Origin of the sequence: Streptomyces sp. NPDC050564 (assembly GCF_044457265.1) — a bacterium.
Classification (GTDB): Bacteria; Actinomycetota; Actinomycetes; order Streptomycetales; family Streptomycetaceae; genus Streptomyces.
Map to the genome: position 1 here is coordinate 238,506 of NZ_JBITGS010000001.1, position 115,343 is coordinate 353,848.

Annotated in this window: 88 protein-coding genes, 3 tRNA genes and 2 pseudogenes (1 of these 93 only partly in view); 49 read left to right on the forward strand and 44 right to left on the reverse strand. The window is 71.1% G+C overall.

Annotation, left to right across the window (positions count from 1 at the left end; genetic code table 11):
- The 9 genes from ACIBK0_RS01100 to ACIBK0_RS01140 all read right to left on the reverse strand — a co-directional run.
- Positions 1-373: the 5' portion of an alpha-N-arabinofuranosidase gene (locus ACIBK0_RS01100; protein WP_399074246.1), read on the reverse strand. Its footprint begins 1,130 nt before the window's first position; the window shows 373 of its 1,503 coding nt (coding positions 1-373); it begins with the start codon at positions 371-373; its stop codon lies off the left edge, out of view.
- Between the two features lie 91 nt (positions 374-464).
- The gene (locus ACIBK0_RS01105) at positions 465-1,430 is read right to left on the reverse strand and encodes an arabinan endo-1,5-alpha-L-arabinosidase (protein ID WP_399074247.1); all 966 of its coding nucleotides are present in this window, start codon (positions 1,428-1,430) and stop codon (positions 465-467) included.
- A 16-nt stretch (positions 1,431-1,446) separates the two neighbouring features.
- Complete coding sequence (locus tag ACIBK0_RS01110; RefSeq protein WP_399074249.1) at positions 1,447-2,304, reverse strand: carbohydrate ABC transporter permease; 858 nt, start codon at positions 2,302-2,304, stop codon at positions 1,447-1,449.
- Complete coding sequence (locus ACIBK0_RS01115; protein WP_399074251.1) at positions 2,301-3,239, reverse strand: carbohydrate ABC transporter permease; 939 nt, start codon at positions 3,237-3,239, stop codon at positions 2,301-2,303. Before ACIBK0_RS01115 ends, ACIBK0_RS01110 begins: the two co-directional genes overlap by 4 nt.
- Entirely contained in the window at positions 3,236-4,591 is a 1,356-nt protein-coding gene (locus tag ACIBK0_RS01120; protein WP_399074253.1) for an extracellular solute-binding protein, read from the reverse strand. Before ACIBK0_RS01120 ends, ACIBK0_RS01115 begins: the two co-directional genes overlap by 4 nt.
- A 149-nt stretch (positions 4,592-4,740) precedes the next feature.
- Positions 4,741-5,610: an SMP-30/gluconolactonase/LRE family protein gene (locus ACIBK0_RS01125; protein WP_399074255.1), complete on the reverse strand. Its 870-nt coding sequence runs from the start codon at positions 5,608-5,610 to the stop codon at positions 4,741-4,743.
- Entirely contained in the window at positions 5,607-6,380 is a 774-nt protein-coding gene (locus ACIBK0_RS01130) for an IclR family transcriptional regulator (RefSeq protein WP_399074257.1), read from the reverse strand. The genes ACIBK0_RS01125 and ACIBK0_RS01130 overlap by 4 nt, the downstream gene beginning before the upstream one ends.
- Before the next feature lie 343 nt (positions 6,381-6,723).
- Positions 6,724-7,965 carry a PucR family transcriptional regulator gene (locus tag ACIBK0_RS01135; protein ID WP_399074259.1) on the reverse strand — a complete coding sequence of 414 codons (1,242 nt, stop codon included), beginning with the start codon at positions 7,963-7,965 and terminating at the stop codon, positions 6,724-6,726.
- Between the two features lie 2 nt (positions 7,966-7,967).
- The gene (locus ACIBK0_RS01140) at positions 7,968-8,120 is read right to left on the reverse strand and encodes a hypothetical protein (RefSeq protein ID WP_362024606.1); all 153 of its coding nucleotides are present in this window, start codon (positions 8,118-8,120) and stop codon (positions 7,968-7,970) included.
- 325 nt (positions 8,121-8,445) lie between these two features.
- Between ACIBK0_RS01140 and ACIBK0_RS01145 the strand changes: the two genes are divergently transcribed.
- The 10 genes from ACIBK0_RS01145 to ACIBK0_RS01190 all read left to right on the forward strand — a co-directional run bounded on the left by ACIBK0_RS01145 (position 8,446) and on the right by ACIBK0_RS01190 (position 21,164).
- Positions 8,446-9,423: a DUF3068 domain-containing protein gene (locus ACIBK0_RS01145; RefSeq protein ID WP_399074261.1), complete on the forward strand. Its 978-nt coding sequence runs from the start codon at positions 8,446-8,448 to the stop codon at positions 9,421-9,423.
- 460 nt (positions 9,424-9,883) lie between these two features.
- On the forward strand, positions 9,884-11,035 hold the full coding sequence (locus ACIBK0_RS01150) for a glycosyltransferase family 4 protein (protein ID WP_399074263.1): 1,152 nt from the start codon (positions 9,884-9,886) through the stop codon (positions 11,033-11,035).
- Complete coding sequence (locus tag ACIBK0_RS01155; protein WP_399074265.1) at positions 11,032-11,790, forward strand: class I SAM-dependent methyltransferase; 759 nt, start codon at positions 11,032-11,034, stop codon at positions 11,788-11,790. The genes ACIBK0_RS01150 and ACIBK0_RS01155 overlap by 4 nt, the downstream gene beginning before the upstream one ends.
- Positions 11,787-16,304 carry an alpha-(1->3)-arabinofuranosyltransferase family protein gene (locus ACIBK0_RS01160; protein ID WP_399075094.1) on the forward strand — a complete coding sequence of 1,506 codons (4,518 nt, stop codon included), beginning with the start codon at positions 11,787-11,789 and terminating at the stop codon, positions 16,302-16,304. The genes ACIBK0_RS01155 and ACIBK0_RS01160 overlap by 4 nt, the downstream gene beginning before the upstream one ends.
- Entirely contained in the window at positions 16,301-17,875 is a 1,575-nt protein-coding gene (locus ACIBK0_RS01165) for a condensation protein (RefSeq protein WP_399074267.1), read from the forward strand. The genes ACIBK0_RS01160 and ACIBK0_RS01165 overlap by 4 nt, the downstream gene beginning before the upstream one ends.
- The gene (locus ACIBK0_RS01170) at positions 17,872-18,606 is read left to right on the forward strand and encodes a class I SAM-dependent methyltransferase (RefSeq protein WP_399074269.1); all 735 of its coding nucleotides are present in this window, start codon (positions 17,872-17,874) and stop codon (positions 18,604-18,606) included. The genes ACIBK0_RS01165 and ACIBK0_RS01170 overlap by 4 nt, the downstream gene beginning before the upstream one ends.
- A gap of 15 nt (positions 18,607-18,621) precedes the next feature.
- Entirely contained in the window at positions 18,622-19,527 is a 906-nt protein-coding gene (locus ACIBK0_RS01175; RefSeq protein ID WP_399075096.1) for a hypothetical protein, read from the forward strand.
- Positions 19,524-19,751 (forward strand): Trm112 family protein, encoded by a 228-nt coding sequence (locus ACIBK0_RS01180; protein WP_189185273.1) that lies wholly within the window; start codon positions 19,524-19,526, stop codon positions 19,749-19,751. The genes ACIBK0_RS01175 and ACIBK0_RS01180 overlap by 4 nt, the downstream gene beginning before the upstream one ends.
- Positions 19,748-20,653, forward strand: coding sequence for an FkbM family methyltransferase (locus ACIBK0_RS01185; protein ID WP_399074271.1), 906 nt, complete (start codon positions 19,748-19,750; stop codon positions 20,651-20,653). The genes ACIBK0_RS01180 and ACIBK0_RS01185 overlap by 4 nt, the downstream gene beginning before the upstream one ends.
- A complete protein-coding gene (locus ACIBK0_RS01190; RefSeq protein WP_399074273.1) occupies positions 20,559-21,164 on the forward strand; it encodes a hypothetical protein in 606 nt (201 codons plus the stop codon). The genes ACIBK0_RS01185 and ACIBK0_RS01190 overlap by 95 nt, the downstream gene beginning before the upstream one ends.
- On the opposite strand, the gene ACIBK0_RS01195 is transcribed toward ACIBK0_RS01190, so the two are convergent.
- Positions 21,145-22,020: a RimK family alpha-L-glutamate ligase gene (locus ACIBK0_RS01195; RefSeq protein ID WP_399074275.1), complete on the reverse strand. Its 876-nt coding sequence runs from the start codon at positions 22,018-22,020 to the stop codon at positions 21,145-21,147. The two genes, ACIBK0_RS01190 and ACIBK0_RS01195, sit on opposite strands and share 20 nt — an antisense overlap.
- A gap of 152 nt (positions 22,021-22,172) precedes the next feature.
- Here ACIBK0_RS01195 and ACIBK0_RS01200 point away from each other — a divergent pair, with 152 nt between their 5' ends.
- Complete coding sequence (locus tag ACIBK0_RS01200; protein ID WP_399074277.1) at positions 22,173-23,234, forward strand: MerR family transcriptional regulator; 1,062 nt, start codon at positions 22,173-22,175, stop codon at positions 23,232-23,234.
- Here ACIBK0_RS01200 and ACIBK0_RS01205 read toward each other — a convergent pair.
- The 9 genes from ACIBK0_RS01205 to ACIBK0_RS01245 form a co-directional block, all read right to left on the reverse strand.
- Complete coding sequence (locus ACIBK0_RS01205) at positions 23,231-23,833, reverse strand: hypothetical protein (RefSeq protein ID WP_399074279.1); 603 nt, start codon at positions 23,831-23,833, stop codon at positions 23,231-23,233. The two genes, ACIBK0_RS01200 and ACIBK0_RS01205, sit on opposite strands and share 4 nt — an antisense overlap.
- Complete coding sequence (locus ACIBK0_RS01210) at positions 23,830-24,477, reverse strand: RNA polymerase sigma factor (protein WP_399074281.1); 648 nt, start codon at positions 24,475-24,477, stop codon at positions 23,830-23,832. Before ACIBK0_RS01210 ends, ACIBK0_RS01205 begins: the two co-directional genes overlap by 4 nt.
- A 141-nt stretch (positions 24,478-24,618) precedes the next feature.
- Positions 24,619-26,052 carry an NAD(P)/FAD-dependent oxidoreductase gene (locus tag ACIBK0_RS01215; protein WP_399074283.1) on the reverse strand — a complete coding sequence of 478 codons (1,434 nt, stop codon included), beginning with the start codon at positions 26,050-26,052 and terminating at the stop codon, positions 24,619-24,621.
- Positions 26,049-27,266 carry an MAB_1171c family putative transporter gene (locus tag ACIBK0_RS01220; protein WP_399074285.1) on the reverse strand — a complete coding sequence of 406 codons (1,218 nt, stop codon included), beginning with the start codon at positions 27,264-27,266 and terminating at the stop codon, positions 26,049-26,051. Before ACIBK0_RS01220 ends, ACIBK0_RS01215 begins: the two co-directional genes overlap by 4 nt.
- 6 nt (positions 27,267-27,272) lie before the next feature.
- Positions 27,273-27,875: a toxin-antitoxin system, toxin component family protein gene (locus ACIBK0_RS01225; RefSeq protein WP_399074287.1), complete on the reverse strand. Its 603-nt coding sequence runs from the start codon at positions 27,873-27,875 to the stop codon at positions 27,273-27,275.
- Entirely contained in the window at positions 27,872-28,480 is a 609-nt protein-coding gene (locus ACIBK0_RS01230) for a helix-turn-helix domain-containing protein (protein WP_399074289.1), read from the reverse strand. Before ACIBK0_RS01230 ends, ACIBK0_RS01225 begins: the two co-directional genes overlap by 4 nt.
- Before the next feature lie 192 nt (positions 28,481-28,672).
- On the reverse strand, positions 28,673-29,200 hold the full coding sequence (locus tag ACIBK0_RS01235; RefSeq protein ID WP_399074291.1) for a GNAT family N-acetyltransferase: 528 nt from the start codon (positions 29,198-29,200) through the stop codon (positions 28,673-28,675).
- Positions 29,201-29,388: 188 nt separating this feature from the next.
- Positions 29,389-30,603 carry a hypothetical protein gene (locus ACIBK0_RS01240; protein WP_399074293.1) on the reverse strand — a complete coding sequence of 405 codons (1,215 nt, stop codon included), beginning with the start codon at positions 30,601-30,603 and terminating at the stop codon, positions 29,389-29,391.
- Positions 30,604-30,819: 216 nt separating this feature from the next.
- Positions 30,820-32,259 carry a PLP-dependent aminotransferase family protein gene (locus ACIBK0_RS01245; protein WP_399074295.1) on the reverse strand — a complete coding sequence of 480 codons (1,440 nt, stop codon included), beginning with the start codon at positions 32,257-32,259 and terminating at the stop codon, positions 30,820-30,822.
- Between the two features lie 78 nt (positions 32,260-32,337).
- Here ACIBK0_RS01245 and ACIBK0_RS01250 point away from each other — a divergent pair, with 78 nt between their 5' ends.
- On the forward strand, positions 32,338-33,087 hold the full coding sequence (locus ACIBK0_RS01250) for a metallophosphoesterase (RefSeq protein ID WP_399074297.1): 750 nt from the start codon (positions 32,338-32,340) through the stop codon (positions 33,085-33,087).
- Here the strand turns inward: ACIBK0_RS01250 and ACIBK0_RS01255 are convergent.
- Both ACIBK0_RS01255 and ACIBK0_RS01260 read right to left on the reverse strand, forming a co-directional pair.
- A complete protein-coding gene (locus ACIBK0_RS01255; RefSeq protein ID WP_399074299.1) occupies positions 33,077-34,297 on the reverse strand; it encodes an acyltransferase family protein in 1,221 nt (406 codons plus the stop codon). The genes ACIBK0_RS01250 and ACIBK0_RS01255 overlap by 11 nt on opposite strands.
- Positions 34,298-34,350: 53 nt before the next feature.
- The gene (locus ACIBK0_RS01260; protein WP_399074301.1) at positions 34,351-36,681 is read right to left on the reverse strand and encodes a glycosyltransferase; all 2,331 of its coding nucleotides are present in this window, start codon (positions 36,679-36,681) and stop codon (positions 34,351-34,353) included.
- 289 nt (positions 36,682-36,970) lie between these two features.
- On the opposite strand from ACIBK0_RS01260, the gene ACIBK0_RS01265 reads away from it, so the two are divergent.
- Positions 36,971-38,452: an acyl-CoA synthetase gene (locus ACIBK0_RS01265; RefSeq protein ID WP_399074303.1), complete on the forward strand. Its 1,482-nt coding sequence runs from the start codon at positions 36,971-36,973 to the stop codon at positions 38,450-38,452.
- Positions 38,445-39,785 (forward strand): carboxyl transferase domain-containing protein, encoded by a 1,341-nt coding sequence (locus tag ACIBK0_RS01270; RefSeq protein WP_399074305.1) that lies wholly within the window; start codon positions 38,445-38,447, stop codon positions 39,783-39,785. The genes ACIBK0_RS01265 and ACIBK0_RS01270 overlap by 8 nt, the downstream gene beginning before the upstream one ends.
- Positions 39,786-39,855: 70 nt before the next feature.
- Here ACIBK0_RS01270 and ACIBK0_RS01275 read toward each other — a convergent pair whose 3' ends face one another.
- The gene (locus ACIBK0_RS01275; RefSeq protein ID WP_399074307.1) at positions 39,856-43,482 is read right to left on the reverse strand and encodes a S8 family serine peptidase; all 3,627 of its coding nucleotides are present in this window, start codon (positions 43,480-43,482) and stop codon (positions 39,856-39,858) included.
- A gap of 225 nt (positions 43,483-43,707) precedes the next feature.
- Here ACIBK0_RS01275 and ACIBK0_RS01280 point away from each other — a divergent pair, with 225 nt between their 5' ends.
- The 11 genes from ACIBK0_RS01280 to fxsT all read left to right on the forward strand — a co-directional run bounded on the left by ACIBK0_RS01280 (position 43,708) and on the right by fxsT (position 63,294).
- Complete coding sequence (locus tag ACIBK0_RS01280; RefSeq protein ID WP_399075098.1) at positions 43,708-44,085, forward strand: CU044_2847 family protein; 378 nt, start codon at positions 43,708-43,710, stop codon at positions 44,083-44,085.
- Positions 44,082-45,830, forward strand: coding sequence for a trypsin-like peptidase domain-containing protein (locus tag ACIBK0_RS01285; protein ID WP_399074309.1), 1,749 nt, complete (start codon positions 44,082-44,084; stop codon positions 45,828-45,830). Before ACIBK0_RS01280 ends, ACIBK0_RS01285 begins: the two co-directional genes overlap by 4 nt.
- 54 nt (positions 45,831-45,884) lie before the next feature.
- Positions 45,885-46,898 carry an AAA family ATPase gene (locus tag ACIBK0_RS01290; RefSeq protein WP_399074311.1) on the forward strand — a complete coding sequence of 338 codons (1,014 nt, stop codon included), beginning with the start codon at positions 45,885-45,887 and terminating at the stop codon, positions 46,896-46,898.
- On the forward strand, positions 46,888-51,708 hold the full coding sequence (locus tag ACIBK0_RS01295; RefSeq protein WP_399074313.1) for an SAV_2336 N-terminal domain-related protein: 4,821 nt from the start codon (positions 46,888-46,890) through the stop codon (positions 51,706-51,708). Before ACIBK0_RS01290 ends, ACIBK0_RS01295 begins: the two co-directional genes overlap by 11 nt.
- 146 nt (positions 51,709-51,854) lie before the next feature.
- A complete protein-coding gene (locus tag ACIBK0_RS01300) occupies positions 51,855-52,892 on the forward strand; it encodes a rod shape-determining protein (protein ID WP_399074315.1) in 1,038 nt (345 codons plus the stop codon).
- Between the two features lie 25 nt (positions 52,893-52,917).
- Positions 52,918-54,384 (forward strand): GAF domain-containing protein, encoded by a 1,467-nt coding sequence (locus tag ACIBK0_RS01305; RefSeq protein ID WP_399074317.1) that lies wholly within the window; start codon positions 52,918-52,920, stop codon positions 54,382-54,384.
- A 291-nt stretch (positions 54,385-54,675) separates the two neighbouring features.
- Positions 54,676-54,858, forward strand: a complete 183-nt coding sequence (locus ACIBK0_RS01310; RefSeq protein WP_399074319.1) for a hypothetical protein — start codon at positions 54,676-54,678, stop codon at positions 54,856-54,858.
- A gap of 151 nt (positions 54,859-55,009) precedes the next feature.
- Positions 55,010-57,169 carry a radical SAM/SPASM protein FxsBH, inactivated beta-hydroxylase extension form gene (fxsBH, locus tag ACIBK0_RS01315; protein ID WP_399074321.1) on the forward strand — a complete coding sequence of 720 codons (2,160 nt, stop codon included), beginning with the start codon at positions 55,010-55,012 and terminating at the stop codon, positions 57,167-57,169.
- Positions 57,162-57,935 (forward strand): AAC(3) family N-acetyltransferase, encoded by a 774-nt coding sequence (locus ACIBK0_RS01320; protein ID WP_399074323.1) that lies wholly within the window; start codon positions 57,162-57,164, stop codon positions 57,933-57,935. The genes fxsBH and ACIBK0_RS01320 overlap by 8 nt, the downstream gene beginning before the upstream one ends.
- Positions 57,936-58,033: 98 nt before the next feature.
- Positions 58,034-59,362 carry a TIR-like protein FxsC gene (locus ACIBK0_RS01325; protein ID WP_399074325.1) on the forward strand — a complete coding sequence of 443 codons (1,329 nt, stop codon included), beginning with the start codon at positions 58,034-58,036 and terminating at the stop codon, positions 59,360-59,362.
- Positions 59,359-63,294, forward strand: coding sequence for an FxSxx-COOH system tetratricopeptide repeat protein (gene fxsT / locus ACIBK0_RS01330; RefSeq protein WP_399074327.1), 3,936 nt, complete (start codon positions 59,359-59,361; stop codon positions 63,292-63,294). The genes ACIBK0_RS01325 and fxsT overlap by 4 nt, the downstream gene beginning before the upstream one ends.
- A gap of 53 nt (positions 63,295-63,347) precedes the next feature.
- Here the strand turns inward: fxsT and ACIBK0_RS01335 are convergent, their stop codons facing one another.
- Entirely contained in the window at positions 63,348-64,283 is a 936-nt protein-coding gene (locus ACIBK0_RS01335; RefSeq protein WP_399074329.1) for an alpha/beta fold hydrolase, read from the reverse strand.
- A 207-nt stretch (positions 64,284-64,490) separates the two neighbouring features.
- Here ACIBK0_RS01335 and ACIBK0_RS01340 point away from each other — a divergent pair, with 207 nt between their 5' ends.
- The 3 genes from ACIBK0_RS01340 (at position 64,491) to ACIBK0_RS01350 (ending at position 67,332) form a co-directional block, all read left to right on the forward strand.
- The gene (locus ACIBK0_RS01340; RefSeq protein ID WP_399074331.1) at positions 64,491-65,249 is read left to right on the forward strand and encodes an SDR family NAD(P)-dependent oxidoreductase; all 759 of its coding nucleotides are present in this window, start codon (positions 64,491-64,493) and stop codon (positions 65,247-65,249) included.
- 160 nt (positions 65,250-65,409) lie between these two features.
- On the forward strand, positions 65,410-66,309 hold the full coding sequence (locus ACIBK0_RS01345; RefSeq protein WP_399074333.1) for a LysR substrate-binding domain-containing protein: 900 nt from the start codon (positions 65,410-65,412) through the stop codon (positions 66,307-66,309).
- 204 nt (positions 66,310-66,513) lie between these two features.
- Positions 66,514-67,332 carry an SDR family NAD(P)-dependent oxidoreductase gene (locus tag ACIBK0_RS01350; protein ID WP_399074335.1) on the forward strand — a complete coding sequence of 273 codons (819 nt, stop codon included), beginning with the start codon at positions 66,514-66,516 and terminating at the stop codon, positions 67,330-67,332.
- Positions 67,333-67,353: 21 nt separating this feature from the next.
- Here ACIBK0_RS01350 and ACIBK0_RS01355 read toward each other — a convergent pair whose 3' ends face one another.
- Positions 67,354-67,830 carry an alpha/beta-hydrolase family protein gene (locus ACIBK0_RS01355; RefSeq protein WP_399074337.1) on the reverse strand — a complete coding sequence of 159 codons (477 nt, stop codon included), beginning with the start codon at positions 67,828-67,830 and terminating at the stop codon, positions 67,354-67,356.
- A 40-nt stretch (positions 67,831-67,870) separates the two neighbouring features.
- Entirely contained in the window at positions 67,871-68,332 is a 462-nt protein-coding gene (locus ACIBK0_RS01360; RefSeq protein ID WP_399074339.1) for an alpha/beta-hydrolase N-terminal domain-containing protein, read from the reverse strand.
- A gap of 148 nt (positions 68,333-68,480) precedes the next feature.
- On the opposite strand from ACIBK0_RS01360, the gene ACIBK0_RS01365 reads away from it, so the two are divergent.
- Positions 68,481-69,221, forward strand: coding sequence for a lysostaphin resistance A-like protein (locus tag ACIBK0_RS01365; protein ID WP_399074341.1), 741 nt, complete (start codon positions 68,481-68,483; stop codon positions 69,219-69,221).
- 197 nt (positions 69,222-69,418) lie between these two features.
- Here the strand turns inward: ACIBK0_RS01365 and ACIBK0_RS01370 are convergent.
- From ACIBK0_RS01370 to ACIBK0_RS01380, 3 genes are all read right to left on the reverse strand, one after another.
- Positions 69,419-69,492, reverse strand: a tRNA-Ile gene (locus ACIBK0_RS01370).
- A gap of 165 nt (positions 69,493-69,657) precedes the next feature.
- Positions 69,658-69,730 (reverse strand) — tRNA-Asn (locus tag ACIBK0_RS01375).
- Between the two features lie 5 nt (positions 69,731-69,735).
- Positions 69,736-69,808 (reverse strand) — tRNA-Asn (locus ACIBK0_RS01380).
- Positions 69,809-69,952: 144 nt separating this feature from the next.
- Here ACIBK0_RS01380 and ACIBK0_RS01385 point away from each other — a divergent pair.
- From ACIBK0_RS01385 to ACIBK0_RS01400, 4 genes are all read left to right on the forward strand, one after another.
- Positions 69,953-70,258 carry a YtxH domain-containing protein gene (locus ACIBK0_RS01385; RefSeq protein ID WP_399074343.1) on the forward strand — a complete coding sequence of 102 codons (306 nt, stop codon included), beginning with the start codon at positions 69,953-69,955 and terminating at the stop codon, positions 70,256-70,258.
- A 92-nt stretch (positions 70,259-70,350) separates the two neighbouring features.
- Positions 70,351-71,805, forward strand: coding sequence for an FGGY family carbohydrate kinase (locus tag ACIBK0_RS01390; RefSeq protein WP_399074345.1), 1,455 nt, complete (start codon positions 70,351-70,353; stop codon positions 71,803-71,805).
- Between the two features lie 188 nt (positions 71,806-71,993).
- Complete coding sequence (locus ACIBK0_RS01395) at positions 71,994-73,727, forward strand: ABC transporter ATP-binding protein (RefSeq protein WP_399074347.1); 1,734 nt, start codon at positions 71,994-71,996, stop codon at positions 73,725-73,727.
- Positions 73,727-75,706, forward strand: coding sequence for an ABC transporter ATP-binding protein (locus tag ACIBK0_RS01400; RefSeq protein WP_399074349.1), 1,980 nt, complete (start codon positions 73,727-73,729; stop codon positions 75,704-75,706). Before ACIBK0_RS01395 ends, ACIBK0_RS01400 begins: the two co-directional genes overlap by 1 nt.
- Before the next feature lie 174 nt (positions 75,707-75,880).
- Here ACIBK0_RS01400 and ACIBK0_RS01405 read toward each other — a convergent pair whose 3' ends face one another.
- From ACIBK0_RS01405 to ACIBK0_RS01425, 5 genes are all read right to left on the reverse strand, one after another.
- Positions 75,881-77,191, reverse strand: a complete 1,311-nt coding sequence (locus ACIBK0_RS01405) for an RNA polymerase sigma factor (RefSeq protein WP_399074351.1) — start codon at positions 77,189-77,191, stop codon at positions 75,881-75,883.
- Positions 77,192-77,377: 186 nt separating this feature from the next.
- On the reverse strand, positions 77,378-79,279 hold the full coding sequence (gene dnaG / locus ACIBK0_RS01410) for a DNA primase (protein WP_399074353.1): 1,902 nt from the start codon (positions 79,277-79,279) through the stop codon (positions 77,378-77,380).
- 127 nt (positions 79,280-79,406) lie between these two features.
- Positions 79,407-80,672 carry an NAD(P)/FAD-dependent oxidoreductase gene (locus tag ACIBK0_RS01415; RefSeq protein ID WP_399074355.1) on the reverse strand — a complete coding sequence of 422 codons (1,266 nt, stop codon included), beginning with the start codon at positions 80,670-80,672 and terminating at the stop codon, positions 79,407-79,409.
- Between the two features lie 235 nt (positions 80,673-80,907).
- Positions 80,908-82,317 carry a deoxyguanosinetriphosphate triphosphohydrolase gene (locus ACIBK0_RS01420; protein ID WP_399074357.1) on the reverse strand — a complete coding sequence of 470 codons (1,410 nt, stop codon included), beginning with the start codon at positions 82,315-82,317 and terminating at the stop codon, positions 80,908-80,910.
- 74 nt (positions 82,318-82,391) lie between these two features.
- Positions 82,392-83,312 (reverse strand): sirohydrochlorin chelatase, encoded by a 921-nt coding sequence (locus ACIBK0_RS01425; protein WP_399074359.1) that lies wholly within the window; start codon positions 83,310-83,312, stop codon positions 82,392-82,394.
- A gap of 212 nt (positions 83,313-83,524) precedes the next feature.
- Between ACIBK0_RS01425 and ACIBK0_RS01430 the strand changes: the two genes are divergently transcribed.
- From ACIBK0_RS01430 to ACIBK0_RS01440, 3 genes and pseudogenes are all read left to right on the forward strand, one after another.
- A complete protein-coding gene (locus tag ACIBK0_RS01430) occupies positions 83,525-84,229 on the forward strand; it encodes a vancomycin high temperature exclusion protein (protein ID WP_399074361.1) in 705 nt (234 codons plus the stop codon).
- Between the two features lie 203 nt (positions 84,230-84,432).
- The gene (locus tag ACIBK0_RS01435; RefSeq protein ID WP_399074363.1) at positions 84,433-86,628 is read left to right on the forward strand and encodes a molybdopterin oxidoreductase family protein; all 2,196 of its coding nucleotides are present in this window, start codon (positions 84,433-84,435) and stop codon (positions 86,626-86,628) included.
- Positions 86,629-86,684: 56 nt separating this feature from the next.
- A pseudogene (locus tag ACIBK0_RS01440) lies at positions 86,685-88,142 on the forward strand (alpha-galactosidase); the annotation flags it as partial.
- A gap of 94 nt (positions 88,143-88,236) precedes the next feature.
- Here ACIBK0_RS01440 and ACIBK0_RS01445 read toward each other — a convergent pair.
- Complete coding sequence (locus tag ACIBK0_RS01445) at positions 88,237-88,656, reverse strand: gamma-glutamylcyclotransferase family protein (RefSeq protein WP_399074365.1); 420 nt, start codon at positions 88,654-88,656, stop codon at positions 88,237-88,239.
- On the reverse strand, positions 88,653-88,979 hold the full coding sequence (gene cutA / locus ACIBK0_RS01450) for a divalent-cation tolerance protein CutA (RefSeq protein WP_399074367.1): 327 nt from the start codon (positions 88,977-88,979) through the stop codon (positions 88,653-88,655). The genes ACIBK0_RS01445 and cutA overlap by 4 nt, the downstream gene beginning before the upstream one ends.
- Positions 88,980-89,178: 199 nt before the next feature.
- On the opposite strand from cutA, the gene ACIBK0_RS01455 reads away from it, so the two are divergent.
- Together ACIBK0_RS01455 and ACIBK0_RS01460 are read left to right on the forward strand one after the other, a co-directional pair.
- Positions 89,179-90,822, forward strand: a complete 1,644-nt coding sequence (locus ACIBK0_RS01455) for a M4 family metallopeptidase (protein WP_399074369.1) — start codon at positions 89,179-89,181, stop codon at positions 90,820-90,822.
- A 113-nt stretch (positions 90,823-90,935) separates the two neighbouring features.
- A complete protein-coding gene (locus ACIBK0_RS01460; RefSeq protein WP_399075100.1) occupies positions 90,936-91,586 on the forward strand; it encodes a formylglycine-generating enzyme family protein in 651 nt (216 codons plus the stop codon).
- 214 nt (positions 91,587-91,800) lie between these two features.
- Here ACIBK0_RS01460 and ACIBK0_RS01465 read toward each other — a convergent pair whose 3' ends face one another.
- Positions 91,801-92,424, reverse strand: coding sequence for an NADPH-dependent FMN reductase (locus tag ACIBK0_RS01465; protein ID WP_399074371.1), 624 nt, complete (start codon positions 92,422-92,424; stop codon positions 91,801-91,803).
- 611 nt (positions 92,425-93,035) lie between these two features.
- On the opposite strand from ACIBK0_RS01465, the gene ACIBK0_RS01470 reads away from it, so the two are divergent.
- The 3 genes from ACIBK0_RS01470 to ACIBK0_RS01480 all read left to right on the forward strand — a co-directional run bounded on the left by ACIBK0_RS01470 (position 93,036) and on the right by ACIBK0_RS01480 (position 95,597).
- Positions 93,036-93,548 carry a hypothetical protein gene (locus tag ACIBK0_RS01470; protein WP_399074373.1) on the forward strand — a complete coding sequence of 171 codons (513 nt, stop codon included), beginning with the start codon at positions 93,036-93,038 and terminating at the stop codon, positions 93,546-93,548.
- Positions 93,549-93,740: 192 nt separating this feature from the next.
- A complete protein-coding gene (locus ACIBK0_RS01475) occupies positions 93,741-94,394 on the forward strand; it encodes a class F sortase (RefSeq protein ID WP_399075102.1) in 654 nt (217 codons plus the stop codon).
- Positions 94,395-94,553: 159 nt separating this feature from the next.
- Complete coding sequence (locus ACIBK0_RS01480; protein ID WP_399074375.1) at positions 94,554-95,597, forward strand: S1C family serine protease; 1,044 nt, start codon at positions 94,554-94,556, stop codon at positions 95,595-95,597.
- Between the two features lie 15 nt (positions 95,598-95,612).
- Here ACIBK0_RS01480 and ACIBK0_RS01485 read toward each other — a convergent pair whose 3' ends face one another.
- The 4 genes from ACIBK0_RS01485 to ACIBK0_RS01500 form a co-directional block, all read right to left on the reverse strand.
- On the reverse strand, positions 95,613-96,395 hold the full coding sequence (locus ACIBK0_RS01485) for a sulfite exporter TauE/SafE family protein (protein ID WP_399074377.1): 783 nt from the start codon (positions 96,393-96,395) through the stop codon (positions 95,613-95,615).
- A 171-nt stretch (positions 96,396-96,566) separates the two neighbouring features.
- The gene (locus ACIBK0_RS01490) at positions 96,567-97,214 is read right to left on the reverse strand and encodes a LuxR C-terminal-related transcriptional regulator (RefSeq protein ID WP_399074379.1); all 648 of its coding nucleotides are present in this window, start codon (positions 97,212-97,214) and stop codon (positions 96,567-96,569) included.
- Positions 97,215-97,236: 22 nt separating this feature from the next.
- Entirely contained in the window at positions 97,237-98,514 is a 1,278-nt protein-coding gene (locus ACIBK0_RS01495) for a sensor histidine kinase (protein WP_399074380.1), read from the reverse strand.
- A 9-nt stretch (positions 98,515-98,523) separates the two neighbouring features.
- On the reverse strand, positions 98,524-99,060 hold the full coding sequence (locus ACIBK0_RS01500; RefSeq protein ID WP_399074382.1) for a hypothetical protein: 537 nt from the start codon (positions 99,058-99,060) through the stop codon (positions 98,524-98,526).
- A gap of 238 nt (positions 99,061-99,298) precedes the next feature.
- On the opposite strand from ACIBK0_RS01500, the gene ACIBK0_RS01505 reads away from it, so the two are divergent.
- The 6 genes and pseudogenes from ACIBK0_RS01505 to ACIBK0_RS01530 all read left to right on the forward strand — a co-directional run.
- Entirely contained in the window at positions 99,299-100,549 is a 1,251-nt protein-coding gene (locus tag ACIBK0_RS01505) for an NAD(P)/FAD-dependent oxidoreductase (protein ID WP_399074384.1), read from the forward strand.
- Positions 100,550-103,168, forward strand: a complete 2,619-nt coding sequence (gene nirB / locus ACIBK0_RS01510; RefSeq protein WP_399074386.1) for a nitrite reductase large subunit NirB — start codon at positions 100,550-100,552, stop codon at positions 103,166-103,168. It abuts the gene before it with no gap.
- Positions 103,165-103,515, forward strand: coding sequence for a nitrite reductase small subunit NirD (nirD, locus tag ACIBK0_RS01515; protein WP_399074388.1), 351 nt, complete (start codon positions 103,165-103,167; stop codon positions 103,513-103,515). The genes nirB and nirD overlap by 4 nt, the downstream gene beginning before the upstream one ends.
- Before the next feature lie 87 nt (positions 103,516-103,602).
- On the forward strand, positions 103,603-104,187 hold the full coding sequence (locus ACIBK0_RS01520) for a TetR/AcrR family transcriptional regulator (protein WP_399074390.1): 585 nt from the start codon (positions 103,603-103,605) through the stop codon (positions 104,185-104,187).
- A gap of 71 nt (positions 104,188-104,258) precedes the next feature.
- Positions 104,259-105,023 carry an SDR family NAD(P)-dependent oxidoreductase gene (locus tag ACIBK0_RS01525; protein ID WP_399074392.1) on the forward strand — a complete coding sequence of 255 codons (765 nt, stop codon included), beginning with the start codon at positions 104,259-104,261 and terminating at the stop codon, positions 105,021-105,023.
- A 175-nt stretch (positions 105,024-105,198) separates the two neighbouring features.
- A pseudogene (locus ACIBK0_RS01530) lies at positions 105,199-105,426 on the forward strand (SDR family NAD(P)-dependent oxidoreductase); the annotation flags it as partial.
- Positions 105,427-105,498: 72 nt separating this feature from the next.
- Here the strand turns inward: ACIBK0_RS01530 and ACIBK0_RS01535 are convergent.
- The 4 genes from ACIBK0_RS01535 to ACIBK0_RS01550 all read right to left on the reverse strand — a co-directional run bounded on the left by ACIBK0_RS01535 (position 105,499) and on the right by ACIBK0_RS01550 (position 111,428).
- Entirely contained in the window at positions 105,499-106,434 is a 936-nt protein-coding gene (locus ACIBK0_RS01535) for an oxidoreductase (RefSeq protein ID WP_399074394.1), read from the reverse strand.
- Positions 106,435-106,482: 48 nt separating this feature from the next.
- Entirely contained in the window at positions 106,483-106,668 is a 186-nt protein-coding gene (locus ACIBK0_RS01540) for a hypothetical protein (protein ID WP_399074396.1), read from the reverse strand.
- 293 nt (positions 106,669-106,961) lie between these two features.
- On the reverse strand, positions 106,962-109,703 hold the full coding sequence (ppdK, locus tag ACIBK0_RS01545; RefSeq protein WP_399074398.1) for a pyruvate, phosphate dikinase: 2,742 nt from the start codon (positions 109,701-109,703) through the stop codon (positions 106,962-106,964).
- A 501-nt stretch (positions 109,704-110,204) separates the two neighbouring features.
- The gene (locus ACIBK0_RS01550) at positions 110,205-111,428 is read right to left on the reverse strand and encodes an ROK family protein (RefSeq protein WP_399074400.1); all 1,224 of its coding nucleotides are present in this window, start codon (positions 111,426-111,428) and stop codon (positions 110,205-110,207) included.
- Between the two features lie 233 nt (positions 111,429-111,661).
- On the opposite strand from ACIBK0_RS01550, the gene ACIBK0_RS01555 reads away from it, so the two are divergent.
- A complete protein-coding gene (locus ACIBK0_RS01555; protein ID WP_399075104.1) occupies positions 111,662-113,386 on the forward strand; it encodes an MGH1-like glycoside hydrolase domain-containing protein in 1,725 nt (574 codons plus the stop codon).
- A complete protein-coding gene (locus tag ACIBK0_RS01560) occupies positions 113,383-115,320 on the forward strand; it encodes a glycogen debranching N-terminal domain-containing protein (protein WP_399074402.1) in 1,938 nt (645 codons plus the stop codon). Before ACIBK0_RS01555 ends, ACIBK0_RS01560 begins: the two co-directional genes overlap by 4 nt.
- Positions 115,321-115,343 lie beyond the last annotated feature (23 nt).

Sequence of the window (115,343 nt, forward strand, 5' to 3'; positions counted from 1 at the left end):
TCATCGGCTCGGCCTGCGGACCGATCTTCTTCAGGAAGGCGATGTACTCGGAGAGGCCGAAGCGGTTGGTCTCCGTCGAGCGCCAGGCGAGGTCGAGCCGGCGGGGCCGCTCCTCCACCGGGCCTACCGAGTCCTCCCAGTTGTAGCCGGAGACGAAGTTGCCGCCGGGGTAGCGGATCGTGGTCACGCCGAGTTCGCGGACCAGTTCCAGCACGTCCGTGCGCAGACCCGTCTCGTCGGCCGAGGGGTGGCCGGGTTCGTAGATGCCGGTGTAGACGCAGCGGCCGAGGTGTTCGACGAAGGATCCGAAGAGACGGGGGTTGACCTCCCCGATGGCGAAGGCGGGGTCGAGGGCGAAGCGGGCGGTACGCATGGTGTCCTTTCGGGGCGTGTGCGGTGGGGGTGCTGTCGGTTCTTGGGCGAGTGCAGGTGGTCTGTGGCTGGTCGCGCAGTTCCCCGCGCCCCTAACCCACCCCGGGCCAGCCGTTCTTGTGCCAGCTCAGCCTGTTCAGGCCCAGCTTGGGCGTGCCGTTGTCGTCCGCGTCGTAGTAGTGGTACGCCAGCCAGTCCTGGCCTTCGTCGCGGAACACCGACTCGCCACCGGTACCGACGAAGCGGCCGTGTCCGGCGAGAACGAGGTCGCCGCCGCCGTCGAGCATCGGCGTGCCGCTGCTGTCGACGTAGGAGCCGGTGACGCTCGTCGACCGGCCGACCCTGATCTTGTAGGTGGAGTTCACGCCCGCGCAGCAGGCGTCGTACGAGGCGAAGAGGTAGTAGTAGCGACCGTGTTTGACCACGTACGGGCCCTCGACCGCGTACGGCTCGTCCGGACGGGTCGCCAGGTGGTGGACGGTGGCGCCCTCGACGGCCTTGCCGGTCCTCGGGTCCAGTTCGACCATGCGGATGCCCGTCCAGTACGAGCCGAAGGCCATCCACAGCCTGCCGTCGGCCCTGGTCACCGCCGGGTCGATGGCGTTCCAGGCGTCGCTGGTCCCGGAGGTGAAAGCCTTGCCGTGGTCGGTCCAGGTGCCGGGCAGGCCGCTCGGGGAGGTGGCGACGCCGATCGCGGAGTGGTTGGTGCCCCAGGAGGAGACGGCGTAGTACAGCCAGTAGCGGCCGTCGCGGTAGGAGATGTCGGGGGCCCAGGGGTCGCCGGTCGAGTTGTACTCGTACCACCAGCTCGGCGGCGCGGCGAAGGCGTTGCCCGCGTCGTCCCACTGGACGCGGTCCTTGGAGAGACGGGCGCCGATGATCCCGCCCGTCGAATAGGCCACGTAGCCACCGGACTTGAGGCCGATGACCGTGGGGTCGTGGATGATCTGCTGGCCGGTGATGGGCTGCGGGTCGGGATACTCGGCGGCCTGCGCGGTGGTGGGCAGGAGGGCGAGGGCCGCTGCGGCGAGGACCGCCGCCAGTCTGAGGCGCGTCACTTGGCGATCTCCTTGATCACTGGCCCGCGAGGCCGGTGTGCGCGACACCGGCGACGATCTGGCGCTGGAAGAAGACAAAGACGATGATCAGCGGCAGGCCCGCCATCAGGCCGCCGGCCATGAGCTGGGCCCACTGGATGCCGTAGGAGTTCATGACGGTCGCGATGCCGTTCGGCATGGTCATCAGGTCGGGGTTGTTGGTCACCATGTACGGCCACAGGAAGTTGTTCCAGGACGCGATGAAGGTGAAGATGCCGACCGCGGAGAGCGAGGGACGCGAGAGCGGGACGACGATGGTGAAGAAGACCCGCCAGCGGCCCGCGCCGTCGATGAAGGCCGCCTCCTCCAGCTCGCGCGGGATGCCCTGGAAGAACTTGTAGAGGATGTAGACCATCGCGGCGGGCGCGCACTGCGGAAGGATCATGCCCCAGTAGGTGTCGACCATCCCCATCTGCTGGACGGTGGTGAAGAGGGGGACGCCGAGGACCGCCGGGGAGACCATCAGACCCGCCATGACGACGCCCATGAGGACGGCCTTCCCGCGGAACTCGGTGCGGGCGAATCCGTAACCGGCGAGCGCGCTCACCAGGACCACCAGGGACGTCACGCACACCGAGACGACCAGGGAGTTGACGAACCAGCTCGTGATGTTGCCGCTCTCGAAGAGGGCCTTCCAGGCCTGGCCCGTCCAGTCCTTGGGCAGCCAGTGCGGCGGCACCTCCACGGCCTCGGTCTCGGACTTGAGCGAGGTGAACAGGCCCCAGGCGAACGGCGCGAGGAAGACGACGGAGACCGCCGCGCCGAGCAGGGTGAGGACGACCTGGCTGGGCGTCCAGGACGAACGGCGGCGCTTCGTCTGTACGGCGGTGGTCATCGGGCGCTCTCCTCACGGTTGCGCAGCAGCCACATCCGGGCGAGGGCGACGGCCGCGATGATCACGAAGAAGATGATGGAGATCGCGGAGGCGTAGCCCACGCGATAGCTGGTGAAGCCCTCTTCGAGGGTGTACTGGACGAAGGTGCGGGTCGAGTTCTCGGGGCCGGGGCCGAAGTCCATCATCACCACTGCCTGGTCGAAGACCTGGAGCGAGGCGAGGATCTGCAGGGCGATGACGAGTCCGGTGATGTTGCGCAGCATCGGCAGGGTGATGTGGACCATGCGGTGCCAGGCGTTGGCGCCGTCCAGCTTGGCGGCCTCGTAGAGGTGGTCGGGGATGGACTGGAGCGCGGCGAGGTAGAGCAGGAAGCTGAAGCCGACCGTCCACCACAGGGTCTCGATGACGATGGCGAGCATCGCGTACGACTTGTCGGTCAGCCACGGGGTGTCGATGCCGAAGACGTAGTTGATCATTCCCGTGCCGGGGTTGAACAGCCACTGCCACAGGTTGCCCGCGACCGTGGAGGGCAACAGGAACGGAGCGAAGAAGCACAGCCGCCACAGCCACTTCCCGCGCTCGATGTGGTGGGCGAGCATCGAGAGGAGGAAGGCGAGGACCGTGATGCAGGGCACGACCAGGAGCGTGAAGTACGCGCTGTGGCCGAGCGCGTCCCACATCAGCGGGTCCTTGAGGGCCTCGCGGTAGTTGTCGAGGCCGATGAAACTCTCGCCGTCGCCGGTGATGTTGGCGTCCGTGAAGCTGAGGTAGAGGCCGCGCAGCAGCGGCCAGATCACGAACAGGGTGAAGAGCACCAGGAAGGGCGCGACGAACCAGCCGCCGTGCTGGAAGCCCTGCTTGCGGCGGAGGGTGGCACTGGCGGTGGCGGTCCTCGCGCGCGCCGGTGCGATGACGGTCTGAGCGCTGGTCGTCATGCGACCGCACCTCCCTGCGCTGCGGTCTTGCCGTCCATGGGGTTCTTCATCGCGAGCAGCGTGGTGAGCTCGCTCTTCATCCGGCGTGCGGCGGCGTCCGGCTTGGCGGAGCCCATCGTCGAGGAGACGACGATCGGGCCGACGCGCTGGGCGAGGATGCCGGTGGAGCCCGCGAACCACACCTTCGGTTCGGTGGCCTGGTGGTTCATGGCCGACACGTACTCGTTCTGCGGGTAGAGCTTCTTGTACGCGGCCGTGGACAGGGTCGGCGTGTAGGCGGGGATGTGGCCGCCGGCCGCCCACTGCTGGGCGTGCGTGACTACGTAGGCGGCGAGTTGGTGGGCGGCCTCGTTCGTGGCGCCGCCACGGTCGGACTGGTGCGGCAGGACGAAGGAGTGCGACTCGGCGTGGGTGGCCTGCCTGCCGAAGACCGGCGGCAGCGGAATCGCGCCGTAGTCGAGCTTCGCCGCGTCGTAGACCGGTACCGACCAGTTGCCCTCCCAGGCGAAGGGGGCACCGTTGATGAACTGTTCGGCGCCGACGGAGCCCATGCCGGGGTTCGCGTACCCGTCGGTGACGTGCCGGCGCAGGAACTCCAGGACCTGGGTGGCCTTGTCGGTGTCGAAGGTGACCTCGGTCCTGGCGTCGTTGAACCAGGTGCCGCCGAGCTGGGTGTAGAAGGCGACGAAGAACCACCACTGGAAGTTCTGGTCGTTGATCCACAGACCGATGGTCTGCAGCCCCTTCTTGGTGGCCGTCTTGGCCTCCTTGAGCACGTCGAACCAGTCGTCGGTCGACGTGATGGGGACGATCCGGTCGTTGTCGCCGAGCAGGCCCGCCTTCTTCAGCACGTCCTTGCGGTAGAAGCAGAGCTGGACGTGGATGTCGAGCGGGAGGGCGTAGAGCTTGCCGTCGATGACGCCGCGCTGCCACAGCTTGGGGTTGTAGTCCTGCTCCCGTATGCCGTACTTGGCGAGCAGGTCGACGTCCCAGGCGTCGAGCAGGCGGCCCGGCGAGAAACCGGTGACCCGGCCCATGTGCATGACGCCGAGGTCGGGTGCGCGGTTGCCCGCGGCCGCCATGGCGAGCTTGGTGTAGAAGGGGTTGCCCCACTGGAGGGTCGAATCCTTCACGGCGATGCCGGGGTTCGCCTTACGGAAGGCGTCCAGCATCGCGATCATGTTGTAGCCGTCGCCGCCGCTGAAGAGGTTCCAGTAGCGGACGCGGGTGCTCGCACTGGACCCGAGCGCGTCCGCGCCGGTGCCGAGCGCGGCAAAGCCAAGGCTGCCCGCGACCGTCAACCCACCCACTCCGGCCAGGAGTTGCCTTCGATTCAGGCCAGGTCGTCCCATTCCCCGCCCTTACTGTTCGAGATTTCGATAGACGATCGCAACTTCGAACGGGACCGTAGATAGGAAGCGCTTACTCGTCAATGGTTTGCGCAAAAGTCGGAAGTCCCCGTCCAGCAGGAAAGCAACTGGACGGGGACTTCTGAACGCTGCTACCCGGCGAACGCGGGCTGCGGCAGGCCCTTCCCGGCGCCGGGGACGACGAGCAGCGAGCCGGAGAGCGGGTGCGGTGCGTCCAGGCCCGTGCGGGCCGTGGTGATGTACAGATCGGTCAGGTCCGCGCCTCCGAAGCCGCAGGCCGTGGGGCGCGATACGGGCAGTTCCACGATCCGGTCCAGCTCGCCGGACGGGGTGTAACGACGGACCGCTCCGCCGTCCCACAGGGCCACCCATACGCAGCCGTCGGCGTCGACCGTGAGGCCGTCGGGGAAGCCGGCGCCTTCTTCGATGGCCACCAACTGCCGCCTGTTGAAGGGCAGGTGGTCGTCACCGCTCACATCGAAGACATCGATCCGGCGCGTCGGCGAGTCGATGTAATACATGAGCCGGCCGTCCGGGCTCCAGCCCGTGCCGTTGCTGACGGCGACGTCGTCGAGGATCGTGCGTACGGTTCCGTCCGGGGCGAGCCGGGACAGCGTGCCGCCGCGCGGAGCCTCGTCGTAGCGCATGGTGCCGAACCAGAGCGAGCCGTCGGGGGCGACCGCCGCGTCGTTCGCGCGGCGGCCCGGGACGGGCTCGCGGTGCAGCCACCGGAAGGGCTCGCCGGATCCCTCCGGCCCCTTCGGCCCGTAAAGGCCCACGCCATCACGGAGGTTGACGACCAGGCCGCCCCCCGCGCGGGGCTTGGCGGCGCCCACGTGCTGTTCGGTGGCCATGACCGTGCGGTGTCCGGAGACCGGGTCGTACGTGTGCACCCGGGAGCCGAGGATGTCGACCCAGATGAGCCGCTGTGCGTGCGGGTCCCAGGTCGGGCCCTCGCCGAGGGTCGCGTACGCGCGTACGGCGACCTCGGGGGCCGTCATCCGACGCTCCGGTGGCCGAGCCGCTCGGACAGCTCGGCGGCGCCCTTCGCGGCCAGCTGCTCCAGTTCGGCGCGGCGCTCGTCACTCCAGCGGATCATCGGCACGGAGATGGAGAGCGCGGCGACGACCTGTCCCGTACGGTCGCGCACCGGGGCGGCGACGCAACTGACGTCCGGGTTGGACTCGCGGCTCTCCACGGCGATCCCGCGGCGGCGGATCTCGGCGAGGGCCTCGCGCAGGGCGGTCGGGTCGGTGATGCTGTTGGGCGTCATCGCGACCAGCTCGGCGTCGTCGGGGATGCGCGAGGTCAGCTCCACATCGCGGAGCGAGGCGAGCAGCATCTTGCCGACGGAGGTGCAGTGCGCGGGCAGACGCCGGCCCGCCGCCGACACCATGCGCACGGCGTGCGTGGAGTCGACCTTGGCGATGTAGATGACGTCGGTGCCTTCGAGGATGGCCACGTGTACGGTCTCGTCGCAGGTCTCGGCCACCGAGCGGGCGACCTGCTGGCCCTCGGCGGCGAGGTCCAGTTGCTCGGCGTACCTGCTGCCGAGCTGGTACGGGCGTACGCCGAGCCGGTAGCGTCCCGGCTGGCCGGGCACCTGGACGATGTACGACCGGGCGGCGAGCGTGGTGACCAGCTCGTGCACTGTCGTGCGCGGCAGCTGCAGCTTGCGCACGATGTCGGGGGCGGAGAGTGTCCCGTCCCCGTCCAGGAAGAGCTCGAGTATGTCGAGAGCCCGGGTCACGGCAGGTACGAGGCGTCCCACAACCGGCCCCCTCCCTTGTGTTCGAAATTTCAACAGACGATCGGCATGACGAACACAGGTTACTCATGGCTGTCTTGAGCGGGCAATGGTCGGGGACGGGGGCACCTTTCATCGAGGGGACCGGTGGGCGGGCCGACGGGTGGGCCGAGACGGGTGGGCGGGCGGAAAACCGACGGGAGGGGAGCGCCGGGTGCCTGGTGAGCGGGGGTGCACTCGCCCAGGGCCCGGCGCGAGGGCAGCTCCCGGTGCCCGAGGGACCGGGTGGACTCGGACAAGCCCGGCGCGAGGGCAGCTCGGGGTGCCCGAGGGACGGGGGTGGACTCGGGCAGGCCCCGACGGGAGGTCAGCGCCGCGAGCGGGGGTCTCCCAGCTCGCCCCGGAGGCGCTGCGCCCGCAGCACCAGCTCCAGCTCGAAGCGCCGGTCGGGGTCGTCGACCTCGTCGCCCCACAGCTCCCGTATCTGCCGGAGGCGGTAGCGGACGGTCTGGGGGTGCACCCCCAGACGTGCGGCGACCTCCGGGGCGCCACCCCGCGTCTCCAGCCACGCCAGCAACGTCTCCGCGAGCCGCCGCCCGTGCGTGGGCCCGCAGTGGGCCAGCGGCGCGAGACAGCGCAACGCGAGATCGTCGATCAGCTCCTCGGGCTGGAGCAGGACCAGGGCCTCGGTGTGCTCCGTGCAGTGCAGAACCTCACCGGCGGGAAGCAGCCCCCGCTCCATGAGCCGTACCGCCGCCTCGGCCCAGCGCAACGACTTCGCCGCGTCGGCCAGCGGCACCGGCGGCCCGATCGCCCCGGCCCACCCGGTCAGCGCCCGGTGCAGCAGCTCAGGGCGCCCGGCCGCGTCCGGCTCGGGCACGACCATGCGGGGCTGCTCGTACTCCATGTCGAGCAGGACGCTCTGTCCGACGGCGGGCGCGACGGCTTCCCGGGCCGGCCGCAGCAGCACCCCGACGGCGACCCGGTCGGGCAGCGGCCAGCCGATCCGGGCGGCGCGTTCGACGAGCGCCTCGGCGGGGTCGCTCCGGTGGTGCTCGGAGAGCAGTAACTCCATCAGGCGTCGCTGAAGGCGCAGCCGCTCCCCGGCCTGTCGCGCCGCGGCTTCGGCGTAACCCCGTACGGACTGATCCACCAGGCCGTCCAGGTACTCGTATCCGGCGTCGACGAGCTCGTACATCGCCGGGGGCGGGATGTCGACCCGCTGCCCGATCTCGGCGAACCGCCGCCAGGCGAGCCGCACCCCGAGCCGGTAGATCGCCTGCAGCGAGTCGAGGCTGCGGCCGTGCAACCCCTCGCCCCGGCCGAACTCCTGGAACACCTCGGGGTGGACGCGCGGACGACCCTCCGCCGTCTCCAGATGCTGCACGAAGACCTCGATCGCGCGGCGTATGCCGACCAGGGCCATCGGCTCTCCGGAGTCGTCGAGGACGACCGGCAGATGCGGGTACTCGCGGCGGATCTCGCGCAGGATCTCCTCGGCGAGCGCGGGCGCCTCGGCCATGGCGATCGCCGCGAACTGCCGCACCTGGACGCGGGGAACGTCGTGCCAGGCCGAGTGCAGTGCCACGGTTCCCGGACGAGCGGTCACGGTCAACGCTCCTGACCGGCATTCTCATAGGTGATCAGCGGCGTGTTCGGCTGGTCCGGCGTCGCGTCGAGCAGCGCGACGACACCGAGCGCGGCGCCCACGGCGAGTGCGGCGGCGGCCGCGACGGTCAGTGCGGCGGCGAGCAGTCTGGACATCGCAGGGTCAGCCTCTCTGTCGGAGGTCGTCCCCACCCTGGCACTCCGCGCGGCCGTGGTCATGCGGCTGCGCGGCCCCTGCCCGTTCCCGTTCACCGGTCGTGTCCGGTGGCTGTCCACCGGCGCCGACCCATGACGGTTCACCGGTCCCGTCCGGCAAGTCCACAGTCTCGACAATGCATTGACACCCCGTCAAGGGTGCGCCTACGGTTCCCGGCCCATACCGCACGTGCACTTTCCCTCCTGGTGTCGACGCATCCGTATCACCTCGTACCACCCGATATCACCCGTGCGTCGAGCCTCCTCACGCCCCTGGAGTGCCCGGATGCGTCGCAGAGTCTCACCCGTCTCCCTGATCCTTCTCGGCCTCGGCACCTTCCTGCTCGTGCTGGCCCCGATGCTCGCGTGGTACGTGGAACCGCGGGCCGCCGTGAACCCGATCGACATCGACACCACCGCCGTCTACACCGGCACCGGTAGCGTCTTCGACGTCGACAAGGTCGCGACCGTGTCCGACCAGAAGATCACCGTCACCCAGCAGGTACGCGGCGACGTCGCCGACAGCGAGCGCAGCGGAAAGGCCGTCTGGGACGTGACGACCACGGTCGACACGGACAAGTCGCTGCCGGCCGCCGACCCGCACGACGCCCTGGAGTTCATGCCGGGCCGCTGGGTCACCAACCGGAAGACCAACACTCCGGCGCACTGCTGCCAGGAGAAGCCGTACTTCGAGGGCGAGGCCTACCTCAAGTTCCCCTTCGACGTGCAAAAACGCGCGTACCGCTGGTGGGACAACTCGCTCGGCGCGACGGTCACCCTGAACTACCGGGGCACCAAGAAGATCCGCGGGTACGAGGGCTACCGGTTCACCGGGTCCGTGCCCGCCACCAGGACCGGGACCCGTCTGGTGCCGGGCGCGATCGTCGGGGAACCGAAGCGCAGCCAGGTGCTCGCCGAGGAGTGGTACGCCAACCATCTGATCGAGCTCGTCGCCGACCAGCGCACGGGCCGGGTGATCTACGCACAGGTCGGCCCGCGCAGGACGCTGCGCGCCCCGGGCGCCAAGAAGGACGTGACGGTACTCCTGGACAGCCGGAAGCTGGCCTTCACAGCCGCGACGCAGAAGGACCAGGTGGACCAGGCGAAGACCGAGAGCGGGCAACTGCGCATGGTGGGACAGACGTTGCCGATCGGTGCCGGTGTGCTCGGTTTCGTCCTGGCCGCGGTGGGGGTCGTTCTGGTGGTACGCGGGCGGCCGGATCCCGATACGTCCGAGTCGTCCCAGCCTACGCTCACGATGTGATGTGCCGTCAGCTCCACAAAGCCCGGAAATTGTCACCTCGGTGAGTAGCCGCATCGAACCGCTGGGCGAAAACTGTCCAACCCCACCCGAGCACAGCCCGCCCACATCCCCGTCACGGCGAATGCCCAAAAACCCCACAGCTGGGCAGATTCTCAGCCCCGTCCCGTCGAAAGAGCAGAGAAGCGCCGTCCGACGAAAGACCGCACAAGCGCAGCCCGACCGAGAGACCGGAGAGGCGCCGCCTCACCGCAAGACCGCAGACGCGCCACCCCACCGCAAGACCGGAGAAGCGCCGCCTCACCGCAAGACCGCAGACGCGCCACCGCAAGACCGCAGACGCGCCACCCCACAGGCAAGAGACCCGCGCGAAACGCCACCCATCGACCGACCGGTGCAGAGATCCGCACCGCGCCCTACCCCCCACGCTGAGTTCCGCACCCTGAGACGAGTTGGAGCACCCATGCCCCAGCACGTGCCTTCCTCGCTGCGCGCCGCGCTCCCCCGCCCCGCGCAGCACCCCCCGGCGCTCCCCCCACAGCCGCGCCGTATCGTTTTTCTCGCCCGCCGTGATCTCGGCAACCCGGCGGCGGGCGGCTCCGAACTGCTCGTCGACCGTCTGGCCGAAGGGCTGACCGAGCTCGGTCACCAGGTCACCCTGCTGTGCGGCGGCCCCGCGGCCTACCGCGACTACCGGGTCGTCTCGGCGGGTGGCGACCTCGGCCACTTTCTGCGCGCCCGCCCCGCGTTGCACCGCCAGGTCGGTGACTGCGACCTCCTGGTCGAGGTGTGCAACGGACTGCCCTACCTGGCGCCGCTGTGGCACCACGGCCCCACCCTGTGTCTGGTCAACCACGTCCACACGGACCTGTGGAAGATGCGGTTCGGCGGACCGCTGGCACCTGCCGCCCGGCTCGGCCGAAGACTCGAACACTGGGCGCTGGCCGGCGCGCAGCGCCGCAATCTGCTGGTCGCCGTCTCTCCGTCGACGGCACACGCCCTGCGCGCGATCGGGGTCGAGCGGGACCGCATCCGGGTCGTGCACAACGGGGTCGAGGAGCCGGGGCCGCGGGCCTCGCGCTCGCCGGAGCCGCTGTTCGTGGCGATGGGGCGGCTCGTCGAGTACAAGCGGATCGATCTGCTGCTGCGGCTGTGGGAGCGGGTCCGCCCGGTCACCGGCGGCCGGCTGGTGATCGTGGGAGACGGTCCCGAGCGCGAGCGCCTGGAGCAACTCGCGGGCCCCGGAGTCGAGTTCACCGGCCATGTCTCCGAAGCCGAGAAGCACCGTCTGCTGTGCGCCGCCTGGCTGCTGCTGCACCCGTCCGCCGTCGAGGGCTGGGGCCTGGTCGTCACAGAGGCGGCCGCGCGCGAGACCCCGGCGATCGCCTTCGACGTACCCGGACTGCGCGACTCCGTCGTGGACGGCGAGACGGGTCTGCTGGCCCGCGGCGAGTCCTCCTTCGCGGCCGCCTGGTGCACACTCGCCCTGTCCACCCACCGCCGCACCCTCATGGGCAAGGCCGCCCGCGACCGCGCGGCCCGATACCGCTGGAACCACACGGTCCGCCAGTTCAGAGCGGTGGCCGCGGAGGCGGTGAGGGGCTGGACGCCGTGAGGGCCCCCGGTGAGGGTGCGGGTACCGGCCTCAAGGACCCCTCCATACGCCGCTCTCTCGCCCTCTTCCGTGCCTTCCTGCACGAGCAGGACGACCCCGGGTCCTGCTACTCGCTGCTCGCCCGGGACGCCGCCGACCAGGTCGAGACGTACGGCGGCGCCGTCGAGGGCCGTACCGTCGTGGACGTCGGCGGCGGCAGCGGCTACTTCACCCAGGAGTTCCGGCGGCGCGGAGCCAACGCGTATCTCTTCGAGCCGGACGTAAGGGAGTTGGGGCCGAAGCCACCCGACTCGACGGTCGTCGCGGACGGGTATCTGCTGCCGCTGGCGGACGGGGTGGCCGACGTCTGCTTCTCCTCCAACGTCCTGGAGCACGTGGCCGATCCGCAGACGTTCCTGAGCGAAATGGTGCGCGTGACCCGCCCGGACGGGCTGATCTACGTCTCGTTCACCAACTGGCTGTCCCCCTGGGGCGGTCACGAGTGGGCGCCCTGGCACTACCTCGGCGCCGAGCGGGCGCGGGCCCGCTACCGGCGCCGTACCGGTAAGGCCGCCAAGCACACCCTCGGCGAGAACCTCTTCGCCGTGCACATCGGCACCACCCTGCGGCAGGTGCGCGCCCGCGACGACGTCACGGTCGTCGCGGCGCGCTCCCGCTACTGGCCGTTCCTCGCCTCCGCTGTCACCAAGACACCGGTGCTGCGCGAGTTCGCCACTTGGAACCTCCTCCTCATCCTCCGGCGGTGTCCACCATGACGAGCACGGTCCAGGCTCCTCCTCCAGCAGCCGTCCGCCCCGCCGCGACCGCCTCAGGACCCCCCGAGGGGCCGCGCTCGCGGCGGTGGCTGCTGGGTTTCTGGGCCGTGGTGTTCGTGCTGTTCCTGGCCGTGCACCCCGGGCGGACGACCTTCGACACCAAGCTCGGTGTCGCGCTCGACCCCTGGCAGTTCCTCTCCGATCTGGGCCAGTTGTGGCACGACCGGGGCGGCTTCGGCGGCATCCAGGACCAGTACGTCGGCTACGTCTGGCCGATGCTGCCGTTCTACGGCCTGTGCAAGCTGATCCATCTGCCGGTGTGGCTGGCGGAGCGGCTGTGGCTGTCGATCGTGGTCTCCGTCGCCTTCTGGGGCGCACTGCGACTGGCCGAGCGGCTGCGGGTCGGGAGCGGTTCCGCACGACTGCTCGCCGCCGTCGCGTACGCGCTGTGGCCGGTCTTCACCGTCGTCGTCGGCTCCACCTCGGCCGCAGCGCTGCCCGGTGCTTTCCTCCCCTGGGTCCTGCTGCCGCTCACCGACGAGCGCTACAGTGCCCGCATCGCGGCCCTGCGCTCGGCGCTGATCGTCCCCTTCATGGGCGGTGTGAACGCGGCCGCGACCCTGGCATCCCTGCTCCCGGTCGGGCTGTATCTGCTCTCCCGCCCGCGCGGGCCCCGGCAGCGCAAACTGATCGGCTGGTGGGTGCCGGGCGTGATCCTGGCGACGGCCTGGTGGTGGATCGCCCTGCTGATGCTCGGCATCTATGGCGAGAACTTCCTTCCCTACGTGGAGACTTCGCAGACCACCACCGCCACGATGTCGGCCACCGAGTCGTTGCGCGGCGCCGGTAACTGGGTGGCGTATCTGCACTTCGGCGAGGCCTGGCTGCCCGCCGGCTGGACCGTCGCGTCCTCGGTCGTCGTGATCGTCTGTTCGTCGCTGGCGGCCGGGCTGGGTCTCGCGGGCCTGGCGAGACGGGACATGCCCGAGCGCCGCTGGCTCGTGCTGACCGTGCTGTCGGTCGCGCTCATCACCCTGGCCGGGTACGGCGGTTCGTTCGGCGCACCCTTCCACGGCGTGGTCCAGGACTGGCTGAACGGCGGGCTCGTCCCCTTCCGCAACATCTACAAGTTCCAGACGGGGCTCGCGCTCGCCCTCGTCCTCGGCCTCGCGCATCTGGTCGGTGTCGCCTCCGAGACGCGCGGCGCCCGTCCGGTACGCGGCCGTCGATTCGCGCCCCTCGTGGCGGCCGTGCTGATACTGCCGGGGCTCGCCTGGCCGTATCTCAACGGGTCGATCCTGCAACCGGGTTCCTTCCAGGAACTCCCCAAGTACTGGCAGACCACGGCCGACTGGCTGAAGAAGTACTCCCCCGACTCCCGCGCCCTCGTCGTCCCCGCCACCGCGCACGGCATCTACACCTGGGGCTCCCCCATCGACGAGCCTCTCGACGTGCTCGCCGACTCCCGCTGGGCGGAACGTGACTACGTCCCGTTCGGCACCGCGGGCAACCGGCGCGCCATGGACGCGGTCGAGCAGTCGCTGATGACGGGTGGCGAGGTCCCGGGCCTGGCCGACTACTTGAGCCGGGCCGGCCTCTACTACGTCGTCGTGCGCAACGACCTGGACCCCGATCAGCTCGGTTACGTCCCGACGGCGACCGTGAAGCGGACCCTGGAGCAGTCCGGGTACCAGCGGGTCACCGGCTTCGGGCCGGTCATGACCGGCGGGCGGATCGCGAACGACACCCCCTTGCAGGTCGAGGGCCTGTATCCGCGCCAGCGCGCCGTCGAGATCTACGAGCCGACCGACAAGGACGTGGCGAGGCCCGGACAGGCCGGGCTGAAGCCGATCGCGGACACGGCCGTCGTGTCCGGCGGCCCCGAGTCGCTCCTCCCGCTGGCCGCCGACCCGTCGATGCGGGGCCGCGCCGCCGTGCTGACCGGCGACAACCATCCGGGCCTGGGCACCTCCGAGGTACAGGTGGTGGGCGACGGCCTGCGCCGCGCCGACACCCGGTTCGGCCTGGTCAACTCCAACACCTCATACACGTACACGCGCGACCAGCGCAACGACAGCGACAGCGTGCAGGACCCCGGCAGGAAGCCGCACCAGATCCTGCCGACGAAAGGCATCGGGCACCAGACGGTGGCGGAGCTGCGCGGCGCCCGCTCGGTGACGGCGTCGTCGACCGGCAACTGGCTCTTCCACCTCCCGCAGTACGACCCCGTGAACGCCTTCGACGGCAACCCCGACACGGCGTGGGCCGAGGGCGCGGCGGGCTCGGTGAACGGTCAGTGGCTGCGGATCCGCTTCGAGGGGTCCGTGGACGTGCCGTCGTCGTTCAAGGTGACTCCGCTGCCGCAGGACGGGGTGCGGTCGGCGGCGACGCGGGTGCGGGTCGAGACGGAGAAGGGCTCCGTCACCAGCTACCTGCAGCCCAACGGCATGGCCCAGTCGATCAAGGCCCGCCCAGGGTCGACGAGTTGGCTGAAGATCACGATCGTCGACTCCACCGAGCGGCACGCCGGTCTCACCGGTGCCGGCTTCTCCGAGATCGACCTTCCGGATGTCCAGGTGACGCGCCTGCTGCGGCTTCCGACGGACGCCTCCGGCTCGGACGCCTCCTCCGAGATCGTCTCCCTGCACCGCACCGCCGACCCCACCGGGCTCTCCCCGACGGGCACCGAGGCGGGCCTGCACCGCAGCTTCTCGACCTCGACGGCGGGGACGTACGCGATGAAGGCGAGCGCCGTCCCGGTCCCGGGCGAGGACCTCGACAAGCTGCTGTACGAGGTCGCGCCCGAGCAGCAGAGCCGGATCACCGCGACGGCGGACTCGACGGCGAAGCTGGGCGCCGGCCTGTCCGCGCGCAACCTCACGGACGGCGACCTGACGACGGCGTGGATCGCGGGCGACAACCCGACGATCCATCTGAGCTGGCCCGACAAACAGCCGGTCTCGTCCATCGTGCTGGCCCCGGCGGGCGGCCTGTCGACCCGTCCGACGAAGGTGAACATCAGTTCCCCGGACGGGGCGGCGATCGTCGGGGTCGACGAGAACGGCTGGGCCCGCTTCGACCCCATCACCACCGACCACCTCGACATCACCATCACCGAGACCGCGCCCCTGACCGTCCACAACCCGGTCGCCGACGACGACCTGCAACTGCCGGTCGGACTGACGGAGGCCTACATCCCGGGCCTCGACCAGTACCGCACCCCGCAGCCGTCCGGCGCCCGGAAGTTCTCGCTCCCCTGCGGGAAGGGTCCGGTCGTCGCGGTCGACGGGAAGCTGTACGGGACGAGCGCGACGGGGACGGTACGGGACCTGGTGGAGCGCCGGGCCATTGATGCGACGCTCTGCCAGGAAGGGCGCACGGACACCGCCCTGGAGCTCACCGACGGCTCGCACCGCGTCGAGGCGGGCGACGCCGGCCCGCTGGCCCTCACGGATGTGACGCTGACCCGCGGGACCGTGGCGGACGCGACCACCGCCGGACGCGATCTGAAGATACGTGACTGGCTGGGCGACCGCCGCGAGGTGTCGGTCGGCTCGGGCGCGGCCTCGTACCTGACGACGTACGAGAACTACAACGACGGCTGGAAGGCCACGCTGGGCGGCAAGGAACTCACGCCGGTACGGCTCGACAGCTGGCAGCAGGGCTGGCGGATCCCGTCCGGCGCGGGCGGCACGGTCAAGCTGTCGTACGAGCCGTCGACGACGTACGAGGCCGGGCTGATCGGCGGCGGGGTGGCCGTGGCCGCCCTCGCGGGCCTCGTCCTGTGGCGCCGCCGCTCGCCCAACCCCGATGAGCCCCAGCCGGTGCCGCCGCTGCCCGGGCTGTGGCCGGGCCTGGTCGCGCTGACCCTGGTCGGCGTCGTGATCGCGGGCTTCTTCGCCCTGCTGGTCCCGGCGCTGGCTCTGCTCGCCCGGCGGCGGCACGCCCTGCTCGTACCGATCGCGTTCCTGGCGCTCGCCGGGGCGGGGATCGCCGCCGCGACGGGGGCGGGTTCGCCGGTGTCGGCGGACGAGGGAGCGTTCGGGCCCGCGGCCCAACTGCTGGCGCTGATCGGCTTGTTCGCCGCTCTGGTGAGCGTACGGGAGCCGGACTCCGGGGCGGCGGTCTCGCGGTGGGAGGCACCACCGGGTTCCTCGGAGGCACCCACGGCAACGCTGCCGCGACGGGTGCGGGGGGAGAGCGGCGGGCCGGGAGTCCTGCCCGGTGCGCTGCCCGGAGGCTTCGAGGAGAAGCCTGGCGTGGGGGCCGAGCCGGCCGGGGGAAGGCCCGGCGCGGGGGCCAAGTCGGCCGGGGAGAAGCCCGACGCGTCCGAGGCCGAGGCCGGGGCACCGGTCGCCTCCGGCCCGACCGTCTCCGCCCGCGGCCCCGGATCGGCCCAGCCCGAGCCGGAGCCCCCGACCGCGCGCCTCACGTTCCGCAAGCCGAGGTTCAGGGCGACACCACCCGAGGAACCCGGCATCCAGGAGGACACGGGGAGGGGGGAGGCCACGTGACAGCGGTGGAGCACCCGGCACGGGACGGCACGGACGGGCCGATCCGGCCCCCCGTCCGCGTCCCGTTCCCGGTGGTGGACGAGGTCGCCCGGCACTGCCTCCAGGAGGAGGAACCGGAGACGGTCCACATCGAGGTCCATCTGCCGGGCCGCCTCGACCCGGACCGGCTGAGGACGGCGTTCACACAGGCGCTCCGCCGCCACCCCCGCATCCTGATGCGCGAGGCCCCGGGCCCTTGGTACCGCCGCCGCTACGAGTGGGAGCTGACGCCGGGGCCGGACGTGGAGGTGGTGTCGTTCACCTCCGCCGACTCCGACGCACTCCGGAATGCCCGGACCAGGGCCCTGTTGGAGGCCCCGCCCCTGTCCCTGTCCCCACCGATACGCCTGGAGGTGGTCGAGGGGGCGGGCCGGGCGGTGGGCAGCGAGGCGACAGACGCGGTGGGCGAAGCCACCGTGGGCCGGCGCGCCGATTCAGCCACGGGCCCGCAGGCCGCCAGGAGCGGCCCTCCACGCTCGGCGGCACCCGGAGCGGGCACCGCCGCAACCGACCCAGCTGTGGCCCTGCGTGCCGCTGGGGGCGGCGCCCGTCCCGAAGAGACCGGCACCCCGCAAGGCGCGGGCTCGCCGTCCCGCCCCGGCGCCGGTCCCACCCCCGGTCACCCGGCCCCCAAGGGCACAGTCCTCTTCCTCACCATCAACCACACCGCCCTGGACGGTCCCGCCTGCCTCCGCATCCTGGCCACCGCAGCCGAGCTGTACGGAGGCAAGGACAACACCCCCGCCGCGCCCCCGGTGCGTACCCCCGACGCGACGGACACCCCCCAGGTGGACACCCCCTCCACCTGGACCCCACCCGCCAGGGTCGCCCCCGGCGCCCCCGAGCCCTCCCCCGGCAACGGCTTGCTCGTCACCGAGCTGAACGTCCCGCGCCGCCCCAAGAGCTCCCCCTACACGGTGAACGACCAGCTCATGGCCACCACGGCCCTGATGCTCGCCCACTGGAACAGGGAACACGGCGCCCGCCCCCGCCCCCTGCGCATCACGATGCCGGTCGACGACCGCCCCCGCGACGCTGACATGCCGATCGGCAACGGAACGCGGCTCGTGGAAGTCACCTTCACCCCCGAGGAGGTGGACGCGCACAGGATGAGCGAACTGCTGCGCCGCACGGCCCACCGCACGCGCGCACTGAAGTCCCTCGACCGCCCCCAACTCGGCCACGGCGCTGCTCTGTTGACCGCCCCCGTGGTCCCTGTGGCGTGGCGCGCGGCCGTCACCCGAGGCTTGCGCAGAGCGGCCGGCCCCTGGACCTCGACCACGCTGCTGAGCAACATCGGCCGCATCCCGTACCCCCTGGACTTCGGCGAGGCGGCGGGCCGCGCCCACGCGGTGTGGTTCTCGGCCCCCGCCCGCATGCCCCGCGGTCTGACCGTCACGACCGCGTCCTCCGCGGGCCGCCTGCACCTCGCCCTGCGCTGGTCCCGGACCCTGCTCAGCCACGGTGACGGCGCCCACCTGCGCGACCTCTTCGAGCACTATCTGCACGCGACGGAGGGGGACACCCCATGACCACGACAGCGCCCGCACGGCGCGGACTTCGCGAGTTCTACGAGGACCCCGCCGTTCCCGTCGCCTCCGGCACCCCGCGCAGCCTGCGCCAGGCCCGCATGCTGGCCGCCGCGCTGGGCCCGGCCACGGCGGGCGCGAAGACCGTCATGGACATCGGCTGCGGCGACGGCACCGCGGCCGCGACGGCCGCCCCCCTCCTCGCCGGCCACCGCCTGATCGGCGTCGACTGGTCGCAGGACGCCCTCAGACGTGCCCACGCCCATGTGCCGTACGCGATCCGTGGCGAACTCAGCGACGGCGGGCTGCCGTTCAGGACGGCATCGGCCGACGCGGTACTCTTCAGCGAGGTCGTCGAACACCTCGTGGACCCGGACGGCGCGCTCGACGAGATCCGCCGAGTCCTGTGCCCCGGCGGCCACTTGATGCTCTCCACCCCGAACCTGGCCGCCTGGTACAACCGAGCCCTGCTGCTCGCCGGCGTCCAGCCCGTCTTCTCGGAGGTGAGCCTGCGCGCCATCCACGGCCGCCCGGGAAGCGAGGTCGTGGGCCATCTGCGGCTCTACACGGCCCGGGCGCTGCGGGAGTTCGTGACCGCGTCGGGCTTCGACGTCGTACGCCTGGCGGGTGCGCCCTTCCATGGCGTACCGCGCCCGCTGCGCCCCCTGGACCGGCTGGCCTGCGCCGCGCCGTCCCTGTCCTCCATCCTGCTCCTGCACGCGCGAAGGACGTAGCCCATGTGGTGGGGAGTGGCCGCCGCCCTGCTGGCGAACGTCCTGTACAGCACGGGATTCGTCCTGGAGAAACGCGCGTTGGCGGCCCTGCCCGAGGTGGACATCCGCCGTCCCGCCAGGCTGCTGCGACTGGTCCTCGGCAGCCCCCTGTGGATCGGCGGCTCGCTGGCCCTCGCCGCGGGCTTCGGCGCCCAGCTCGCCGTCTACCGCACCCTTCCGATCGCCGCGGCCCAGGGCATCTTCGTCTCCGGGCTCGTCCTGCTCGTGCTGCTCTCCTCCCGGCTGCTCGGCGAGGAGACGACCGGTCGCGAGCGGTACGCGCTCGGCGCGATCCTCGCCGCCCTGCTGATGGTCGTGCTGTCCCTGCGCGAGGGCACGGACACGGTGAGCCGCAGCGCCCCGGTGCCGCTGATCCTCACCGTCTGTCTGCCGTCGCTCTCGCTGGGCGTGTGGCTGTACGGAGCCGCCGAGCGCCGCTCCAGGCACCGGCACCGCATGCCGACCACGGGTGTCGAGTACGGCGTGGCGGTGGGCCTGTTGTACGGCGTGAGCTCGCTCGCCATCAAGGGCGTGTCGAGCTACTTGACGACGAGCGACCTGGGCGGAGCGGTGGTCGGCCTCCTCCGCTCCCCGTACCCCTATCTCCTTGTCTTCACGGGCGCGTTCGGCCTGGTCATGTCGCAGGCGGCGCTGCAGCGCTGCCGGGCCTCGCTGATCGTGCCCGTCTGCACGACGGTGACCTGTCTGTTCACGGCGGTGCTCGGCACGCTCGCGTTCGGCGAGGCGCTGCCGCACGAACCGGTGCGGCTCGCCCTGCGCCTCGCGGGCACCGCGCTCGCGGTGTCGGTCCTGCTCGCCATGCCCAAGCACGATGAAGCACCCCAACCCCCCATCGGTGCCAAGGAGTTGACACCCCCATGAACCCCGACGACCCGCTGCTGAAGATCCTGGCCTGCCCGCTCGACAAGGGCCCGCTGCATCTGCTCGTCCCGGATGAGGCCCTGACCTCCGAGGAGGCCCTCTACAACCCACGGCTGCACCGCCGTTACCCGATCGTCGACGGCATCCCCCAGCTGCTGCCGTCCTCCGGGGAGCAGGTCACGGAGGACGAGCACGAGGAGCTCCTCAAACGGATGGCCCCATGACAGACCCCAGGACCGCTCGTGTGAAAAAGACCCTGGCCGCCCGCCTCGCCCCCTTCCTCCCCACCCGTCTGGTCGCCGCCACCGCCCGGCTCGTCTACCCGCGCTTCGAACCCGAACTGGCCCGGCTCGCCGACCTCTGCCCGGCCGGCTGCGGCACGGCGGTGGACGTGGGCGGCTGGTACGGCCCCTGGACCCGCCGCCTCGCCGGCCGAGCCCGCCGCGTGGTGACCGTCGAACCGATCCCGCATCTGGCCGGACTCCTCTCCGCCGTCAGCCCCGGGAACGTGCGCGTCATCCGCGCGGCAGCCTCCGACCACCGGGGCACGGCCCACCTGTGGCTGCCGCCGGACGACGCGGGCGACCGAGGTGTGTCCTCCCTCGTCCGCAGGGACATCCACGCCCGCGCACTGAAGGTTCCCTGTCTGACCCTCGACAGCCTGGACCTGCGTGACGTCGGCTTCATCAAGATCGACGTGGACGGCAACGAGCCGGCGGTGCTGCGCGGCGCGCAGGCCCTGCTCACCCGCGACCGCCCGGCCCTGTTCATCGAACTGGAGTCCCGTATCCAGCCGATCACCCCGGTCGTCGAATACCTCGCCGAGCAGGGCTACGCCGGCTGGGTGCTTCCCGGCGCGACCTGGCTGCCTCTGGCCGCCTTCCCTCTGGAGGCCCACCAGGCGCAGACGTCACACGTCGTCTCGCAGGGCCTGCTACGTCGGGTGCTCTCGCCGCACGGCCCCCGTTACGTCAACTCGGTCTTGTTCCTGCCCGACGGGCGCCGACCGGGCGAGGCCCGCGTACGCGACCATGGACCTCATGCCGGCCAAACGCCCCACCACCCCCTTCACCCCTCTCGACTTCCAGCTGGTCCTGCTGCGCCGCATGGCCGACCACAACCCTGACCTCGTCGAGGACGCCCGCCACGAGCTGGGCGTTTCCATCGCCGACATGCGAGAGGCCAACCGCCGCTGGCAGGCGATGCTGCACGCCCCGCGTTCGCGGGCGGCCGCCTCCCGCTACCTATCGATCCTCGGCGTCCCGGAGTCGGTCACTCCCCGCCACATCGGCGACCTCGCCTGCGAGGCGCTTCTGTGGCCCGTCCCCCTCTGGCCCGCCCTCCGCTTCGAGGTCCTCGTCGCACCCAACGGGATGGCCTGGAACGAGTGGCTGGTGCGGGCCCCCGGCGCGCCCGGCCCGGTGCTGGAAACCCTGGACGACCTCACCCCCTGGTCCTGCACGGTCGACGAGGCCGCCCGCGCCTTCGCCCCCGCCCGCCCCCTGGAGGGCACGGCCCCGACGCGCTGGGGTCTGGCCTTCACGGCGCCGGACGCGTCGGGCGTACGACGGGAATGCGCGGCGGAGTTCACCTGGGGGCTGCTGCAACGGGTGGGCGTCAAAGGGCAGCAGCCTTGAGGATCGCCTCCACGACGGCGGGCAGCGACTTTGGGTGCAGCCAGAGGAAGAGATTCGGCTCGACCAGCTCCAGCTCCATCACCCGGGGCCGGCCGTCGTCGCCGTCGACGAGGTCGACGCGGGCGTAGAGCAGGGCGTCCGAGCCGTCCGGCACCGCGGCCAACGCTCGCTCCGCCACGGCCAGTTCGGCGGGCGTCGGCTCCCAGGCCTCCAGCCGCGGATGGGGAACCTTGTCCCCGTCGAACGGCGTGCCCGGCTCCAGCACGGCACCCTTCCGGCTGGCGTGCAGCAGCCGCCCGCCGAAGAACTGCAACGCCCGCTCACCACGGACGTCGATGTTCTTCACGTACGGCTGCACCATCGCGGTCAGCCCCTCGGCGTGCATCCGCGCGAGCTGCCGTACGGCCGTCTCCAGCTCCCCGGGCGTGTAACGGGCGGCGTACCGGGCCCCCGCACCGGCGGTGGGCTTCACGACGAAATCCTGGTCCTCGGGCAGCTCGACGGGGTCCCCAGGCGCGAGATACCGGGTCGGCACGACCGGGACTCCCGCCGCCGCCAGGTCCCCGACATACCGCTTGTCGGTGTTCCACCGCACGACTCCGGCCGGATTGGCGAGCCGCGTGAGCCCCCCGCACCGCTCGGCCCACGCCACGAACTCCGCCACCCGCCAGCTGTAGTCCCAGGTCGACCGGATCACGGCGAGGTCGAACCCCGCCCAGTCGACCTCGGGGTCGTCCCAGTAGGCGATGACCGCCTCGGCTCCGGCGTCCTCCAGGGCCGCCCTCAGCACGGGCAGATCCCGGTCCGCGCCGGGCTCCTCGCCCGGGTTGTAGCTGACGAGCGCGACACGGGCCACTGCGGTCTCCCTCTTCGGAGCACATCTCGGGACGATCCCGCCGCAGGGTAACAACCACCCGTGCAACCGCGGCAACCCATTTGACCTTCACCTTTGGTGAAGCCGCAGCATCGGTGGCGGAACGAGGAACGACCGGACCACGGGGTGGGCGCATGGACATGCTGACGATCGGGGCCTTCGCGAAGGCGTGCCGGCTGTCGCCGAAGGCGCTGCGGCTGTACGACGAGCTGGAGCTGCTGCGGCCCGCCCGGGTCGACCCGGAGACCGGGTACCGGTACTACGCGGTCGGGCAGCTGGAGCAGGCACGCCTGGTGGCGTGGCTGCGGCGGCTCGGGATGCCGCTCGCCCGGATCCGGCGGGTGTGCGCCATGGCGCCGGGGCCGGCCGCGCGGGAGATCCGCGCGTACTGGGCCCAGGTCGAGGCCGAAACGGTCGCCCGCCGGGACCTGGCGGCGTTCCTCGTGGACCATCTCTCGCCGTCCCCCAGGAAGGACACCAGCATGCTGGAGCTCCGTTACTCCGCTCTCTCCGACACCGGTCTGGTCCGCACCGCCAATCAGGACACCGCCTACGCGGGCACCCGAGTCCTCGCAGTGGCCGACGGCTTCGGGCCGGGCGGGGCGCCCGCCAGTACGGCGGCGGTGGAGGCCCTCAAGTTCCTGGACGACGAGCCGCTCCCGGCCGGAAGTGTGCTCAATCTCCTTGAGGACGCCGTCCAGGGCGCCACCCAGGCCGTCCAGGACATCGCCTCCGACGGGGAGGACGCCGGCACCACCCTCACCGCGATGGTGTGGACCGGCTCCCAGCTCGCGCTGGTCCACATCGGGGACTCGCGCGCGTATCTGCTGCGCGACGGGGAGCTGTTCCGGATCACCCACGATCACACCGTGGTCCAGTCGATGATCGACGAGGGCAGTCTCACACCGGCGGAGGCGACCACCCATCCCCAACGCTCCCTGCTCCTGAAGGCGTTGGGGAGCGGCTCGGCCGCCCCCGTCCCCGATCTGCGGCTGCACGACGCCCGGCCGGGCGACCGCTACCTGCTCTGCTCGGACGGCCTCTCCGGTGTCGTACCGGATGAGTGGATAGCGCGGATTCTCACCTCAAGTGCCGTACCCGAGGAGGCCGTTAGGACCCTCGTCGACGCGGCGAACGACTCCGGTGGGCCGGACAACGTGAGTTGTGTGGTCGCGGATGTGGAATCCGTCGGCTAGTCGTCCGGTATGGCGAGCTTCACCGGAACGCAGGGCTTGACCTCACCCTTGGCCGCGTAGGCGTTGACCCTGTGCGGCTGGGGGTTGCCCCTGAGGTTGTCGAAGACCAGCACGTTGCCCGGGCGCAGGGTGATCTCACGGTTCCACTGCAAGGTGAGGACGGGCACACGGTCTCCCTGCTTGTTGATCCCCCAGAGCACCGGGTCGTGCTCGCAGATGTAGCCGGGGGCGAGGACGTTCACAGTCACCTGGATGCCGTTCGGGCGCAGTTGCCTCGCGAGTTCGCGCTGGGCGTCGACGTCGATGTCCTGGTCCTTGACGGTGAGCGTGACGCTGCCGTCGCCGTGGCGCTCCACCGCGTACGCCTTCGAGGCGGCCGGCGAGCCGGGCACGACCACCGCGGCGAGCCCGGCCACCGCACAGGCCGCCGCGGCGACGGCGATCCGGCGCGGAGTGAACAGACGGCGCACGGAAGCGTTCGCCTTGCCCCCCGTTGCGACCTCAGCCGACCCGGTCTCGCACACCCCGGCCTCGCGCAGCTCGATCTCCCTCTTCAGCTCGTCCAGCAGTCGGTCCTCGAACGTCGTCCTCGTGCTCATGCCTCTCCCCCTATGACGTACAACCGTGCTGCGTCCGGCGTCTCCGCTCCCGCGGAACTCGCCTGTGCGGCGGTGGGGTCCGTCTCCGCGGCCTTGGAGTCCGCCTCCCCCCGCAGGGCCTTGCGCGCCCGGTGCAGTCGGACCCGGGCCGTGACCTGGCGGATGCCCAGCGCGGCCGCTGCCTCCGGGACCGTGAGCTGGTCCACCGCGATCAGCTCCATGACGGCCCGCTCGCCCTCGGGAAGCCTCGCGAGCGCGGCCAGCACGCGCCGCCCCGGGCTCTCCGCGTCGAGCCTGTCCTCCAGGCGGACGATGTCGTCGACCTCCAGTAACCGCCGCCCGGAGATGCGCAGATCGCGTTCGGCATCCCGGGCGACCCGGCGGCGCTCCGACGACACGACGTTGCGCGCGATTCCGTACAGCCAGGCCGTCTCGCTTCCGAGACGCGGCCGGTAGGAGCGGGCCGAGTCGAGGACGGCGAGGAAGATCTCGGCGGTCAGGTCGGCCGCGGTGTGCGGGTCGTCGACACGCCGGGCCACGAAACGCATGACCGCGTCCACATGGCGTCGGTAGAACTCTTCGAAAAGCTGTGGGTCATGTGCCGCCGCGGCGGGTCCACCCCGTATCCGTTCCGCGCCATCCACAGGCGTCTCCTTCTTGTCGGAGGCTCCCAGGGCCGCCTCGTCGGAGGTCCCCGGAGTTCCTCAAGGCACTTCACCTGTTCTTGGACCGAGGCGCGGAAAGCGTTACAGCGGTGAACCCGATGAACCCGACCGCCTCCCGGGTCAGTTGGAGCGGGCGTCCGCCGCCTTCCACTCCTCGTCCGTGAGCGGCGGCCCGGTGAGCTGCGGCTTGAGCGGGCCGACCACGGCGGCGAGGAGCACGCCGGGGGAGAGGAGCACCTGCGCGCCGCGCTCCAGGGAGGACACGTCGGTGAAGCGGCGCGCGACACGGCCGTTGCCGGTGGCGGTGTACAGGAGCCGGTCGACGTACGCGGCCAGGATCCTGTCTCTGAGCGTGGGACCGGTCTCTGTCGCGCCCGGGAAGAAGACGTCCTGGCCGGTGGCGAGGTCCCAGGCCGCGTTGACCGGGCGGCCCACCGCCTTCTGCAGGGCGCGGGCCAGCCGGGGCGTGCCCCAGCCCCGGCGGCGGATCACCTCGCGCAGGGCGACGGCGCTCTGGGCCGCGACCGACATGCCGTGACCGTAGATGGGGTTGTACGCGGCGAGCGCGTCGCCGATGACGAGGAAGCCGTCGGGCCACTGGCGTGAACGCTCGTAGTAGTAGCGGCGGTTCGCGGTGGTACGGGTGAACGCCACGCCGGTCAGCGGCTCGGCGCCCGCGATGAACTCGCCGATGACGGGGTGCCGTAGCTCCTCGAAGGCGAACCGCTCGAAGTCGCCCTCCTCGGCGGAGGGTTCGCCGCCCCGGGTGCCCGACAGGGTGACCATCCACCGCCCGCCCTCGATGGGCAGCAGGACACCCGCCCTGCCAGGGCGCCCCTCGCGCGGGGCCGGCTGCACGTTGAGGACGGGGAAGCCGTGCCGTGCGTGCTCCGGGGCGCGGAACACCCGACTGGCGTACGCCAGACCGGAGTTGACCTGCCGTATCTCCGGTTCGGGAAGGCCGAGGGCGGCCAGCCACTCCGGTGCGCGGGAAGCACGTCCGGTGGCGTCGACGACCAGGTCGGCGGGGAACGTGCGTTCCGCGTCGTCGCGGCTGCGGACACGCACTCCGGTGACGGCGGTCGCGGTGCCTTCCAGTCCGAGCGCCTCGGCGCGCTCGACGAGCTCGATGCGGTCGTCGTCGAGGATCTGCGCGCGGACCGTCGCGTCGAGGAGGTCACGGCTGCACAGGATCATGTGGTGGGACTCGTTCCAGCGGCGGAACCAGCCCTGGGACGACAGCGCGACCATGTCCGTCGGGACCGGCAGCCGGTGTGCGCCTGCTTCCGCGAGCAGTCGGGGCACTCCCGGGACGAGTTCCTCCATCGCCTTCGCGCCGCCGGACCACAGCAGGTGGGCGTGCTGGGCCTGCGGCAGGTTCTTGCGGCGCTCGGGCCCATCGGGCAGGACGTCACGCTCGACGACGGTGACGACGTCCGCGAACTCGACCAGGGCGCGGGCCGCGAGCAGTCCGGCGAGGCTGCCGCCGAGGACGACGGCGGACCTCAGGGGGCGATCGCTCGGGCGACGGTCGCTCGTGGGGCTGGCACTCATGGGGCGGGCACGCTCTCTGCCGCGGCGGCCGCGCGCTCGCGGACCGTCCTGATGTCGTCGGTGTGGCGGAGGGCCCGGGACACGGCCTCGATCCCCTCCAGCAGGTCTTCGATGTCCGGGCTGCCGAGAGGGGCGTCGGCGTCGTCCTTCCGGGCACGTCGTTTGGCCTCGACGGCGTCCTGGATCGCCACGACCTGGGCGAGCGGCCTCGCCCGCCCGGGCTCGCGCCCCAGGCCGGCCGCGGCGTCGTACGCCCGCCGCTCCAGGTCCTCGTCGATGTACCGGGCGAGGTGGAGCAGCGCGTCCCGGATGAACGTCTCGCGGCGCGTCAGGCGCAGTTCGGGGGTGGCCCGCAGTTTGAAGGGGACGCGTCCGCCGGTGACGGTGCGGGTCAGCAGGTACAGGGGCCGCAGGCGCCAGTGGCTGAGCCGGGTGCGCGCACGGCGGTGCAGGTACTGACCGGCGTGCGGAAGGATGAACCCCACCGCGATCAGGATGGCGGCGAGACAGGCGACGGGCGGCGACAGGGCCGTGCTCAGCCAGTCCAGGTCGTGGCCGGTCCACCGGGCGACCACCGCCGTGATCTTCGAGGCGTCGTAGATCAGGTTCATCGCGTAGCCGATGCCGAGGAACTTCAGGCCGCTGCGCAGCCACATGTCGAGGCCGTCGGTGCGGATCCAGTTCCGGATCAGCCGGTAGGTGATGAGGCAGGCCACGGTGTGCGCGAGCAGATAGAGCACGATCTCTTCGCGCATGAAGGCGGTGGTGGCGTAGTACGTGTCGAGGTCCCGCACCCGCTCGACAGGTGCGTCGGCGAGTGCGAACAGCACCCACAGCGTGACGATCACACCCGAGTAGACGCTCACCACCCATCTTGTGGCGCGGCGGGTCGTCCGCGAGCGGTCGGAGATGCCGTTGCGCCAGGCGGTGATCAGCAGCAGACAGGATCCGCAGAACGCGGTGATCAGGCTGTAGACCAGCGGTGCCGAGATGTTCGGTACGCCGGTGACGCGGTTGGTCCAGGCGATGGTGGGCGGCGCCGCGAAGACGAAGACGCCGCAGGCGAGGACGAGCAGACCGCCCACCGCTCTGAGCAGCGGGTCCTTCCAGAGCTTGATGATGCTGGGCAGTTTGATCGCCAAGGCGGCGGTCAGGACCGCCGCCGGTATCCAGAAGGAGATGTACAGGCCGTCGAAGAAGCGGGAAGGATTCATCGCCGGTCAGTCCTGGGGTCCGCGATAGCCCAGGGATGCCTGGATGGCCCTGCCCACCGGGTCGACGGGGCCTTGGGTACGGGGGCCGGTCACCCAGGAGCGGAAGACGCTGGCGAGATGCAGGCCGAAGTCCTCGGCCTCGGCCTCGTCGGCTTCGTGGGATCCGTTGCGGGCGGCGACGGTGAGGGCGATCTCCTGCCAGTCGGGGTTCTCGGAGAGGGCGCGTGCGGCGGCGGCCGCGCCGTCCACGTGATGGTCGCGGTGTCCTTCCCTCATGTGCCACAACTCATGACCCAGGATGACGAGTTGCTGCACGGTCTCGGCACGCTCCTCGATGATGACGAGGTCGAAGTCGTGAAACTCCATCCACAGCCCCGTGACCTCGATCTCGTCGGGAAAGCGCTCGAAGCGCAGCTGGACGGGACGGCCGTCACGCCGCCTGCTCATCTCCTCGCACAGGGCGTCCGCCAACTCCCGTATGTCGATGGGGGTGTCGATCCTCTTCCGCAGTACCCGGCTGAGCTCCACCGCGAGGGCGCGCATCTCGGAGTCGGCCCTGGGTGCACGCAGCGCCGCCGCGAGCCCACGAATCCTGCCGACCAGCTTCATCGTTCCGCCTCCTCGCCGCCCAGCAGGCCTTCGAGCATCAGCACGAGCGCCTCCTGCTTGCGCGGCGTGAGCCGCCTGCCCCGCAGCGCGAGCGTCACGACCCCGTGCTTGATCGTGAACTTGAGCAGCGGGCCGCCCTCCGCGCCGCCTTCGAGTTCCTGGAGGGTGCGCTGAAGGGCTTCGTTCAGGGCGACGACGGCCGGGTCGGTGAAGAACTTGGTGCCCTGGTCGATGTGGAAGAACTCCGCGAGCCGGGTGAGGTCCGGCACGTTCGGCATCTTGTCGCCGTTGAGGAGGGACCGCGCCCATTTCTCGCTGATCCCCAGCCGGGCGGCGACCTCCCGGCACACATCGGCGGGCCTCCTCCCGCTCTCGGCGAGATACGCCTCGTACAGCGCGCGCACCCGCTCCCGGACCCGGTCGTCCACCTTGTCCTCGCGCGGCGCCTCGCCGTCGAGCAGGGCCCGGATGTCCGTCTCGGGGACGGCGGTCCGCCCCGACAGGGCGCGTGTGTCGAGGACTTCGCCTCGGTTCAGACGCTTCTCGGCGATCTGCGTGTCGAGGCGTGCGAGTGTCTCGGGAAGAGGCGGCGGGGACTCACTCACCAAGGGGCTCCCGGCAGTTGACTCATAAAATTGTCGCGGTGGCCGAGACTACGTGGCCGGGTCGGCCCGCGCCACGGTTTCCGAACGATCGTTCCCGCTTCAAGAACGATCGTTGCCAGCAGATATGCGCCCGCGTCTGGAGGCAGCCCGCATTGCACGGGCGGGGAGGGCTCGGCCGGCGGTCGCGTGGAGTCAGGGCTTCAGGAGTCCGCCCACCCACCAGTCGTGCGGTCGGCCGTTGACCATGCTGCGATTGCGGAGGGTTCCCTCCAGCGTGAAGCCGAGCTTCTCGGCGAGTGCGCGGGAGGCTGCGTTCCCGACCATCGCCCACCACTCGATTCGATGCGCATGGAGCGCGGTGAAGCCCCAGTCGCACAGCGTCCGCGCGGCCTCTGCGGAGTACCCGTGGCCGCGCTGCTCTTTGGCTGCCCAGTAACCGAGTTCGTAGACACCCCGGTCACGTTTGGTCAGACAGAAGGAACCAACCAGCCCGCCGTTGTCCGTGCGGAAGGCGCCGAGGATGTGGTCGCTGTCCGTGGCCCAGCCCTTGGGAGCGGTCTCTTCGACGTATCTCTCGGCGTCCTCACGCCGGAACGGTGTGGGCGCCGGCGTGTAGTACTGGATGTCCACATCCTGGCAGGCCGCGTACACCGCGTCCGCGTCGGCGGGAGTGAAGGGCCGTAACAGCAGGCGGGCGGTCGCGAAAGTCACCGGATCCATGGCGGCAGTATCGCCAGGGCCCCTATGGACGGCCAACAGTTTTCTTCACCGGTCAGCCTTCAGGCTCGCCGCGCCCACCAGGTCAGGCGGGGCTGTCAGCGGTCTTCGATACGGGGACGCACACACGGCTCCGGAGGGCCTTCAGATCACAGGCGTGTGTGCAGGTCCGGAGTCTGCGCCGGGTGGGGTCACTCTCCGCCACTGTTTACCTGTTGGTGACTTCGGGTGATGAGCCACGTTCCACCGACTATCAGCAGCGCGAAGAGCGCCAGGCCTGCACCCTGTGCGGCCAGCAGCCACAAGCGGTCGGTGAGGGGAAGTTTGCCGGTCAGGGTGACTTGGAGGGATCCGACAGCGAACGCGATCGCGGCGGTGAAGACGGCTACGACCTCGACGGCGCGCACGGAGGAAGTGTGCAGGGAGCGTTCCAACTGGACGTTGGCTGCAGCCTGTTGCTCCCAGCGGCGCTGATGCTCCGCGTCCCGTACAGCTCGCAGCCGTCCCTCCTGAATGGCGTCCCGTTTGGTCAGGTACTGGTCCTGCAGGACGCTGAGACTGGCGGTGGGGCTCGCCGCGAGCAGGGCGAGGGCGGTATCGATGCTCGCCAGTGCCTCATCGTGCCGACCGCACATGTGCAACCCCGTGGCCAGCCGGGCGTGAAACATATGGTCGCCCGGATACGTCTCCACCGCCTCCTCCGCATGGCTGCGCAGTAGCTCCCCCTGCTCCTCGAAGGGGGTAGCGAACGCCAGCCCGTTGAGGCAGATGTCCACGGTGTGGCGAGTTCGCTCGGACGAAGACCAAGCCTGTTCCAACAACTCGGCGGCGTACGCGACGGTCAGCGCCCGACTGCCGAATGCGGCAAACGACCGAAGAGCCAGGAACACGGGCGCCTGACGAAGCGAGTTGGCGGCCAGGGACACGGGCGAAGACACGAGGAACGCGTGCAGCTCGTCAAAGCAGAAGTTCGCCCGCAATTTCCCTGCATGGAAGAGGGCAAGAAAAAACGCGACGCGCTCCGCTTCGGTACCGGTGCCGGCCTCTCCCACTGCCCCCGCGATCTGGTCCACCGACTCCACGCTCCCCCGGTTGAGGAACCCGTTGCCGAGGCCCCACTGTTCGGCGACGGCACCCCAACTCCCGTCCCCCACGTGGTCCGACATCCATCGAGCGCACTCAAGAGCCGTACGGGCCGTCGGCCGCTCCAGGAACCGCTGACGCCAGTAGCGGTCCGCGCACATGAAATAGGGGTCGAGGCGGAGGTCGGCGGAACGCACCTCGAAGGAAGGCGGAGCCTCCGCCGCCAGCAGTTCCGCGGCCACCTCGTCGCAGATACGGTCGCGCGTTCTGGAATCAGCCGTACGAGCCTCGTCCAGCCGTGCCGTGACGGTAACCGTGTCCATGCGACCCTCGTCCTCCGCGATCCCGTCCCTGCGACAATGATCGCCTCGAACATACAGGCAGGAAGTGGGAGTTCAGGTTCGCGCTCGGGCCTGAGAGTTCCTGGCCCGACCTGGCTTGGATCTTCGTCCCGAAGCCACTCGGGTGCGGGCTCTGCCTTGGGCTGGTGTTCTTCAGACCTGTTGTGACGGTCCGTAGGCGTACGCGAGGCAACGTCTTCAAAGTCGCTGTAGCCCGGGGCAACGAGTACCCGGTCGCGTAGAAGAGCCCGCGAACACCGCGCACAGCGCGTCGAGGGCTGCCGGGTACGCGCGTTCGGACGGAGCCGCGAAGCCGATCAGCAGACCCCCGGGGCGGTCGGTGGGGTCGTGGTGGAGTTCGGTGAGTCCGCGCAGGGCCAGGCCCCGGTCGGCGCAGGTGGTCAGGAGGGCGGCCTCGGCGGGGCCTTCGGGCGGCAGGGTGACCAACGTGTGCAGGCCCGCCGGGACGCCGTGGGCCGTGACGGCGGGGAACGCGGACAGGCGGTCGATGAGCAGCTCCCGGCGTCTGCGGTAGCGCAGCCGGGCGGCGCGGATGTGACGGTCGTACGCGTGCGTGGCGATGAAGTCGGCCAGGACCATCTGGCCCAGCGTCTCGGTGTACAGGTCGTCCGCCTCCTTGGCCCGGACCATCGGGGTCACCAGGTCCGGTGGCAGGACGGTCCAGGCCAGGCGGAGGGCGGGTCCGAGCGTCTTGGACGTCGTACCGCAGTAGACGACCTGGTCCGGCGCCAGGCTCTGGAGCGCGCCGACGGGGCGGCGGTCGTAGCGGAACTCGCCGTCGTAGTCGTCCTCGACGATGAGCCCGCCGGTGGCGCGTGCCCAGGCGCACACCGCCTGGCGACGGCTCGGGTGCAGCGGCACGCCGGTCGGGTAGTGGTGCGACGGGGTCAGGAAGACCGCGTAGGTGCGGGCGGTCAGGGTCCCGGTGTCCGCGCCGTGCGCGTCCACCGGCAGCCCGTACGTGGTGAAGCCCGCGCGGCGAACAGTGTCACGGTAGAAGTCGTGGCCGGGGTCTTCCAGGGCGGCGACATCGCGACCTTCGGCCAGTAGCACCCGGCACAGCAGCTGGACCGTCTGGTAGTAGCCGGAGGTGATCACGATCCGGTCGGGGGTGGTGAGCACCCCGCGGGTGCGGCCGAGATAGTCGGTGAGCGCGGTCCGCAGTTCGATACGGCCCTGGGGATCGCCGGGGCCGAACGCCTCGGGTCGGGCCCGGTCCAGGACGCGGCGCGTGGCGGCGAGCCAGCCGCGGGCGGGGAACGCGCTGACGTCGGGGCGGCCCGGCCGCAGGTCGTGGCGTACGTGACCGTTCGGCGGGATGTCCTGCGGGGGTTCGGGCCGTCTCGCGTGCGACACGTCGGCGACGCGGGTCGCGGCCCCCGGCCGGGTGGTCACGTACCCCTGCTCGGCCAGTTGGTCGTACGCGGCGCTGACGGTTCCGCGCGACAGGCCCAGCTCCTGGGCGAGCCCCCGCGTCGAGGGCAACGGCGTCCCCGCCGTCAGCCGTCCGGCACGAATCGCCTCGCGAAGCGCCGCCTCGAGGCGAGCACGGTGACCGCCCTCCCCTGCGAGGTCGAGGTGCAGGTCGAGCCGCGAACTGGACCAGTTTTCGGGCATGGGACTGGATCTTATTCGTGGTCCGGACCGCCTCTACGTTCATGGCATGACCTACCGGATCCCGAAAGGACTCTCGCGGTGATCGTGATCGCCCACATCAGCGACCTCCACATCGACAGCGGGCGGCGCAGCGTCGAGCGCGCCGAGGCTGTCATGGCGTACCTCGAGGACCTCCCCCACGACCTGGACGCTGTCCTCCTCACGGGAGACATCGCGGACCACGGCCTGCCGTCCGAGTACGAGGAGGTCCGTCGGCTCCTCACTTCCCGGCACCCGGTCCTGGTCTGCCCCGGCAACCACGACGAACGTGCCGCGTTCCGCGAGCACTTGCTCGGCAGCCCAACCACACCGGGTCCGGTCAACCAGGTTCACCATGCGCCCGGCTTCACCCTCGCCCTGTGCGACTCGTCGGTGCCGGGCAAGGACCACGGCCACCTGGACGACGAGACATTGGCCTGGCTGGACGACGTACTGGCGAGGGCCGAGGGTCCGGTGCTGGTCGCCTTCCACCATCCGCCGGCCACCCTCAACACCCCCCATGTCGACGGCATCCGCCTCCTGGACGAGCAGCCCCTGGCCGACCTGACCGCCCGCCACCCCCACCTCACCGCCTTCCTCACCGGCCACGCCCACACCCCGGCCGCCACCACCTTCGCCGGCCGCCCCCTCCTCGTGGCCCCTGGCGTCGTCTCGACCCTCAGGCTCCCGTGGGAACACCGCGCGCACGCGGAGGACCATGTCCACCTCGATCTCCCGCCCGCGCTCGCGTTCCATCTGCTGGACGCGGACGGGAGACTGACCACCCACTACCGGAGCGTCATCGGGTAGTTCGCGCCGTCGGCTCCGGATAGAACTCGCGCGGCCGGCCCTTCTTGTCCTGGGCACGGGCGAGCAGGCTGCCGGGGTACTCGACGGCCCAGTAGCTCACCGTCGCGACGAGCACCCCGGCCAACAGGACGATCAGCACGGCCAGGGGGAAGCCCGCCTGGCCGGACGGCAGCGCTCCGAGGTCGTACAGCCAGAGCATGACCGGCTCGTGCCAGATGTAGAGGCTGTAGCTGACCAGACCGACGGCCGTGATCGAACGGGCTCTCAACAGGCCGTGCCAGCGGGGTGGTTGAGACCCGCGCAGGTGGAGCGCGCAGTACAGCAGCGCGAACCACAGCATGGCGGCCAGCTGGTGGTAGAAGGTGTGCCAGACGTTCTCCGGCTCGGAGAGGTACGACAGTGCGTACAGGCTCGTCGCGGCGGCCGCCGACATCGCGACCGCCCACCTCGCGCCGATCCGGCCCCGCTCGCCGAGGGCGACGAGCAGCACCGCGAGGCCCATCCCGGCCGCGAAGCCGCCGAAGCGGGCCTGCGGGCCGAAGTACACGGGCCAGTCGGTGTGCGGGATGCCGAGGGCGTAGTGGGCGACGGCGATCCAGGCGAGGGGTGCCAGGTAGAGCGCCGCGCAACCCGAGGCGCAGAGCGCGACGCGGGCGCGGCGGGTGCGCAGGCGGCGGCAGGCGCGGATCACCAGGGGGCCGAGGGCGACCAGCGCGAAGTAGAACGCGATCTCCAGGGACAGGGACCAGGTGGGGCCCAGAGTGTAGAAGATTCGGTCGCGGTCGAAGATGTGCGTGAACGTGAGGTGTTCGACGAGGTCCCGCCAATCCCCGGGCAGGGCCGGGTTCCGGCTCGCCCAGATGATCAGCACCGCCGTGAAGTACAGCGGCAGGATCCGGATCGCCCGCCGGAAGAGGAACACCCGGCCCGGACGCGTCGTGTCGTCGCCGTCGATAGCCGCGCGGGCGTAGGACAGGGTCAGCAGGTAGGCGGACATGACGAAGAAGAGGTCGATGACCTCCAGGGAGACGAGTGCGCCCACGTACGGGTTCTCGATCGGCGGGTGGGCACCGTCCGCGTCGTACACGTAGTACTGCTGCCAGACGTGGAAGACGACCGTGCTGAGGGCGGCGAGGCCCCGGAAGCCCTGGAGTTCGAGGGTACGGGCGCGGGCGGGCACGGCCTTGGGCGCCGCATTCGGTGCGGTCACGGTGCCGCTCACCGGCCCACCGCTGCCCTCCCCTGGCGCCGTCAGTGTGCTACTCACCGGCTCACCGCTTTCGCCGCGATCCGGGGGGTGACCCGCCAACGTCGGTCCCCCAGCAGCTCTTTGAGGTGGGACTGCCGGGCCACCATGTTCTTGAAGTGCGTGTAGAAGAACGTCGACACCAGCAGGTAGCGCCAGAACCATCCACGCCTGCACCGCAGTTCGGGCACGGCGAGCCGCCATGCGAAGGCCGTCTGCACCAGCCCGGCCGACAGCGTGAACGCCGCGGCGAGCAGGCACGCGGGCACGGCCCAGTCGATGCTGTCCGCGCCGCCCGCGCGCCAGGCAGAGTGCAGGAGGATCGGCAGGATCTGGAGCGATAGCCAGGGCTGCACCTCCCGCCAGCCCAACAGCGCGAAGAGGCCCGCTTTCTGACGGCGTGTGAAGGATGGGGAACGCAGCGCCTGCCACAGGTGCTTCAGCGACACCTGGAGCCAGCCCTGTGCCCAGCGCGAGCGCTGGTTCCACAGCGGCTTGAGCAATGTGGGCGCCAATTCCCGTGAGATCAGCGTCCGGTCGACGGCGATCCGCGCACCCTCCGTCAACGCGCGTAGCGTCGAGTCGATGTCCTCCGTCAGCATCGAGCCGTGCATCCGGGTCCGGGCGAGCAGGTCGGTGCGCCAGAAACCGTTGGAGCCGCCGAAGATGCCGAAGCCGTACATCCGGGCCCGGCCCGGATGGCTGACGGCGTAGATCGTCTCGAACTCGATCGCCACCTGTCGGGCTACCCACGAGCCGTCGCCGTTGCGGATCACGCAGTGGCCCTGCACTACGTCGTAGCCGTTCGACAGCCAGTCCCAGGCGTGCCGGAAGGCGAGCGGCGCCGGGTGATGATCGGCGTCGAAGATCCCGACGAACTCGCCGCGTACGCGCGTGACGGCGGCGTTGATGTTCTGCGCCTTGGAGGTGCTGCCCGGCACCGGGAGCAGCACGAGCCGCCGGTCGCGGCGGGCGATCTCGCGGAGCGTGTCCTCGACAGGCAGCGGGTGGGGCGTGTTGTACGCGAGGACGATCTCCAGATCGTTCGGGTAGTCGAGACGCAGGAACGATTCGACGGTGTCGACGATCGTCGCGGCCTCGTTCGGGAGGTACGCGGCGATGACCGCGCTCGCGGGCGGGTAACGGTGCGCCGGAGCGGCGGGTCGCTGAGACGCGTCGAGCGAGAAGAGGCACTCGACGAGGATCAGCGAGGCCGACAGCACAAGCCCGGCCACGACCACCCAGTACACGACCGACGCGATGTCCCAGCCCAGCACCTCGTACGCCTGCTCGTAGAGCACGAACGGCACGCCCGCGCCGATCAGCAGCGCGAGCAGCGGGGACAGCGCCAGGAGCAACGGCCGTACGACCGCGCGGGCGCGCCGGTGCCGATGGGGTGCGCTGGCCCGCATCCACGACTGGTAGCGGACGGGCCGCAGATCCCGGTGGCGCAGCGCCTCGGCGACCGCGTCGGCGGCCTTCTCGACGGCCTGCCCGTCGTCGTGGCCATCGGAGTCTGCGAGCGGGATCCAGCCGACGGCCGGGGTCAGCCGTACATTCTCGTCCGCGACGACGAACCGCGTACCGGCAACCGTGGTCGCGAACTCCTGGAGCGCGCGGCGCGCGGCCTCCTCCTCGACCCCCGGCATGAGGACGAGCAGATGCCCGTCGTCGTCCCAGCCGAGCCGGTCGCATACATTGCCGAGGCGCTCGGCGACGCCCGCGAGGCGCTCGGCGACCTCACGGCGCACCCGTACCCCGAGCCGTTCCTCCAGCGCGGCCATCTCGGCCACACCGACCACCGCGAGAACACCGTCGCGCCGTCCGGCGCCGGGGCGTCGCAGCTCACGGTCGAGTTCTGCACGGAAGTGCGGCGCGGAGTACAGACCCGTGCGCGGATCGAGCAGCAGCCGTTCGACGGGGACCGGGACACGGTGGAGCTTGGCGGCTATGCGTGCCGAGAGCTCGACGGGGTCGGAGGCCTCGGGCAGGCAGTCGTCGGCGCCGTGCCGCAACAGGTCGGCGACATCGGCGGGTTCACGGCCCGCGGTGACCATGAGCAGAGGCAGGGCATGTCCTTCGGGGGCGGTACGTATCTCCCGTACGACCTCGATCCCTTCGATCCCTTGGCCAACGTCGTCCAGGGCGACGATCACGTCGGGAGGCGCCTGCCGCACTTGCCGGTTCACCCCGCCCGGCACCGCGTGGGTGACTTCGTACCCGGTCGCTTCGAGCGTGCGGGTGAGCTGATCGCGTCTCGGCCCGGGGGTGCCGACGGCGAGGACGTGACCGTGGGACTCCAGAGGAGCCGTCCCGGTCGGAGGGCAGCCTAAAGAGTTCCGGGGCACGGGTGAGCGCCTCAGTTCGGAGTGCATATGTATGGTCCCATCCTGTTCGGACTGTGGGGGGAGGACCGGATTGTCCGTACATCGAACAACCCATGAATCCTGGGCTGTTCGGCTACAACAGCCTCAGCGATCACTGTGACACCGCGCCTTCGCCGACGTAACACTCTTATGACGTGCCTGCGGGCACGGTCGCCGAAATCAATCTCGCGCTCCGGCGGTTTCCCTCGCGCTGGTGTAGGAACGGCTGAGACGGTGCCCGTAGAAAGCTCCCTACTGCCAAGGAGTACGCGTGTCCTCCCTTTTCCCGGCCCTGGTGGGCGGTTCGGTCGCGGAGCGGCCCGCGCTGCGTTTCGGTGACCGGTCCCTGACGTACGCGCAGCTCGCCGCCTCGGCGGGTGAACTCGCCGGGCGGCTCGTCGGTGCCGGGAGGGTTGCCGTGTGGGCGACACCGACCCTGGAGACGGCCGTCGGTGTCGTGGCCGCGCTGCTCGCCGGAGTGCCCGCCGTGCCGCTCAACCCCAAGTCGGGAGAGGGCGAGTTGGGCCACATTCTCGGCGACAGTGCGCCGTCGCTGCTGCTCGCCGGTCCCGGCGACGAACTTCCCGAAACCGTGCGGGCGTTGGAGCGGATCGACATCCAGACGCACAGCCCCGGAACGGCCGTACCGCCCGCCGAGCCGGACCCCGCCGCCCCCGCCCTCATCGTCTACACCTCCGGCACCACGGGCCCGCCCAAGGGCGCCGTGATCCCGCGTCGCTCGATCGCCTCGACGCTGGACGCGCTGGCCGACGCCTGGCAGTGGACCGGTGACGACGTGCTGGTGCACGGGCTGCCGCTGTTTCATGTGCACGGGCTGATCCTGGGCGTGCTGGGGCCGCTGCGGCGCGGCGGCTCCGTACGGCATCTGGGGCGGTTCAGCGCGGAGGGCGTGGCGCGCGAGTTGAACGGCGGCGCGACGATGCTGTTCGGGGTGCCGACGATGTACCACCGGCTCGCCGAGGCGCTCACCCAGGACGTGGAGCTGGCCAAGGCGCTCGGCCGGGCGCGACTCCTCGTGTCGGGATCCGCCGCGCTGCCGGTGCACGACCACGAGCGGATCACGGCCGCGACCGGGGGCCGGGTCGTCGAGCGGTACGGCATGACGGAGACGCTGATGAACACGAGCGTGAGGGTGGACGGTGCGGCGCGCCCCGGCACCGTGGGCGTGCCGCTGCCCGGCGTCGACCTGCGGCTCGTCGAGGAGGACGGGACGACGATCGCCGGGTACGACACCGATGGCACCCCCACGGGCGCGTACGACGGCGAGAGCGTCGGCGAGATCCAGGTGCGCGGGCCGAACCTCTTCACCGAGTACCTGAACCGGCCCGACGCCACCGCCGCCGCGTTCACCGAGGACGGCTGGTTCCGCACCGGCGACATGGCGGTCCTCGACCCCGACGGCTCGGTACGCATCGTCGGCCGCAAGGCCACCGACCTGATCAAGAGCGGCGGTTACAAGATCGGCGCCGGGGAGATCGAGAACGCGCTGCTCGAGCATCCGGCGGTGCGCGAGGCCGCCGTCACCGGTGAGCCCGACGACGACCTGGGCGAGCGGATCGTGGCCTGGATCGTGCCCTCCGATCCCCAATCACCGCCATCCGCCGACGAGTTGGCCGATCAGGTGGCCCGCCGTCTCGCCCCGCACAAACGGCCACGTACCGTGCGCTTCCTGGAGTCCCTGCCCCGCAACGACATGGGCAAGATCCTGAAGCGGGCGCTGCCGCGTGACTGAACGGTTCTCGGCGCGCGAGACCATCGCCCTGGTCACCGACCGCTTCACGGAACTCCCCTCGCCCATAAGGGAGTTCCCACCCGACGGCCCACTCTCCTGGCAGGGTTACGACGACTCGCGCGCCCGCGCCGCCGCTCGCACCGGTGAGGACGAGTCCGTCGTCTGCGGCACCGCGGTCATCGGCGACACCCCCGCCCTGCTGATCGCCTTCGAGTTCGGCTTCCTCGGCGGCTCTCTCGGCGAGCGCACCGGCGACCGCCTCGAAGCTGCGTACACCCACGCCCGTGAGCACCACCTCCCCGTCGTCTCGCTCGTCGCCACGGGCGGCAGCCGGATGCAGGAGGGCATGCTCGCGCTCACCCAGCTCCAGCGCGTGGCCCGGCAGTCGGCGCTCACCCGCGAGGCCGGGCTCGCACAGATCGCCGTGCTGCGGGACCCGACGACGGGCGGCGGCTGGGCCACGCTGGGCGCGGGCGCCGACGTGACCCTGGCGTTGCCCGGCGTCCAGGTGGGCTTCGCGGGCTCCCGGGTCCGCCCGCCCGACGCGGACCCGGCCGCGTACACGGCGGAGGCCCAGCTGGCGGCGGGGGCGGTGGACGCCGTCGTACGGACCGAGGAGCTGCGGGGCGCGCTCGCGCAGTGGCTGGGCCTGCTCACCAAGCCGTCGGCCGAGGCCGCGCGGGTCCCGCCCGCCCTGGGCGCACGCGAGCTCCCCGCCACCGGCTGGGACGCCGTGCGGCGCGCCCGCTCCGCCGAACGTCCCCGCGCCGAGAGTTACTTGGACGCGTACTTCACCCATCGGGCAGCCATCAGCGGTGACCGCTGCGGCGGCACCGACGACGGCATGCTGTGCGGCTTCGGCCTCGGGCGGGACGGACGGCCCCTCGCCTACGCCGCCCAGTGCGGCACCGCCACCCGGCCCGCCGGATACCGCACCGCCGCCCGGCTGATCCGGCTCGCGGGCCGGCTCGGCATCCCCGTACTGACGTTGGTCGACACGCCCGGTGCCGCCAACGACGCCGACGCGGAGCGCCAGGGCGCCGGCGCGGCGATCGCGGACCTGTTCGCCGCGGTGGCCACCGCCCGTACGCCGGTCACCACGCTGGTGATCGGCGAGGGCGGCTCGGGCGGCGCGCTCGCGCTGGCCGCACCCGGCAACACCTGGGCCGCGCCGGACAGTTACTTCTCGGTCATCGCACCGGAGCTCGCGGCCGCGATCCTGAAGCGGACCCCGGGGGAGGTGGAAGCGACGGCCGGCCAACTCCGCATCCGTCCCCAGGACCTGCTGGACCTGGGGGTGATCCGGGGCATCACGGAAATCCCCGGAACATGAACGGATCGGTGGTGCCGGCTCCCCCCTCCCAAGCGGAGCCGGCACCACCCGCACAAGGCACCCGAACCGGTTACCGCACTCCCACCGCCCGGATGATCTCCTGGCTCACCGAGCCGCCCTGATCGTCACGCGCCGAGGCCCGCAGCGAGAGGAACTCCGCGCCGCGCGGCACGCTCAGCGTCCCCGTCCAGGACGCCTTGCCACCGGAGAGCTGGACCGCCCGCACCTCCTTCCACGTATTCCCGTCGTCGTACGACACCTCGAGCTTCCCGCCCCCGATGGTCCCGGTGTCCGGTGCGCCCTTCACATACTCGGCGTGGATGCCCACCGACACCCGGCTGCCGCCGGGCACATCGCCCGCGAGGTCGGTGTCGACGTCGTATCCGAGGTTGAGGAGCGGCAGGAACGTGAAGCGGTCCTCGGGGGTGGCCGCCGATCTGACGGTCCACTCGGTGTGGCCCTTCGTGGACAGCTTCCATCGGTCCGCGTCCAAAGCCGTGTCCGTGACGACCTTGTACGTGTGCTCGTCGGCGGGCGCGTCCCAGACGTACGCGCCCGAGCTCATCCGCCGGTCGACCAGGGAACCGTCCTGGTACACCTCCGTGAACTGGGTCATCCCGGTGTCGTCGCTCCACACGTCGCCGAAGCCGGTGTGGTCGGGCCCGGAGTCGCCCCAGCCCGGCGTGTTGAACTGGATCTGGTTGCCCGCGCGCTGCTGACCCCATCCGAGTCCGGTGCCGAGCCAGGGGTGCCAGACGGGCTTGAACCAGTTGAGCGTCGAGTGCGTGCCGCCCCGGTAGGCGATCAGTCCGCTGCGTTCCTCGAGCGTGCCCGGCCCGACGCTCACGGACTCGTGCCACAGCTGCCCGGCGCCCGTGGAGACGTAGTCGGTCCGCTCGGCCGGGTAGTCGATCCGCTCCTGGAAGCCGATCCCGATGGGGAAGGCGTCGCTGATCGAGTACCGGAACTCGCCGCCCGACATGGGCTTCACGGCGTGGAACCTGGTGTCCAGCACGGCGAGTTCACCCTTGCCGGGCTCATAGGTGAGGTCTCCGCGCGGGACGGCGCCCCGGTGGCCCTGCGAGAGGTCGTACACGTACGGCGTGTTACGCGTTCCGCTCATCTCGACCTGCTCGGCCGCCCGCAGCCGTGCCGCGTCCGCCGCGTTCACCGTGGCGATCTGCAGCGGCCGGTCAGTGTTGTCGTCGGTGCCGAACCAGGCGTTCAACCGCCCGGCCGTGTCGTCGGTGACGAACATGGCCTTGGCGCCCGCGTCCTGGGCGGCCTGGGCGAGAGCGGCGGGTTCGACGCCATCGGCGAGCCGTGCGAGCACGGCCTTGCCACGCACGTCCTTCCCCGAGAAGACACCGTCACCGGCATCGACCAGCGGCAGCCTGCTCCGCCCCTCGATCAGCGTGCCGCCCGGCTGGACGACCGCCTCGCCGATGCCGTCGACCTCCAGCAGCGGCTTGCCGAGCCGCCACACCGTCCGGTACTCGAAGCTGCCCTGCGTCACCTTCGCGGTCGGCGCGGCGAAGACACTGTCGTACTTGACGGGCACCTGTACGGCTCCGAACAGGTCGGAGCCGCCCGCGTTCCGGTCGTACTCCATCAGCAGCTGCCGGGTCTCGGTCCGCCGGTCGACCTTCGCCTTGAGTTCCTTCAACTGCCGCCCGTCCAACGTGACTTCGCGGTTCCGGTCCAGCGTGATCTCGGGCGCCGCGAGGAACCCGAGGCCGAGCGAGTCCGCGCCGTGGCTGCCGTGCACGTCGAGGAAGGACGTGAGGCTGTACGTGCCCGGCTTCAGCCGGAGCTTCAGGGTGCCGGAGTCACCGACCGGCGCGGGGTACGGGTCCACACCCTGGGCGAGCTGCTGGACCACGACGTCGGCTGCCGTGGCGGCGCCCTCCCGGTCCTTGACATGGACGGTGAGCGTGTACCGCTCCTCCTCCTTGACCAGCCCGAACGCGGTGTGCGCGACGGGGGTGCCGGCCACGGACGCGACGATCTGCCCGGAGGTGTTGCCCACGGGCGCCTTGGAGCCGTCACCCGTCACCGTCGTGGACGCGGTGCCGTGCGCGGGCACGGTGAGCGTGGAGTCGGCGAGGGTCGCGACCCCGTCAGTGGCACCCCGCACGGCGAGGCTCAACTCGACCGCTCTGTCGGAGGAGTTGCTGTACGTCACCGTCTTCGTGACGGGCTTGTTCGCGTCGTACGGCCAGCTGTAGAAGCCGAGGTCGGCGCTCCCGGTGGCGGTCACGGCAGCGTCGATCGCGTCCGGAACACTCACCCGCCCCGAGCCCAGCACATAGGCGGACGCGTCGAGTTGCTTCGACGTCGACATCAGCGCGTCCTTGAGCCGGTCGCCGGTCCAGTCGGGGTGCTTCTCGGCGAGCAGCGCGGCCACGCCCGCGACGTGCGGCGTCGCCATCGACGTACCGCTCATGGAGGTGTAGTAGCCGTTGCCGCTCACCAGTTGGGAGCGGGCGGCGAGGATGTCGACACCGGGGGCGGAGAGGTCGGGCTTGAGCGCGTTGTCGCCGTAGCGCGGTCCGGCGCTGGTGAAGTAGGCGGCCTGGTCCTCGGAGTCCACCGCGCCGACGGTCAACGCGGAGTCGGCGGCGCCGGGCGAGCCTATGGAGGAGGGGGCGCCGGTGTTTCCGGCGGCTATGACGAAGAGGGCGCCGGTCTCCTTGGACAGGGTGTCGACCGCCTCGGCCATGGGATCGGTGCCGTCACTGGCCTCGGTCGAGCCGAGGCTCATGGAGATCACCTTGGCGTGCACATCGCGCGCGGCCCACTCCATACCGGCGATGATCTGCGACTCGCTGCCCGAGCCCTGGTCGCTGAGCACCTTGCCGACGGCGAGCGTGGCACCGGGGGCGACACCCTTCTCCGTACCGCCGGAGGCGGCACCGCTGCCGCCGACGGTCGACGTGACGTGGGTGCCGTGCCCGTTGCGGTCGGCGACCTCCTGCCCGTCGATGAAGCTCTTGGTCTGCGAGACCCTGTCCGTCAGGTCGGGGTGGCCGGTGTCGACACCGGTGTCGAGGACGGCGACGGTGACCCCCTTCCCGGTGAGCCCGGCCTCCCAGGCCTTCGGCGTGCCGATCTGCGCGTTGCTCTCTGCCAGGTCGGCCTTGACGGCCCCGTCGAGCCAGACCTTGCCGATCCCGTGCTGGCGGGTCATGGCCTTCCAGAACGTCCGCCCCTTGTGCGCGTCTAGGGCGGCACCGCGGATGCTCGGCAGTGCGCGCGTCCTTACGGCCCCGCGTGGCGTGGCTGTGCCGCTCTTCTTCCCGTACGTCACGATCAGCGGCAGCTCGTCGGTCTTCTGGTCGGTGAGCCCCTGACGTATCAGCTCGCTCACGTCGAACAGCCGCCGGTCCAGGGTGCCCGCCCGCAGATACGGCAGCGCCTCGTCCGGTACGACGCTGACGGCGCCGCTCGCCACCTGGGTGCGCACGGCGCCGGTGGCCCCCTCGGGGCGCTCGACGGTGACGGTCTTCTTGCCGCCGCCGAGGTCGGTGACGGTCACCTTGTCGCCGGTGACGAGGGTGACGGTGCGGGCTGCGGAGGCGGCCCGGGCCGGCACAGAACCGGCTTCTTGCGCGCCTGCCTGACCCATCGGCAACAGGGCGAGCACGAGCCCGGCCGACAACAGCGCGGTCCCGCGTCTCGCTGGTCCTCTGGTCATGTGTGCCCTCTCTTCGTCGGCGCCCGGGCTCTGCTGTGTTGCTGCGCTGCGAAGAGTGTCGGGGGGCTTGTGTTGCGGGGGAGTTGACGGGACCTGGCGGGAAGGCGCCCTGGCGGCTTCCCGCCAGGACGGGCGGGTACGAACGACGGAAACCGGGACAGTGCCAAGTGCCGTCCCCGACAATGAAGATGAGTGAACGTCACACACAACGGGGGTCTCGGCTTCATGGACGGCCTGGTGGAGTTCAAGACCGACGACGGCGCCGTGATCGTCGTCGAGGGCATCGAGGACGAGTCCGGCTCTCGCCTCGTCGCCCGGGGCGACGACGGCGCGGTCCAGGCGACCCGCACCTTCGAGGGCTCCCTGGAGGGTGTACGGGCCGCCGCGGAGTCCGCGTTGCGGGTGTTCCGCGACGGCAGCCTGCGCCCCGACTCCGTGGAGATCGAGTTCGGGGTCAAACTCACCGCGGAGGCGGGCGCGTTGATCGCCAAGAGCGCGGTCGAGGGCCATCTGGTGGTCAAGCTCTCCTGGGCGCCCGAGCGGCCGGGGCCGCGGTCCGACGGGTCCGGGTCCGGCTCCCCGGGGACCGCCACGCGGCCATGACGAGCGCCTCCTGGCAGGCCAGGATCAGTTGCGGGCGGGAGACGGGCGCGGGGTTCCTCGTCACCGAGCGGCACGTGCTGACCTGCGCGCACGTGGTGGCGCGCAGCGCTACGGACGCGGTGAACGTCTCCTTCGCGCAGGGCGAGGACGCGCTCCACGCGAAGGTGGTCGCGCACGGCGGCTGGGACGGGCAGGACACCCACCCGGGCGATGTCGCCGTCCTTGAACTGGACCGCTCCGTACCGAGGAAACCCGCGGAGTTCGCGGCCCCCTCCGACGCTTACGGGGATCCGCCGCGCAGGCTGCTGGCGTACGGGTTCCCCAAGCGGTACGACGAGGGGACGCTCGCCGAATACCGGGCCACCGCCGACCAGTTGATCGCCGGGGAGTGGGTCCAGCTGGAGGCGTGGGCCGCGCACGGGCAGCCCCTCGTGCCCGGCTTCAGCGGCGCCGCGGTGACCCTCGCGGACACCGGTCGGGTGGTCGGCATGGTCTCGGCCGCAGCGCGGGATCCCGGGATCCGCAACGGACGGATGCTGCCCGCGCAGGTCATGGCCAGGTACTGGCCCCGGCTCGGCGAGCTGATACCGACCCCGGAGTACGGGCGGGCGGAGAAGGAGCGGTTGCGGGAGCTGGTGGAGGAGCGCGGCCCGGAGTTCGACGGGAGTCCGGAGTGCAGTCCCGAGCGGCTCTACAGCGATGCCGTGGGCCCGTTCGGTCCGCCGCTGCCGGCACGGCGGTTCGGGTCGCTGTGGGACGCGGCCTGGTATCTGCTCTCCGAGGTGCCGGACACGGGCGCCGTCGCGCGATTCGTGGCGCGGCTCGCGGACTTCACCGAGGACGCGCAGACAAGGGGCGCGCTGCGGGCCTGGCCCCGGCGGCCGTACGACCGCCCGCAGGCACCGGTGTACCGGCCCCCGGCGGGGACCCAGCCCTGGTCGCCGATCCTCGTCGAGATCGCGCCCAGCGGCTGCGGTGACCACCACTTCCTGGTCGAGGTGTCCGCGTACAACGGACGGCACCGACGGGTGGTCGGCTCGCGTGCCCTTCCCGCCGACCGCGTGCGCGGCTACGCGCTGGAGCGCATCGACGAGGCGTACCACGAACTTGAGCCGGGGGCACGGGAGTTGATCGCCTTCGTATTGCCGCGCCGCTGGCTCAACGCCGACGTGGCGCACTGGCAGCGCAGCGCCGACGACGACAGCCCGCTCGGCTCCTTCGCGCCGCTGGTCGTGATGGACCTGGAGCGGCGGCGCAGCGGCGGACTGCAGCACAAGCTGCTGCAGAAGTGGCAGCGGCTCGACGCGCAGCCCACGGCACGGCTGCACCGGATCGGCTGCGGGGCCGTGGGCCAGGATCCGGTGCGGCTGACCATCGGGCTGCGGCGCGGCGCCGACGTGGTGGGCTTCGCCTCGCCGCCGCGCGCCGACAGCACTCGGCAGCTGTTCCGTGCCGGTCTGAACGCGGCCGTGCCGGTGATGCTCTGGCCGCGCACCGGCTGCCGTGGGGAGCACCGCGGCGGGGCGCACGAGGACTGCACGGGCGCCGCGTTCCTGGACCGGCTGGCCGAGCATCTGGCGGGCCTGCCGCCGAGTGAACTCCCTTCCCACATCCATGAGTTGCGCGAGACGGCGTACGCCTCCGACGCGGCGGAACCGCATTGGGCGTACGACCTGGCGCTGCTCTGGGAGGACCCCAGATGTCTGCCCGACCCCATGGGCTATCTGCACTCGCCCGTCGCCTGAGGCTCTGAGCACCCCGTCGGTCACGCGACCGGCACGCATCGGCAAGGAGAGACCATGTCCCTGTGGCCCGTCTACACGGGTGGGAGCGAGCCCCACGACGGCATCGCGAAGCTCCCCGCACCGCCACCGTGGCGCGACTTCGACGGCGGCCCCGAGCTGGACACCCCCGCCGAGGACGGCGACACCTCGGCCGCGTCCCCGGACCGCAGGCACCGCGCCCGCACCTACCGCGCCACGGACCGCGCGGTCCAACTCGTCAATGCGGCCCTGTACTTGCGCCGCCCGCTGCTCGTGACGGGGCCGCCCGGCAGCGGCAAGTCGAGCCTGGCGTACGCGGTGGCACGTGAGGTGAGGCTCGGCCCGGTCCTGCGCTGGAACATCACCAGCCGTACCACCCTCCACGACGGCCTCTACCAGTACGACCCGCTCTCGCGCCTGTACGCCGCCGGGCGCGCCGCCGCGCGCGAACTCCCCCCGGACAGCGAGCTCCAGGACCATCTGCGCCTGGGTCCGCTCGGCACGGCCCTGCTCCCCTACCGCCGCCCCCGGGCCCTCCTCATCGACGAGATCGACAAGAGCGACCTCGACCTGCCGAACGACCTGCTGAACATCCTGGAGGAGGGCGAGTACGAGATCCCTGAGCTGGTCCGCGCCGCACGGCACACGCCCGCGGCCGAGGTGATGATCGCCGGCACGGAAGACCGCGTGACCGTCTCCCGCGGCCGGGTCCGCTGCCGCGCGTTCCCCTTCGTGGTCCTCACCAGCAACGGCGAGCGCGAGTTCCCGCCCGCCTTCCTCCGCCGCTGCGTCCGCCTCGAACTCCACCAGCCGCGCGACGCCCACCTCGAGAGCATCGTCCGCGCCCACCTCGGCGAGCCCGACGCCTACGGCCGCGAACTGATCACCCGCTTCCTCTCTCGCGGCACCGGCGGCGAACTCGCCACGGACCAGCTCCTGAACGCCATCTACCTCACCGGCGCGGCCGGCATCGACGCGGCGTCTCGCGACGATCTCGCGGAACAGCTGATGCCGTATCTGAGCCGGACTCAGGACGACGATGAGTTCTGAGGCCGAGGGGGCGGGTGACCGAGGCGCGGGGCTCTCCGGTCCTGCCGGACTCGCCCGGCTGCTGGCGCGGCTGGGCGGTGGGGAGGCGCCGACCTCTGTCGAGCTGGCCGAGTTGCTGTGGCTCGCGGGGCACGTGGCGGGGCCGGACGAGGGGGCCGCCGACGAGCCCCGCTCCGACGGTCGTCACGACGCGGCCCCGCGGCCGTCGGAGGCGGCCGGGCAGGCGCACGCGCCGCAGGAAGTACCGCCGGACGCGCCGCCTGGGAATCCGCCCGCCGAACCGCACCGCCCGGACCACCGTGTCCCCTTGTCGCTCCCCGCGTCCGGCACCGGGGACGACGGCGATGCGGCGGACGACCGGGCCACCGGTCCGTACACCACGCTCCTCGCCCCCGCTCCCCCGATGCTGGCGCACCCCCTCGCACTCCAGCGGACCCTTCGTCCCCTCAAGCGCCGGGTGCCCGCGCCCGTCGGCCAGGAGCTCGACGAGGAGGCGACCGCGCACCGGATCGCGGGGCTCGGTGCGGCGCCGCAGTGGTGGGTGCCCGTGTTGCGCCCAGCCACCGAACGCTGGCTGACCCTGCACCTCCTGTACGACGCCGGGCCGACCATGCCGGTCTGGCGCCCGCTCGTCCGCGAGCTGCACACCGCGCTCGCCCAGTCGGGCGTCTTCCGCACGGTGGAGCTGCACCGGCTGACCGCGGAGGGAACGGTACGGCGCCCCGGCTCGCAGGAGTCGTACGCCGACGGACGCACGGTCACCCTCCTGGTCAGCGACTGCATGGGCCCGCAGTGGCGGGGCGGCGGACCGGCGGGCACCCGCTGGTATCGCACGCTGCGGCGCTGGGCGGCCCGGATGCCGGTGGCCGTGCTCCAGCCGCTGCCCGAACGCCTGTGGCGCACCACCGCCCTGCCGGCCACGACCGGGCAGATCGCCGCGCCGTGGCCCGCGGCGCCCAACTCCGCGTACACCGTGGATTCCTACCTCACCGGAGGCCTCACGGACCCGGGAGTGCTCCCCCTGCCGGTCCTGGAGCCGTCCGCGCCCTGGCTGGCGAACTGGTCGTCACTGGTGGGGCGGGCAGGTCAACTCACAGGTTCCGTCGCTCTGTTGGAGCCCACCCCACCGCCCGCGCCCTTGGACGACCAGGGCCGAAGCGACGTCGAGCAGCTCTCCCCCGAGGAGCTCGTCCTCCGCTTCCGCTCCATCGCCTCCCCCGAGGCCTTCCGCCTCGCGGGGCATCTCGCCGTCGGGCGGGCCGAACTGCCCGTCATGCGGCTGGTCCAGGCCGCGATCGAGCCCAGCCCGCAGCCGCAGCACCTGGCGGAGGTCATCCTCAGCGGGGTGCTCAGCAGCACACCGGGCCCGCCCGGTTCGTATGCCTTCCGTCCCGGCGTCCGCGAGCTCCTGCTGGGCACGCTGCCGCGCACCGCGCACACCCGTACGGCCGAACTCCTCTCCCGAGTAGGTGCGTTGATCGACGCCCGGGCGGGAGTGGCCGCCGGGGAGTTTCCCGTAGTGGCCCCTGGCCCGGGGGATGCGAGGGCCGGGAGCGAGCCGTTCGCGGCGGTGCGGGAGGAGAGTGTGCGGCGATTGGGGGGCCGCGGGGGCTCGGAGGAAGCATCCTCCCTGATCCTGGGGCGGTATCGGCTCGTACAGCGGCTCGGGCTGGGCTCTCCGCAGGTCTGGCGGGCACAGGACACCCAGCTCGGCCGGGTCGTGGCGGTGTACGAGTACTCGGTGGGCCGGAACCTCGAACGGTTCACGGAGAGGGCGCGCCTCCTCTCCGTGGTCAGCCACCCGAACGTGGCGGCGGTTCAGGACTTCGGTGTCGACAACGGCGTCCCGTACCTCGTCACGGAGTTCGTGGAGGGCGTCACCCTGGCAGAGCTGACCGCCCAGGGCGGCTTCCGGCTGCCCTTCACGATGCTCGCGCCGCTCGCCCAGCAGGTCGCGCGCGGCCTCAAGGCCGTACACGACCACGACACCGCGCACGGCCGCCTCACACCGAACAGTCTGCTGCTGTGCCCGGACGGTACCGTGAAGCTCACCGGTTTCGTGATGCGCTTCGTACTGGGGGAGGCCCGCGAGCAGGAGAGGTCGAAGGACCTGAACGACTTCGGACACCTGCTCGTGAGACTGACCGGCGGCACGTCCCCGGAGGAACTCCCGGGTGTACCCGAAGAGTTCCGGTCACCGTTCGCCGAAGCCGTCGGCTGCCTGCTCTCTTTGGATGCCTACACCCGGCGCGTCGGCATGGATCTTCTCCTGCCGCCCTCCTTCGACACGGTCCTGGACGCCGTCACGGCGGACCGCCTCCGCTACCGCCTGCTCGGCGAGGTGCGGATCGGCAGGGGCAACCAGCCGCTGCCCGCGCTCCCGCCGATGGAGAAGGCCCTGCTCGCCATGCTGCTCTTCAAGCACGGCAGGACGGTCACGTACGACGAACTCGTCGAAGGCCTGTGGGAGGATCGCTCCTCCGACGGTCACCATCTCCGGGCCCTGTCCGCCCACGCCGCCGCGCTCCGCGAGGCCCTTGGCCCGGGCGTCCTGGCTACCACCAGCGACGGCTACGCGCTGTACGCCCTTCCCTCCACCATCGACGTCCACCGCTGCCCGGAACTCGTCGCCAGAGCCAGGTCCCGCCGAGCCGAGGGCGACCCGGCGGGAGCTCGCACCTCCATCCAGTACGCTCTCGACCTCTGGCACGGCGACCCCCTCGACGCCGTCCCCGGCCCCGCCGCCAAAGCAGCCCGCAATCGCCTACGCGCCCTACGCCTGACCCTCTGCTTCACCCGTGCGGAACTCGACCTGGAACTCGGCAACTTCGAGCAGGCGGCAGCCGACCTCGGAGAGCTCCTCCGGGAACACCCCAAGCGGGAGGACTTCCGGCGGCTGCACATCCTGGCGCTCAAAGGGCTGGGCCGCATCGCGGAAGCCATCGAGTCGTACGAGGCTTACCAGGAGCTCCAGGAAAAGCAGTACAGCGAGCCGAACCCCACGATGCTGGAGCTCTACCACGCATTGCGCGCCGCTCCGGAACGCGGCAGCCCCACCATCGTTGTCGAGTACATCGCCCCCGGCGAGCACCCCCGGACCCACAGCACCGTCGGCCGCATCCTGACGTGGCTGCTCGCCCTGAGCGACATGGCCCCCAACGAGTACGAGCTGCTCGGCCGGGACAACGGGTACGTGGTCATCACCGAACCGGAGGCATCCGTACTGACGGCACTGAACTCGGTGCTGCGAGAACTCCCAGGAGCGCTGGTGGAGTTGGAGGACCCACCGAGGATCCGAATCACCTTCTGGCACACCGCCCGGTTCGCCCGCGCGGACCGCCCGGCCACCACCGACCTGTTGACCGGTCTGGCTGACTCCGACGGGGACGTCATCGTCGTCCTCTCCCCCGCCCTGCACCAGGAATTCATGAGCGGCGCCACCGCCATCGCTCCGGCCCGCTTCCTCCCCCTGCGCGGGCGGCCCCAAGGACCGCCCCTCGCCTGGTACTGCCCCCTGGACCTGCCGGAGCGCGCCCCGGAGCCCGAACCGGTCCCACGCGACCTGGTGCGCGGCCCGTTCACCATCCGTGACCTCACCCGGATTCGCGTCCCGGAGCAGGGCCGCACCGCCATCGTGCACACGGAACCCGACAGCTCACTGACCCGCCTCAACCTCGACCGTCCGCTCGGCCAGCGCCCTCCACGGTCCCTGATCACGTATTACGAGGTCGACCTCACCACGCACGGGGCCACCCACGAGCTGTTCCTGCCCAGCTACGGACGCAGCACCTTCGCCGCGTCGGTCGAACTGTCCTGGCATGTCGACGACCCCGTGGCCTTCGTCCGCGGCGAGACCGCCGACGTGTCCGGGCAACTGCTCGACCACCTCGTCAGGGAGGCCGGGCGCATCACCCGCCACCATCCCCTGCAGCGCGCGGGCGCCGCCCAGCGCGCGGTGCACGAGGGGCTGCGCAGATGGCCGGTTCCGGGACTGTCGGTGGTGTGCTCAGTACGGCTGAGCCAGGGTGCACCCGCGTCGCAGGCCCCGCCTCCCGAGCCGGTGGAGTCCACAGTGCGGCGCGGGTCGGCGGGGCGTCTCCCCGTGGAGTCCCTCCTGGGCGACGCCGAGTGCGTGCTCCTCGGCTTCCACGGCACGCTGGCCCGGCTGTGGGGCGGTGCGGAACGCGAGCGCGTGAACCGCGAACTCGCCACGCTCCTCGTGGAACTGCGCAGTCCCGACGACGCCCTGAGCGGCACCTCCCTGCCGGCCGGGGGCGCGCCCACGGCCCCCCTGGAGGGGTACGCCAATCCGTACGACCTGCTGCGCGCGTTCGCGGACCACCGGTTCGGACCCGAACTGCGGCGGCGGCTGGACCGGCTGGAGGCGGCAGCCGTCGCCTCCGCGTCACCCGTCCCGTACGCGGACTCCCTGGTCAGCGCCCTCGCGGCCACCGGCCGGGGCCCCGCCGTCGTCACGGACGCCTCGCAGCGCGCCGTCCTGTCCTATCTGACGTCCAGGGGTCTGGCCGACTCGGTGACCGGCGGCGTGCACGGACGGTCCGACGACCTCACCCTGCTGATGCCGGACCCCGACTGTCTCCACCGCGCCCTGGACGAACTGGCGGTCGCCGCCCCGCAGGCGCTGCTCATCGGCTCCACCGTCGCCGAACTGACCGCCGCGAACGCCGTCGGTCTCCCCTTCGTCGGCCTCACCCGGCAGACGGGTGTCGAGCGACGGCTGACGCGGGCGGGCTGCGAGCAGATCATCACGTCCCTGGAACCGGTACTCGACGCAGTGCGTACCTCCTAGACGCGTATCCCGTCCGAAGACCACCCATTCAGCCGCACCCCGCCCGGCCCCCCACAAAAGGCGACATCTCCTCGGGGACCGCACGATGCGAGAGAGGACCGCCGCCCGGCGGGACCCCACGGTCTGCGCTCTCGGGAGGACCTGCCATGACCGACAGTCTGGAGCAGCTGCGCCGCTGTCACTTCGCCGTAGACCTGGGCGCGGCGCGGACCCGTGTGTACGTGAAGGGCGCGGGTCTGGTCGTCGACCAGCCGAGCGTCGCCGCGATCAACACGAAGACGGGCGCGCTGATCGCGGTCGGCGAGTTCGCGGAGAAGATGACGGGCCGTACACCGGACTACATCCGTGTCGTCCGGCCGGTGAGCGGTGGCACGGTCGTCGACATCGAGATGGCCCAGCGCATGCTGCGTCAGCTGCTCGGCGACAAGGTGCGCCGAACCCTGCGCCGCAAGCCGCGGCTGCGGGCCGCCGCCTGCACCCCGCACGACGCCGACCCGCTGGCGCAGCGCGCCGCGATCGAGACGCTGGTGGGGCTGGGGGCGCGCCGGGTCGAGCTGGTCGACACGCTGATCGCCGCCGCGGTCGGGTGTGGTCTGCCCGTCGAACAGCCCGAGGCCACCATGGTCATGGTGTGCGGGGCCGCCGCGACCCAGCTCGCCGTGCTGTCGCTGGGCTCGATCGTCACCGCCGAGCGCGTCCCGGTGGGCGGTGAGGCCGTCGACCACGCGATCGTGCAGCACCTGCGGCATCAGCACGAGCTGATGCTGCCGAGTCAGGCCGTACGGCCCCTGCAGCTCGCCCTCTCGGGCAACGGGCTCACCCCGCACGGTCCCGCGTCGACGGAGATCCACGGGCGTGACGTGGCGACCGGCCTGGCCCGTTCCGTACAGGTCGACACCGCCGCCGTACGCGATGCCATCCAGACCTTGCTGACCGCGGTGCTCGACGGGATCGGGAAGGTGCTGCGCGCGTGCCCGCCGGACCTGGTGGCCGACCTCGCGGACCGCGGAATCATGATGGTCGGCGGCAGCGCGCTGCTGCCGGGCCTTGACCAGATGCTGCGGCAGGCTACGGGCATGCCGGTGCACATCGCCGAGCGGCCCGACGTGTGTGCCGTGCAGGGGCTCGGCTACATGCTGGAGGGCAAGATCGAGCCGCTGATCCTCAACCCGCTGGCGAACTGAGAGCCCAGCGTTCCGGGGCCCGCGGATGACCGACCCCGTCCCCCGCCTCCCAGCCCTCCTGGAAGCCGCCATCAACGTCGGTACCGACCTCGAACTGCGGGCCACGCTCCAGCGCATCGTGGACTGCGCCGCCGAGCTGACGGGGGCCCGGTACGCGGCGCTGAGCATGGCCGATCCGGGGTACGACGGGCCGATGGAGATCCGTACGGCGGAGCTGCCCGAGTCCGGCCGAAGGAGTTTCCTAGGGCGGACGGACGACTCCCTGGGCGTCCCCATCCGCGTCAATGACGAGGTGTTCGGGAACCTGTGTCTCGCCGAGAAGTCCGGTGGCCCGTTCACCGACCAGGACGAACAGCTGCTGCGCGTCCTCGCCGTTCAGGCGGGCATCGCGATCGCCAACGCCCGGCTGTACGAGACGGCCCGGCAGCGCGAGCGGTGGATCGAGGGCGCGGCGGCCGTCACCACCGCGCTGCTCTCCGGTGAGGCCGCCGCCGACGCGCTGACGACCGTCGCCGACCGGGCCCGGATCCTCGCCGACGCCTCGGCGGGCGTCATCCTCCAGCCGACGGTGGACGGCGGCATGGAGATCGTGACCGCCTCCACGCTCGAGGACGCGGGCGACATCGTGGGCACGACGATCGCGCCCGGCAGCCCGGTCCTCGAACAACTCCTGGGCGGCGAGCCGGTGTTCATCGACGACTCCGCGACCGACCCCCGGATGACGACCCATGTACGGACGCGCTTCGGGCCCAGCATGATGCTTCCCCTCCAGTCGGGCGGCCGGCTCATCGGCACACTCGCGCTTCCGCGCCGGCGCGGCGACCGGCCGTACACCTCCGTGGAACGACTGCTGGCCACGCAGTTCGCCTCGCAGGCCGCGCTGGCCCTGGTCCTCGCCGACGCCCAGCACAGCCGCGAGCGCCTCGCGGTCTACGAGGACCGTGACCGTATCGCGCGCGATCTGCACGATCTGGTCGTCCAGCGGCTGTTCGCGACCGGCATGATGCTCGAGTCCACACAGCGCAGGAGCGTCGGCGCCGGCGGTGACACGGACACCGGCGGCTCGGGCGAGGATGTGGACGCCACGATCGGCCGGGCTGTCGACGAGCTGCAGTCCACCGTCCAGGAGGTCCGTACGGCCATCTTCGCGCTGCAGCAGCCCCCGGTGGACGCCCCCACGACGTTCCGCGGCAAGGTGCTGCGCGAGACGGCCGGCGCGGCGGCGGTCCTCGGCTTCCAGCCGTCCACGCGATTCACCGGCGCCGTGGAGAGCCTGGTCTCGGAGTCCGTGGCCGGCCATCTGCTCGCGAGCCTGCGCCGCGCGCTGGCCGTCGCGTCCCGCCGCGCCGGGGTGTCCCGCATCGATGTCACGGTCGACGCGACGGCGACCCTGCCCGACAGCCGCGCGGGCGTCCGCCTGACGGTCCACGACGACGGCGCCACGGGTGACGGCAGCGCGGGCACCACGTTCACCTGGCAGTCACCGCTGTGAGCCGTCACCCCTGCACACAACCAACACCGCCGTGAGCCGTCAGCTCTGCACACAACCGGCACCGCCGTGAGCCGTCACCGCTGCACGCAACCGGCACCCGCCGAACTGACGTCTCCCCGGCCGGGCCTTCGCGTCACCCGGAAATCGGATTCACACTGCCGGCCCCACTCCGATTGCGAAAACCCGGACTCGGCGCTAAGCATGAAATCTAGCAAGAATCAACCCCGTACCGTAGATCCAACTGATAGCCTCCGCCTCGACAGTCACTCAACCCAACGAAAGTCCCAAAAAATGAACCTTCCGGTGACGCCGGCGAAGCACCACTCCGCCGCCCCCAGGCCCGTGCGCCGGCCGCACACGCCCCTGTCGGCCATCGACCCGCTCGGGGCTGCTGCCGTGAGGTCCGCCGGTCGAGTGACCGACATCCCCGGACGGCGTCCGGCCAAGCCGATCACGTTCGACTCGGCGCTGTAGACGCGGTAGATCCCAGACTTCAGCGCGGGCGCATCCGGCGGTACGACGACCGCCCGGTGCGCCCGCGCTCGCGCGCCGGAGCCGTCAACCGCCTTGACCGATCAAGGGGTTGGCGGTACAAGCAGCCCCCCGTCGGCACTATCCTCACCCCGTGAAGCTGCAGCAGCTCGTTCTCAAGATCCACAGTCGATGCGACCTCGCCTGTGATCACTGTTATGTGTACGAGCATGCCGATCAGAGCTGGAAAGGCCGCCCGACCTTCATTTCCGAAGAAACGCTCGGAAAAGTGGCCCGGCGATTCGCGGACTATGCGGAAGAACAAAAACTCCCGTCCGTTTCCGTGATCCTTCACGGTGGCGAACCTCTTCTTGTGGGTCCCGTCCGCATGAGAAACATCTGTGCGGAACTCACGCGTACCATCGCCCCGGTCACCGCTCTCGATCTCCGTATTCACACCAATGGCGTGCAGCTCAACACACGCCATCTCAATGTGTTCAAGGAATTCGGCGTCAAGGTCAGCATCTCGCTCGACGGCGACCGCGCCGCCAACGACCGGCACCGGCGTGACCGGCGGCGCAGGAGCAGCTACGACCGGGTGCTGCGCGCGATCAGTCTGCTACGCACACCCGAGTACCGGCATCTCTACAGCGGCCTGCTGTGCACCGTGGACGTGGCCAATGATCCGGTCGCCGTGCACGACGCGCTCGTCTCGCTGCATCCGCCCCGCATCGACTACCTGCTGCCGCACTCCACCTGGGACAGTCCACCGCCCGGACCGGTCGACTCGCCGACCGCGTACGCCGACTGGCTGCTCAAGATCTTCGACCGCTGGGACCAGCAGGGGCGCACCGTCTCGGTACGGACCTTCGAGTCGGTCCTCAGCACCCTGCGGGGCGGGCCGAGCCTGACGGAGGCGATGGGGCTCGCGCCGAGCGATCTCGCGGTGGTGGAGACCGACGGCAGCTTCGAGCAGGCGGACTCGCTGAAGACGGCGTACGACGGGGCCCCGGCGACCGGTTACGACGTCTTTCAGCACCGCTTCGCGGAGTTCGCACGGCATCCCGGGGTTCGCGCGCGCCAGCTGGGCCTCGCGGGGGTCAGCGCGACCTGCCGTCGCTGCCCCGTGATCGAATCGTGCGGAGGAGGGCTCTACGCCCACCGGTACAGCAGCGGCCGCGGCTTCGACAATCCGTCCGTGTTCTGTTCCGACCTGCGCGCCTTCGTCGACGGTGTGGCGGAACGCATCACCGACCACGCGCTCAGCCCGGCCGTCGGCGACAGAGAGGAACTCTGGTTCGCTCAGGGTGAGTTGAACCGGAGGCTGCTCTCCCGCCTGGCCTACCGGTACGCCGGGGAGCCGGACTGGGACGAGATGTGGCGGGCCTTCGTGTACCTGGACGGTGCGGCAGTTGCCACACGCCACGTCGACGAGATCATCGCCCACCCCTACTTCCACACCACACTGAAGCAGTGCCTGCACGACCGGGTCACCACTCCTGGGCCGCTCGCCGCGGCGGTCGCCGTTGCCGCCCTGCGTGCTCAGGTCGACGTAAAACTCAACTGGGACCACGCCACGCCCGACCTGCACCTTCCCACCCTGGGAACCTTCACCCTCCCCGAGCCCGGCCGCGTCGAGGTCGCGGTGACCGCGGGCCGGCTCCATGTGCGCACCAAGGACGGTACTGAGTACGCGACCGAGGCCGACACCACCAGATGGCGCCCCCTGCACCGCATGACCCTGGCGGACGGCACTGCGTTGCTCCTCGACGACGCCGACCCCCTGCGCGACTGCTACCCCGCCCGGGTCACCCCGCCCCTCGACCCCGGCGCGCTCGCGGCATTCACCGAACGGCTGGGCGCGGCCTATGAGTTGTTGGACGAGCGCGAGCCCGGCTGGCGTGCCGACGTCAACGCGCTGCTCGCCACCACGGTCACCCCGCTCGCGGCCGGCGCGGGAGTGCGGCTCGGCGCGCACGGACTCGGCGCGCTGGGGGTCGCCGTCGACTTCGCGCCGGAGGAGTTCGTGCGTGAACTGCCGCGCACCGGACGCCTGGCGCGGCTCACGGCGCTGCGCGAGACGGCGGATCTGAACGTGCCGGGCAGCGGGGCCGGGCGGCTGCTCGACCAGGCGAGCCGGGAGCTCGGCGACGCCACGTACTGGAAGGGCCACGGCGACGCGCATGCCGCCGCCCTGGGGCGGGCCGGCCGCGCCCTGAAGCAGCTGGCCGCCCGACCGGACGGTGAACTCACCGAGACCGGCGCGGCGTTGGCCGAGGAGCTGCGGACCGAGTGGGCGGGCCACCGTGCCTGACCGCACCCGACTGGCCGACTTCTTCACCGAGCTGGGCGTGCGACACGGCGGCATCGTCATGATCCACGCCTCCCTCGGCGGTGCGGGGCTGCGGGACACCGACGTACGGGACGCGCTGCTCGACGCGCTCGGCCCCGACGGCACGCTCGTCGTTCCCGCCTTCTCGCCGGAAAACTCCTTGACCTCCAGGGCGTACAAGGCGCTCACCGACGGCATGTCCGAGGACGAGGAGGCGATGTTCCGGGCAACGGTGCCCCCGTTCGATCCGGATACGACGCCCTGCCCGACGATGGGCGTGCTCGCCGAGTGCGTACGGACCACTCCCGGCGCCGTCCGCAGCGGGCATCCCCACACCTCGCTGGCCGGGCTCGGCCCCCGGGCCGGGGAGCTGCTGGGCGACCACGATCCGCACTGTCACCTCGGCGAGCGCTCCCCGCTGGCCGAGCTGTACGCCGCCGACGCCCAGATCCTGCTGTTCCGGGTGGGGTTCGAGGTGTGCAGCGCCTTCCATCTCGCCGAGTACCGGATGCGCCCCGCTCCCGCGCGACGGGCATACCACTGTGTGAGGGGCGAGACGGGCAACTGGACCTCGTACGAGGACATCGTGCTCCACGACGGGGACTTCGGGGCGATCGGGGCGCGGCTGCCGCGTGATCTCGTGACGGAACGGGAAATGGCGGGGAAAGCGGTGCGGCTCCTCGGGATGCGGGACGCAGTCGACCAGGCCGGTGTCCAGATGTCTGGATATCGCCATGGTTTGACGTGAAAGAGGCGACCCGTGCGGGCGCTCGGTCGGGAAGATTGTGGGTTCCGGCCAGGTGAACTGAACATCCCGTAGGGGCACATCCACAGGCAGGGGGGCGCGTGGACATACCTGAACGGGCGGCTTCGGACAACCGGCCTTATTTCTTCCTGAGCTACGCCCACACGCCGGCCTGGGGGCCCGGCGGCGGCGATCCGGATCACTGGGTGCACGTCCTCTTCACGGATCTGTGCGACCACATCATGGCCCTCACAGATCTTCCGGCGGGCGCGCCGGCGGGTTTCATGGACCGGGAGATGCGCTCGGGAGACGGATGGCCGGAAAAGCTCAGCGAGAATCTGGCGACATGCCGGGTGTTCGTGCCGCTGTTCTCGCCGCGGTACTTCACGAGTGAGAGTTGCGGCCGGGAATGGTTCGCGTTCAATGAACGTATTCTGCGGGCGCGGGCGGCCGGTTCCGGTGCCGTTCCGGCCATCGTCCCCGCGCTGTGGACCCATATCGATTACGCCCAACTCCCCGACTCCGTACGGCATATACATGTGGACCACGGGGCGTTCGGCGACCGGTACGCGGCCAACGGGATATACGGTCTGATCAAGCTGAACCGACTGCACGACGAGTACGAGGAGACCGTCCTCGGGCTGGCCCAGCGGATCGTGCGGGTCGCCCACGAGTCGCCGCTGCCGTCCAGCAGGCCCCGCCCGTATGAGAGCACGCCGAGCGCGTTCAAGCCGCGCGGCGAGGGTCCCCGGCGCATCCATCTGACGGTGGCGGCGCCCAGCCGGCACAGCATCCCCGAGCACCGCGACGCCCGCCCGTACGGCGAGGACGCGCAGGACTGGAATCCGTACCACTCGGAGTCGACCCGCCCGCTGCCCTCGATCGCCGAGGAACTGATCCGCTCGCTCGACTACCGGATCACGGTGTCGTCCTTCGACGACGAGGACACCGGCGAGAGTCTGGTCACGGACGACTCCGACAAGGCGGCACCGAGCCACCCCGGCATTCTGCTCATCGACCGGTGGGCACTGACCGACGAGGAACGGACCCGCAGACTCAAGGCGTTCGACGCGAACGCCCGCCCGTGGGTGAGCGCGATCGTCCCGTGGAACCGGGCCGACATCCAGTGCCACGGCGAGGAGGGCCGCAAGCTCGCGGCGGACCTGGAGCGGACGCTGCCGCTGATCCTGGACCGTGGCCGGCGCACCGACTGCCGGGTCGCCGTCAACGGCGTGCCCACCCTCAAGGCCTTCACGGACGTCCTGCCGGCCGTCGTCGCGCACGCGACCCGGCAGTACCTCAAGCACGCCGAGGCGCATCCGCCCGCCGGCCCGCCGATCCGCAGGCCCCGCCTGATGGGCCCCATCACGGGCCCCACCCACCCGCCGCTGCCCGAAGGCGGATCCGACCACGGAGGAGAAGAAGCATGACGGCCGCGCAGGACGGACGCATCATCACCTTCTACTCGTACAAAGGGGGCACCGGCCGCACGATGGCCCTGGCCAACACCGCGTGGATCCTCGCCGCCAACGGCAAACGCGTCCTGGCCGTCGACTGGGACCTGGAGGCCCCTGGTCTGCACCGCTTCTTCCACCCCTTCCTCGACCCCAACGCGCTCGCGGCCACCACCGGGGTCATCGACATCATCAACGAGTACGCCTGGGCCGCGACCACCGGCACCCAGCGCTCCGGTGCCTGGCACCTTGACTACGCGCGGGTGGAGCAGCACGCCATCTCGCTGACCCCCGAGCGGCTCGGGCTGCGCTTCGTGGACGGCGGTTCACTCGACTTCCTCTCCGCCGGGCGCCAGGACCGCTCGTACTCCGCGACCGTGTCGTCCTTCGAGTGGGACAACTTCTACGAGCGGCTCGGCGGCGGACTGTTCCTCGACGCGCTGCGCGACGACATGAAGGCCTCGTACGACTACGTCCTGATCGATTCGCGCACCGGGCTGTCCGACAACGCCGACATCTGCACCATGCAGATGCCCGATGTGCTCGTGGACTGCTTCACGCTCAGCGACCAGTCCCTCGACGGCGCGGCGGCCGTGGCCCGCAGCGTCGAGGACGGTTACCGCAAGCGCAAGATCCGGGTGCTGCCTGTGCCGATGCGGATCGACGAGGGCGAGAAGGAGAAGGTCGACGCGGGACGGGCGCTGGCGCGGCTCAAGTTCGACGGGCTGCCCAAGGGGCTCGGGGGCGAGGAACTCGGCGGCGAGGAGCTGACCACGTACTGGGGCGCCGTCGAGATCCCCTACCGCCCCTACTACGCGTACGAGGAGACGCTCGCCACCGTCGGCGACGAGAGCGGTATCGCCAACTCGCTGCTGTCCGCCTTCGAACGGCTCACCGCGGTCATCACGGACGGCGAGGTCACCACGCTGCCGCCGGTGCCGGAGCCGGTGCGGCTGCGCTGCCGCGACGCGTTCCTGCGGCGGCGGCCGATGACCACCGCGGCGGACATCGTCATCACGTACGCGGCCGAGAACCGCATGTGGGCCGACTGGGCCGAGGCGCTCCTCAAGCGCGCCGGCTGCAATGTCATCCCGCACGACATCGCCACCGGACCCCTCGAGCAGCAGGACACGGCGACACACAATCTCGTCCTGCTGTCGAACGCCTTCCGCAAGTCCCGCTACTCCGACGCCGTGTGGCGTGCCCTCATCGAGTCCGACGCGGACGCCCCGGGCACCGCGCTGATTCCGCTGCGGGTCGACGAGGTCCGGCTGCCGGAGTCGTATCTCGACCACAACCCGGTCGATCTGCACCGGCTCGACGAGTCCCAGTGCATCACCGCGCTGCTCGGCGTGCTGGAGCTGCCGGGCCGGCCCCTCGACGGCAGCCCCTCGGGTCCCCGCTTCCCCGGCAGCACCCCGGCGATCTGGAACGCGCCCCAGCGCAACAACACCTTCACCGGCCGCAATGTCATCCTGGACCGGGTCCGCGATCAGCTCGGCGGCGGCATCTCGGTCGTCCTGCCGCAGCCGCAGGCGCTGTTCGGACTCGGCGGCGTCGGCAAGACACAGGTGGCGCTGGAGTACGTGCACCGGTTCATGGCGGACTACGACCTCGTGTGGTGGATCTCCGCCGAGGACCCCGGCAACGTGGTCTCCTCACTCGCCGAACTCGCCGCCCGCATCGGCGCGCCCGGCGGCGAGGACATCAACCTGGCCAGCCAGGAAGCCGTGCAGATGCTGGGGCGCGGCGCGCCGACCAAACGCTGGATCCTGGTCTTCGACAACGCCGACGACCCCACCCAGCTCACCCGTTACTTCCCGACCGGAGGCGGCGGGCACATCCTCGTCACCTCCCGCAACCAGGCCTGGGCGCAGCAGGGCGCCTCCCTGCCCATCGACGTGTTCCTGCGCGAGGAGAGCGTCGAGCACCTCACCCGGCGCGCCTCGGGGCTCACCGCCGAGGAGGCCGACCAGGTGGCGGTCGCGGTGGGCGACCTTCCGCTGGCCGTGGAGCAGGCGGCGGCCTGGCTCGCCGAGACGGCCACTCCCATCGAGGAGTATCTGCGGCAGCTGGCCGAGCAGACCACGGAGGTGCTGGACCTCAACCAGCCCGCCGACTACCCCAAGACGGTGGCCGCGACCTGGAACATCTCCATAGCCAGGCTCCGTGAGCGCTCCCCGGCCTCCGTACGACTGTTGCAGCTCTGTGCGTTCCTGGCCGCCGAACCGATCTCCTCCCATCTGCTCTACAGCAAGGAGATGATCGACGCCCTCAAGCCGTACGACCCCGCCCTCCAGGAGAGTCTGCTGCTCGGCCGGGTCATCCGGGAGATCGGCCGGTTCGCGCTGGCCAAGGTCGACCAGGTCAGCAACAGCATCCAGGTGCACCGCCTGGTCCAGGCGGTGATCCGCTCGCAGCTGACCGAGGAGGAGCAGCGGCAGGCCCGGCACGTCGTGCACACGGTGCTCGCGGGCTGCCGGCCCGACGGCGACGAGCCGATCGACGACCCCGAGACCTGGCCGCGGTTCGCGGTGATCTGGCCGCACCTGAGCGCCTCCGACGCCCGCAACTGCACCGAGGCGGAGACCCGCAGGCTGCTCATCGACCGCGTCCGCTATCTGTGGAAGCGTGGTGAGTTCCCCGGCGCCCAGGCGCTCGCCGAGAACCTCCTCGACCACTGGAAGCCGATCCTCGGCGAGGACGACGTGCAGTATCTGTATCTGCGCTGCCAGCTGGGCAACATCCTGCGCTCCCAGGGGCGTTACGTGGAGGCCCGGGAAATCAACACCGAACTCCTGGCACGCCAGAAGCGGGTGCTCGGCCCCTCACACCCCCACACATACGTGACCATGTCCGGCCTCGCCAGCGACCTCGCGGCACTGGGCGTGTACGGGTCGGCGGTGGAGTTCGCGCGCGAGGCACACGAGGGCTTCAGCCAGATCTTCCACGAGTCGCACCGCCGCACCCTCAGCGCCGCCAACAACCTCGCGCTCGCGCTGCGTATGGTCGGCCGCTACGGCGAGGCACGCGCCATCGACCAGGACACCTACGACCGGCGGATCGAGGTGCTCGGCCCCGACCACCCGTACACCCTCGCGTCGGCCGCGCGCCTGGGCCGCGACCTGCGCGAGGTCGGCCGCTACTCGGAGTCGGTCTCCCTCCTCTCCCGCGCCTACGACGCACACAAGCGCATCCTCGGCAAGGAGTTCCCGGGCACGCTCAGCTGCGCCAAGTCGCTCGCCGTGTCGCTGCGCAGGGCGGGCCAGTTCGAGGACGCCCGCCGGCTGACGACAGCGACGCGTGCGCAGTACCGGGCGCAGTATCCGAAGGCGACCCCCGACTCGCTCGCCTGCGATCTGAACATGGCCGCCGACCTGTTCGCCGCGGATGAGCGGGAGGCCGCGCGCGAGGTCGCCCGGGAGGCGCTGGCCGAGTACATGAAGGTCCCGGGCGAGGCTCACCCCTACACCCAGGCCGCCCTCAACAACCTCGGCATCTTCCACTGGGGCTGCGGCGACACCGAGGAGGCCGAAACCGTCTTCCGCCAAGTCCTGCGCCGCATGGGCGAGGTGCTCGGCGAACAACACCCTCACACCCTCTTCACCGGCATCAACTACGCCAACGTTCTCGCCGACCAGGGCCGCCTCGCCGAGGCCCGCAAGCTGGAGGAGAACGCGGTCGTCAAACTCCGCGCGGTCCTCGGAGCCCACCACCCGGAAACCCTCGCCATCGTCACCAACTCCGCGCTGACGCTCGCCGCGCTGGGTCACAAGGACGAGGCCCGCCGCCTCCGTGACGAAGCCCTGGGCGAGCTGCGCACGCTGCTCGGCGACGAGAACGGGATGACCCGGGTGGCGGCGGACGAGCGCCGCATCTACCGGGACTTGGAGCCGCTGGCGGTGTGATCGCCCCCAGTTCCCCGCGCCCCGTTCAGGGACGCGGGGAACTGCGCAATCTTTTAGGCGGGTGCCTGGGGGCGGCAGCCCCCGGATACGGGACGGGCAGGGGCGGAGGGGGCGAGCACCCGTGTGTCCGCCAGCAGCCACGTCAGTACCTTCGGCAGGGCCCGCAACGCCGCGAAGTGCGCCGCGGTCGGTTCGAGGACGGCCGTGGCCCGCGGAATCCGGGCGGCGAGCCAGGACGAGTGCGACGCCGGCGAGAAGACGTCCTTCACGCCGTGCCACAACAGCACCGGCACCTGGATCTGCGCCGGCTCGAAGCCCCAGTGCCCGGTCAGGGCCAACGCGTCGTCGATCCATCCGTACGGCGAAGTCCGCAACGCCTCCCGGTAGTTGCGCAACAACATCGACCGAATGGTGTTGTCCGAGACGATCTGCCGGTCGTCGTCGGTGAGTTCGTGCCGCAACTCCTGCAGGAGCCGCACCGGGTCGCGCCGAATCGCGGCCGACCGCGGAATCAGCCGGGCGACGAACCTCTCGGGATCGGTGAACGCGGTCCGGAACTCGTTGACGTTCGACGGCGCCATCCCCGCGAACCAGTCGAGCCCCTCCGCGTTCCGCGGCGCCAGCCCGACCAGCGCGGCGGCCCGGGTCACCCGTTCCGGCATCAGCGCGGCACACGCCAGCGCGTGCGGCGCGCCTCCGGACCGCCCGGCCACCGCGAACCGCTCAAGGCCCAGGGCGTCGGCCACAGCCGCCACGTCGTGGACGACATCGACGACGCGCCGTCCGGGCATCCGGTCGGAACCGCCGTACCCCGGGCGGTCGTAGCTGATGAGCCGGGTGCCGCGCTGGTACAGGAACATGGAGCGTGGCCGGGGTCCCACCCGGCTGCCGGGCATCCCGTGCAGCAGAAACACCGGGCGCCCACGCGGATCCCCCGAGACTTCGACGCGCAGCAGCCGCCCGTCCGCCGTCCGTACATGGTCACGCACAGCGCTCCCCCTCCCCCGGTCTCCCCCGGCCCGGTGGACCGGGGCAAACGCTGCACGATCCCTGCCCAGCCGCTCGCACGGCGAAACGAATCAGCAGGTCAACGAGGCTTCATATCAAGCCACTTGACGGCATCGGGCGGCCTCCGTAGCGTCCCACCGTACGCACATGTGACCAGGATTCACACTCGAGGACGAGGGCGGAGCGGTATGACCCAGCGAGCGCGGCGACGTGTGGTGGTGTCCGGCGGCGGAACCGGAATCGGCCTGGCGACGGCGGAGGCGTTCGCCACGGACGGGGACCGGGTGGTGCTCCTGGGCCGCCGCGAGGACGTGCTGCGCAAGGCGGCCGAGGCACTGGACGAGCGCCACGGCGACGGGACCGCGTCCTGGTACGCGGCGGACCTCGCGGATCCCGAACAGGTCGCTGCGGCAAGGGAGTTCATCATCGCGGACGACACCCCCGTCGACGTGCTGGTCGCCAACGCGGGAGGAAACGTGGCCCCTTCGCACGACGGCTCGCTCGCGTCCGTGGCCGACAGCTACCGCCGCAACTTCGACGCCAACGTCCTGACCGCGGTCCTGCTCACCGAGGCCCTGCTTCCCCACGTACGGCGCCCCGGCGGCCGTATCGTGCAGCTCTCCTCGATCGCCTCGCTGCGCGGCCCCGGCTCCTACGGCGGCTCCAAGGGCTGGGTCAACACCTACACGTACGACCTCGCCCAGCGCGTCGGTTCCGAGGGCATCACCGTGAACGCGGTCGCGCCCGGCTTCGTCGGCGACACGGAGTTCTTCGGCGACCGCGCGACTCCGGAGTTCGTGGCGTCCCGGGTGGCCCAGTCCCTCACAGGCCGGCCGGGCCACCCGTCGGAGATCGCGGCGGCCATCCGGTACGTGGCCTCCCCCGAGGCGGCCTACCTGACGGGCCAGCTCCTCCACATCAACGGCGGTGCGGCGCTCGGGCGTTAGGGCCTGTCGTTTGGATCAGGCCCTGGACCGGCGCCCCTGAACCGGCCGGATGCGGCCGCCGTGGCGCAGCACAGTGCCCGAAGGACGGCCCCTCGGCGCAGCGCGTCCTCGGCCAGGTCCACGATGGCGCGGGCCACCGCACCCGTGATGCGATGAGCCCATGGAGCTGCGGGAAATGCGCGCGTTCGTCGCGGTCGTCGAGGAGGGCGGCCTGTCCGCCGCGGCCCGCAGGCTGCACATCAGCCAGCCGGCCCTCTCCCAGACCGTGGTCGGCCTGGAGCGCCGGTTCGGTGTGCAGTTGCTGGTGCGCAGCAGTACCGGAGTCCGGCCCACCGACGCCGGGCTCACCCTGCTCGCCGAGGCACGCGCGGTGCTGGCCCGCCACGACCGGGCACTGTCCGCCATGGCCGCCCACACCGCGACCGGCGGCACCGTCCTGCGCATCGGCATCCCGCTGGAACTGCCCACCGAGCTGCTCTCCCGCGCCCTGGCCGAGCTCGCCGACGCCCACCCCGCCACCCGGGTCCGGGCACGCCACCTGTCGACCGCCGAACAACTCACCGCCCTGCGCGCCGGCGAACTCGACCTCGGCCTGCTGCGCGAGCGCCCCACCGGGCAGGACCTCGACGCCATGCTGGTCGTGGAGGAGCGCCTCGGGGTGCTGCTGGCCACGGAGCTGGCCGAGCAGCTCGCCGGCCCCGACGGGATCCGCCTGGACGCCCTCGCCGGACTGGACTGGATCGGCTTCCCCCGCTCGGGCAGCCCCGCCTGGTACGACGCCCTGACCGCGATCCTGCGCAGTCACGGGATCGACCTCGGCCCCGAACCCCCCGCGGGTCAGACGCTGATCGCCGAGGTCAAACTCGCCTCCGTCGCCGCCGGCGGCGCCCTCACCCTCGCACCCCCCGACTGGTCCCAGCCGCTGCCGGAGTCGGTCACCTGGTCCCCGCTCGTCGGCCATCCCCTGGTGCGCCGCACCTGGGCGGTCTGGCCCGCGAGCTCCCATCGCCGCGACCTCGGCCACCTGGTCGCGGCCCTGGACCAGCCGCCGTCGACTTGAGCCGAAGCGTCCGGCGAAATACCAGGTCAGAGGCCTCTAGGGGCCACTTATGGGGGCCATCGGCCCCGCGTATGACCTCCCGGGAAGTGTGCGGAGCGTCCGCGGCTTACACCCCGTGCATCGAGTCGCCGAAGACCCGGCGGCTGGATCACCGGGCCCCCTTGCGGGGGAGCACACACATCCGAGAGTGAGCAGTGAGCATCCATGTCCGAAGCAAGCACGTCCGCAGCAACCACGTCCGCAGCAACCACGTCTGCAGCAACAAGGCCCGCAGCCACGGCGCCCGAACTGTCCGGGACCTCGGTATTGGTGACAGGCGGGACCAGCGGAATCGGCCGTGCGACCGCCCTCGCGCTGGCCGGACTCGGCATGCGGGTCGTGCTGTCGGGCCGCGACGCCGAGCGCGGCAAGAACGTCGTACGGGAGATCGAGGCGGCCGGCGGTGAGGCCCACTTCGTGGCGGCCGATCTGCGGGACGAGGCCTCGGCGCGGGCGCCGGCCAGGCAGGCCGGGGCGCTCGTCGGCGGGATCGACGTGCTGGTCAACAACGCCGGTGTCTTCCCCTTCGGCCCGACCGGGGAGACCACGGAGGCCGACTTCGACGCCGTCTACGGGCTGAATGTGAAGGCGCCGTACTTCCTGGTCGCCGAGCTCGCCCCCGCCATGGCCGAGCGCGGCCGCGGCGCGATCGTCAATGTCACCACGATGGTCGCGCAGTACGGCGTCGACGGCATGAGCCTGTACGGGTCGAGCAAGGCCGCCCTGGTCCTGCTGACGAAGGCGTGGGCGGCGGAGTTCGGGCCACGCGGTGTGCGCGTGAACGCGGTCAGCCCCGGTCCGACGCTCACCGAGGGAACCTCGGGGATGACCGAGGCGCTCGACGTCCTGGCCTCCCAGGCACCGGCCGGGCGACCGGGAACCGCCCAGGAGGTGGCCGACGCCATCACCTACCTGGTGACCGACCGGTCCAGCTTCGTACAGGGCGCCGTTCTGCCGGTGGACGGCGGCCGCATCGCCGTCTGACGCACCGTCGTCCCGTGCACCTCAGTACGGCGACTCCCGTTCCTCGATGTGACGGCGCAGGCGCTCGGTGTCCGCCTCCGTCCAGCCCGCGGGCGGGACGATCGCGGCCCAGCCGTCCACCGGGTTGGCCCCGTACCGGTGTCCGTGCGGGGCCTCCACGCCGTACGAGACCGCCATGTCGACCGTGGTCTGCCAGAAGGTGACGAACGGGAACCAGTGGATGGCCGAGGTGATGTCCGGGCCCAGCGGATTGTCGAGCCACTCCGGTTTGTGCAGCAGCAGGTCGGTCGACCACCACACGGCTGGGTCGGAGGCGTTCTGCAGGACGACGGCCCGCGGCCGGCCCCAGACCGATGCCGGACGCCTCAGATCCTCTTCGGGGAACTGGGCGAACCGCACGTTCCGGCCGTCGTCGTACAGCGGCCGCCAGACGGGACTGCCGGCATCCCGGTGGTCGCGGATCTCCTGGGAGATCGGAGCGAAGTTGGGGGTGCCCACGATCAGGGCTCCGTCGGTCCTGGCGAGCAGATTCCGCACATCACCGAACGACGACTCGACGCATCATCAGCGGGGTGTGCCAGGTGAGCGACGGCGGCAGCCCCTGGAGCTCGCGCAGCCGGCGCTGCGCGTGCGCGCTCTCCGTGATCAGCACGACGGACAGGACGATGCCGAGGATCCAGTACGCCTGCCACAGTCGCGCCCGCGTCCGCTGGGCGGGCCGCCAGTGCAGCAGGGCCCGCGCCAGGGTGCTCGCGATCGAGCCCAGGCCGTACCCGATGGACGCGGTGATCCCGCCGACCACGCCCTGCAGCAGCCAGGGCCGCGGCACCAGCGAGGGTGTGAGCGAGAGCCAGAAGAAGATCGTCGCGACGCAGGCGGCCGTGAAGTCGGGCCAGCGCCGGACGAGGTGGGAGCTGTCGGGCTGCTCCCAGTACGGCTGCCGAACGACAGCGACGCTCCGCTGCCGGACCGCTCTCCATGCGGGCACGTCGCTGCTCATGATCCGTACGCTAACGGCCCCGATTCCCTGCGCGCGCCCACACGTCGCGCGATGGAGTGACCGTCCGGGACCAGGTGGCCGCATCAGGTGGGCCCCCGCACGATGGGATCACCACGCAGTCGGCTGCGCTCCCGGCCGGCTCATCCCCTTGTCCCACGCCCCGCTCCCCCGCGTTCGACGGTTCTCCCTGCGGCGGCCCGTCACGACGGCGACGGCGCTCGTCACCACCGTCGTGGTGCTGGTGTTCACCAACATCGCCAACAACCGCTGGGCGCACGGCTGGAGCCTGGCCGTCTCGCTCGTGGTCACAGGGGTCCTGCTCGCGATCGTGTACTGGGCGGGCGGCGGCTGGGGCGATGTGGGTCTCGCGCGGGAGACCCTCGGACGCGGACTGCGGTGGGCGCTGGCCCTGATCGGCATCGTCGCCGCGGTGTACGTGTGCGGTGCCGTGCTGCCCTTCACGCGCGGCCTGTTCGCGGATCAGCGGACCAGCGGCCTGAGCGCCTCGAAGGTGGTCCTGCGCGTCCTGGTCACCGTTCCGCTGGGCACGGTCCTGCTGGAGGAGGTCGCCTTCCGGGGCGTTCTGTACGGCCTCGTCCTGCGCGTGGGCGGGCCGCTCCCCGCCACGCTGTTCTCCTCGGGGCTCTTCGGGCTCTGGCACATCCTCCCGTCGCTCGGCCTCGCCGGAGCCAAGCCCGCACTGGGCGGCGTCTTCGGGGATTCCGTCCTGGGTGTGGTCCTGGTCGACGCGGGAGCCGTGCTGTTCACCGCCGCGGCGGGCTGCCTGTTCTGCGAACTGCGGCGCCGCAGCGGCAGCCTGCTCGCCCCCATGGGGCTGCACTGGGCCACCAACGCCCTCGGCTACCTCTTCGCCTTCCTGCTGCGCTGAGGCGACCGCTCATGCCCGCCGGAGGGGCGACCCGCACGCCCGTCCCGGGAGCCCGTGCGACGGCCTCGGCGTGTCGGGTTCCCTCGGGCGCCACATCTGGCGTACACAGGCCCGGACAGCACTCCGCCCCGACGGATGACTCTCCGTCAGGGCGGTGACCACACAGGTCAGATCGTTTCTTCACGCGTAGCGCGGAGTGGGGCGGGTGGGACTCGAACCCACGGCCGACGGATTATGAGTCCGCTGCTCTAACCGGCTGAGCTACCGCCCCATACGGCGTGTCGCGCACATTTGTGCGCGCCGTCTGCCGCAGCATAGCCGCTCATACGATCTCCTGCTTCGGATGGTCGGCATCGCACGACCATGAGGACTTCGGCGCGGCCTGCACGGTTCCCCCGGACATGAAAAAGGACCCCTGAGGGGTCCTCTTCCGCTGCTCTCCCGACTGGACTCGAACCAGTAACCTGCCGGTTAACAGCCGGCTGCTCTGCCAATTGAGCTACAGGAGATCGAGCTCCCCCGACTGGACTCGAACCAGTAACCTGCCGGTTAACAGCCGGCTGCTCTGCCAATTGAGCTACGGAGGAATGCCTCGTTGCATCGAACGCACCTACCTGGGTATTCGCCAGGGGGCGTGCGCTCGCTGCGACACATACATTAGCGCAAGCAGGGGGGGTGCTCCCAATCGGTTCCCCCCGTACCGATGCCGACGCAAGGGAAGGGTGGCCGTCATGCGCTACCGGCTCACATTCGTCGCCGGACTGGCTCTGGGTTACGTGCTCGGCACGCGCGCCGGGCGCGAGCGCTACGAGCAACTGAAGAAGTCCGCGCGCCAGGCTGCCCAGAACCCGGCGGTGCGCAACACCGCGGAGAGCGCCGCCCAGCAGGGCCGCGAGTTCGCGGGCAAGGCGTACCACGTGGTCAGCGAGAAGGTGGGCGACCACGTTCCCGACTCGGTAGCCGAGCGGGTGCGCTCCCTGCGCGCACGGAACACCAACGGCACCGGCGGCGACGACTGGGGCACCAGCAACACCTAGCGCGGCCCCTCCGGCCACGCCAGGGTCGCGAACTCCGACCCCGCCATGCCCGCGCGAGCCGTCATGCCCCGGAGTACGGCAGAATTTGCGCCATGGGGATAGTCGCCGGGTTGGACAGTTCGCCCGATTTCACTCGTATCGTCGTCTGCGACACGGACACGGGTGCCGTGCTCAGGCAGGGGTATGCGCCGCACCCGGTGGAAGCCACCGAGGGCGGCGGGCGTCCTTCCGACGTCGATCCGCAGGCCTGGCTGCTGTCCCTGGGCGAGGCCGCCGGCGGCGGACTGCTCGAAGGTGTGCAGGCCATCGGCGTTTCGGCGCAGCAGAACGGCCTGGTCCCGCTGGACGCGCAGGGCAATACGGTGCGGCCGGCGCTGGTGGGCGGTGACAAGCGGGCACAGGTCGCCGCCGCCGATCTCATCGACGCGCTCGGCGGACGCGAGGCGTGGGCGCAGGCCGTGGGCTGCGTACCGCAGGCCGCGCAGCCGGTGACCAAGCTGCGCTGGCTGAACAAGACCGAGCCGGAGGCCGCACTGCGGACCACCGTGCTCATGCAGGCCCACGACTGGCTGGTCTGGCAGCTGCTCGGACGCCCGGCGCGCCGGACCACCGACCGCGGCGGGGCCTCCGGGACCGGCTACTGGTCGGCGGCGACGGGCGCGTACCGGCCGGATCTCGTCGAGCTGGCACTCGGGCACCAGGCCGCGCTGCCGGACGTGCTCGGCCCGTCCGAGGCGGCCGGTACCACGCCGGAGGGGCTGCTGATCTCCGCCGGGACCGGCGAGACGATGGCGGCGGCGTTCGGGCTCGGCATCGGGCTCGGGGACGCGGTGGTGTCACTGGGCGCCTCCGGGTCCGTGATGGCCGTGCATCCCGAGGCGCTGGTGGACTCCACCGGCATGATCACCTCCCTCGCGGACGCGACCGGCATGCATCTGCCCGTCGTCACCACGCTCAATGCCGTACGGGCGCTGCGCGGCGCCGCCGAACTCCTCGGCGTGCCCGATCTGGAGGGCCTGTCCGACCTGGCGATGAAGTCGACTCCGGGCGCCCACGGGCTCGTACTGCTGCCCTATTTGGAGGGCGAGCGGACGCCGAATCTGCCGCACACCGCGGGGACGCTGTCCGGGCTGCGGCGGGAGTCGATGCGGCCCGAGCATCTGGCGCGGGCTGCCTTCGAGGGGATGCTGTGCGGGCTCGCGGACGCGCTGGACGTGCTGCGCGGGCGCGGTGTCGACGTACGGCGGATCTTCCTCCTGGGACCGGTCGCCGAGCTGCCCGCCGTCCAGGCGGTCGCGCCCGCGCTGTTCGGGGCGCAGGTCGTCGTACCGCAGCCCGCGGACTACGCGGCGCTCGGCGCGGCCCGGCAGGCGGCCTGGGCCCTCGGGGTCTCGCAGGGCACGCGCGACCCGCGGCTGCCTCCCGTCTGGCAGGGTGCGGTCGCCCAAGTGCTGGAGCCGGGTGAGGAACTCGCCGTGGGGCAGGCCGTACGGCAGCAGTACGTCTCCGTACGCGAACAGACGCATCCGGGGGCGTTCCGGGCGTGACGCGCCCCCAGCGGCCTACGTCTGAGGTCTGAGGTCTTGTCCACTCTTGGCCCGCAGTTGAGTTAATCGGTTGAGGTAACACGGGTGGAGTGTTCGACGATAGGGGGTGGTGCACCACCGATCGCCCGCCGATCGACCACTGATCGTCCATCGATCGCCCTGCCGTCGTCGACTCCGAGAGACCCCGCGTGCTCATACGACTCCTTCGGACCTACCTCAGTCCGTACAAGAAGCCCATCTCTCTTCTGGTGCTGCTGCAGTTCCTGCAGACCTGCGCCACTCTCTACTTGCCCACTCTGAACGCGCACATCATTGACAACGGTGTCGTGAAGGGGGACACGGGTTACATCCTGTCCTTCGGCGCCGTGATGATCGGAATTTCGCTGGCACAGGTGGTCTGCAACATGGGGGCCGTCTACTACGGCGCCCGCACGGCGTCGGCGGTGGGCCGGGACATCCGGGCCGCCGTCTTCGACCGCGTCCAGTCCTTCTCGGCGCGTGAGGTCGGCCATTTCGGGGCGCCCTCGCTGATCACCCGCACCACCAATGACGTCCAGCAGGTGCAGATGCTCACCCTGATGACGTTCACCCTGCTGGTGTCGGCGCCGATCATGTGCGTGGGCGGCATCATCCTGGCCCTCGGCCTGGACGTGCCGCTGTCCGGGGTGCTGGTCGCCGTGGTGCCGGTCCTCGGCGTCTCCGTGACCCTCATCGTGCGCAGGCTGCGCCCGCTGTTCCGCACCATGCAGGTGCGCCTGGACACCGTGAACCGGGTGCTGCGCGAGCAGATCACCGGCAACCGCGTGATCCGTGCCTTCGTGCGCGACGGCTACGAGAAGGACCGCTTCCGGGGCGCGAACACCGAGCTGACGGAGGTGTCCCTCGGCACCGGGCGAATGCTGGCGCTGATGTTCCCGATCGTCATGACCGTGGTGAACCTGTCGTCCATCGCGGTCGTCTGGTTCGGCGCCCACCGCATCGACAGCGGCGGCATGCAGATCGGCGATCTGACGGCGTTCCTCGCCTACCTCATGCAGATCGTGATGTCCGTGATGATGGCAACCTTCATGTTCATGATGGTGCCGCGCGCGGAGGTCTGCGCCGAGCGCATCCAGGAGGTCCTGGGCACGGACAGCAGCGTGGTGCCTCCCACCGCGCCCGTCCTGGAACTGCGGCGCCACGGCCACCTGGAGATCCGCGAGGCGGGGTTCCGCTACCCGGGTGCCGAGGAGCCGGTGCTCAAGGCCATCGACCTGGTGGCGCGGCCCGGCGAGGTGACCGCCGTGATCGGGTCCACCGGCAGCGGCAAGTCGACGCTGCTCGGGCTGGTCCCCCGGCTGTTCGACGCCACCGACGGGGAGGTGCTCGTCGACGGCGTGGACGTCGCGACCATCGAGCCCAAGCTGCTGGCCAGGACGGTCGGCCTCGTCCCGCAGAAGCCGTACCTCTTCGCGGGCACGGTGGCCACGAACCTGCGGTACGGCAACCCGGACGCGACCGACGAGGAGCTGTGGCACGCGCTGGAGGTGGCGCAGGCCAAGGGCTTCGTGGAGGCTCTCGAGAACGGCCTCGACTCGCCGATCGCGCAGGGCGGCACAAATGTCTCGGGCGGCCAGCGCCAGCGTCTGGCCATCGCCCGCACTCTCGTACAGCGCCCCGAGATCTACCTGTTCGACGACTCCTTCTCGGCGCTCGACTACGCGACCGACGCGGCACTGCGGGCGGCGCTCTCCGAGGAGACCTCCGAGGCGACCGTCGTGATCGTCGCCCAGCGGGTGTCGACCATCCGGGACGCCGACCGGATCGTGGTCCTCGACGAGGGCCGGGTCGTCGGCACCGGGCGCCACCACGAACTGATGGCGGACAACGAGACCTACCGGGAGATCGTGCTCTCCCAGCTGACGGAAGCGGAGGCTGCCTGATGGCGGGGCCGATGGGGCGGATGATGGCCGGGGGCGGCCCCGATCAGCGCTCGATGGATTTCAAGGGGTCCGGCAAACGGCTCCTCGCACAGTTCAAGCCCGAGCGGGCCACGATGTACGCGATGCTGATCGCCGTGGTCCTCAGCGTGGGCCTTTCGGTGGTCGGACCGAAGATCCTCGGCCGGGCGACCGACCTGGTCTTCGCGGGCATCGTCGGGCGCCGGATGCCCGAAGGCGCCACGAAGGCCGAGGTCCTCGCGTCCATGCGGAAGAGCGGCGACGGCGCCATGGCCGACATGCTCTCCGGGACGGACTTCACTCCGGGCAAGGGCATCGACTTCAACGCGGTCGGCGAGGTGCTCGGGCTCGCGCTCGTGGTGTTCGTCCTGGCCGGCCTGTTGATGGCCGTGGCGACGCGACTGGTGAACCGGGCGGTCAACAAGACCGTCTACCACATGCGCGAGGACCTGCAGGCGAAGCTGTCGCGGCTTCCGCTGTCGTACTTCGACAAGCGGCAGCGCGGTGAGGTGCTGAGCCGGGCGACGAACGACATCGACAACATCGGCCAGACCCTTCAGCAGTCGATGGGCCAGCTCATCAACTCCCTGCTGACCATCGTGGGCGTGCTCGCGATGATGTTCTGGGTCTCCCCGCTGCTCGCTCTGGTCGCGCTGGTCACGGTCCCGCTCTCGTTCTTCGTCGCCACGCGCGTCGGCAAGCGGTCGCAGCCGCACTTCGTGCAGCAGTGGCGCACCACCGGCAAGCTCAACGCGCACATCGAGGAGATGTACACCGGGCACACCCTGGTCAAGGTGTTCGGGCGGCAGGAGGAGTCGGCGGCGCAGTTCGCCGAGCAGAACGAGCAGTTGTACGAGGCCGGGTTCAAGGCGCAGTTCAACAGCGGGGTCATGCAGCCGCTGATGATGTTCGTGTCGAACCTGAACTATGTGCTGGTGGCGGTGGTCGGCGGTCTGCGCGTCGCTTCGGGCTCCCTGTCCATCGGTGACGTGCAGGCCTTCATCCAGTACTCCCGCCAGTTCTCGATGCCGCTGACGCAGGTGGCGTCGATGGCGAACCTGGTGCAGTCGGGTGTCGCCTCGGCCGAGCGCGTCTTCGAACTCCTCGACGCGGACGAGCAGGAGAGCGACCCGGTCCCGGCGGCCCGTCCCGACGAGTTGCGCGGGCGGGTGGCACTGGAGAACGTGTCCTTCCGGTACGACCCCGAGAAGCCGCTGATCGAGGATCTGTCGCTGAAGGTCGAGCCCGGGCACACGGTGGCCATCGTCGGTCCGACGGGCGCCGGCAAGACGACGCTCGTCAACCTCCTGATGCGGTTCTACGACGTCACGGGCGGGCGCATCACTCTCGACGGGGTCGACATCGCGACCATGTCCCGGGACGATCTGCGGGCCGGGATCGGGATGGTGCTCCAGGACACCTGGCTGTTCGGGGGCACGATCGCCGAGAACATCGCGTACGGGGCCGGAATTGATGGGGGGGCGCGCAGCGCTTCCGGCAAGGGTGGTGGTGGGCGACGGGCGGGCGTCACGCGCGGCGAGATCGAGGAGGCGGCTCGGGCCGCTCACGCGGACCGGTTCATCCGTACGCTGCCCGACGGGTACGACACCGTGATCGACGACGAGGGGACCGGGGTCAGCGCGGGTGAGAAGCAGCTGATCACGATCGCCCGGGCGTTCCTGTCCGATCCGGTGATCCTCGTTCTCGACGAGGCGACGAGTTCGGTGGACACCCGTACGGAGGTACTGATCCAGAAGGCGATGGCGAAGCTCGCGCACGGGCGGACGTCGTTCGTCATCGCACACCGTCTGTCGACCATTCGCGATGCCGACACCATCCTGGTGATGGAGAACGGTTCGATCGTGGAACAGGGTGCCCACACGGACCTGCTCGCCGCGAACGGGGCCTACGCGCGGCTCTACAAGGCCCAGTTCGCGCAGGCGGTGGCCGAGGTCGACTGAGGACTGCCCCACGGGGGTTCTTCGCCCCCGCCGCCCCTGACCATCCCCGTCGCTCAAAGGATTGCGCGGTTTCCCGCGCCCCTGAAAAGGGGCGCGGGAAACCGCGCGAACGGGGTCCGGGGCGGAGCCCCGGGTCGGGACGGGCAGGGGCGGCGGGGGCGGAAACAGCCCTGCTCAATCCAAGTAGCCCCGCAGTTGGTCGGCGAACGCGTGGTCCCTCAGTTTGTTGAGGGTCTTGGACTCGATCTGGCGGATGCGTTCGCGGGTGACGCCGAAGATGCGGCCTATTTCCTCCAGAGTGCGCGGGCGCCCGTCCGCGAGGCCGTACCGGAGCTGGACGACCTTGCGTTCACGCTCGCCCAGCGTGGAGAGGACCGCCTCCAGGTGCTCCCTGAGCAGGAGGAAGGCCGCGGACTCCACCGGGCTCGTCGCGTCACCGTCCTCGATCAGGTCGCCGAGGGCTACATCGTCCTCCTCCCCCACGGGTGCGTGGAGCGACACCGGCTCCTGGGCCAGGCGCAGGACTTCGCTGACACGCTCGCTGGGCAGGTCGAGGTGTGCGGCGACCTCCTCGGGAGTGGGCTCGTACCCGCGCTCCTGCAGCATGCGCCGCTGGACGCGGACCACCCGGTTGATCAGCTCGACCACGTGGACCGGGACGCGAATCGTCCGGGCCTGGTCGGCGAGCGCACGCGACATGGCCTGGCGGATCCACCAGGTCGCGTACGTGGAGAACTTGTACCCACGGGCGTAGTCGAACTTCTCGACGGCCCTGATGAGCCCGAGGTTCCCCTCCTGGACCAGGTCGAGCATGGTCAGCCCCCGCCCCACGTACCGCTTGGCGACGGAGACGACCAGCCGCAGGTTCGCCTCGATGAGCCGGCGCTTGGCCATGCGGCCCATGACGACCAGCTTGTCCAGGTCGAGGGCGAGCTGACTGTCCAGGTCGGGGGTGAGACGCAGCTTCTCCTCGGCGAAGAGTCCGGCCTCGACCCGGCGGGCGAGCTCGACCTCCTCGGCCGCCGTGAGCAGCGGAATGCGGCCTATCTCCCGCAGGTACTGGCGGAACAGGTCGGACGAGGGACCACCGGTGTCGGCCGTACGGCCGCGGGGCAGTGCGACGGGCTCGGGGGCCTCGGCCTCGACCTCGGGGGCCTCGACGGCGCCCACGGGCGGCTCGTCCGGTCCGGGCGGGCCCTCCGGCTCCGCCTCGGGGTGGTGCGCGGCACGGCTCTGCGGGGGTACCGCCGTGACGACGTCGGTATCCGCGTCCGTGTCCGTGTCCGTGGTGATGTCGGTCTGGGTGAGGGTCTGGGTCTGCACGGGGGCGACCTCCAGGAATGTCGCTGCTGAGACGTGCGGCAGCGGTACGTCGGGGATGGGGTCGACGGCCTCGCCGCTGTCCATCCCGTAGTCGTTTAGCGGAACCGCGGGGATCGGGGACCCGTCGCGTTCGGGTCGGCCGCGCTCCGAGGACTCAGGCACCGGAACCCAGTGTGGAGTACGACACATCGCCGCCACGAGGGGCGTGCGGTGACTTTTTGCGTCCGGTCCGTGACCGCACGGTTACCGTGTCGTACGAGTGCGCAGCTCACCCGGCGCAAAACAGATTGAAGGGTGGACCAGATTTGGCATGTGCGCCCTGCGCCTTGCGGCAGGGCCCCACAGGCCTCAGAGCGCCTCCGCGCCCCGCTCGCGCAACGCCTGCCCGTACTGCTGCAGCACCCACAACTCGTTCTGCACGGCCGCCAGCTGCGCCGGGTCACCGTGGGCGCTCTGCCGGGCCAGGGAGCCCTGGACGTCCCGGATACGGCGGTCGACGGCGCGGCGGCGGACCATCACGAGCTGGTCGCCCGCGTAGCCCTCGTCGACGGTCTTGCGCAGGATCGCCTCGACGGCCAGCTCCGTGACCATCGCGCGCACCACGTCGTCAGGGGCGGCCTCACGGACCCGGACCAGATACTCCTGGGGGTCCTGGACGCCGTACTCGGCGCCACCCGCCTCCATGATCGTCTGGCGCACGGCCGCGTACGGCGGGGCGGTGAACTCGTCGATCCCGTACGCGTCGAAGGCAGGGGACACCAATTCCGGCCGCTGGAGGGCGAGTTTGAGGAGCTCGCGCTCGGTGGCGAAGACAGGGTTGCGGAGATTGAGCGCCGGACCGCCGACGGGTGCCTGGACGGCGGCGTACGTCTGCTGCGGGCGCTGCCCGGTCGGTGCCGGGCCCTTGCCGCCGCGGTCGCGGGCCCAGCGGGCCAGCTGGGCCACCCGCTTGACCACGAACTGGGTGTCGAGGATGCCGAGCATGCCGGCGAGCTGCACGGCGACCTCGTGCTGCGCGCCGCTGTTCTTGATGCGGGCGACGATGGGCGCCGCCTCGTCCAGGGCTGCCGCGCGCCCCGCCGGCGTCTCCAGGTCGTAGCGCAGCACGATCTGGCGCAGCGCGAACTCGAAGAGCGGGGTGCGGGGTTCGACCAGGTCGGCGACCGCCTCGTCACCCTTGGCGAGCCGCAGCTCACAGGGGTCCATGCCGTCCGGGGCGATCGCGATGTACGTCTCCGCCGCGAACTTCTGGTCGTCCTCGAAGGCGCGCAGGGCCGCCTTCTGGCCGGCCGCGTCGCCGTCGAAGGTGAAGATCACGCGCGCCGAGCCGTTGTCCATCAGCAGCCGACGGAGGATCTTGATGTGGTCGCCGCCGAACGCCGTGCCGCAGGTCGCGATCGCCGTCGTGATCCCCGCCAGATGGCAGGCCATCACGTCCGTGTAGCCCTCGACCACGACCGCCCGGCTGCTCTTGGCGATCTCCTTCTTGGCGAGGTCGATGCCGTACAGGACCTGGGACTTCTTGTAGATCGCGGTGTCGGGCGTGTTCAGGTACTTGGGTCCGTTGTCCGAGTCGTACAGCTTCCGCGCGCCGAAGCCGACGACCTCGCCGCCGATGTCGCGGATCGGCCACATCAGGCGGCCGCGGAAGCGGTCGATGGGGCCGCGGCGGCCCTCCTGGGAGAGGCCGGAGAGGAGCAGTTCCTTGTCGGTGAAGCCCTTGCCGCGGAGGTAGCGGGTGAGGTGGTCCCAGCCCTGGGGGCTGTAGCCGACGCCGAAGTGGGCGGCGGCCGCCTGGTCGAAGCCGCGCTCGGCGAGGAAGGTGCGGCCCGCGTCGGCCTCGGCGCTGGTGCCGAGCTGCTCGATGTAGAACTGCGCGGCCGCCTTGTGCGCCTCGACCAGACGGATGCGCTCGCCGCGCTGGTGGGAGGGGTTGTACCCGCCCTCCTCGTACCGCAGCGTGATGCCCGCCTGGCCGGCGAGGCGCTCGACGGCCTCCGAGAAGGAGAGGTGGTCGACCTTCATCACGAACGTGATGGTGTCGCCGCCTTCCTGGCAGCCGAAGCAGTGGAAGAGTCCCTTGCTCGGGCTGACCTGGAAGGACGGTGACTTCTCGTCGTGGAACGGGCACAGGCCCTTGAGGTTGCCGCCGCCCGCGTTGCGCAGCTGGAGGTACTCGGACACCACGGCGTCGATCGGGACCGCGTCCCGAACAGCCTTCACGTCCTCGTCGTTGATCCTTCCAGCCACGAGGTGATTCTACGGGGCAGAACTGACACTCCTGGGGCGAGGTGACCGCCCCCCGGCCGGGGGGCCGGGGGTTGTCCCCCGGGAATCACAGCAGGGGGAGGGTGGGGCAGCCGAATGCCGCCGTCGGTCACGGGGCCAGGCTGTCCAGCGGAACGTGCGGGTCGGCCAGCGCCTCGGTGTCCACCTGGGCACGGGAGCGGATCAGCCGTTGGATCGGATCCGTGACGTCCCACACATTCACGTTCATCCCCGCCAGCACCCGCCCCTCCTTCATCCAGAACGCGATGAACTGCCGCTTCCCCGCGTCTCCCCGGATCACCACCTCGTCGTACGACCCCGCAGGCGCCCACCCCGAGTACTCCATCCCCACGTCGTACTGATCGGAGAAGAAGTACGGCACCCGGTCGTAGGTCACCTCGCGCCCCAGCATCGAGCGCGCCGCCGCCGGTCCGCCGTTGAGCGCGTTGGCCCAGTGCTCGACGCGCAGCCGGGTGTCGAAGAGGGTGTGGTGGAAGGCTGCCACGTCCCCGGCCGCGTAGATGTCGGGGTCGGAGGTGCGCAGCCGCTCGTCGACCGCGATGCCGCCGCCGTGCGCGCGGTCGGCGAGGGTGAGGCCCGCGGCCTCGCCGAGAGCGGTGCGCGGGGCCGCCCCGATGGCCGCCAGGACGTCGTGGGCGGGGTGCTCCTCGCCGTCGTCGGTGCGGGCGGCGAGCACCATGCCGTCCTGGCCGACGATCTCGGTGAGCCGGCGGCCGAAGTGGAAGCGGACGCCGTGCTCGCGGTGCAGGTCGGCGAAGACCTGGCCGAGCTCGGGGCCGAGGACCGCGTGCAGCGGGGTCGGCCCGTACTCGACGACGGTGACCTCGGCGCCGTACTCCCGGGCCGCCGCCGCGACCTCCAGGCCGATCCAGCCGGCGCCCGCGATCACGATGTGCCCGTTGTCACGGCCGAGGGCGGAGAGGACGCCCTTCAGCCGCTCGGCGTGCGCGAGGCGGCGCAGATGGTGGACGCCCGCGAGGTCGGTGCCCGGGATGTCGAGCCGGCGCGGCTCCGCGCCGGTCGCGAGGAGCAGTTTGTCGTAGTGGACGAGGGTGCCGTCGTCACCGAAGCGGACGGTCTTCGCGATGCGGTCGATGGCGTCGACGGTCTGACCGAGGTGCAGCTCGATGTCGTTCTGCGCGTACCACGCGGGTTCGTGCACGAAGACGCTGTCACGCTCCTCCTTGCCGAGGAGATAGCCCTTGGACAGCGGCGGGCGTTCGTAGGGGTGGTCGCGTTCGTCGCAGATCAGTATCACGCGGCCGGTGAAGCCCTCCGCTCGGAGCGTCTCGGCCGCCTTCGCGCCGGCGAGACCTCCCCCCACGATGACGAATGTCTGATCCGCGTCGACCACTTGATGCCTCCTCGTAAGGATGTCGCCACATGCGAGCGTCCCGCACGGAGCGTGATGCGGGAAGAGGGAGTGGCCCGATCAGGCCACGCAGGGTCACACTTCCCTTCAGGACCTGTCCGTCGGATCATGCCGGAGACGCGAGGTCCGGCACGCCCAGCTGCGGCGTTGTCGTCGGTTGCCGACTCCCCCCAACGCCTTGCATCTGGACGCACCAGACCTCGCTCACCTCCGCTTGTCACGCACCGCTGCTCTCCTCCGGCCCGATCCGCCGGACAGGTCCTCCCCCATGGGAACGCGTGGTGAGCCTGAGGTGCAGGGAACGCGCCGAGGCATCGGTGAGCGAAGCGATCTGGTCGACGATCACGCGCTTACGGGTGCGGTCGTCGATCGCATGGTCGAACAGTGCCCGGAACTGCGGATCCAGGCCGTCGGGCGCGCGGGCCGTGAGCGCCTGCGCCAGTTCGGCGACGACGATCCGCTGGTCGGCGCGGAGCCGCTCCTGCTCGGCGCGCTGCATGACGTACCGGTCGGCGACGGCCTTGAGGACGGCGCACTCGTGGCGCGCACCGCGAGGGACGACCAGCTCCGCCGCGTACCGCGTGAGCCGTCCGCTGCCGTACGTCGCGCGTGTGGCGCCCTCCGCCGCCAGGCAGAAACGGCCGATGAGCTGGCTGGTGGCGTCCTTCAACCGGGCCTGCGCGACGGCCGATCCGTCGTACCCGTGCGGCCACCACTCCTGGTCCAGGAGGCGGTCGAGGGCCTCGGACAGCTCGGCGGGGTCCGTGTCCGCGGGCACGTACCGCCCGATGGCCACCGCGAAGATCTCCTGCCGTTCGGGCTCCGCGTGCAGGCAGTTGGGATCGATGTGGCCCGCGTGCAGACCGTCCTCGACGTCGTGCACCGAATACGCCACGTCGTCCGACCAGTCCATGACCTGGGCCTCGAAGCACGTACGGCTGCCGGGGGCGCCCTTGCGGACCCAGTCGAAGACCGGCCGGTCGTCCTCGTAGACCCCGAATTTGGGCGACTTGGGGTCGGTGGGGTGGGCGCCGCGCGGCCAGGGGTACTTGGTGGCGGCGTCCAGGGCGGCGCGGGTGAGGTTGAGCCCGACGCTGACAAGCTCGCCGCCCACCGCGCCCGCGGCCGATGTCACCGCGTCCGAGTGGACGAAGCGCTTGGGCTCGATCCGGGTGAGCAGGCGCAGGGACTGCGCGTTGCCCTCGAACCCTCCGCAGTCCTCCGCGAACTCGTTCAGCGCCTGTTCGCCGTTGTGCCCGAAGGGCGGGTGCCCGAGGTCGTGGGAGAGGCAGGCCGCCTCGACCAGGTCGGGGTCGCAGCCGAGCGCCGCGCCCAGTTCCCGGCCGACCTGGGCGCACTCCAGGGAGTGCGTCAGCCGCGTACGGGGACTGGCGTCCCAGACCTGGCTCCTGGTGCCCGGCGTGACGACCTGCGTCTTGCCCGCGAGGCGGCGCAGGGCGGCGGAGTGCAGCACGCGCGCGCGGTCGCGCTGGAAGGCGGTGCGGCCGGGGCGTTTGTCGGGCTCGACGGCGAAGCGGTCGACTGCGGACTCGTCGTACGGCTGCCGTCCGTCGTGCGCCGCGTGGTTCTCGTATGCCTTGGGTGCCTTCGGTGCGATGCCTTCCATGCCACCGACAGTAAACGCAGGCAGTGACAATCGGGACGTACTCGGCGGTGCCGAACGGGGTGGAGCCGTCCGGTTCAGGCCGAGGCCAGTGCGCGCTCCGGGGCGGGCTCGGGGGTCGCGACGGCCTGGTCGTAGCGGTGCAGGACGAGGCGGGCCATCGCCGGATGGTCGCCCAGCGGATCGGCGGCGATCCAGGGGGCTGCCTCGGCGCACTGGGTGGCGAAGCGGCCGGGGGCGGTGAAGTACGAGGCGACGGCGACCCGGTGGCGGCCGCCGGTGGCGAGGGCGCGCAGGGCCGCGGGGACGGTGGGCGCGGCGGCCGACGCGTACGCGGGGACGACGGGGACGCCGAGGCGTTCGGCGAGCAGCTGGGCGGTGCGGCGGGTGTCGACAGCCGCGTCGGGGTCGCGGGAACCGGCGGCGGCGAGCACGACTGCGCTCGCGCGGCGCGCGCTGTCGCTCATTCTGGTGCGCCATCCGGCCTCGACGAGCCGCGCGTACAGCGTCTCCACGAGCAGCGGGTGCGGGCCGAGCGGGGCGGCGACGCGGGTGCGTACGCCGGGTGCGGCGGCCGCGGCTTCGGGGATGTCGTGCTTGACGTGGTAGCCGCGGCTGAGCAGCAGCGGTACCAGGACGGCGTCCTCCTTGCCGCTGAGGGAGGCGAGCGTGTCGGTCAGCAAGGGCTCGTTCAGCTCGATGTGGCCCAGGTGCACCGAGAGGTGCGGGCGCAGCTCGCGGATCCGCTCGATCAAGGTGCGTATGGTGCTCAGCGCGCGCGGATCGCGGCTGCCGTGCCCCACGAGGACGAGCGCGGGCGAAGCCTGGCGGCGCGTGCCGTCGAGCGAGACGAGGCTGAGCTGGCTGCCGAGCTGGCTGGTGATCCGGTTCATGAGTTGCGCCGTACTGTCGAGGTGACTGTCTGGGTGGGCACCACGCGGCGGCCGGCCGCCGGGGCGGTGGAGGGACTCGTCGCGAGGAGGGTTCGACGCCGTCATGGAGCGATCCTGACGGCAGGAGGTTGCCGGGTCGTTGCGCGGGCATGACGGGTGTTTTCCAGGGGTTCACGAGGGGCTGCACGGGGTGTGTGAGCCTTCGTGACCTGCGACGACGACTCCCCGAGTGAATCTGGTCACTCTTGCCGCCGCGAACCGGATCACCCCGGGCCGCGTCCTCCATGGTCGAGGCCACCTGGGGAGGGGACCGTTCGATGCGCCGTCCGAAGCTACCGAAACCGCGCATACCGCGCGTGCTGCGTCTGCCCCGTACACGTACCGGACAGCGGCGCGCCGTGCAGGGGCTCATGGTGCTGTGCGTGCTCGCGCTGCTGCCCGCGACCTGGATGTACGTGGTGACGGGCGACCGGCTGCGCACGACGGCGAACGTCCCGCGCACCGAGGTCGCGGTGGTCTTCGGCGCGGGCCTGTGGGACGGCGAGCCGTCGCCGTACCTCGCTCACCGCCTCGACGCGGCCGCGAAGCTCTACCGGGCGGGCCGGGTCGAGGTCGTCCTCGTCACCGGCGACAACAGCCGCAAGGACTACGACGAGCCGGACGCGATGCGCGCGTACCTCACCAAGCGCGGCGTGCCCGACGGGCGGATCGTCAGCGACTACGCCGGCTTCGACACCTGGGACTCCTGTGTCCGCGCGAAGAAGATCTTCGGCGTCGACCGGGCCGTGCTGATCAGTCAGGGCTTCCACATCCGCCGGGCGGTCGCGCTCTGTCAGGCTGCGGGGGTCGAGTCGTACGGGGTCGGGGTCGACGCCAAGCACGACGTCACCTGGTACTACGGGGGCACTCGCGAGATCTTCGCCGCGGGGAAGGCCGCGCTGGACGCGGTGTTCAAGCCGGATCCGCGGTTCCTGGGACCGAAGGAGCCGGGGGTCGCGCGGGCGTTGGGGGCGGCGCGATAGGGGGGTGCTGCGGTGGCTTTTCGCCTCCTCCGTCCCTACCGGGCTCCGCCCCCGCTCCCCCCATATCGCGCTTCCCGCTCGTCCTCGAACGCCGGTCGGGCTGAAACCCTCACGGCGGGCCATGACCGGCCGGGAGGTCCCCGTCCCGGCCGCGTAACGCTCCCCGCCCCGGCGCGTAACACGCCCGACGCACGCTGAGCGGTATGAACACCTCCGTGACGCCGACCCACTGCCCGTACTGCGCCCTGCAGTGCGGGATGAATCTGACGCCCGCGTCCGGCGGGGGCGTCGAGGTGAGCGAGCGCGCGGACTTTCCGGTGAACCGGGGGGCCCTGTGCGGCAAGGGCCGTACGGCGCCCGAGCTGCTCTCGTCCCGGGTGCGGCTGACCTCCCCGCTGGTCCGCAACGCGGGCGTTCTGGAGCCCGCGACCTGGGGTGAGGCGCTCGACCGGATCGCCGAGGGGCTGTCCCGCACGCGTACGGAGCATGGCCCGGACGCGTGCGGGGTGTTCGGCGGGGGCGGACTGACGAACGAGAAGGCGTACGCGCTGGGGAAGTTCGCCCGCGTCGTCCTCGGCACCTCGCAGATCGACTACAACGGACGTTTCTGCATGTCGTCGGCGGCGGCGGCCGGCATGAAGGCCTTCGGCCTCGACCGGGGTCTTCCCTTCCCGCTGGAGGACATCCCGAGGACCGGCTGTGTGATCCTCGTCGGCTCCAACCTCGCCGAGACGATGCCGCCCGCGCTGCGCTACCTCACCGAGCTGAAGGAGAACGGCGGCACGCTGATCGTCATCGACCCGCGCCGCACCCGGACGGCCGAGCAGGCCGACCTGCATCTGGCACCGCGCCCGGGTACGGACCTGGCGCTCGCGCTGGGGTTGCTCCACCTGATCGTCGCCGAGGGGCGTACGGACGAGGAGTACATCCGGACCCGTACGAGCGGCTGGGAGGAGGCGCGGTCGGCGGCCATGGCGCACTGGCCGGAGTACGTGGAGCGGATCACGGGGGTGTCGGTTCCACAACTCCGGGAAGTTGTACGGCTGTTCTGCGAGCCGGAGGCCGCCATGGTGCTCACCGCGCGCGGGCCCGAGCAGCAGTCGAAGGGCACGGACACCGTGGGCGCGTGGATCAACCTGTGTCTCGCGACCGGCCGTGCGGGGCGTCCGCTGTCCGGGTACGGCTGCCTCACCGGGCAGGGCAACGGGCAGGGTGGGCGGGAGCACGGCCAGAAGGCCGACCAGCTGCCCGGCTACCGCAAGCTGACGGACCCGGCGGCGCGGCGCCACGTTGCCGAGGTGTGGGGAGTCGACCCGGACTCGCTGCCGGGGCCCGGGCGGAGTGCGTACGAACTCCTCGACGCGATGGGGACGGACATCCGCTCACTGCTGTTGATGGGCTCGAACCCGGTGGTGTCCGCTCCGCGTGCCGCGCACATCGAGCAGCGCCTGAAGTCACTGGACTTCCTGGCGGTCGCGGACGTCGTCCTCTCCGAGACGGCCGCCCTCGCGGACGTCGTCCTGCCGGTGACGCAATGGGCCGAGGAGACCGGCACGACGACGAACCTGGAGGGCCGGGTGCTGCTGCGCCGCCAGGCGATCACCCCTCCCGACGGCGTACGCAGCGACCTGCACGTCCTGCACGAACTCGCCGCCCGACTGGATGTGGAGAAGGGCTTCCCGACGGACCCGGAGGAGGTCTTCGACGAGCTGCGCAGGGCGAGCGCGGGCGGAGCGGCGGACTACTCGGGGATCACCTACCGGCGGCTCGCGGAGGAGGACGGGGTGTTCTGGCCGTGCCCGGCGCCGGCGGGCGCGGAGGGCGCCGGCGACTGCGAGGACGCCTCACTGGACGTGCTCCAGGACGACCCGGCCGAGGACACCTCCCCGGAGCTCCTCCCCGACGAACGTGCCGAGGACGGCCTCACGGTCGGCGCCCACCCCGGCACGCCCCGCCTCTTCCTGGACCGTTTCGCCACCGAGGACGGCCGGGCCTGCTTCGTTCCGGTGTCCCATCGCGCGGCGGCCGAGGAGCCGGACGACGAATACCCGGTCCTGCTGACCACCGGCCGGGTGGTCGCGCAGTACCAGTCGGGTGCGCAGACCCGGCGGGTCGACGAGCTGAACGCCGCGGCGCCCGGGCCCTTCGTGGAGATGCATCCGCGGCTGGCCGAGCGACTCGGGACGGCGGACGGGGACGCGGTGGCGGTGGTGTCACGGCGCGGCCGGGCCGTCGCACCGGCCCGGATCACGACCGCCATCCGCCCCGACACCGTGTTCATGCCCTTCCACTGGCCGGGCGAGGGCCGGGCCAACACCCTGACCAACCCGGCCCTCGACCCGACCTCGCGGATGCCGGAGTTCAAGACCTGTGCGGTGCGTGTGGAGTCGGTGAAGTAGGGGTATCGGTCGGGGAGTTGGCATCCCGGACACGCGGCGCCGCCGGGCGGCGGGAGGTGCCCGCCGCGGGGGGATCGCATGGCTCAGGAGTCCGGTTACCGCTGGGGCATTCGGAGCTCACCGTCGACTTCGACCTGGATGGTGACACCCCCCGGCTGATCCGGCTCGCGCGTCCCGGCGACGGTGACGTCAAGGGGGCAGCCGGGGCCGCGCTGCCGCTGGTCGACGTGACACTGTTCGGCGACGGCACCGGCTGGTCCGGGCCGCGCTTCACGGGTACGGCGCTGGGGGCACGCCTGAGGCACCGGGCACACCACGCGACGTACGGCGACGGCTGGCACCACCTGAGGGTCGAACTCTGCGATCCCGCAGGCCGGTTGGCGGTGTTCGTCGACTACTCCTCGCCGGACGGCGTCCCGGTGCTGCGCTCCCGCGTCCGACTGCGCAACGACTCGAAGGCGCCGGTCACCGTGCGCTCGGTGAGCAGTCTGCTGCTGGGCGCGCTGCCCTCACCGGACGTGCTCGACGTGCACCGGGCGCGCAACGACTGGCTCGCCGAATGCCGTTGGTACGGGGAAGCGTTGCGGGAGTCCGTGCCCGACGTCGGGCGGGAGTTCCACGGGCACGACGGGCGGGCCGGGCTGCGGCTCGCCGCGCGCGGCAGCTGGCCGGCCGACGGCCATCTGCCGATGGGCGCGTTCACCGACCGTACCGACGGGCGCTGCCTGCTGTGGCAGATCGAGTCCGCCGCGAGCCGGCTGTGGGAGACGGGCGAGGCCGACCGTCACACCTGCCTCGCCCTGAGCGGCCCGACGGCGGACGGCCACCAGTGGCGCCAAATCCTCGCCCCTGGAGAGGAGTTCGCGTCCGAGTACGCGGCCCTCGCGCTCGGCGACGGCTTCGACGGAGCGCTGGCCGCGCTGACCTCGTACCGCCGTCTCATGCGCCGCCCGCACCCGGACCACGAGCGTCTCCCCGTCGTCTTCAACGACTACATGAACACGCTGAACGGTCGACCGGCTCGTCGGCGAGCTGGGCGTGGGCTACCTCAAGCTCGACTACAACATCACCACGTCGGCACCCGGGCACCTCGCCCACTCGCGCGCCTGGCTCGGCTGGCTCTCGTCCGTCCTGGACCGCCACCCCCCCTGGTCCTGGAGAACTGCGCCTCGGGCGGCCTGCGCATGGACGGCGCGTCCCTCGCCGCCACCCAGGTCCAGTCCACGTCGGACCAGCAGGACCTCCTGCGCTACCCGCCGATCGCCGCGGCCGCGCCCACGGCGGTGCCGCCGGAGCAGGGCGCCGTGTGGGCCTACCCGCAACCGGACTTCACCGACGCCGAGATCGCCTTCACCCTCGGCTCCGCCCTGCTCGGCCGGGTCCACCTCTCCGGCCACCTGGACCGCATGACGCCCGGTCAGCTCGCCCTGGTGCGCGACGCGATGGCCACGTACAAGTCGATACGGGCCGATCTGCGCACCGCGCTGCCGTTCTGGCCACTGGGTGCCGCGGGGGTGGCACCTGCCCCAAAGAGAGCGGCACCCTGCGAGCGCCGCTGAGCGCACCCACCCCGACCGGCACCCCCGCCCCCGATGCCCACGCCCCGCCTCAGCTCCCCGATCGCCACTCCCCACCCTCGATGAGCTTGCCCCGGCCCCGCAACTGCGCGGCGACGCCCGGCGCGGCCACGTACGCCCAGGCGCGGACAACGGTGCCGTCCTCGCGGGTCACGTCGCGTGCCACACGCTCGTACAGGTTGCGGGGGTCTCCCGGCACGTACTCCTCCAGCCGGTCGAGCGCGGCGAGCAACTCCCCGTACAGCTCGGGCAACGCGGTGACCACTTCCCCACACACGACACCCCCCGGCTCCTCCACGGCGTACGGATACCCGGGCCCGTCGTACAGCACGACCCCGCGCATGCGTCCCGGCTCCTCGGATTCCGTACGCCCACGCAGGAACAGGTCGTGGTTGTGCTCGCCGGGACGCAGGGTGCCGTAGACGAAGAAGGGCAGTTCCCCTTCGTTCAAGAAGCGGTCTCCTCCTCCAGCCAGCGCAGATAGTCCGCGCTCCCCCGGACGACCGGCGTCGCGACGATCTCGGGGGTGTCGTAGTCGTGCGCCTCGCGCAGATACGCCTCCAGCGCGTCGTACCGGGCGCCCGTCGTCTTGAACAGCACCTGCCACTCGGCGGCGCTCTCGACGGCCCCCTTCCAGCGGTACACCGACGTCACCGGACCGGAGATCTGCGCACAGGCCGCGACCCTCGCCTGCACCGCGCCGCGGGCGAGGGCCTCCGCCTTCTCGATGGCATCGGTCGTGGTCAGCACGGTCAGCCAGCCGTACGTGGCCATGATCGGCCTCTCTTCCGCGTCGTTGCCGAGGCTCCGCCGGAGCCCTTTGCAGAAACGATTCTCGCTCCTCTCCACACCCTCACACACCCACACACATCCGCCAGTGCGCGCTATGGACACGACATGTCATGGACCTTTAAATCTGAATCAACTTCAGCGCCGCCCCCACGCGCCCCGAGGCGCCTTCCCTAGGAGACCGATGAGTCGGATACGACACATCCGAAGTTCCCGTCTCGCCACCGCAGGCGTAGCCGCCACCACCGCCACGCTGCTGGCCGCCGCGCTCGCCCCCACAGCGAGCGCGGACAGCAGGCCGAGCCGGGCCACCGCGATCAGCAACGCCGCGTCGGCGCTGATCGCCCAGGCCGCGCGCCTCGGCCTCACCTCGGCCCAGGGCACCAGCGTCCGCGACGTGGTCGTCGACGCGGACGGCAGCCAGCATGTGCGCTACGACCGGACCTACCATCAACTGCCGGTACTGGGGGGTGACTTCGTTCTCCATCTGGCGCCGAACGGCTCGTACCGCAGCACGAACCGGGCCACCGGGCGCACCATCTCCGTACCGACGATCACCCCTGCCGTGCAGGCCCCGCAGGCCGCCGATCTGGCCACGAACGCGCTGCGTGCCGCGAACGCCGGCGAACTGCTGCGCAACCTGACGGCCAAGCCCCAGCTCGTCGTGGACGCCCTGCACGGCGCACCCAAGCTGGCCTGGCGCACCGACGTGGCGGGACAGGACTCGCTGGGCAACCCGGTGGCCCGTACGGTGTTGACCGACGCCCGCACCGGTCGGCAGATCGACGCGTGGGACAACATCGAGACCGCGAGCGGCGACGGAAAGTCCCTGTACAGCGGAACGGTCCCGCTGGAGACGACGCTCTCCGGATCGACGTACCAGCTCAAGGATCCGACGCGCGGCAACACCTACACGGGCGACGCCGCGAACAAGACGGACGTCTGCATCCTGACGGTCTGCATCAGCCGGGCTCCCGCAACCCTCTTCACCGACGCGGACAACCACTGGGGCACCGGCACGACGGCCGACCGTTCCTCGGCCGCCGTCGACGCGCAGTACGGCACCAACGAGACCTGGGACTACTACAAGAACGTCCACGGCCGCAACGGCATCGCGGGCGACGGCAAGGGCTCGTACAACCGCGTGCACTACGGCACCAACTACAACAACGCCTTCTGGGACGACAACTGCTTCTGCATGACGTACGGGGACGGTGACGGGACGACGTTCGGCCCGCTCGTCGCGCTGGACGTCGCGGGGCACGAGATGTCGCACGGCGTCACGTCGAAGACGGCGGCGCTGACGTACTCGGGCGAGTCCGGCGGCCTCAACGAGGCGACCTCGGACATCTTCGGCACCATGGTGGAGTGGTACGCGAACAACTCCTCCGATCTCGGCGACTACCTCATCGGCGAGAAGATCGTCCGCTCGGGCTTCGGCAAGACGGCCCTGCGCTACATGGACAAGCCGTCGAAGGACGGCAACTCCGCCGACTGCTGGAGCAGTTCGGTGGGGAACCTGGACGTGCACTACTCCTCGGGCGTGGCCAACCACTTCGCGTATCTGCTGTCGGAGGGCAGCGGCGCGAAAACCATCAACGGCGTCAGCTACAACTCCCCGACGTGCAACGGCTCGACGGTGACCGGGATCGGCCGGGACAAGGTCGGCAAGATCTGGTACCGCGCGCTGACGGTCTACATGACGTCCTCGACGAACTACGCGGGCGCCCGCACGGCCACCCTGAACGCGGCCAAGGACCTGTACGGGGCGGGCAGTACGGAGTACAACGCCGTGGCGGCTGCCTGGTCGGCGGTGTCGGTGAGCTGATCGGCCCGCCAGGCGGTGGGCCCTCGCCCATGGGCAGACGCCGATAGGATCGCCTGCCCATGGGCGCGAACGCAGGAAACGAGATGACCCCGGTCCCGACGGGGCGGGCGGCGATGGTCACCGTCCCGGCGGGGCGGGTGACGCTGTCGGACCGGCGCACCCGGCGGAGTTGGCCGGTCGAGGTCGCGCCCTACGAGCTGGCGGCGTGCCCGGTCACACAGGAGCTGTACGCGGAAGTCACGGGTCAGTGGCCGAGTGCCGCCCGTGGGGAGCGGTTGCCCGTAGAGAGTGTTTCGTGGTGGGACGCGGTCCGGTTCTGCAACGCGCTGTCCGAGCGCGACGGGTTCACGCCCGCCTACCGCCTCCGCGGTGAGGACGAGCGGGTCGAGTGGGCCGCGTCCGCCGACGGGTACCGGCTGCCGACCGAGGCCGAGTGGGAACACGCCTGCCGTGCCGGGACTACCGGACCGCGGTACGGGCCGCTCGACGAGATCGCCTGGTACCGCGACAACGCGCACGAGACGATCCACGAGGTGGGCACCAAGCGGCCCAATCCGTGGGGCCTGTACGACATGATCGGCAACGTCTGGGACTGGTGCTGGGACCTCTACGACCCCGAGGTCTACGGCAGTTACCGCGTGCTGCGCGGCGGCGGCTGGTTCGACGAACACTGGAGCTGCCGAGCCTCCGCGCGCCGCCGCAGCCATCCGACGTTCCGGGTCGACGACGTGGGGTTCCGGGTGGCGCGCTCGCCCGTGCGCTGAACGGAGGTGCTGTACGAGCGGGTGCCTCTCCTCAGCTCCGCCTTCGACGAGGACCACCTGGCCAACGAGCTCTGGTGGTGGAGGCGGCGGAGAGAGAACCCGACGGACGACTGAGGACACCAGGGTCCCGCAGGCCGGGCAGGGGCCCCTTCCGTCGTGACCGGTGGCCGCGCTCGCCCCCAGCCGGGGGCGAGCGTTGGGTTTCTCGCCTCCCCTACCCCCCGTACGGCCTCCTCTCCTTCGCCTCCCTCAACGCCTGGGCCCACCAGCCCAGTTGGTCCAGCATCACCTTCGCCGCGGCCACCGGAGCCTCGGGATCGCGCGGCTGCCCCTCCGCGTCGAACGCGGCACCCGCGCCATGGAAGGACACCGTGTCCCGCACCGTCACGGCGTGAAGTTCCGCGAAGACCTGGCGAAGGTGTTCGACGGCGCGGAGGCCCCCGGAGACGCCGCCGTACGAGACGAGGGCGACGGGTTTGGCGCGCCACTCGGTGTAGTGCCAGTCGATGAGGTTCTTGAGGCCGGCGGGGAAGGAGTGGTTGTACTCGGGGGTGAGAACGACGAAGGCGTCGGCGACGGCGAGGGCGGGCGTGACCTTCGAGAGCTCGGCGGCCACCGAGGGGGACGGGGAGTGCGAAAGGACCGTCGGAAGCTGGAGGGAGGCGACGTCGACGACCTCGGGGGCCAAGTCGTCGCGTTCGCGGATCCGGGCCAGCAGCCAGTCGGCGACGACGGGCCCGAAGCGGCCCTCTCGGTTGCTGCCGATGACTACGGCGACCCGCACGGGGGTCTGCGACGTCTGGACGGGGACGGTGGAACCAGCTGTGGCTGTCTTCATGACGCACAGCCTCATACCTCAAGTTTTATTGAGGTCAAGCGGTGCAGGCTGCACGCCGCACGGACCACAAGCCGCACACGCTTCCGTACGGGCTGCAAGCCGCACACGCCTCAAGCCGTACGGGCTGCAAGCCGCACACGCCTCAGGCGGCACGGACCACAGGTCGCGCTTGCTTCAACCCCCACCGGGTTCAGGCTGCGCGGCACCCCATTCGGCTTCCACGCCGACACCCGACCCCAACCCCGCCCGCGCCCCCGACCCCGACCGTACCCCCGCCCTCACCGTCACCCTCGTCACGCGCCGCGCCGCGCCGCCCCGCCCCCGCCCCGGAAGCGCCCCCGGACGCCCGCCCCGGTCACCCGTTCACACCTCCGCCCGCCGCCCTTCGGGTTCTCTTCCACAACGCACCCGCAACACGCCAGTGACCTGCTGAAATGCCGCCACCTCACCCCCTCCCGGCCGCCCACCTGACACCCATTCACATCATTTCTGACACCCCTTCAGGAAGCGAGCGCGGTCATGTGCCACTTACCTCGAAAGAGCAGGGGCACGACCGACGCAGCGGCACTTGGGGGTGTCGCGGGCCGCGCCCCCTCGGAGGAGCAAGCACGATGCGACGTACCGCCCGTCTGCTGACCGGTACCGCGCTCGCCGTCGCCGCCGCGAGCCTCGCCACCGCGCCCGCGTACAGCGGGGACGCGGGCCGCCTGGAGGTGTTCCCCTCCAGTGTCATCCCTGGTTCGGCAGTCACCGTCAACACGGCGGCGTGCGGCGCGGACGCGGCGACGGGCGACGCCAGCGCGGTGGGCGCGGGCGCCTTCGCCCTCGCCCCGAGCGCGCACGAGCACGACGTGATCGGCCAGTTCCGGGTGCCGCCGAGTGCGCAGCCGGGGACGTACGAGATCGTCGCGACGTGCGGCGGCCGGAAGGTGACGGGGGACCTGATGGTGACGCTGACGTCCACGCGCGAACAGATCCAACCGCGCGGACATGTGAATACGGGGGTCGGCGGCGCACTGGGCCCCGATCCCGTGCAGACCGCGGCGGGAGTGGCGGCCTTGGCCGTCGCCGCCGCGGGCGGTACCTGGCTCCTGCATCGCCGGGCGAGAGGCGACGGGATCTGACGGACACCCTCCGCTGTCCGTCCACCGGTACCGCCGTCCCCTCCCCCTCCGTGGCCCGACGCCCCTCGCGGCCCGGAGGGGGAACGGGGCCGAGAGAGGAGCACCGGAGAGGAGGCTCACGTGCGGCGTTTCAGCAGGACAGGCAAGGTCTATGGGATCGGCAGGATCCGCAAGATTCGCAGGATCCGCAAGATCGGCAGAAAACGAGAGGCCGGTCACGCCGGCAACATCGCCATAGCGTCCGTCACCGCGGTCGCACTCTGCTCCGGCGCGTGGCTGCTGCGCAGCGGCGCCGAGACCCATGCGCCGCCCCAGCCGTCCGCCGCGCAGGCCGCGTCGCCCGACACCCGTGACCGTCCCTCCGGGGCGCCCGCGCTGCCGCACTCCCCGCCCGAACGCATCCGCATCCCCTCGATCCGGGTGGACGCCCCGCTGATGGGCCTCGGCCTCACCCCGCAGGGCAGCCTGGACGTCCCGCCCCCCGAGGAGAAGAACCTGGCCGGCTGGTACGAGGCCGGCACCTCCCCCGGCGAGCGGGGCACCGCCATCGTCGCCGGACACGTCGACAACGCCGAGGGCCCGGCCGTCTTCTACGACCTCGGCGCCGTCAAGAAGGGCAGCGCCATCGAGGTGGCGCGACGCGACGGCGGCACGGCCGTCTTCACCGTCGACGCCGTCGAGGTGTACCAGGCCCGCGACTTCCCCGACGAGAAGGTGTACGGCGCCGCCCCCCGCCCCGAACTCCGCGTCATCACCTGCGGCGGCGGCTACTCGAAGACGACGGGATACCAGGGCAACGTGGTCGTCTTCGCCCACCTGACGGGGAGCCGCCCCGGAGCGGCCTGAGGAGTCCGCTGACCAGCGGTGCCGCTTCACCGCGACAGGCGTTTTCCGGGGCATTAGGCTGAAAAGGGCAGTTCTTTTCCCCGGCTTGGGTGTTGGGGCCGCCGGCCGGGAGCTGGGAGGGCCCGTATGCGGCCGATTGCGAGAATGGTCGTCACCGCTGTGTCAGCCATCGCATTGAGCGGCGGTCTTACGACGACCGAGGCGCGAGCGGACGACTTGTCGCCGAAAGAGATCTTCGAAGAGGTGGCGCCCGCGACCGTGCAGGTGGTGGCCGGCAAGCAGGCCTACGGTACGGGAATCATCTACGACGCCGATCAGGGTCTGATCCTCACCAACGACCATGTGGTGGCCGGTCAGACCTCTCTCCAGGTCCGTATTGAGGACGGCGCACCCGTTCCCGTCCGATTGTTGGCCAGCGATCCCTGCGAGGACCTGGCGGTCATCAAACTCGCCACCCCACAGGACGACCTCAAGCAGGTGGAGTTCGGCGACAGCGGCGATCTCCAGCAGGGGGACGAAGTGACCGCGATCGGCTACCCGATTGCGGCCGGCGACATCAGTCATGAGAAGCCCGTACTGACCAGCGGCGTGGTCCAGTCGCCCGACGTCGCTCTGTCGGACCAGTTCAGCTCGCCCGACCTTCCGTCCGCCGTGCAGCATTCGGCAACGCTCAACCAGGGCAACTCCGGAGGCCCACTGCTCAACAGCGATGCCAAGCTCGTCGGAATCAACACCTACAGCCTGTCGGGCACCGAGGGTCAGTACTACTCCATCACCAGCGATCACGCCCAGCCCCTTCTCCAAGGGCTGGCCGACGGAAAGAGCAAGAACAATCCCGGATGGCAGGGACTGGTCGCGCTCAGCGACCCCGATTTCGCCGCCAACTTCGCCGATGAGGACCAGGCCGCAGTACTGGCGCTCCAGAAGCGGCTCGCCGCCAAGAACATCGACGGTCTCTACGTGTCGACCGTGGACAGCAATTCCCCGGCCGCCGAGGCCGGCATTTACGACGGTGTCGTCATCACCCATCTCAAGAACACTCCGGTCAGTACGGTCCCGCAGATGTGCGACATCCTTCGGTCGTCCGTACCGGGTGAAAAGCTCAGCGTCGACGGAGCGTTCACGGACAGCGGGAAATACGACGACGGGACGCCCTACGCGTTCGGCGACGCCTGGACCGCCGACGTCACGCTGAAGCAGTGACGCCCCACCACCGCGCTATGCGATCCACTGCTGGTACGCCAGATTCGCCACGAGCGCGAACACCACCGTCAGCAGCACCACCCGAACGAACCCGCTGCCCTTCTTGAGCGCGGTGCGCGCTCCCACCGTGCCGCCCACCAGATTGAAGACGGCCATCAGGGCGGCCAACTGCCAGTGCACCGTGCCTTTCCAGGCGAAGGTGGCGAGGGCCCCCGCGTTGGTGCAGCAGTTGACGATCTTGGCGGTGGCGGAGGCGGTCACCAGGTCGAGGTGGAGCAGCGCGGTGAGGGCTAGCACGAGGAAGGTACCCGTGCCAGGTCCGATCAGCCCGTCGTAGAAGCCGATGCCCAGGCCCGCGAGCCCGATCGCGGCGAGGACGCGACGCGGGGAGACCGGGGCGGTCGAGGGCGCCGTACCGAAGGCGGGCTTGAGGATGACGAAGGTGCCGACGCCGACGAGGACCACCATGACGACCGGCTTCAGGACTTCGGTGCTCAGCCCGGCCGCGACGAACGCCCCCGCCGTCGAACCGGCGAGCGCCGCGAGCCCGATCCGTACGGCCAGGCGCACATCGACGGGCGCCTTGCGCGCGTACGTCACCGCCGCGCCCGTCGTACCGACGATGGCCACCGCCTTGTTCGTCCCGAGCGCGTACGCCGCCGGGGTGCCACTGGGCAGCCCGAGCAGCAGCGCGGGGAGCAGAAGCAGCCCGCCGCCGCCCACGACCGCGTCGATCCAGCCGGCCGCCAGGGAGGCGAGGCACAGGACGGCGACCATGGTCAGCGATATGTCGGGCATGATCGCGACCCTATGGACGGGATAGATGCGCCGTCCATGAATCCTGGTGAAGCTTGAGCGTCTTCTGAGGTACGACCCGGTTCTCTCCGCGTCCGCCCATGACCTTCTGCGCCTTGTCCGTGCACGTATGTCTGTGCCTGTCTGCAACGCTCTGCGTCATTCCGCGCGGCTTCAGTTCACCGTGTCCAGGTAGCGCAGGACCGCCAGTACCCGTCGGTGTCCGGTGTCGGAGGGGGGCAGGTCGAGCTTGGTGAAGATGTTGGCGATGTGCTTCTCGACGGCCCGTTCGGAGACGGTGAAGGCCGCGGCGATCGCGTGGTTCGTGCGGCCCTCTGCCATCAGGGCGAGGACCTCGCGCTCGCGGGGCGTGAGCGTGTCGAGCGCGGTGGCGCGGCGGCTCGCGCCGAAGAGCTGGGCGACGACCTCGGGGTCGAGGGCCGTGCCACCTCCGGCGACCCGCTCCATGGCGTCCACGAACTCGCCGATGTCGACGACGCGTTCCTTGAGGAGGTAGCCGAATCCGGCCGGTTCACCGAGGAGTTCGGTCGCGTACGTCGTCTCCACGTACTGCGAGAAGATCAGCACCCCGGTGCCGGGGTGGTCCTTGCGCAGTCGTACGGCCGCCCTGACCCCCTCGTCCGTCTGGGTCGGCGGCAGCCGGATGTCGACGACGGCGACGTCCGGGCGGTGCTCGGCCACGGCGGCCAGCAGCGCGTCGGCGTCCCCCACGGCGGCCGCGACCTCCACGTCGCGCAGCTGGAGGAGCTGGACCAGCCCGTCCCGCAGCAGTGCGGAGTCCTCGGCGATGACGACGCGCATGCGACCCATGTGACCCTCGTGATCAGTACGGCAGTTCGACCGTGACCACGGTAGGCCCTCCCGGCGGGCTGTCGCAGGTGAGCGTGCCGTCGACGGTCCGGGCCCGGGTGAGCAGCCCGGTCAGGCCCGAGCCCGCGCCGATCACCGCTCCCCCGCGTCCGTCGTCGCGCACGCTCAGCCGCAGCAGCCCGTCCCGCGCGGTCACCGTCACGGTGGCGCCGGTCGCCCCACTGTGCTTGGTCGCGTTGGCGAGGAGCTCGGCGGCGCAGAAGTACGCGATCGACTCGACCGCCGGGCTCGGGCGGGACGCGATGTCGGTGGTGACCTCGACGGGCAGGGCGCTGTCGGCGGCGAGCGTGGCCAGGGCGGTGTCCAGGCCCTGGTCCAATACGGGCGGGTGGATGCCCTTGACGAGGTGGCGCAGGTCGGCGATGGCCTGAGTGGCGTTGCCCCGCGCGGTGTCGACGACGGCGAGCAACTGTTCCGGGGAAGCCCCCGTGCCGATCAGCTCGCGGATCATCGTGAGGTGCATCGCGAGGCCGACCAGCCGGGCCTGCGTGCCGTCGTGCAGGTCGCGTTCGATGCGCCGCAGGGTCGCCGCCGCGTCGTCCACGGCCTGGGCACGGGTCTCCTCCAAGGCCCGGATGCGGCGCTCGGCGGCATCGGGGCCGAGCAGCACCGTGAGCAGCGCGCGGTGCGGACCCAGTCCGTACCGCAGCAGCCGGCGGGCGGTGGCGAGAAGCAACAGCCCGAGGGCCACAGGGATCAACCACCGTGGCCAGGAGTCGACTTGGAAGCCGAAGAACTCCAGTGAGACGCGGCGCTCCGTGCCGTCGCTCGCCCGCTCGGTGTTGTAGTTCCAGTGCTTGAGGAGGGGGTGGAGGGTGAGCAGGACGCCGTACACGTAGCCGATGACGATGGCGGCGTACCCGAAGACGGCGGTGAAAGGCGTCGCCAACGCGCAGGCGACGGCACGCCAGCCGCTCCGGTCGCCGAGCAGAGCGCGTCGCCAGCCCAGGATCCCGGCGCCCTCGCGGCGCGTCGGGTGCTCGATCTCCAGCCCCAGCAGGTGCCGGGCCAGCGCGCGCTGGAGCCTGCCCAGGGCGAGCGCTCCCCGTACGGTGACGGCGATCAGCCACAGTCCCAGCGTGGTCACGGACAGCACGCCGCCGACCAGCAGCCCCACGAGGGTGAGAACGAACCCGACCAGGGCGAGCGGGAAGGCGATCAGCCCGTAGAGAAGGGCCGCGAGGGCCTGCCGCCCGAAGGGGAAGCGCAGCGTGGCGCGGAGGCGGTTCATGGGATCAACCTAAGAGAGGAGCGCCGCCGCGAGGCGAAGCTGTACGGACGCCATGACCCGGCCGAGCCATGGCATGAGCAGCAGGAATCCGAGCCCGCCGACGATCGCGTGGAAGGTCCAGGCCCCGGCGAAGGTGGGCCCGCCCCAGGCGTCCGCGTAGTCGGATCCGGCGGCGCGCAGGGGCCAGCCCAGGTTCATCGGCACCAGGGACCAGCCGTAGACCGTGACCGCCAGTACGACGAGGTCGAGGGGTGCTGCGAGGACCGCGTGGGCCAGACCGCGCGCGGACCCGAGCGGCTCCCTGCCAGGGACACCCTGGGCGCCCGGGACGCCCAGGAAATTGCGTACGAGCGCTCGCTGCCAGCGCGCGGTCGGAGCGCCCACCAGCGCCAGTGGGACGCAGATCACCCCCACCGGGAACGCCAGCAGCGCGTATGCGACCCGGCGCCAGGCCTGTGCCGTGAACGGTTCCCGGACGACCCGCCAGACGCGTACGGCGGAGTCGTCGCGGACGGGCGGTGGCTGAAGTTTCCGGGCGATGGCCATGATGTGTCCCCCTGGGCGTGAGCTGGTGGAACCCGACGCCTCAAGGCTTCCGTGCCGGGCCGCCGTGATCGATCGTGCCTGCACGGAAACCGCAGGTTCGGTTAACCCCACCTCACACCCGTCTCCGGGCGGGTGCGCCGAACCCTCACATCCGGGCCCCGCCCCCGCTGAGGGCAGCGTTCCTCCCGGGAAACAGTCGTGATGCGGCCGGGTAACACCCGCACCGCACGGTGTGGTCATGACCTCGAATACGCGTGTGGTGGTGATCGGCGCCGGGCTCGCGGGCGCCCGGCTCGCCCGGCGGCTCGAAGAGCTCGGCGCGTCCGGCGGCACGGCGGGCGCCCCCGCCCTGTCCGTCGAGCTCGTCGGCGAGGAGGAGCACCGCCCCTACAACCGCGTCCTGCTCGCCGAGGTCCTGGCCGGCCGGTACGCGCCGGAGGTGATCGCCCTCCCGGTGCCGGGCGGACTGACCCGCGGCCGGGTCACCGGAATCGACCGCGACGCGCGCACGCTGAACTGCGCGGACGGCTCGGTGATCGCATACGACACGCTGGTCCTCGCGACCGGCTCGAACCCCGTGCTCCCGCCGCTGCGCGGCCTGTTCGGCCACGGCGGGCACGAACTCCCGGAAGGCGTCCACGCGTTTCGCACCATGGACGACTGCCTGGGGCTGTCGAAGGCGGTACGGCCCGGCGCCCGCGCCGTCGTGATCGGCGGTGGTCTCCTCGGCGTCTCCGCGGCCCGCGCGCTCGCCGTGCGCGGCGCCCAGGTGGTGCTGGCCCAGCAGGCGGAGCGGCTCATGGAGCGCCAGCTCGACCCGTCCGCGTCCCGTCTGGTCCACCGGCACCTCACGGACCTGGGTGTCGAGGTACACACCGAGTGCCGGGTGCGCGACGTGCGCTGTGTCGGCGGCGCGGTCCGCTCGGTCGAGATGGCCGACGGGTACGCCCTCGACGCCGACCTCGTCGTCCTGGCCTGCGGCGTCCACCCGCGGGTGGGCCTCGCCCAGGACGCGGGACTCGCCGTCCACAAGGGCATCCTCGTCGACGACGAACTGCGCACGTCCGACCCGCACATCCGGGCGATCGGCGACTGCGCCCAGCACAAGGGCACCCTCTACGGCTTGGCCACACCGGCGCTCGAGCAGGCGGACACGCTCGCCGAGCTGATCGCCGGAGACGCGAACGCCCGCTATACCGGGACCCGCTCCCTGACCCGCCTCACCCTCACGGGCGGCGACGCCCCCTTCGACCTCGCCGCGTTCGGCGAGCCCGAACCCCGCCCGGGCGACGACGTCGTCCAGCTCACCGACGCCACCCGCGGCACCTACCGCAAGGTCGTCGTCCGCGACGACCGCGTGGTCGGCGGCGTGCTCGTCGGCGAACTCGGCACCGTCGGCGCGCTCGCCCGCGCCTGGGAGGGAGCAGAGCCGCTCCCCTCGGACGGCGCACCCCTGCTCCACCTGCTCACCAACGATGGAGGCTCCTGAATGTCCACGGACGCGACGAAGGCGGCGAACGCCACCGACGGGACCGCACACACGATCGTGCTCGTCGGACACGGGATGGTCGGCCAGCGCTTCCTCGAAGCGCTGGCCGAGCGCGGACTGACCGCCACGCACCGCGTGGTCGTGCTGTGCGAGGAGCCCCGCCCGGCGTACGACCGGGTCCAGCTCACCTCGTACTTCTCGGGCCGCACACCGGACGAACTCTCGCTCACCGACGCGGAGTTCATCAAGGATCACGGCATCGAGCTGCACCTCGGCGACCCGGCCGCGTCGATCGACCGCGCGGCACGGACCGTAACGGCCCGCTCGGGCCTGGTGGTCTCGTACGACACCCTCGTCCTCGCCACCGGCTCGTACCCCTTCGTCCCGCCGGTCCCCGGCAAGGACGCCGAGGGCTGTTTCGTCTACCGCACGATCGAGGACCTCCTCGCGATCGAGGAGTACGCGAAGGCGCGGGCCACGACGGGTGCGGTGGTCGGCGGCGGCCTGCTCGGACTCGAGGCGGCGGGCGCGCTCAAGGGACTCGGACTGACCACGCACATCGTGGAGTTCGCACCGCGCCTGATGCCGGTGCAGGTCGACGAGGGCGGTGGCGCCGCGCTGCTGCGCACCATCGAGGACATGGGCCTGACGGTCCACACGGGCACGGGCACGCAGGAGGTCGTCGCCGGCGACGACGGCGCCGTGACCGGCATGAAGCTGTCCGACGGATCCGAACTTCCCACGGATCTGGTGGTGTTCTCGGCGGGTGTACGCCCCCGGGACCAGCTCGCCCGCGAGACCGGACTCGACGTCGGCGAGCGTGGCGGCATCACGGTCGACGAGCAGTGCCGCACCTCGGACCCGTACGTGTTCGCGATCGGCGAGTGCGCACTGGCGTCGGACGGCCGGGTGTACGGCCTGGTCGCGCCGGGCTACGAGATGGCCGAGACGGCCGCCGCCACGATCGCGGCCGACGAGGCGAGCTTCACCGGCGCCGACCTCTCCACCAAGCTCAAGCTCCTCGGCGTCGACGTCGCGTCCTTCGGCGACGCGCACGGCGCCACCGCGGACTGCCTCGACGTCGTCTACGCCGACTCGCGCTCGGGCACGTACAAGAAGCTCGTCATCGGCCGCGACGGCCGGCTGCTGGGCGGCATCCTGGTCGGCGACGCGGAGGCGTACGGCACCCTGCGCGCCTTCACCGGTTCGGTGCCGCCGATCGCCCCCGAGCAGCTGGTCCTGCCGGAGGGCGCGGGCGCCCCGGTCGCCCTCGGCCCCTCCGCGCTCCCGGACTCCGCCGTCATCTGCTCCTGCCACAACGTCACCAAGGGCACGATTCGCGGCGCGGTCACCGAGCACTCGTGCACGACGGTTCCGGAAGTCAAGAAGTGCACCAAGGCGGGCACGGGCTGCGGCAGCTGCGTCAAGGTCCTCGGCCAGCTGGTCACCGCGGAGCTGGAGGCGAGCGGCGTCGAGGTCGACAAGGGCCTGTGCGGCTGCTTCTCGCAGACCCGCGAGGAGCTGTACGAGATCGTCCTGGCCCTGAGGATCACTTCGTACCGGCAGCTCCTGGACTGCCACGGACGGGAGAACGCGCGCGGCGGCGACGGCTGCGAGACCTGCAAGCCCGCCGTCGCCTCGATCATCGCCTCGCTCGCTCCGACGATCGGCGCGGACGTCTATGTCCTGGGCGGCGAACAGGCCGCGCTCCAGGACACCAACGACCACTTCCTCGCCAATCTGCAGAAGAACGGTTCGTACTCGATCGTGCCGCGCATCCCCGGCGGCGAGATCACCCCCGAGAAGCTCATCGTGATCGGCGAGGTGGCCAGGGACTTCGGCCTCTACACGAAGATCACGGGTGGCCAACGCATCGACATGTTCGGGGCGCGGGTCGAGCAACTTCCGTTGATCTGGGCGAGGTTGGTGGACGCCGGCTTCGAGTCGGGCCACGCGTACGGAAAGGCTCTCCGCACGGTCAAGTCATGCGTGGGCCAGACCTGGTGCCGCTACGGCGTGCAGGACTCGGTGCGCATGGCCATCGACCTGGAGCTGCGCTACCGGGGGCTCCGGTCCCCGCACAAGCTGAAGTCGGCGGTCTCCGGGTGCGCCCGCGAATGTGCCGAGGCCCAGTCCAAGGACTTCGGTGTGATCGCCACTTCGAGCGGCTGGAACCTGTACGTCGGTGGCAATGGCGGCGCGACCCCGCGCCACGCCGACCTGCTGGCCCAGGATCTGTCCGACGCCGAACTGGTCCGCCTCATCGACCGGTTCCTGATGTTCTACATCCGTACGGCCGACCGTCTGGAGCGCACATCGACCTGGCTGGAGCGGATCGAGGGCGGCCTGGACCACGTACGCGATGTGGTGGTCCACGACTCGCTGGGCATCTGCGAGGAGCTGGAGGCGCTGATGTCGGCGCACGTGGCGAACTACCGCGACGAGTGGGCCGAGACCATCAACGACCCCGAGAAGCTGGCCCGGTTCGTGTCCTTCGTGAACGCCCCGGACACCCCCGACCCGGTCGTCGGCTTCGTCCCCGAGCGCGACCAGATCAAGCCCGACCTGCCGCTGCTGACCATCGGCACTCGTCCCCTGGAAGGAAGCGCCCAGCGATGACCCTGGCACCCGAGACGACCGACCTGAAGATTCAACTGCAGCTGGAGGACAGCTGGCTGACGGTGTGTGACCTCTCCCAGCTGAGTCCCGGCCGCGGAGTCGCCGCCCTCCTTCCCGACGGCCGCCAGGTCGCGGTGTTCCTGGACCGCACGGGCCGGACGTACGCCGTCGACAACCGCGACCCGTTCAGCGGCGCGGCGGTGCTCTCCCGCGGCCTGACGGGCACTCACCAGGGCCGCCCGTTCGTCGCCTCCCCACTCCTCAAGCAGCGCTTCGACCTGGAGTCGGGGCAGTGCCTGGACGACGAGACGGTGCGGGTGACGACGTACGAGGTACGCACCTCCTGACCGCCGGGGTGGCCGGACCGGCCCCTGCCCATCGGCCACCCCAGGCTTACTTGACCGATCGTTCCTGAAAGTCCTAGGGTCATGCTCGTGGCCAGGACCAAGGAATTCGATCCTGATGCCGCGCTGCAGGCAGCCCTGGAGCTGTTCTGGCGGCGCGGCTACGAGGCGACGTCCATGGCGGACCTCGTCGAACACCTCGGCGTCGGACGCGCCAGCATCTACGCGACGTTCGGCAACAAGCACGGGCTGTATCTCCAGGCACTGGACCGCTACCAGCAGGCGCGCGACCCCCGGCTGCTGCGCGAACTCTCCCAGCCGGGGCCGGCGTTGCCCGCCGTACGCACCGTGGTACGCCGTTTCGCGACCGAGGCCGCGACCGACGAGCAGCGCCTGAGCGGCTGCTTCGTCACCAACACAGCCTCCGAGCTCGCCCCGCACGACGCGGCCGCAGCCCGCCGGGTCGCACACAGCTGGGACCACATCGAGACCCTGCTGCACTCGGCACTAGTCCGCGCACAGGCGCAGGGGGAACTGCCGGAGGACCGCGATCCACGGGCACTGGCCCGCATGCTGCTGGTCCTGATGCAGGGACTGCGGGTCGTGGGCAAGGCCTCCACGGACCCGACCCGCGTCCAGGACGCGGCGGAGCAGGCACTGCTGCTGCTCGACTGATCCACTGCCCTCACCCCGGGGCTTTTCAACATGCCCCCATACTGAACCGATCGGTCAAGAAAAGAGACCTCATGGCTATGCGCTTCCCCGACCGGACGGCCCTCGTCACCGGCGCCGGCTCCGGCATCGGCCGCGCCACGGCCCTCGCACTCGCCGCCGAGGGCGCCCACGTCGTCGTCGCCGGGCGCACCGCCGCCCCGCTCGACGAAACCGTCGCGCGGATCGAGGAACGGGGCGGCAAGGCCCTGGCCGTGACAGCGGACGTGTCGCGCGCCGCCGACTGGCAGACCCTGGTCGCGGCGACCGTGGACCGCTTCGGCTCCCTGGACGTGGCGGTGAACAACGCGGGCGTCTTCCGCGGCGGGCAGCCCCTCGCCGACCTCGCGGAAGCGGACTGGCACGCACAGCTCGACACCAATCTCACGGGCGTGTTCCTCGCCCTCCAGACCGAGATCAAGCAGATGCGCACCCAGCCGTCAGGCGGCGCGATCGTCACCATCGCCTCCACCATCGGCCTGCACACCCGCCGCCCGGGCGTCGCCGCCTACGCCGCCTCCAAGGCCGCCGTCGCCGCGCTGACCCGCGCCGCCGCCCTGGACCACATCGCCGACGGCGTCCGTATCAACGTGGTCAGCCCCGGCGCCTCCGCCACCGCCATGTCGCTGCGCCCCGGAGAGACGGAGGCCGAGCGCGTGGACCGCGTGAAGCACGAACTGCCGCTCGGCCGGGTGTCCGCGACGCAGGAGGTGGCCGCGGCCGTCCTCTACCTGGCGTCCGACGACGCGGCGTCGGTGGTCGGCACGGATCTGGTGATCGACAGCGGCGGTTCCCTCTGACTCGAACACGGAGGCACACGGTTCGTTGCTCGACGGCTGCCCGGACGGCTGCGCGGCCCCGGTGCGGCGGAGGCCGTACAGGGCCCCGGAAGGTGGCCGCGGTACTCCTACGATCCGCTCTCCTGGGAGCACCATTGCCTGCTCGCACGACCGGGCAGCCCGCACGGTGGTCGGCATGACGCATTCCTCCACCGACCTCTCCACCGCTCGCTCCACCCCGAGCACCCACCGGGCCGACATCGGCGACCGCCCCCTGACCGGCCGTAGCGCGGTCGTCACCGGTGCCTCCAGCGGGATCGGCGCGGTCACGGCCCGGCGCTTGGTCGCTGACGGCGCCTCCGTCGCCGTACTGGGCCGCCGCGAGGACCGCCTGAAGGAACCGGCCTATGGGCTCCGCTCGCTGGGGACTGTCCTGCCGATCGCCGTCGACGCCAGCGACCCGGAGGCCCTCAGCACCGCCGTCCTCCCCGGGCCGTCACACCTTGAGCGCGTCGTACGTGACTCCGGTCAGCCGCTCCGATGCGACCCAAAGCCGTTCCGCCGCCGTGTCGTTGACCGTCCAGCCGGCACGCCAGGACTTCCCGGGCGAGCCGCGCCACATCGCGAACGACGGTCCGATGAACGCGTCGGGCCGCACGTCGGGTGCGGTGGCCGCGTACAGCGAGGGCAGCGCCCCGGCCTCGGCGCTCTGCGCGAAGACCCGGTTGCCGATCTCCATGAACCGCTCGGCGCCCTTGCGGCCCTCCAGCTTCGGCCCGGCGGTCTGCAGGTTGGTGGAGGCGTACCCGGGGTGCGCGGCGGCCGCGACGACGTCGGAGCCGATGTCGGCGAGCCGCCGCGCCAACTCATGGGTGAAGAGGAGGTTGGCGGTCTTGGACCGCGCGTAAGCGATCCACTTTCTGTACGGCCCGCGCTCGCTGTTGAGGTCCTCGATGTCGATGTTGGCCAGCGCGTGCACCATGCTGGAGACGGTCACGACCCGGGCACCCGGAGTCCCCAGCAGCGCGGGCAGCAACAGGCCGGTGAGTGCGAAGTGCCCGAGATGGTTGACGCCGAACTGGGTCTCGAACCCGTCGGCGGTGCGGCCGGGGGGCAGAGCCATCACACCGGCGTTGTTGACGAGGAGATCGAGGCGGTCGCACGCCCGCTCGTACCCGGCCGCGAACTCCCGTACCGAGTCCAGATCCCCGAGGTCCAACCGCTGGAACTCCACGTCGGCGCCCGGCACTTCGGCGGCAATGCGCTCCCCGGCCTCAGTCCCTCGCGTCTCGCTGCGGCAGGCGAGGACGACCCGTGCGCCCCTGCGGGCGAGTTCGCGTGCCGTGATGTAGCCGAGGCCGCTGTTGGCGCCCGTCACCACGGCGGTGCGACCACCGCGGTCGGGAATGTCACTCGCGTTCCAGCCGGCCATGGCGGGCTCCCTCTGCCTGTGCGTGTGGTCTCAGCGTACGAGGAGCTGTCACGGTCCGTACGCGTCGGGCGGAGCGGACGGACGTGTGGCGCCTCGCACCCCGCCTTCCAGCACACCGCCTTCCAGCACACCGCCTTCCAGCACACCGCCTTCCAGCGCCTCGCCATCCGGCACACCGCCTTCCAGCGCCTCGCCATCCGGCACACCGCCTTCCAGCGCCTCGCCATCCGGCACACCGCCTTCCAGCACCCCGTCGGACAGCCGACTCCCCAGTACCGGAACCTCCGCCGTCCCTGGCCGTGCTGGGCCTGTCCTGCTCACCGTGGGCGCGGCAGGCCTGTGCCTCACCCGCGCACGCCGACGCGACCAGGCGGCGCCGACGGCACCGGCACCGGCACCGGCACCGGCACCAACCCGAGAGAGCGGCACCCCCCGCACAGGGGTACCGCCCTCTCGTGGTGCGCCGGGACCGCTGGCTGTCGGTGAGGGTCAGGACGACCGACAGCGGTTCCGGGGGTCTCAGGGGATCAGCGGTGGTCGCTGCCCTTCGACGTCGACGCCGCGCGACCCGCCTCCAGGCGTGCCACCGGGATCCGGAACGGCGAGCAGGAGACGTAGTCGAGACCCACCTCGTGGAAGAAGTGGACCGACTCGGGGTCACCCCCGTGCTCGCCGCAGACGCCGAGCTTCAGGTCGGGGCGCGTCTCGCGGCCGGCCTTCGCCGCGGACTTCACCAGCGAACCGACGCCGTCCCTGTCGATCGTCTCGAAGGGGGAGACACCGAAGATGCCCTTCTCCAGGTACGCCGTGAAGAAGGAGGCCTCCACGTCGTCCCGGCTGAAGCCCCACACCGTCTGGGTGAGGTCGTTCGTGCCGAAGCTGAAGAACTCCGCCGCCTCCGCGATCTGGCCTGCCGTCAGGGCGGCGCGCGGCAGCTCGATCATCGTGCCGATCGCCAGCTTCAGCTCCGTACCCGTCGCCGCCTGCACCTCCGCGATGACCTGGTCGGCCTCCTCGCGGACGATCTCCAGCTCCTGGACGGTGCCGACGAGCGGAATCATGATCTCCGCCCGCGGGTCGCCCTTCGCGTTCTTGCGCTCGGCCGCGGCCTCCGCGATCGCCCGTACCTGCATGGTGAAGAGACCGGGGATGACCAGGCCCAGACGCACGCCCCGCAGGCCCAGCATCGGGTTCTGCTCGTGCAGCCGGTGCACCGCCTGGAGCAGGCGCAGGTCGTTCTCGTTGGAGTCCTTGCGGGACTCCGCGAGGGCCACACGGACCGACAGCTCGGTGATGTCCGGCAGGAACTCGTGCAGCGGCGGGTCCAGGAGACGGATCGTCACCGGGAGGCCGTCCATCGCCTCGAAGAGCTCGACGAAGTCCTGCTTCTGGAGCGGCAGCAGACCCTTCAGCGACTCCTCGCGCTCGGCGTCCGTGTCCGCCAGGATCAGGCGCTCGACCAGCTCGCGCCGGTCACCGAGGAACATGTGCTCGGTACGGCACAGGCCGATGCCCTGGGCGCCGAAGCGTCGGGCCCGCAGGGCGTCTTCCGCGTTGTCGGCGTTGGCGCGGACCCGCAGGCGGCGCACCCGGTCCGCGTAGGCCATGATCCGGTGCACCGCGGCGACCAGCTCATCGGCGTCGTCGGCGCCCGCGTGCATCCGGCCCTCGAAGTACTCGACGACCGGCGACGGGACGACCGGGACCTCGCCCAGGTACACCTTGCCCGTCGAACCGTCGATCGAGAGGACGTCGCCCTCCTCCACGACGACCCCGCCGGGGGCGGTCAGCCGGCGGCGCTTGGTGTCGACCTCGAGCTCCTCCGCACCGCACACACAGGTCTTGCCCATGCCGCGCGCGACGACGGCGGCGTGGGACGTCTTGCCGCCGCGCGAGGTCAGGATGCCCTCGGCCGCGATCATGCCGTCGAGGTCGTCCGGATTCGTCTCGCGGCGGATCAGGATGACCTTCTCGCCCGAACGCGACCACTTGATCGCCGTGTACGAGTCGAAGACGGCCTTGCCGACCGCCGCACCCGGCGACGCCGCGATACCCCGGCCGATCTGCTCGACCTTCGCCTGGTCGTCGAAGCGCGGGAACATCAGCTGGGCGAGCTGCGCGCCCGTCACGCGCTGGAGCGCCTCCGCCTCGTCGATCAGGCCCTGGTCCACCAGCTGCGTGGCGATGCGGAAGGCCGCACCCGCCGTGCGCTTGCCGACGCGGGTCTGCAGCATCCACAGCTGGCCGCGCTCGATGGTGAACTCGATGTCGCAGAGATCCTTGTAGTGGTTCTCCAGGGTCTCCATGATCTGCATCAGCTGGTCGTACGACTTCTTGTCGATCTGCTCCAGCTCCGCGAGCGGGACCGTGTTGCGGATGCCCGCCACCACGTCCTCGCCCTGCGCGTTCTGCAGGTAGTCGCCGTACACGCCCTGGTGGCCGGAGGCCGGGTCGCGGGTGAAGGCGACGCCCGTGCCCGAGTCGGGGCCCAGGTTGCCGAAGACCATCGAGCAGACGTTGACGGCCGTGCCGAGGTCGTGCGGGATGCGCTCCTGGCGGCGGTACAGCTTCGCGCGGTCGCCGTTCCACGAGTCGAAGACCGCCTTGATGGCGAGGTCCATCTGCTCGCGCGGGTCCTGCGGGAAGTCGCGACCGGCCTCGGTCTTGACGATCTTCTTGAACTTGGTGACCAGCTTCTTCAGGTCGGCCGCTTCGAGGTCCGTGTCGACCGTGACCTTCTTGGCGTTCTTGGCCGCCTCCAGGGCGTCCTCGAAGAGCTCGCCGTCGACGCCGAGGACGGTCTTGCCGAACATCTGGATGAGGCGGCGGTACGAGTCCCACGCGAAGCGCTCGTCGCCGGCCTGCTTGACCAGACCCAGGACGGACTTGTCGGAGAGGCCGATGTTCAGGACGGTGTCCATCATGCCCGGCATGGAGAACTTCGCACCGGAACGGACGGATACGAGCAGAGGATTGTCGGCCTGGCCGAGCTTCTTGCCCATCTTTGTTTCGAGGGCTTCGAGGTGTGCACTCACCTCGTCACGCAGTGCCGCCGGCTCCTCGCCACTGTCGAGGTACGTCTTGCACGCCTCGGTGGTGATGGTGAAGCCGGGAGGGACCGGAAGACCCAGGTTGGTCATCTCGGCAAGGTTCGCACCCTTGCCGCCAAGGAGGTCCTTGAGGTCCTTGTTGCCCTCGGTGAAGTCATAAACGAACTTCACGCCCTCGACGCCGCTCTCAGCTACGTGGGGATCTTTGTTTTCCGACACGAGTCTCGACTCCTCGACGTCGCGGTGGCTGCCCTGACGACGGGGAACATACCCAGATCGAAGGCGCCTGGGTACGTCCACTTGCGCGTCATGCGCCTGTAACCACTCGTCCGCCAGCAGATCGAAAGTCAAAGCTTGGCAAGTCATCGAGGCGCGATGTTTTCACTTCTTGAACGAATCAACGCTCGTAGACCATTGTAGTCGCTCAGGTGAGCGACGTCTGGCACGTCTGAGTTTAATCGATGAACGATCAAGCGGTGGCACTGAGTGCCACCCCTTAGGGAAGTGCAGCCGCCCAAGATCCGCTCATCTGAGCGGAACCCTTATCAAGGGTGGCGAGAATCACGCCGCACGAGGCGGCCAAATGTCACCATGCGGACCACGATGCGGACACGACACGGGGATGTCACACGCCTGGTGTGCGCCTGATGTGCCCGAATACTCCTGCGGGCACCCCAGCGTGCCTGGGGCGCGTGGATGCGCGAGGGTGCGCCCTGGCCGTCACACGCCGAGCGCGGCCAGTCGCTCCTCGGCCCGCTCCGGCGCGTACAAGTACTCGACGACCAGCGCCCCGGCCCCGACCAGCCCCGCCCGCTCGCCCAGCTGCGAGGTCACCACATCCAGATGAGCGGTGGAGCGCGGCAGCGCCCGCTGGTACAGCAGCTCGCGCACACCGGTGAGGAAGGGAGTTCCGGCCAAATCCCCGGCGATCATCAGTACACCGGGGTTGAGCAGCGTCACCACGGTGGCCAGTACGTCACCGACCTGCCGCCCCGCCTCCCGCGCGAGCGCCATCGCCCCCGGGTGCCCGGCCGTCAGCAGGTCGCGCACATCCGAGCCGGAGGCGGCCGGAACCCCGGACTCGGCGAGCCGTCGCGCCACCGCGCCACCACTCGCGACGGCGGCCAGACAGCCGTACGAGCCGCACCGGCACAGCGCGTCGGCGCCCACCCTGATGTGCCCGATGTCGCCGGCGCCTCCGTCGATGCCGCGGTAGATGGCGCCGCCCACGACCATGCCGGCGCCTATACCGGTGGAGACCTTGACCAAGGCGAACGCCGAACAGTTCGGGTATCCGATGCGCTGTTCGCCGTACGCCATGAGGTTGGCGTCGTTGTCGACGAGTACAGGGATGTCCGCCCTGGCGCCCGAGCGCTCGGCGAAGGCGCGGCCCAGGCGTCCTCTTATGTCGTAGCCGTCCCAGCCCGGCATGATCGGCGGCTGTACGACGCGGCCGGTGTCGCTGTCGACGGGACCCGGCACCGCGAGGCCGATGCCGCACACCGCGTCCACCGGGCGGCCGGCTTTCTCCAGCAGTTCGGCGAACCAGCGCCCGAGTTCACCGAGGACCGCCTCCGGGCCCTCGTCGATCACCAGGACCCCCGCGTGCTCGGCCAGGATCTCGCCGGTCAGGGTGAGGACGGCCGCCCGGCCGTGCCGGGTGTCGAGGTCGGCGGCGAGGACGACGGCGTGGGCGTCGTCGAACTCGAGGGTGATGGAGGGACGGCCGCCCAGCGGCGAGTCCACCGGACCCCCCGCACCCTCGCGGAGCCAGCCCGCCCGGAAGAGCCGGTCGAGCCGCTGGCCGACCGTGGCCCGCGACAGGCCGGTGGCCTGCTGCAGTGCGCCGCGCGTCGTGGCACGGCCACTGCGCACCAGTTCGAGCAGATCTCCGGCGCTTGCCTGGTTTCCGGCCTTCACGGCTCTCCCTGCCCTTCCCGCCATGCGCACCCCCTTGCGTTCCTCAACTCTGCATTACATATTGAGTTTTGCGTGTTAAATAGACGTAACCCTACGGTACCTACTGCCGAACTGGTCGGCCGAACGTCTTCGGGGAGACCTGAGTGGACAGCACAACCCAGCTCACCGCCCTGTGCACGGGCACCACCACTCCCGTGCACACCTCCGGCACTCCCGTACCCACCTCCGGCCCGCCCTCTTCGCCCGCTCCGGGCGAGATCAGCCGTTCCGGATCACTTGTATACGATCCCGCCGACCTGGCGGGTTCACTGCGCCTCAGGGTCGCCCGGGTCCTGAACGGCAACTGGACGGGAACGTCCACGGTGCCCTCGCGCGGTCTGTATCCGCACCAGTGGTCGTGGGACTCCGCGTTCATCGCGATCGGACTGCGCCATCTGTCCCCGCTGCGGGCACAGACGGAGCTGGAGACCCTGCTCGGTGCGCAGTGGGCCGACGGGCGGATCCCGCACATCGTCTTCAATCCCTCCGTGCCACTGGACGCGTACTTCCCGAGCCCCGACTTCTGGCGCTCCTCCACCGCGGGGCGCGCTGCGGGCGCCCCGCGCACCGTACAGACGTCGGGCATCGTGCAACCACCGGTGCACGCGCTCGCCGTGTGGCTGGTGCACCGTGCCGACCCGGGGCTGTCCCGGGCCCGCAACTTCCTCCCTCGGATGTATCCCCGCCTGGCGGCCTGGCACCGCTATCTCCTGCACCGCCGGGACCTGGGCGGCGGGGGTCTCGCCTCCGTGGTCCACCCCTGGGAACAGGGCATGGACAACAGCCCCTGCTGGGACGCCCCGCTGAGCCGGATCACCCCGGCCCCGGCCCGCTCCTTCCGCCGCGCCGACCTCGACCACGGGACCCCCGAGGACCGTCCGACCGACCTCGACTACGGACGGTACGTACGCCTCGCCACCGACTACCGGGACCGCGGGTACGCGGACGGGGGCGGCGAGTTCGCGGTCGAGGATCCGGCGTTCAACGCCCTGCTGATCGCGTCGGAACACGCGCTGGCGCGCATCGCGCAGGAGCTGGGCGCGGCGGGGACGGCCCGGCACGCCCGGGCCGAGCGTCTGACGGCGGTGCTCGTGGAGCGACTGTGGGATCCAGCGGCGGGGATGTTCTTCTGCCGGGATGTGTATGGCGGGGACGAGGGCGAGAGCAGTGCTCTCGGTGTGGAGCGGGGGTCACGGAGCGGCGCTCTCGATTCGGGGCAGGGGTCACGGGGCAGCACTACCGGTCCGGAGAACAGTGCTCTCGGCTCGGAGAAGCGATCGCGGAGCGGTGCTCACGTTCCGGAGCGGCGCTCGCGGAGCGGCGCTCTTGATTCGGAGCGGCGCTCACAGAGCACTGCTCACGCTTCTCAGCAGCGCTTCCAGAGCAGCGGTCACGCTTCGGAGCGGCGCTCTCCGAGTGGTGTCCTGATCCCCGAGCGCAGTGTCGCCGGGCTGCTCCCCCTCATCCTCCCCGCGCTGCCCCGCGACATCGCCGCCACCCTCGTACGCACCACGAGCGGCCCGCACTTCGGGCTCGGCGGAGCGACGCGGCTCGTGCCGAGTTACGACCTGACCGGGCACGCGTTCGATCCGCACCGGTACTGGCGCGGGCCGGCCTGGTTCAACACCAACTGGCTGCTGGAGCGGGGGCTGCGGCTGCACGGGGAGCACGCGCGGGCGGACGGGCTGCGAGCCGCGCTGCTCGACACGGCCGGGGAGTCCGGGTTCGCGGAGTACGTGGACCCGTACACCGGCGAGGCCTGCGGAGCACTCGGCTTCAGCTGGACGGCCGCGCTGACGCTGGACCTGCTGCACGAGCCCTCAGGGGCGGACCAGGTCGTGTCCCACCCGGGGCACGACGCGTTCGACAAGGCACACAGCGAGCACAGCACCACACGACACAGCGCATTCGAGACGGGCGCCAAGGGAGGGGACCGGGGATGACGGACCGGCATCATCTGCTCGTGCACGGTGGGACGTTCGCCGCCGTGGGCGACGGCGGGGACATCAGCGGCGTGCGGGGCGGCAGCTCCCCGGACGGGTTATTCGTACAGGACGCCCGGCACCTCAGCCGTTGGCAGCTGACCGTCGACGGCGCGGTGCCCGAGGCGCTCACGCCGGTCGCGGACGGCGACACGGCACGCTGTGTACTGGTGCCGCGCGGCGGTCGCACCGAGCCGCCCGCGTACACGCTCTTCCGTGAACAGGCCGTCGCCGACAGCGCGTTCGTGGAGGCCCTGCGCGTCACCAGCAACCGTCCGACGCCCACGACGGTCCGTATCGCGGTCACCGCGGACGCCGACTTCACGGACCAGTTCGAGCTGCGCTCCGACTACCGTACGTACGCCAAGACGGGCGTGGTCCGCCAGCGCCAAGTGCTGGACGACGGCGTGGAGTTCAGCTACCGGCGCGGTGAATGGCGGTCCCGTACGACCGTCACCTCCGAGCCCGCCCCGGACGGCGTCGAGGAGACGGGCACGGGCGCGCGTCGCCTCGTATGGACCCTGGATCTCGAACCGCACGGTTCGGCGGAGCTGTCGCTACGGGTCGCGGCGCGTCCGCACGGTGCCGCGCACCATCCGCGCGTACCGCTCTCCCCTGCCGCCGCCAACGAGCAACTCCTGGCTCTGGAGGGCGAGTTCGCTGAGGGCGTGCCCTTCCCGACCGGCTGGCCGGAGCTGGCCGCGGCCTGCGCGCGCGGCCTGTCCGACCTGGCGGTGCTGCAGGTACCGGCGACGGGGCCGGACGGTGAGGAGCTGCGTGTCCCGGCGGCCGGAGTCCCCTGGTTCCTCACCCTGCTGGGCCGTGACGCTCTGCTCACCTCGCTCTTCGCGCTGCCCTACCGCCCCCAGCTCGCGGCCGCCACGCTGCCCGCGCTGGCCGCGACCCAGGCGACGGAGACGGGGGCCGGGGCGGTGGCCCAGCCCGGCAAGATCGTGCACGAGGTGCGGCACGGTGAGCTGGCGCACTTCGGACAGGTTCCGTACGGGCGTTACTACGGTTCGGTGGATGCGACGCCGCTGTTCCTGGTGCTGCTCGGCGCCTACACCGAGCAGACCGGTGATCCGTCTCTGGCCCGGCGCCTGGAGGCCAACGCCCGCGCGGCGATCGGCTGGATGCTGGACCACGGCGGGCTGACCTCCCGCGGCTATCTCGTCTACCGCGCGGACGGCGGCGGTCTCGCCAACCAGAACTGGAAGGACTCCCCGGGCGCCATCTGTTCGGCCGACGGCAGCCGTCCCAGCGGCCCGGTGATGGCAGCGGGCGCGCAGGGGTACGCGTACGACGCCCTGCGCCGCACCGCGCACCTGGCTCGCACGGTCTGGGACGACGAGGTGTACGCGGCCCTGCTCGAACAGGCCGCCAGTGACCTCCGCGACCGCTTCCAGCGGGACTTCTGGATGGCCGAACACGCCTTCCCGGCGCTGGCGTTGGACGGCGACGGCCACCACGTGGACGCGCTCGCGTCGGACGCGGGCCATCTCCTGTGGTCCGGCCTCCTGGACAAGGAGTACGGCGAACTGGTCGGCCGCCGACTGCTGGAGCCGGACTTCTTCTCCGGCTGGGGCGTGCGCACGCTGGCCGCCGACCAGCCGGCCTACCACCCGCTCTCGTACCACCGCGGCTCGGTCTGGCCGCACGACAACGCGCTGATCACGCTGGGGTTGGCGCGGTACGGCCTGCACGACGAGGCCCGCACGGTCGCCCACGCCCTCGTCGACGCGGCCACCGCCGCCGGCCACCGTCTCCCCGAGGTCCTCGCGGGCTACGGCCGCGACACCCACGGCGAGCCGGTGCCCTACCCGCACGCGTGCGTCCGCGAGTCCCGCTCGGCAGCGGCCCCGCTGGCACTGCTCACCGCCGTAGGGGGCGCCTGACCACCCTGGGGTCGCCCCCAGTC

Bases quoted from the DNA above. Each gene is read 5' to 3' on its own strand.
- ACIBK0_RS01110 (WP_399074249.1), bottom strand. From the start codon at position 2,304: ATGACCACCGCCGTACAGACGAAGCGCCGCCGTTCGTCCTGGACGCCC.
- ACIBK0_RS01115 (WP_399074251.1), bottom strand. From the start codon at position 3,239: ATGACGACCAGCGCTCAGACCGTCATCGCACCGGCGCGCGCGAGGACC.
- ACIBK0_RS01120 (WP_399074253.1), bottom strand. From the start codon at position 4,591: ATGGGACGACCTGGCCTGAATCGAAGGCAACTCCTGGCCGGAGTGGGT.
- ACIBK0_RS01125 (WP_399074255.1), bottom strand. From the start codon at position 5,610: ATGACGGCCCCCGAGGTCGCCGTACGCGCGTACGCGACCCTCGGCGAG.
- ACIBK0_RS01140 (WP_362024606.1), bottom strand. From the start codon at position 8,120: ATGTCCAGACTGCTCGCCGCCGCACTGACCGTCGCGGCCGCCGCCGCA.
- ACIBK0_RS01145 (WP_399074261.1), top strand. From the start codon at position 8,446: ATGCGTCGCAGAGTCTCACCCGTCTCCCTGATCCTTCTCGGCCTCGGC.
- ACIBK0_RS01150 (WP_399074263.1), top strand. From the start codon at position 9,884: ATGCCCCAGCACGTGCCTTCCTCGCTGCGCGCCGCGCTCCCCCGCCCC.
- ACIBK0_RS01160 (WP_399075094.1), top strand. From the start codon at position 11,787: ATGACGAGCACGGTCCAGGCTCCTCCTCCAGCAGCCGTCCGCCCCGCC.
- ACIBK0_RS01170 (WP_399074269.1), top strand. From the start codon at position 17,872: ATGACCACGACAGCGCCCGCACGGCGCGGACTTCGCGAGTTCTACGAG.
- ACIBK0_RS01180 (WP_189185273.1), top strand. From the start codon at position 19,524: ATGAACCCCGACGACCCGCTGCTGAAGATCCTGGCCTGCCCGCTCGAC.
- ACIBK0_RS01185 (WP_399074271.1), top strand. From the start codon at position 19,748: ATGACAGACCCCAGGACCGCTCGTGTGAAAAAGACCCTGGCCGCCCGC.
- ACIBK0_RS01190 (WP_399074273.1), top strand. From the start codon at position 20,559: ATGGACCTCATGCCGGCCAAACGCCCCACCACCCCCTTCACCCCTCTC.
- ACIBK0_RS01200 (WP_399074277.1), top strand. From the start codon at position 22,173: ATGGACATGCTGACGATCGGGGCCTTCGCGAAGGCGTGCCGGCTGTCG.
- ACIBK0_RS01205 (WP_399074279.1), bottom strand. From the start codon at position 23,833: ATGAGCACGAGGACGACGTTCGAGGACCGACTGCTGGACGAGCTGAAG.
- ACIBK0_RS01215 (WP_399074283.1), bottom strand. From the start codon at position 26,052: ATGAGTGCCAGCCCCACGAGCGACCGTCGCCCGAGCGATCGCCCCCTG.
- ACIBK0_RS01220 (WP_399074285.1), bottom strand. From the start codon at position 27,266: ATGAATCCTTCCCGCTTCTTCGACGGCCTGTACATCTCCTTCTGGATA.
- ACIBK0_RS01225 (WP_399074287.1), bottom strand. From the start codon at position 27,875: ATGAAGCTGGTCGGCAGGATTCGTGGGCTCGCGGCGGCGCTGCGTGCA.
- ACIBK0_RS01235 (WP_399074291.1), bottom strand. From the start codon at position 29,200: ATGGATCCGGTGACTTTCGCGACCGCCCGCCTGCTGTTACGGCCCTTC.
- ACIBK0_RS01240 (WP_399074293.1), bottom strand. From the start codon at position 30,603: ATGGACACGGTTACCGTCACGGCACGGCTGGACGAGGCTCGTACGGCT.
- ACIBK0_RS01245 (WP_399074295.1), bottom strand. From the start codon at position 32,259: ATGCCCGAAAACTGGTCCAGTTCGCGGCTCGACCTGCACCTCGACCTC.
- ACIBK0_RS01275 (WP_399074307.1), bottom strand. From the start codon at position 43,482: ATGACCAGAGGACCAGCGAGACGCGGGACCGCGCTGTTGTCGGCCGGG.
- ACIBK0_RS01280 (WP_399075098.1), top strand. From the start codon at position 43,708: ATGGACGGCCTGGTGGAGTTCAAGACCGACGACGGCGCCGTGATCGTC.
- ACIBK0_RS01285 (WP_399074309.1), top strand. From the start codon at position 44,082: ATGACGAGCGCCTCCTGGCAGGCCAGGATCAGTTGCGGGCGGGAGACG.
- ACIBK0_RS01290 (WP_399074311.1), top strand. From the start codon at position 45,885: ATGTCCCTGTGGCCCGTCTACACGGGTGGGAGCGAGCCCCACGACGGC.
- ACIBK0_RS01295 (WP_399074313.1), top strand. From the start codon at position 46,888: ATGAGTTCTGAGGCCGAGGGGGCGGGTGACCGAGGCGCGGGGCTCTCC.
- ACIBK0_RS01300 (WP_399074315.1), top strand. From the start codon at position 51,855: ATGACCGACAGTCTGGAGCAGCTGCGCCGCTGTCACTTCGCCGTAGAC.
- ACIBK0_RS01305 (WP_399074317.1), top strand. From the start codon at position 52,918: ATGACCGACCCCGTCCCCCGCCTCCCAGCCCTCCTGGAAGCCGCCATC.
- ACIBK0_RS01310 (WP_399074319.1), top strand. From the start codon at position 54,676: ATGAACCTTCCGGTGACGCCGGCGAAGCACCACTCCGCCGCCCCCAGG.
- fxsT (WP_399074327.1), top strand. From the start codon at position 59,359: ATGACGGCCGCGCAGGACGGACGCATCATCACCTTCTACTCGTACAAA.
- ACIBK0_RS01340 (WP_399074331.1), top strand. From the start codon at position 64,491: ATGACCCAGCGAGCGCGGCGACGTGTGGTGGTGTCCGGCGGCGGAACC.
- ACIBK0_RS01345 (WP_399074333.1), top strand. From the start codon at position 65,410: ATGGAGCTGCGGGAAATGCGCGCGTTCGTCGCGGTCGTCGAGGAGGGC.
- ACIBK0_RS01350 (WP_399074335.1), top strand. From the start codon at position 66,514: ATGTCCGAAGCAAGCACGTCCGCAGCAACCACGTCCGCAGCAACCACG.
- ACIBK0_RS01360 (WP_399074339.1), bottom strand. From the start codon at position 68,332: ATGAGCAGCGACGTGCCCGCATGGAGAGCGGTCCGGCAGCGGAGCGTC.
- ACIBK0_RS01385 (WP_399074343.1), top strand. From the start codon at position 69,953: ATGCGCTACCGGCTCACATTCGTCGCCGGACTGGCTCTGGGTTACGTG.
- ACIBK0_RS01390 (WP_399074345.1), top strand. From the start codon at position 70,351: ATGGGGATAGTCGCCGGGTTGGACAGTTCGCCCGATTTCACTCGTATC.
- ACIBK0_RS01400 (WP_399074349.1), top strand. From the start codon at position 73,727: ATGGCGGGGCCGATGGGGCGGATGATGGCCGGGGGCGGCCCCGATCAG.
- ACIBK0_RS01420 (WP_399074357.1), bottom strand. From the start codon at position 82,317: ATGGAAGGCATCGCACCGAAGGCACCCAAGGCATACGAGAACCACGCG.
- ACIBK0_RS01425 (WP_399074359.1), bottom strand. From the start codon at position 83,312: ATGACGGCGTCGAACCCTCCTCGCGACGAGTCCCTCCACCGCCCCGGC.
- ACIBK0_RS01430 (WP_399074361.1), top strand. From the start codon at position 83,525: ATGCGCCGTCCGAAGCTACCGAAACCGCGCATACCGCGCGTGCTGCGT.
- ACIBK0_RS01435 (WP_399074363.1), top strand. From the start codon at position 84,433: ATGAACACCTCCGTGACGCCGACCCACTGCCCGTACTGCGCCCTGCAG.
- cutA (WP_399074367.1), bottom strand. From the start codon at position 88,979: ATGGCCACGTACGGCTGGCTGACCGTGCTGACCACGACCGATGCCATC.
- ACIBK0_RS01455 (WP_399074369.1), top strand. From the start codon at position 89,179: ATGAGTCGGATACGACACATCCGAAGTTCCCGTCTCGCCACCGCAGGC.
- ACIBK0_RS01460 (WP_399075100.1), top strand. From the start codon at position 90,936: ATGGTCACCGTCCCGGCGGGGCGGGTGACGCTGTCGGACCGGCGCACC.
- ACIBK0_RS01465 (WP_399074371.1), bottom strand. From the start codon at position 92,424: ATGAAGACAGCCACAGCTGGTTCCACCGTCCCCGTCCAGACGTCGCAG.
- ACIBK0_RS01470 (WP_399074373.1), top strand. From the start codon at position 93,036: ATGCGACGTACCGCCCGTCTGCTGACCGGTACCGCGCTCGCCGTCGCC.
- ACIBK0_RS01485 (WP_399074377.1), bottom strand. From the start codon at position 96,395: ATGCCCGACATATCGCTGACCATGGTCGCCGTCCTGTGCCTCGCCTCC.
- ACIBK0_RS01490 (WP_399074379.1), bottom strand. From the start codon at position 97,214: ATGCGCGTCGTCATCGCCGAGGACTCCGCACTGCTGCGGGACGGGCTG.
- ACIBK0_RS01495 (WP_399074380.1), bottom strand. From the start codon at position 98,514: ATGAACCGCCTCCGCGCCACGCTGCGCTTCCCCTTCGGGCGGCAGGCC.
- ACIBK0_RS01500 (WP_399074382.1), bottom strand. From the start codon at position 99,060: ATGGCCATCGCCCGGAAACTTCAGCCACCGCCCGTCCGCGACGACTCC.
- ACIBK0_RS01505 (WP_399074384.1), top strand. From the start codon at position 99,299: ATGACCTCGAATACGCGTGTGGTGGTGATCGGCGCCGGGCTCGCGGGC.
- nirB (WP_399074386.1), top strand. From the start codon at position 100,550: ATGTCCACGGACGCGACGAAGGCGGCGAACGCCACCGACGGGACCGCA.
- nirD (WP_399074388.1), top strand. From the start codon at position 103,165: ATGACCCTGGCACCCGAGACGACCGACCTGAAGATTCAACTGCAGCTG.
- ACIBK0_RS01525 (WP_399074392.1), top strand. From the start codon at position 104,259: ATGGCTATGCGCTTCCCCGACCGGACGGCCCTCGTCACCGGCGCCGGC.
- ACIBK0_RS01535 (WP_399074394.1), bottom strand. From the start codon at position 106,434: ATGGCCGGCTGGAACGCGAGTGACATTCCCGACCGCGGTGGTCGCACC.
- ACIBK0_RS01550 (WP_399074400.1), bottom strand. From the start codon at position 111,428: ATGGCGGGAAGGGCAGGGAGAGCCGTGAAGGCCGGAAACCAGGCAAGC.
- ACIBK0_RS01560 (WP_399074402.1), top strand. From the start codon at position 113,383: ATGACGGACCGGCATCATCTGCTCGTGCACGGTGGGACGTTCGCCGCC.